This window comes from Curtobacterium sp. AC272 (genome assembly GCF_979258155.1).
Genome location: NZ_OZ409838.1, coordinates 510,732 through 626,074, shown reverse-complemented (window position 1 = coordinate 626,074; position 115,343 = coordinate 510,732). Strand labels below are relative to the sequence as shown.

Below are 115,343 nucleotides of genomic sequence, written 5' to 3'. Positions count from 1 at the left end.
TCGGCGCTCCGGGTGAGCCACCCCACCGTGTCGAAGGACGGTGCGAGGGGGAGCAGCCCGTCCCGGGAGACCGCGCCGTGGGTCGTCCGGAGGCCCCAGAGCCCCTGGTACGAGGCGGGGACCCGCACCGATCCCGCGGTGTCCGTGCCGATCCCGATCTCGGCCGTGCCGAGACGGACGGCCGATGCGGATCCGCTGGACGAGCCTCCTGGCAGTCGGGTCGCGACCGCCCCGTTGGGCGGGGTGCCGTGGTGTTCGTTGCGTCCCGTCAGGTTGTAGGCGAACTCGTCGGTGCGCGCGATGCCGCGGATCGCGGCGCCGGCGTCGAGGAGCGCCGCGACGGCCGCGGCCGGCGTCGCCTGGACGGGGGACTCGCGCAGGTACGTCGGGTTGCCGGCGCCGACCGGCTGGCCGGGGACGGCGTAGAGGTCCTTCACCGCGACGGTGAGCCCGTCGAGCGGTCCGGACGCGGTGGGGGCGACGAGCGGGTCGCCGACGGCGCGCCAGACGGTGGTGTCGACGGCCTTCGGGCGGCCGGTGACGTGGGCTGCCTCGATGCGCCAGCGCGGCGCGGTGGTGCCGTCGTGGTCGCTGTCGTGGTCGCTGTCGCTGTCGCTGTCGCTGTCGCTGTCGCGTCGCCACAGCTGCGTCTGGAGGCCCTGCCCGCCCGCCGCGAACTCGGACACCGACACGACGAGGGCGAGGCCCTCGGCCAGGGGGCGGACCTCGACGCGCGTCAGCGAGCGGGTCAGGACCCCACCCCGTGCACCGCGGAAGGCGCTGATCGCGTCGTGCCCGACGAGCAGGCCGCGGTCGTCACCGCGCATCGTGCCGGGGGCGTCGATGAACGCGGCGTCGAGGGCGTCGAGGTCGTTCGCGGCGAGGGCGGCCTCGTACGCGTCGAGCGCGTCGAGCAAGCCCTCCGGTGCCGCAGTGGTCGTCTCGTGCGTGCTCGTCTCGTACGTGCTCATCGTGCGGGCTCCTCGAAGTCGGCCTTGCGGATGCGCGCGTGCGCGCCGGTGACCAGGTCGACCACCTGCGAGATGTTGAAGTCCGTCGCCGCCGACAGGTAGGCGTACGCCAGGTGCGGCTCCATGCCCCAGCGGGCGCCGAGGATCGCGACGGCGTGCCGGACGCAGGCGCGGACGGCCTCGTCGAGGTCCGGGTCCATGCCGGTCGGCACGAGGAACTCGTGGGTCTCGACGAGCGGCCACACCAGGTCGCCGAAGTGCTGCGCGGCCTCGGCGGCGGGCGTCACGTCGAACCGGACGGTCGCGCGGAGCGACGCCTCCATCGCGGTGAGCGCGACCTCGCCGTCCCCCTGGGCGAAGTGCGGGTCACCGACGTACGCGAGCGCGCCGGGGACCAGGACCGGCAGGTGCAGCTGCGCGCCGACCTGCAGCAGGTTGACGTCGACGTTGCCGCCGTGGCGGCCCGGCGGCACCGAGTGCAGCCGGTCGCCGGGGGTGGCGACACCCATGATCCCGAGGAAGGGGGCGAGCGGGAAGTGCGCGAAGCGGTCGCGGGCGCCGGTCAGGGGGATGCGGCCCCGCTGACCCGCGGCCGTCTCGACGACGTCGGCGAAGACGCTGACCGTGGTGCCGTCGACCGGGTACTCGCCGTGCAGGGCACCGCGGCCGTGCCGGTTCGAGACGACGCCGTAGTGGACCCGCGGCAGCGTCTCGAGCACCGTCATGGTCAGGACGTCGCCGGGCTCGGCGCCCGCGATCGCGATCGGACCGGAGACCACGTGCGGGCCGTCGGCGGCAGGGTCCCGGTGGCCGCTCCTGGCGATCGCGACGGCGTCGTCCAGGACGTGCTCCGCGGCCACGCCGTGCGACGCGAAGTACGCACGGGGGTCGCTGCCCTGGTCGGGCAGGATCCCCTCGTGGCTGACGGTGTCGATCGTGACGTCCTCGCCGGACGCGATCGTGATGACCGGGCGGTCGTCGGCGTTCGGCAGCCGACCCCACAGGACCGTGTCCGGGTCGACGGGGAGGTAGTGGCCGGACCGGATCGGGCCGGCGCCGGGTTGCAGGGTCGGGATCGCGGGGGTGCTCACGGAGCCACTTTTGCACACGCGACACCGCGGCCCGCTCGCAGCCACGCGGGACTCGTCACCGGTACGCTCGGTTCCCGTGTCACGAGTCGTCCGTCGCCCCCGCTCCGCCGTCCGGAGGCCCGTGACGATCTCCGTCGTCGCGGTGCTGGTGCTCGTCGCGGGGTACCTCGTGGCCGCCGCCGTCGTGCCGTTCGGTCCGGCGAGCGCCGCGACCACCACGTACTCGGCCCCGACGTCGAGCGTGCCGGCGCTGAGCTTCCCGGGCTACGGCGCCACCGCGGTCGAGGCCACCGACTTCCCGGAGAGCCTGCGCACCAGCGGTGACACGAAGCCCCGGTCGATCGCGAGCATCACCAAGATCGTCACGGCGCTCGTGGTCCTCGACGAGAAACCGATGGCGGCGGGAGAGTCCGGCCCGGCGATCACCTTCACGCCGAAGATGGAGTCGCTCTACGCCAAGTACGCGGCGTTGAACGGCGAGGTCGCGCCGATGCCCGCCGGCCTGGAGCTGTCCGAGCACCAGGCGTTCCAGGTGATGCTCATGAAGTCGGCGAACAACTACGCCGGCGCCCTCGCCATCTGGGCCTTCGGGTCGATCGCCGAGTACGAGCGGGCGGCGACGAAGTGGCTCGAGGCGCACGACCTCGACGACACCACGATCCACGAGCCGACCGGTCTCGACCCGAAGAACACCTCGACCGCGACCGACCTGGTCGACCTCGGGCAGCTCGCCCTCGCGAACCCGGTGGTCAAGGAGATCGTCGGCACCGAGGACGTCACGATCCCGACGGTCGGCGAGATCGAGAACTCGAACAAGCTGCTCGGCATGGACGGCATCGAGGGCATCAAGACCGGCACCCTCGACGAGGCCGGCGCCTGCCTGCTGTTCGCCGCGACCTACGAGCGTGGCGGCCGTGACGTGACGGTCATCGGCGTGATGCTCGGCGGCGCCGACCACGACTCGCTCGACGTCGACGTCCAGCGATTGCTGCGCTCCGTGGCCGACAACTTCCAGGTCGTCACCCTGACCCACGCCGGTCAGACCTTCGGCACGTTCTCCACCCCCTGGCAGGACGAAGCCGACGCGGTCACCGCGAAGGCGGCCGAGGTCCTGGTCTGGGGCAAGACGAAGGTCCGGGCGAAGGCGCACCTCGACGAGGTCACCCTCGGGACGAAGGGCGAGCGGGTCGGGAAGGTCCGCTTCACGGTCACGAACCACGACCCCGTCACGGTGCCGCTCGTGCTCGAGCGGACGATCGACGACCCCGGCGTCTGGTGGCGCTGGACGAACCCGTTCCGGGGCTGACGGTGCTCGCGCGCTGACGCGCACCACCCGGAGTCCGTACTGTCGGACGGGTGACGACGACGAAGACGTTCCCCCGGACCACCCCTCCGCCCTCGACATCGACGCCCGCGGTGTGCTCGCGTTCGTCGACGCCCTCGAGTCGACCCCCGGCGTCGAGCCGCACAGCCTGATGCTGCTCCGGCACGGCCAGGTCGCTGCCGAGGGTGGTGGCAGCCGTACGCGGCCGACCGGGTGCACCTGCTCTACTCGCTCAGCAAGAGCTTCACCGCAGCGGCGGTCGGCATCGCCGTGCGCGAGGGACTGATCGACCTCGATGCGACCGCGCTGTCGTACTTCCCCGAACTCGACGACGAGATCACGGACGAACGCAGCCGCCGCATCCGGGTCCGGCACCTGCTCGCGATGGCGAGCGGGCACCGCGAGGACGCCATCGACCGGGCTCGTGAGCTCGACCGCATGGACGTCGTGCGTGGCTTCCTGCTCCTGCCGCCGGACGAGGAACCCGGCTCGCTCTTCACCTACAACCAGCCGTGCACGTACACGCTCGCCGCGATCGTCCGGCGGGTCAGCGGCGGTTCGCTGGTCGACTACCTGCGTCCCCGTCTGCTCGACCCGCTCGGCATCGACGACCTCGCCTGGCGCCGCGACGAGTCCGGCGGCGAGCTCGGCTTCAGCGGCTGCTACACCACGACGTCGGCGGTCGCCGCGCTCGGGCAGCTGTACCTGCAGCGCGGCGTCTGGGAGGGCGAGCGGATCCTCGACGAGGACTGGGTCGCGGCCGCCACGCGCAAGCAGATCGACAACCTCGACGAGGAGAACCCGGACTGGTCGCAGGGCTACGGCTTCCAGTTCTGGATGGCCCGCCACGGCTTCCGCGGCGACGGCGCCTACGGTCAGTTCTGCGTCGTCCTGCCGGAGCAGGACGTCGTCCTCGCGATCACCGGACAGAGTCTCGACATGCAGGCGGTCCTCGACGCGGCCTGGAAGCACCTGCTGCCCGCCGTCGACCGTCCCGCCGACACGGGTGCGGACACCGTCCTGGAGGCACGGCTCGCCTCCCTGGGGCTGCCTCCGGTGAGCGGTGGCCCACTCCCCGAGCACGTGGCCGGTCGTGCACTCCGGGTGCTGCCCGGTGCGGTGCTCGACGCCGTGGGCTTCGACCGCGGGACCCACGGAATCCGGCTGTCCGTGTCGGCCGACGGAGCGGCGGCGTCCGTGCCGGTCGGCGAGGGGAGTGGGCCATCGAGGGCGCCCTCGCAGCGAGCGCAGCGACCCAGTCGGACGGCACCGTGCTCGTCGCGCTCCGTTTCGTGGAGACGCCGCACCTGCTGCACCTGCGCGTCGACCTCGACGCGGGCACGGTCGGGACGAAGTGGAAGACCGAGCCGCTGCACGACGGCCCGCTGACGTTGCGGCGCCCGGCCGACTGACCTCTACCGACCACAGGGTGAGCACGTCGTGGTTCGCGCCCCCGTGCCGTCATCGCGCCCTGAGGAGTCGGGGCGCGATGACCGTGGTGGGGCGCGGCCGGGGAGGCGTGCGGACTCGGATGGGCGTCGTCCGGCTACGGGGTGTCGGACTTGTGCTCGACGACGTCCTGCAGCTCGGGGCGCTTCGCGGAGACACCGTCGCCCGACGAGGTGTGCTTGATGCGGCGGACGACCCACGGCACCAGGTACTCCTTCGCCCACCCGAGGTCCTCGGCGCGGGCCTCACGCCACGGCCGCGCCTCGAGCGGTTCGGGGTTGAACGGCTCCAGGCCGTGCGGGACACCGAGGGCGTCGAGCACTGCGGCGGCGATCGTGGCGTGCCCCGTGGGGAGTGGTGCAGTCGGTCCGGCGCCCACATGCGCGGGTCGCGGAGCACTCGGAGCGCCCACATGTCCGCCACGAGTGCGCCGTGCTTCAGGGCGATGGCGTGCAGGTTCTCGTTGTAGATCGCCGTCTTGCCACGCACCATGCCGAGCACCGGCGTCATGCCGACGTCGGGCCCGCTGAACAGCACCACGGTGGCGCCGTCGCTCCGCAATCGCGACACCATCGCGTCCACCCGTTCGGCGAGTTCGTCCGGGTCGGAGCCCGGCCGGATGATGTCGTTGCCCCCGGCGGACACCGTGACCAGGTCCGGACGGAGCGCGAGCGCCGGTTCGACCTGCTCGTCGACGATCTGCTGCAGCAGCCTCCCGCGGATCGCCAGGTTGGCGTACGCGAAGTCGTCGGACCCGTGGGCGAGCACCTCGGCGACCCGGTCCGCCCAACCCCGGTTCCCCCGGGGACGGTGGGGTCGGGGTCGCCGATCCCCTCGGTGAACGAGTCACCGATCGCGACGTACCTGGACCACGGATGACGATCTGACACGCTCCGGACCATAGTCTCGTGCCATGACGAAGGCCAACACGGGCGCAGCCGCCGGCGCGGACGCCGGCACCGACGCAGCCGCCTGGACCGTGCCGGACGACCTGCTCGCCCGCATCGCCGAACGCGCCCCGGGTACGACGCCGCCAACGCGTTCTGCGCCGAGGACCTCGAGGAACTCCGCGCGGCGGGCTACCTGCGCATCGGGGTGCCGGTGGCGCAGGGTGGCTCCGGTCTCGGCCTCCGCGCCACGGCCGGTGTCCAGCGGACCCTCGCCCAGGCCGCACCGGCGACGGCACCTCGGCCTCGGGATGCACCAGGTGTGGGTGCAGGCGGCGCGGGCCGTCACAGCGCGAGGTGAGTCGTTCCTCCAGGCCGTCACCGACCACGCGTCGGACGACCACCTGCTCGCGTTCGGGGTGAGCGAACCCGGCAACGACGCCGTCCTGTTCGACTCGTCGACGACGGCGGAGCCGGACGGCGACGGCGGGTACCGCTTCACCGGTACCAAGGTCTCCACCTCGCTCGCACCGGCGTGGGACGTCCTGAGCGTCTTCGGCAAGGACACCTCCGGGCCGGAACCGCGGCTGGTGCACGGCTTCGTGCTCCGGTCCGACGGCGACGTCGAGCACCTGGACGACTGGGACACCCTCGGCATGCGGGCCACGCAGAGCCGCACGACGAAGCTGCACGGCGTGCACGTCCCCGCCGACCGCATCGTGCGGTCGCTGCCGGTCGGGCCGAACCAGGACCCGCTCGTGTTCGGGGTGTTCGCGGCGTTCGAGCTGCTCATCGCCTCGGTGTACGTCGGGATCGCCTCGCGTGCGGTGTCGCTGGCGGTGTCGGCGGTGCAGTCGCGCGCATCGCTCGACGGGACGCCACGGTCGCAGGACCCGGACGTGCGCCGGGCGATCGCGGACATGCGCGGGTCGGTCGACGCGATCGAGCTGCAGGTGTCCTCGCTCGCGCGGTCGGTGGACGAACAGGACGACCTCGGCGCCCGCTGGTTCCCGCTGCTCGTCGGCACGAAGGCGCGGGCGGTGGACACCGCGCAGCACGTGGTGGACGAGGCCATGCGGGTGGTCGGGGGCTCGGCGTTCCGGTCCTCGAGCGAGCTGGCCCGCCTGGCGCGCGACGTCCGGGCCGGCCAGTACCACCCGTCGTCACGGGACTCGGCGGCGCGCACGCTCGCGGCGTCGGTGCTCGGCCCGCTCGCCTGAAGCGGTCCCGTGCCCGGCCCCGTGCCCGGCCCCGTGCCCGGCCGCGTGCCCGGCCGCGTGGCCCGGTGCGAGGTTGATCACTCCGTGCAGCCTTGCAGCGCCGCACCGAGTGATCAAGCTCGCACCGAGACCCAGAGCCCGCTCGCAGAGCCGGATAGTTAGCATCCGGTACGATTAGCCTCCCGAGCGCAGAGGAGGCGGCCGCCTCGTGCCGAGGACCGACACCACGAACCGGACCGCTCCCCGTCGACGGACCCGCTCCCGGCGACTCGCCGACGCGGCCCTCGCGCTCGACCCCGGGCTCGTGAAGACCGACGGTGCCCTCCGCACCCTCGTCGCGGTGCCCGCCGGCATGGCCGTGGGGTACGCCGTCGCGACCGCGTTCGGCCTGCCCGCGATCCTGGGCGTGATGATCGGCGCGATGCCCGCGTTCATCACCTGCCTGGTCATCGTCGACCCGAGCACCGGCCGGACGGCTGCCCGCACCGGAGCCGTCCTCGTGCCGTTCGTCGTCGCCCTCGCCGGCAGCATCGCCCTGCAGCCGTTCCGGCTCCTCGAGCTCGTGCTCATCGTCGTGCTGCTGTTCCTGCAGTTCGCCGCGGCCGCGTGGGGCGCGTGGGCCGCCGATGCCGCGATCGTCGGGTTCGCCGGGTACCTGTGCGGGCTGCTCCTCCCGCTGCCCGAGACGAGTGTCGTGCCGCTGGGCCTCGTCGTGGCTGCCTCGCTCGCCGCGACGATCCTGGTCCGCCTGGTGCTCCGACCGGACGCGCACCGTGCCCTGTTGCGTACCCGCCGTGGCTTCGTCGCCCGTGGCTCGGCCGTGCTCGAGGCCGCTGCCGCCGTCCTTGCCGCGGCGGACGACCCGGCCGCACGACGCCGCACGCTGCGCCGCCTCCGCCGCAGCCGCGACCGTTACCACGAGATCGCGTTGGCGGTCGACGGGATGCTCGCCGCGAGCGGGGTGGACGCCGACACCACGGCGGAGGAACTCCACCGGCTCGTGTTCGACACGCACTTCGCGGTCGACGAGCTCGGGCGCGGGGCCGGTGCCCTCGTCGAGCACGGCGCGCCGTCGGACGTCCGGCACGCCGCGCTCCGATGCCGTCACGATCGTGCTGCGCCACGGCGGCGGGCACGGCGAGGACGCCGCGCAGACGCTGCTCGCCCGGTACGGCATCACAGCATCCGCCGGCGACCCCGGCTCGCGCACGACCGCCGTCGTCCGTCGGATGGCCGCCGAGTTCACCGACCTGCAGGACGCCGGGCTGCGGTGGCGCGAGCTCCGCGACGAACTGCCGCGCCGCGGCGACGGCGTCGCCGCGTTGGCGGCACCCTTCGTCACGCCCGTCGTCCTGGCCGGCGGGCGCCCTGCCGGAGCGGTGCCGGTGCTGGCCGACACCGTCGCCGACGGCCCTGGCGCCGCTGGCGCCTCTCCGTCTCACTGCGCACCGCGGTGCACGCAGCGATCGCCGTCGCGATCGTCGAGCCCCTTGCGCTCCTGCTCGACGGCCCCCGGTTCTACTGGGGCGTGATCGGCGTGATGATCGTCCTCGCCGGCACGAACACCACGCACGAGCGGGTCCGCAAGGGCCTGCACCGCGCCGTCGGCACGGTCGTCGGCGGCGCCGTCGGCATCGTCCTCGTGCACGTCGTCGGCACGGCGCACCCCTGGTTCACACTCGTGCTCGTGTGCGTGCTGCTCGCGGTCGGCACGTACGGCTTCGGCGGCGTCTACTCGGTCTGGGTCGCGTGCCTGGTCGTCGTCCTCTGCCAGGTGTACGCGTTCTCCGGCAGCTTCACGGATTCGCTCATCCCGATCCGACTCGCCGAGAACCTGCTCGGCGCCGCGGTCGCGGTGCTCGTGAGCGCCGTCGTCTTCCCGATCGCCACCCGGGCCGTCATCCGACGGGCTGTGCGGGGGCAGTTGACCGCGGTCCGGGCGTTCGTGCTCGCGCTGGTCGGGGTCGATGCGGACGCCGAGGCGGACGCGACCGACGGTGCGGGCGTGAGCCGGGCCTCCCGGTCCGCCGACACGGCCACCGACGCTGCCGCACCCGACCTGCGCGCACGTTCGCGCGCCGTCGACGCGGCCACCTACCAACTGGACGCCGTCCTGCGCCCGATGGTGCGGTTCCCGACGGGCGGGCCCGCCCGCGCGGACGCCAGGACCCGGACGTCCCTGCAAGCGGCGGCGACGTTCGCGCGCGAGGCGGCCGGGAGGCTCGGCTCGCCCCCGCAGGACCCGCCCGCCGCCCTGGCCGGTGCCGCCCACCGCCTCGCCGCGTCGATCGCGGACCTGGCCGACGGCATCGTGGCCGGGCCCCGGTCCGCCGCGCCGGCGCCGGTCTGGGCGAGGATTGGCGACCAGCTCGACACGGCGGTGGCCGCGGCGGCGGGTGGTCCGGACCAGCAGACCGTCGAGGTCGCGGCGCACGCGCTGGGCCGCATCGACGAGGCGCTCGCGCTGTTGGCCGACCGGCACCGGGCGACCGTGCTCGGCGAGACCGCCACGCGTTCGGCGGCCACCGGCGCACGGTGAGCCCGGCGATGTCGGTGGTCCCTGGCATCATCTCGGTGTGAGCAAGCAGGACGGAAGCAACCGGCTCGTCTCCGACGCACCGGTGGACGACGTCTCGGCGACCGTGCTGCACGTCGACATGGACGCCTTCTTCGCGTCCGTCGAACTGCTCGACCGACCCGACCTGGTGGGTCTGCCGGTCATCGTCGGCCACGACTCCGACCGCTCCGTGGTCACCGCTGCCACCTACGAAGCCCGTCGGTACGGCGTGAACTCCGCCATGCCGATGGCCATCGCGAAGCGCCGCTGCCCGAACGCGATCATCGTCGAGCCGCACTTCGAGAAGTACCGCGACCAGTCCGCCGCGGTGATGGCGATCTTCGACCGGTTCACGCCGCGGGTCGAACGGCTCGGCATCGACGAAGCGTTCCTCGACGTCGCCGGCGCGCTCCGGCTGTACGGCACGCCGTGGGAGATCGGGCGGGCCATCCGGCGCACGGTCCACGCCGAGACGGGCCTGCACTGCTCGGTCGGCGCCGCGTCGACCAAGTTCGTGGCGAAGCTCGCGTCGAGCCGGTCCAAGCCGGACGGGCTGCTCGTCGTGCCCGCGGCCGACACCATCGCGTTCCTGCACCCGCAGCCGGTCTCGGCGCTGTGGGGTGTGGGCGGCAAGACGCAGGAGACCCTCGAGCGCCGCGGCATCCGCACCGTCGGCGACCTGGCGAACACGCCCCTCGGGTCACTCGTGTCCGCGCTCGGGCCGGCCGGTGGCCAGCGCCTGCACGACCTGTCCTGGGGGCGCGACCCACGCGTCGTCGACACCGGGGTGGGCGAGAAGTCCATCGGGCACGAGGTCACGTTCGGCCACGACCTGACCGAGCGGGACGACGTCGCGCGCGAGCTCCTGCGCCTCGCCGACAAGGTCGCCGTCCGCCTGCGCCACGCCGACGTGCAGGCCCGCACCGTAGCGCTCAAGGTCCGCTACACCGACTTCACCACGTTGACCCGGTCGCGCACCCTCGCCGAGCCCACCGACGTCGCCAAGCGGCTGCACCGCGAAGCCGTCGAGCTGTACGACGTGCTGCACCGACCGGGCAACCGGATCCGGCTCATCGGGGTCCGCGGCGAGAACCTCGTGCCGGCCGCCGCGAGCAACGCGCTGTGGGACGACGACGCGCCGTGGCGCGAGACCGAGACCACGGTCGACGCGGTCGCCGCGCGCTTCGGCGCAGGCGTGCTGCGACCGGCATCCCTGGTCCGCCGCACCCCGACGGCCACGTCCCGCACGCCAGGCAGGACTGACGGTGGCGGTAGAATCAGGTCCAGTGAGCGCAGCGGAGTACGAACAGCAGCAGCCCGCCACGCTGTGGGCCGAGTCGGGGGACGACCACACGTCGTCGACGTCTTCGTCGTCGATGTCCGCGCAGTCATCGGCGGACGCCGACGCCGTGGCGCGGGACGAAGCCGACGCGGCCGCCCTGGCCGAAGCAGCCGGCAACTCGGCCGTCCAGCACCTGTCGCCGGCGTTCCCGGACCGGGCCGCGTGGGGGACCGCCTCCAAGCTCCGCGCCTGGCAGGTCGAAGCCCTCACCAAGTACTTCGAGTCCGAGCCGCGTGACTTCCTCACGGCCGCGACGCCCGGCGCCGGCAAGACGACGTTCGCGCTCCGCCTGGCCACCGAGCTGCTGGCGCGCGGCACCGTCGACCGCATCGTGGTCGTCGCCCCCACCGAGCACCTGAAGCGGCAGTGGGCGGACTCCGCCGACCGCGTGGGCATCCGCATCGACCCGATGTTCAAGAACGGCGACGGCATGTTCGGCCGGCACTACCAGGGCGTCGCGATCACGTACGCCCAGGTCGGCATGAACCCCGAGGTGCACAAGAAGATCACCGAGGGCGGGCGCACCCTCGTCGTCCTCGACGAGGTCCACCACGGCGGCGACGCGCTCACGTGGGGCGACGGCATCCGGGAAGCCTTCTCCGGTGCCACCCGACGGCTCTCGCTGTCCGGCACGCCGTTCCGGTCCGACACCGCGCCGATCCCGTTCGTCCAGTACGCCCCCGACGAGCAGGGCATCCGCACCTCGATCTCCGACTACAACTACGGCTACGGCCGCGCGCTCAAGGACGGCGTCGTCCGACCGGTGCTGTTCATGGCCTACGCCGGCCAGATGCGCTGGAAGACCCGGATGGGCGACGAGATGTCGGCCTCCCTCGGCGAACAGGTCACGAAGGACATCACCGCACAGGCCTGGCGCACGGCGCTGTCGCCCGAGGGTGAGTGGATGCCGGCCGTGCTGTCCGCCGCCGACAAGCGCCTGACCGAGGTGCGTCGTGGTGTGCCCGACGCCGGTGGTCTGGTCATCGCGACGGACACCACCACGGCCCGCGCCTACGCTCGCATCCTGCAGCAGATCACGGGGGAGCGGCCGACCGTCGTGCTGTCCGACGAGGCCGCCGGGTCCAGCCGCATCAGCGCGTTCGCCGATGACACCTCGCGGTGGATGGTCGCCGTGCGCATGGTGTCCGAAGGCGTCGACGTCCCGCGGCTCTGCGTCGGCGTGTACGCCACGAGCGCGAGTACCCCGCTGTTCTTCGCCCAGGTGATCGGCCGCTTCGTGCGTGCTCGGCGCCGTGGCGAGACCGCCTCGGTGTTCCTGCCGAGCGTGCCCGGACTGATGGCACTGGCGGCGACGCTCGAGCTCGAACGCGACCACGCCCTCGACCGTCCGAAGGACGCCGACGACGGCATGTACAACCCCGAAGACGCGATGGTGGCCGAGGCCAACAAGGAAGACCGCGCGTCCGAGAGCCTGCTCGAGGTCCAGCCGTTCGAGGCGCTCGACTCGCAGGCGTCGTTCGACCGCGTCCTCTACGACGGCGGCGAGTTCGGCACCGGCGGCGAGGTCGGGTCGCTCGAGGAACTCGACTTCATCGGCATCCCGGGGCTCCTCGAACCCGACCAGGTGCGCGACCTGCTCCGGGCGCGTCAGGCGACCCAGGCGAAGCGCTCCAAGGGCCGGGCGGTCAAGGACGGCCAACCGAAGGCTGCCGAGCCCGAGAACCGCCCGATGTACATGACCATCAAGGAGCAGCGGACCGAGCTCGCGCGACTCGTGTCGATCTGGTCGCGGCACTCGAACGAGCCGCACGGCTCCATCCACGCCGAGCTCCGGCGCATCAGCGGTGGGCCGGCCGTGGCACAGGCGAGCATCGAGCAGATCCAGAAGCGCATCGACGTCCTGCGCTCCCGCATCGGCGGGCGCCGGTGACGGGTCCGGTCCGGGCGGTCCGCCCGTGATCGAGTCCGTCGACGACCGCACCTGGTACGTCAAGCGCGACGCGGAGTCCTCCCCAGAGGCGATCATCGACCGGTTCGGTGGTGGCTACCGCTTGCGACGGTTCTCGTTGACCGAGTCCCGACGCACCGCGCACGGGGTCTACATGGGCCTCGACCTCGCCGAGACGGCCTGGTGGCGACTCCGAGAGCGCTGATTCGCTCAGGAAGTGCGGCGTTCATGACGTTGACGGCCCGTATCCGGTAGACCGGAGGAATGGCAGACTCGATCCCTCACGTCCTCGTCCTCGGCGGCGGCTCCGCTGGCTACAGCACCGTCAAGCAGCTGCAGAAGCACGCCGCGACCGTGCCCATGCGCATCACGCTCGTGGACCAGAACACCTACTACACGTACCTGCCGTTCCTGCCCGAGGTCGCCGGCGGCCACATCGCCCCGAAGGACGTGACCGTCGAGCTGCGCCGTGCGCTCCGCAAGACCCGCGTCATCCAGGGCAAGGTCACCGGCATCTCGTCGAAGGACAAGACCGTCTCGATCGCGACCGCCGGTGGCGACGACCGCACGCTCGGCTACGACCAGCTCGTCGTCGCGCTCGGCTCGGTCACCCGCACCTTCCCGACCCCCGGGCTCGAGGAGTACGGCGTCGGCTTCAAGAGCGTCGAAGAGGCCGCCTACGTGCGCGCCAAGCTCCTCGACAACATCGCCAAGGCCGCTGCCACCCGTGACGAGGACGAGCGTCGTCGTCTGCTGACCAGCGTCTTCGTCGGCGGTGGCTACACCGGCGTCGAGGCGATCGGCGAACTGTTCGACGTCTCGCAGGCCGCGATCAAGACCTACCCGTCGCTCGCGGGGAGCAGCCCCGCTGGATCCTCATCGACGCGCTCGACCGCGTCGCACCCGAGGTCGGCCCGGAGCTGTCCAAGTGGACGCTCGAGTCCCTCCGCGCCCGCGGCATCGACGTGCGCCTGAAGACCACCATGCCGAGCGCCGAGGGCGGCATCGTCAAGCTCTCCGACGGCGACGAGATCCCGACCGGCCTGCTCGTCTGGACCGCCGGCGTCAAGCCGAACCCGCTGCTCGACGCCTCCGACCTGCCCCGCGGACCGAAGGGGCACCTCGCCGCCAACGCGAAGCTCCAGGTCGAGGCCGAGGACACGCACGAGGTCGTCCCCGGTGTCTGGGGTCTCGGCGACGTCGCACAGGTGCCCGACCTGACCGCCGACAAGCAGCCGGCGTTCTACCCGCCGAACGCGCAGAATGCCGTCCGCCAGGCCGTCGTCGCGGCGGACAACGTCGTCGCGACGATCACCGGCAAGCCCCTCGAGGAGTACCGCCACCCCTCGATCGGTACGGTCGCCTCGTACGGTGTCGCCAAGGGTGCCGCGAACATCAAGGGCATCAAGATGACGAACCTGCTGGCCTGGCTCGCCCACCGCGCGTACCACGTGTACGCGATGCCGACGCTGAACCGCAAGGCGCGCATCGTCATCGGCTGGGTCACCGGTGCCGTCTCGGGCCGCGATGCGACCTCGCTCATCAAGGAGACGGACCCGCGGCGCAACTTCGTCGAGGCGTCGAAGAGCTAGACGCAACCACCTGACGGACAGGAGGCGCGGTGCCAGCTGGCACCGCGCCTCCTGTCCGTCCGTGCGTGCGCCGCAACCCGCGCCCCGACCCGGCCCGACCCGCAACGACGCCATCGATGTCGTACGACGTCGATGATGTCGTTGGCACGCGCCGGCGGGCGGTGGCCGTGAGCGCAGCGAACTGGCCGTGCCCCCACCCGTGGCCGTGAGCGCAGCGAACTGGCCGAGGCGGTGACGCCCTGAGCGCAGCGATGGCGGCACTCGCCGGGAGATGCAACAGAAAATGCCCCCGGACCGAAAGGTCAGGGGGCATTGCATGTTTCTGTGTCCGAAGGGGGACTTGAACCCCCACGCCCTAATACGGGCACTAGCACCTCAAGCTAGCGCGTCTACCAATTCCGCCATCCGGACTGGATGTGTGGCGATTTCCCCGGGTTTCCCCGGCGTCCCTGCCGAGAGAAAACACTAGCACGGGTCTGAACGCCCGATGAACACGGCCGCGCATCCCGGGCGCGTCCAGCCGGCGGCGTCGCGAGGCGTCCCGCGGCGTCACCGGGCCGGGGCGCGTCGGTGCGGACCGATACCGTGGTCGCATGACGAACCCGGAGCCGACCGCGACCGAGCTCGAGGCCACCGCGGCGATCGCGCGCGACCTCATCCGCATCGACACCACGAACTGGGGCGAGGGGAAGTCGCGCGGCGAGACCGAGGCGGCGCACTACGTCGAGGACAAGTTGCGCGGGCTGGGGCTCGAGCCGCAGTTGTTCGAGTCCGAGCCGGATCGCGTCAGTGTCGTCGCGCGGGTGCCCGGTCGCGATCGTGACAAGCCGGCCCTCGTGGTGCACGGGCACCTCGACGTCGTGCCGGCCGACCCGGCGAACTGGTCGGTCGACCCCTTCGGCGGCGTCGTCAAGGACGGCTCGCTGTGGGGGCGGGGTGCAGTCGACATGAAGAACATGGACGCGATGATGCTCACGTCGCTGTCGGACGTCATCGCGGCGCAGGGGGCTCCCGAGCGGGATCTCGTGATCGCGTACTTCGCCGACGAGGAAGCCGGGGAGTGCTCGGCTCGCACCACGTCGTCGAGCACCACCCCGAGGTCTTCGCCGGGGCCAGTGCCGCCATCAGCGAGGTGGGCGGGTACTCGATCACCCTCGGTGACCGTCGCGCCTACCTGCTGCAGACGGGCGAGAAGGCGCTGATGTGGATCAAGCTCATCGCCCGCGGCACTGCTGCGCACGGTTCGCACGTCATCCGCGACAACGCCGTGACGAAGCTCGCCGCGGCGGTCGCCCGGATCGGCAGCGAGGAGTGGCCGGTGCGTCTGTCGGCGACGACGGACGCGATGGTCGCCGAGGTCGCTCGGTTCCTCGGCGTCGACCCGACCGTGACGGGCCCGGACGAGGTCGCGCTCGCGACCGGGTCGGCCTCGCGGTTCATCCACGCCGCCCTGCACACCACGACGAACCCGACGGTCCTGACCGCGGGCTACAAGCACAACGTGATCCCGGACACGGCCGAGGCGCTCGTCGACATCCGGTGCCTGCCGGGAGACGAGGAGTCGGTTCTGGCGCGTGTGCGGGAGCTCGCCGGTGACGAGGTCGAGGTCGTGATGTCCTTCCGCGACATCGGTCTCGAGCAGGACTTCGGCGGACCGCTCGTCGACGCCGTCCGCGACGTCCTCGGCCGCCACGACCCGGGCGCCCCGGTGCTGCCGTACCTGCTGTCCGGCGGCACGGACAACAAGGCGCTGTCGACGCTCGGGATCGCCGGGTACGGCTTCGTGCCGCTGCAGCTGCCCGCCGGCGTGGACTTCCCTGCGATGTTCCACGGTGTCGACGAGCGGGTGCCGCTCGACTCGCTGGCCTTCGGTCGGCGTGTTCTCGGAGACCTCCTGGCCACGTACTGATATTGTTCATGGTCGCCTGCGTGGCGGTGTCCTGACCGACCTCCCCGAAAGGCCCGTGCGTGCACATCCTCGAGGCGATCTTCCTCGGCTTCGTCCAGGGGCTCACCGAGTTCCTGCCGGTGTCCTCCAGCGCGCACCTGCGCATCGTCGGGCTGTTCCTGCCCGACGCGAAGGACCCGGGCGCGGCCTTCACCGCGGTGACGCAGCTCGGCACCGAGACCGCGGTGCTCATCTACTTCTGGAAGGACATCACCCGGATCATCGGGCGGTGGTTCCGTTCCGTGTTCCGGCGCGACGTCCCGAAGGGCGACCCCGACGTGCGTCTCGGGTGGCTCGTGATCCTCGGCACCATCCCGATCGGCATCGCCGGGCTCCTGCTGAAGGACTCCATCGAGACCACGTTCCGCTCGCTCTGGATCGTCGCGATCGTGCTCATCGTCTTCGGCATCGTGCTCGGTGTGCTCGACGTCGTCGGCCGCAAGGAGCGTCGGATCGAGCACATGACCTTCGGTGGCGGCATCCTGATCGGGCTCGCGCAGGTGCTCGCACTCGTCCCCGGGGTCTCCCGCTCGGGCGCGACCGTGTCGATGGGGCTCGCGCTCGGGTACACACGACCGGCCGCGGCACGGTTCGCGTTCCTGCTGGCCGTCCCCGCGGTGTTCCTGTCCGGTCTGTACGAGGCCGCGACGAGCCTCGGTGGCCACGGAGCGCCGTTCGGACTCGCCGACACGCTCATCGCGACGGTGGTGGCCTTCGTCGTCGGGTTCGTGGTGATCGCGGCGTTCATGAACTACATCAGCAAGCGCAGCTTCATGCCGTTCGTCGTGTACCGCATCGCACTCGGTATCGTTCTCATCGTGTTGTTGTCGCTCGGAGTGATCCAGCCGTGAGGGCCTGGCAGGCCCCATCCGTCCCCGACGTCCCCGGCGCAGCGCCGCGGCCCGTCGTGCACGACACCGCCACCGGGAAGCCGGTCGACCCGACGCAGGGCGACGAGCGCGCTGCCCTGTACGTCTGCGGGATCACCCCGTACGACGCCACCCACCTCGGGCACGCGGCGACCTACCTGGCGTTCGACACGCTCGGCCGCGCGTGGCGCGACGCCGGCCTCGACGTCGAGTACGCGCAGAACGTCACCGACGTCGACGACCCGCTGCTCGAGCGCGCCACCCGCGACGGCATCGACTGGCGCGAGCTCGCCGCGTCGCAGATCGACCTGTTCCGTCGCGACATGGAGTCGCTCCGGATCCTGCCGCCCGACGACTTCGTGGCCGTCACCGACGAGGTCGACCGCGTCGCCGAGGCCGTCGCGTTCCTGCAGGAGACCGGCTCCGCCTACGAGGTCCCCACCCCGGACACCGAGGGCGACGACCTGTACTTCGACGTGAACCACCCCACCGACGCGTGGTCGCTCGGCGACGAGAGCGGCCTGGACCGCGAGACCATGCTCACGCTGGCTGCCGAGCGCGGCGGCGACCCGGAGCGCCCCGGCAAGCGCGACCCGCTCGACCCGCTGCTCTGGCGTGCGGCCCGTGACGGTGAGCCGAGCTGGGACTCCGAGATCGGCCCCGGCCGGCCCGGCTGGCACATCGAGTGCAGCGTCATCGCCGGCGACCGTCTCGGCCTGCCGATCAGCGTGCAGGGCGGCGGCAGCGACCTCGTCTTCCCGCACCACGAGATGAGCGCAGGACACGCAGCGGCCCTGGCGCACCAGCCCCTGGCACACGCGTTCGTGCACACCGGCATGATCGCCTACCAGGGAACGAAGATCTCGAAGTCGCTCGGCAACCTCGTCACCGTGCGGGGGCTGCTCGACGACGGTGCGGACCCCCGCGCGATCCGGCTCGCGCTGCTGTCGCACAAGTACTCCGACGACTGGGAGTGGTTCGACGCCGAGCTCACGAGCGCCACGACGCGCCTGGCGACCTGGGACGCCTGGGCATCGGCGCGTCCGCCGGGCACGCCGACGACGCGGCCGACGTGGCGTCCCGGATCCGGACGCGGGTCTCTGACGACCTCGACACGCCGGGTGCGGTCGCCGCGGTCGACACTGCGATCGCCGGGGGCACGGCGTGCACGCCGGAGCTCGCCGACCTGATCGACGCACTGCTCGGCATCCGTCTGGCCTGAGCTCCGGCCGGCCGGGCTGGGATTGCCGGGGCTCGGGCTGGGGCTGGGGCGGACACGCCCGGCCCGGTTCGCCGAGGTTCCACCACACGCCGCGGGCGTGCCGCCGAGGTTCCACAGGCGGCACCCTGCGGCCCCGAGGTTCCGAGATCTCGGAACCTCGGTGGGACCGGGCGGGCGCGTCGGCCCCGGTCGGCTGAGGTCCCACAACACGCCGCGTGCGTGCCGCCTGGGTTCCAGGGACTGCCGCGTGCGTCCCCGAGGTGCCGAGATCTCGGAACCTCGGTGGGACCGGCCGGGCGCGTTCGGCGCGTTGGGCGCGACCCGGCGACGGACGGGAGGCCCGTGGCGGGCTGGCACCGTGCCTCCCGTCCGGCGACCGGTCGCGAATACACCGCATGGCCGGCCGTGAGCAGACAGCGGCGACACGCCGCGCGCGTACCGGCGAGGTTCCACGGATCGCGGGGTGAGGGCGCGAGATGCCGAGATTTCGGAACCTCGGCGAACAGGACCGCGCGCGCCGAACCGCGGGGCCCCGCCCGCCCTACTGCTGGGGCGGCTGCGGGGGCGCCAAGGCCCCTCGCCACCAGCAGTACCGCCGTCCTTGCCGTCCTTGTGCTCGCGGCGCCGCAGGTACTGCTCGAACTCCTGCGCGATCGCGTCACCGGACGCTTCGGGGGAGTCGACGGTGTCGCGGGCCTGCTCGAGCTGCCCGATGTACGAGGCCATGTCCTCGTCGTCGGCGGCGAGGGCGTCGATGCCGTCCTCCCACTCGGTGGCGTCGTCGAGCAGGGTGCCGCGCGGCACGGTGACGTCGGTGAGCTCCTCGATCTTGTCGAGCAGCGAGAGGGTGGCCTTGGGCGACGGCGAGTTGTGCACGTAGTGCGGGACCGAGGCCCAGAGCGACAGCGTGGTCAGCCCGGCCTTGTCCATCGCGTCGGCCAGGACGCCGAGGATGCCGGTCGGACCCTCGTACGAGGACTTGTCGACGTCGAACGCGGTGCGGACGCCGGCGTTCTCGCTCGACACGAAGACGGAGATCGGCCGGGTGTGCGGGACGTCGGCCAGCATCGCGCCGACGAAGACGACGGCGTCGATCGAGTACACGTCAGCGAGGTCGATGATCTCGGCGCAGAAGCCGCGCCAGGTGCGGGAGGGCTCCGGACCGACGAGCACGAACACGTCGCGGTCGGTCGGGGAGCCGGTGGCGCCGATGACCGGACGGCCCTCGGCCCCGGGGCCGTGCAGCACGATGCGGGGCCACTGCACCCCGCGGGCACCGGTCTCGTCGGACCCCATGGTCGGACGGTTGAACTGGTAGTCGACGTACCGCTCCCCGTCGAGCTCGCGCAGCTCGTCGAGCCCGAGGGACTCGACGATGCGGCGGGCGAGTCCGCTCGCGGCTTCGCCGGCGTCGTTCCAGCCCTCGAAGGCGACGACGAGCAACCGGCCGTCGCTGAAGGGGAGTGCTGTGGCACGGAGCGGACCTCCTGGTGGTGGAGCGGAGCGGGGCGGGCACGACGAGGCGCCCGGCCGGACACGATGCAGGCATCCACTGTAGGCCCCGGCGACGCCCGCGGGCATGCGCGTCCGCGCCCAGCGGAACGGCCCGGCCACCCGTGCGCGGCCCGCGCCCGCCGCGGCGCACGGCCCCGGTAGACTCGTCGCCCGTGACCGCGCATCCTCCTGCCCTCGTCCTGCCCGCAGCCGTGCTGTGGGACATGGACGGCACGATCATCGACACCGAGCCGATCTGGCAGCGCTCCCAGGTGGACCTGACGAACCGCTACGGCGCCGAGTGGACCCACGAGGACGGCCTGTCCCTGGTCGGTTCCGGCCTCGAGCGCTCCGGCGAGCTCCTCCGCGCCAAGGGCGTCGACATGGAGGTCGAGGAGATCATCCAGTGGATGACCGACTACGTGATGGAGCACCTGCGCGCGGGTGAGCTGCCGTGGCGCCCGGGTGCCCGCGAGCTCGTCGAGGAGCTCCACGCCCGCGGCATCCCCACCGCGCTGGTGACGATGTCCCGCCGCAAGATGGCACTCGTCGCCGCCGAGGCACTGGGCGAGCGCGGGTTCCGCGTCGTCGTGGCCGGTGACGACGTCGACCGTCCGAAGCCGTTCCCGGACGCCTACCTCGCCGCCGCCGCCCAGCTCGGTGTCGAGCCGACCGCGTGCGTCGCGATCGAGGACTCCGCCACCGGCGTCGCCTCGGCCGTCGCCTCCGGCGCCGTCACGGTCGCCGTGGAGCACATCGTCCCGCTGTCCGAGATCGCCGGCGGTGACGTGCACCTGACCACCCTGTCGGGTGTCGACGTCGACCGCCTGGTCGAGTTGACGGGGCCGGCGCTGGCCGCGCGCGCTGCCGTGACGGGAGGCCCGGCTCCTGTCCCGGCGCACGCTGCGGACACCGAGGGAGTCACCCGATGAGCCACACCGACGACCCGACAGCGGCCCTGCCGCACACTGCTGGTGGCGCACCCCACACGCCGCCGCGTGGCCCGTTCCGGGCCGGCGACCGCGTGCAGCTCACCGGCCCGAAGGGCAAGCTCACGACGCTGTCCCTCGAGACCGCCGGCGAGTACCACACGCACCGCGGGGTCCTCCGGCACGACGACGTCATCGGTCAGCCCGACGGCTCGGTGATCCGTGCCAGCACGGGCGACGAGTACCTCGCGCTCCGTCCGCTGCTCAACGACTACGTGATGTCGATGCCGCGTGGTGCCGCCATCGTCTACCCGAAGGACGCCGCCCAGATCGTGGCGTTCGCGGACGTCTTCCCGGGCGCCCGGGTGGTCGAGGCGGGCGTCGGCTCCGGTGCCCTCTCCCTGTTCCTGCTGCGGGCGATCGGTCCGACGGGGCAGCTGCAGTCGTTCGAGCGTCGCGAGGAGTTCGCGGCGATCGCACAGGGCAACGTCGGCACGTTCCTCGGCGCCGTCCCGGACAACTGGTCCGTGACCGTCGGCGACCTGGTCGAGGAGCTGCCCGGCGCCGTCGACGAGCAGAGTGTCGACCGCGTGGTGCTCGACATGCTCGCGCCGTGGGAGTGCGTCGACGCCGCAGCCGACGCCCTCGTGCCCGGCGGACTCATCGTCTGCTACGTCGCGACCGTCACCCAGCTGTCCCGCACGGCCGAGGCCCTGCGCGACACCGGCCGCTTCACCGACCCGATGCCGAGCGAGACCCTGGTGCGCACCTGGCACGTCGAGGGGCTTGCCGTCCGACCGGACCACCGCATGGTCGGGCACACCGGGTTCCTCATCACGGCCCGTCGTCTGGCCGACGGCACCGTCCTGCCGAACCTGAAGCGCCGCGCGGGCAAGGTCGAGTTCTCCGACGAGGACATCGAGGCCTGGACCCCCGGCGCCGTGGGCGAGCGCGCGACGAGCGACAAGAAGCTCCGCAAGGTCGCACGGCAGTCGGCGGCGCAGGCCCGCAAGGTCGCTGCTGCCGAGGCCGGGTCCGCAGCCGCCGCTGTCGAGGGGTCCGAACCCGTCAGCGACGCGTCCGAGCCGACCGACGGCGAACGGTAGGCTGACGGTCGTGCCCGTCCTGCATCGAACGGAAAGAGGGTCCGTGCGCACCATCCCCGCACTCCTGGTCACCATCGGTCTCGTGGCGTCGCTCACGGCGTGCGCCTCGAACGGCGCCGGCACCACCCCTCGAGCTGCGCCGCACCCGGTGCGGCGTCCGAAGCGGTGACCGCCACCGGCGCGTTCGGCAAGGAGCCGAAGGTGTCGATCCCGAGCGGACTCACCACGAAGGGCACGCAGGTCTCCGTCCTCAAGCAGGGCGACGGCCGCACGATCGACGACGGCACCCCCGTCCTGATCGAGTACACGCTCGTCGACGGCGCCACCGGCGAGGTCGCGCAGACCAGCGGGTACTCCGGGCAGACTGCCCCGATCACCGCCGGGGCGAGCAACTACGGCGCCCTCGGCGAGTCGCTCGAGTGCGCGCAGGTCGGCGACCGCCTGGCCGTCGCGCTGCCGAAGAGCGCCCTCAGCAGCTCGGACACCAGCGCGACCACCGACAGCGGCTCGTCGGCGAAGACCGAGGACGCCGTCATCGCCGTCATCGACGTCAAGCGGGCCTTCGACGCCCGCGCGACCGGCACCCCGCAGCTCGCCGGCGACAAGATGCCCGCCGTCGTGCTCGCACCGTCCGGCGCCCCCGGCATCACGATCCCGTCGTGGAACGCGCCGAAGTCGAACGAGACGCACCTGCTGCGCAAGGGGTCCGGTCGGGTGCTCACCGCCAAGGACACCGCGGTCATCAAGTACACCGCCGTGACGTGGGGTGCTGATCCGTCCGTGGCCGGCTCCAGCTGGACGGACGGCTCGGGTGCGCAGACCGTGCCGCTCACCAAGGGCCAGGTCGACGAGGGCGTGCAGGGCGCCATCGTCGGGCACCACGTCGGCGACCAGGTCCTGGCCGTCGTGAACCAGCAGGGCACCGCCTACGCCTACGTCATCGACGTGCTCGGAGCGATGTCGAGCTGACGCTCCCACACCGTCCACCGACCGCGGCGCGGGTGCACTCCGGTGCACCCGCGCTGCCGTAGGATCGCCTCGTGCCAGCGACCCGTGTGCCCCGTGTGCCCGCAGAGGAGCGGCTGTTCAGCCTCGTGCTCGCGCTGCTCTCGACGGAGTCCGGGCTGACCAAGGCGGAGATCCTGACCAACGTGCAGGGCTACCGCCAGCGGTTCACGCCTGGCGGGGACAACGCCTCGCTCGAGCGGCAGTTCGAGCGCGACAAGGACGACGTCCGCGAGCTCGGCATCCCGCTCGAGACCATCGAGACACCGGGTGCCGCCGGCAACAACCAGACGCTGCGGTACCGGATCCCGAAGGGCGAGTACGACCTGCCCGTCGACGTCCGGTTCACCCCGGACGAGTCGGCCCTGCTGTCGCTGGCCGCCATGGCGTGGCGCGAAGGCGCGCTGTCCGCTGACTCGCGTCGCGGGCTGCTGAAGGTCCGGTCCGCGGGTTCCGAGGACGACGACGGCGCACTCCAGCTCGGCGTCGACGCGTACGCCCCGCGACTCCGGGCCCGCGACGCGGCGTTCGAGCCGCTCCGCTCCGCGCTCGACCGCGGTGCCGCCGTCCGGTTCGACTACATCACCCCGGGCCAGCACGAGGCCCGTCGTCGCGAGGTCGCCCCGCTCGCCCTCGTGCAGCACGGCGGCCGCTGGATGCTCGCCGCCCACGAGTTCGCCACGGACTCGGACAAGAACTACCTGCTGTCACGCATCGTCGGACCCGTCACGCAGTACGACGTCGGGCAGCACACCGCCCCGGTGGGCGCGGGGGAGCGCACGCTCGCCGAGCTCGAGCGGATCTGGTCCGCGCGCACGGCGCGCATCGCGGTGACCCCCGGCTCCGACGCCGAGCGGCGGCTCGCCCGCCGTCGTGACACCGAGACCGACGCCGACGGCGCACTCGTGCTGCACCACGTCGACCCACAGATCCTGGCCGAGGAACTCGCGGCCTTCGGACCCGAGGTCCGGGTGCTCGAGCCGGAGGACCTGCGGCTGCGCGTCGTCGAGCGGCTCCGTGCGCTCGTGCGCGACCACAGCGACGGAGAGGAGTCCGCCCGTGGCTGACGCCCAGCCCCTGCAGGCGCAGGACAAGCTCGCCTTCCTGCTCGCCCTGGTGCCGTACCTGATCGACCGCGAGCGTGTCTCGGTGGCCGAGGCCGCGCGCCACTTCGGTGTCCCCGAGGCCCGCATCCGCCGCGCCGTCGAGCTCATCGCGGTGTCGGGGGTCCCCGGCGAGACGATGCAGTACCAGCACGGCGACCTGTTCGACATCGCCTGGGACGACTTCGACCAGAACGAGATGATCGTCCTGACGAACCTCGTCGCCATCGACGACTCGCCCCGACTGTCCGCGCGAGAAGCTTCTGCGCTCATCGCCGGGCTGCAGTACCTCTCCGCGCTGCCCGAGGCCGCTGACCGCGATGCCATCCGAGCACTCATGGCGAAGCTGTCGCGCGGTGCCGGCGGTGCCGCCTCGACGGTGGCCGTCGGGCAGGACCTGCACGACGTCGCCCTGGCAACGATCCGTCGTGCGATGGCCGACGGCCGCGGTCTGTCCTTCGAGTACGCCGGTCCGCGCACCCAGGGCGGCACCCGCCGGGTCGACCCGCTCCGCGTCGAGTCGATCGACACCGACTGGTACCTCCGCGCCTGGGACCTCGACCGGCAGGCGCTCCGGACCTTCCGCCTCGACCGGATGTCCGGTGCACGCGTCGACGACCGTGCGGTGGAGAAGTCGGCGGACCAGGTGGTGATCCCGGACACGCTGTTCCAGCAGTCGGCAGAGGACGTCATCGTCACCGTCGAGCTCGACTCGTCGTCGCTGCCGCTCGTGGCCGACTTCCTCGCCGACACCGCCGACGCCCCTGACGCCGAGGCGCGCGTGCGCATCCGGCTCGCGGCGTCGAACGGCTTCGACGGTGTGGTCCGGCTCGTCGCGGGGCTGCCCGGCCGTGCCGTGGTGCTCGACCCGCCCGCAGCGCGGGACGCGGTGCGGGACTTCGCCGCCGCTGCCCTCGCCGCCAGCTGACGTCGCAGCCCCGCCGTCGACCGCTCCTGCATGTGCGTTCGCACGGAGCGCGCCGAACTGTCGGTTCCCACCCCGTAGGATCGACCCATGGCTTCGACGACCGCGCGCGGGCGAGCGAGGCGGCAAGGGCGCCGTGACAACGACGCCGAAGGCCGCATGTCGCTCGGGCAGCACCTCATCGAGCTGCGCAACCGCCTGTTCCGCGCAGTGATCGCCGTGGTCATCGCCGCGGTCGGTGGATGGTTCCTGACCCCGTTCGTGCTGGACTCGCTACGGGCACCGGTGGCCGAGCTCGCCAAGGTCGGCGGGCACACGGCCGAGCTGAACTTCCCGATGATCACGGGCGCGTTCGACCTCAAGCTGCAGATCGCGATCACGATCGGCATCGTCATCGCCAGCCCGGTCTGGCTCTACCAGATCTGGGCGTTCATCGTGCCCGCCCTGGTGCGGCGTGAGAAGCAGTACGTGTGGGGCTTCCTCGGCACCGCGATCCCGCTGTTCTTCGCCGGGTGCTACTTCGGGTGGTACATCCTGCCGCACGTGGTCGGCATCCTCGGCAGCTTCGTGTCGAGCCAGGACACCTCGATCGTCGATGCGAAGGCGTACTACGACTTCGTCATCAAGCTCATCGTCGCGGTCGGCATCGCGTTCGTGCTGCCGGTCTTCATCGTGCTGCTGAACTTCGTCGGTGTCCTGTCGGCGGCGGCGATCATCAAGTCCTGGCGCATCGCGATCCTGTGCATCCTGGTCTTCTGCGCGATCGTCACGCCGAGCGCCGACGTCATCTCGATGTTCCTGCTGGCCGTCCCGATGGTGGTGCTCTACATCGCCGCGTGCGTCGTGGCCTGGTTCCACGACCGCAGGGTGGCGAAGAAGCAGGCCAAGCTCGACGAAGAGTACGGCCTGTGACGGGCGCGGACCTCAGCGCGGCCGAGCGCTTCGCCGCCGCCAAGGTCCGGAACCGCTCCCGCAACCTGGAGCTGTTCCGCGCCGACCTGCGCTTCGACCTCGACCCGTTCCAGTTCGCCGCGTGCGACGCGCTCGACCAGGGCCGCAGCGTCCTCGTGGCCGCGCCGACCGGTGCCGGCAAGACGATCGTGGCCGAGTTCGCGATCTGGCTGGCGATGCGGCAGCCGACGGCGAAGGTGTTCTACACGACACCGATGAAGGCGCTGAGCAACCAGAAGTACGCCGAGCTGGTCGAGGTCTACGGCGAGTCCGAGGTGGGCCTGCTCACCGGTGACACGAACGTGAACCCGCGGGCGCGGGTCGTCGTGATGACGACCGAGGTCCTGCGGAACATGATCTACGCCGATTCCGACCTGCTCGACGACCTGGCCTGGGTCGTCCTCGACGAGGTCCACTACCTGGCCGACCGGTTCCGCGGTGCGGTGTGGGAAGAAGTGATCCTGCACCTGCCGACCGAGGTCCGGCTGGTCTCGCTCAGCGCGACGGTCTCCAACGCCGAGGAGTTCGGCGACTGGCTGCAGGCCGTCCGCGGGGACACCGACGTCATCGTGTCGGAAGACCGCCCGGTCCCGCTCGAGCAGCACGTCCTGGTCGGCTCGAAGATGGTCGACCTGTTCGACTCCAGCGGTGCGGCGGCGACGAACCGCGTCAACCCGGAACTGCTCCGCATGGTCGGTGGTGCCTCGCGCAGCGAACGGCACGGCGGCGGCCACCGTGGCGGACGAGGGCGCGGGGATACCACGACCGCCGTGGGCCGCGGACCGAGAAACTGCACCGCGAACGCATCGCGCACATGCTCGACGAGCGGATGCTGCTGCCCGCGATCTTCTTCGTGTTCAGCCGTGCCGGGTGCGACCAGGGCGTCCGGAACGTCCTGCGCTCCGGCCTGTCGCTCACCACGGTCCCGGAGCGCAACGAGATCCGCGAGACCGCGGAGTACCACTGCCGCACCCTGCCGGACGAGGACCTCGCCGTCCTCGGCTACTGGGAGTTCCTCGAGGGCCTGGAGCGCGGGGTCGCCGCGCACCACGCCGGCATGCTCCCCGCGTTCAAGGAAGTGGTCGAGAACCTCTTCCAGCGCAAGCTGCTCAAGGTGGTGTTCGCCACCGAGACCCTCGCGCTCGGTGTGAACATGCCCGCACGCACCGTGGTGCTCGAGAAGCTGGAGAAGTTCAACGGCGAGGCCCGTGTCCCGATCACCCCGGGGAGTACACGCAGCTCACCGGGCGTGCCGGACGCCGTGGCATCGACGTCGAGGGGCACTCGGTCATCCAGTGGACCGACGGCCTCGACCCCCAGGCCGTCGCCTCGCTCGCCAGCCGGCGCACCTACCCGCTGAACTCGTCGTTCAAGCCGACCTACAACATGGCCGTCAACCTGATCGACCAGTTCGGGCGGCAGCGCACGCGCGAGGTCCTCGAGACCTCGTTCGCGCAGTTCCAGGCCGACCGGTCCGTGGTCGACCTGGCCCGCAAGGTCCGCTCGCAGCAGGAGTCCCTCGAGGGCTACCGCGAGGCCATGCAGTGCCACCTCGGCGACTTCACCGAGTACTCGACGCTCCGCCGCGAGCTGTCCGACCTCGAGCGCACGAACGTGCCCGGTGGGCGCGAGGCCTCGCACGGCGCACGGCAGGAGCGGCAGGCCGCGATCACGGCGGTCCGTCGCCAGATGCAGCGGCACCCCTGCCACGCCTGCCCCGACCGCGAGGCGCACGCCCGCTGGGCGGAGCGCTGGTGGAAGCTGAAGCGCGTCAACGACAAGCTGCTCCAGCAGATCCGGTCCCGCACCGGTGCCGTGGCGACCACGTTCGACCGGGTCACCGACGTGCTCCTGCAGCTCGGCTACCTCGTCGACGCCGGCAACGGCGAGGCCACCGTGGCCGCTGGTGGCCGCCGGCTGCAGCGCATCTACGGCGACCGGGACCTGCTCGTCGCCGAGTGCCTCGAGGCTGGCGTCTGGAAGGACCTCACGCCGGCGCAGCTCGCCGCGATGGCCGCCACGATCATCTACCAGCCCCGTCGCGACGACGCCCCCGGCACCGAGCACGCGTTGCCGCGCGGCGCGTTCCGTCCGGCCCTCGACGAGACCCTGACGATCTGGTCGCGCCTCGACGACATCGAACGCGACGCTCGTCTGGCCGGTTCGGTGCCGCCCACCCCGGCGATGGCGGTCGGCATGTTCCGCTGGGCCTCCGGCTCGGCCCTCGACGACGTCCTGCGCACCCTCGACCTGCCCGCCGGCGACTTCGTCCGCTGGTCGAAGCAGGTCATCGACCTGCTCGACCAGATCCGGAACGCCGGTGACGACGACCTCGCCCAGACCGCCCGACGTGCGACCGACGCGGTGCGCCGCGGCATCGTCGCCTACGCCGCGGTCTGACAGGAGGCACGGTGCGGGTTCCGGAGACCGGTGTGCGCGGGGTGCGCGCGCGCGTGGGCCGCGGTGCGGTCGCGGACGGCCCGTTCGCGGCGCTCCCGCTGGCAGCGCGCTGCCCCTGGCAGTCATCGGCGGGCTGCTCTTCGCGCTCGCGTTCCCGTCGCCCGGTTGGTGGTTCCTGGCCTTCCCGGCGCTGGCCTGCATGCTCCTCGCGGCGATGGGGCAACGCGGCCGCAGGGCCGCGTGGTTGGGCTACGTGGCCGGTGCCGCGTTCTGGATCCCGGCCATCTCGTGGGCCGGTCGCTACCTGGGGCCCGTCCCGTGGTTCGCACTGGCGTTGTTGGAGGCGGCGTTCTTCGCCCTCGGCAGCGTCGCGATCGCCCTCGCGTACCGCTGGGTCGCGCGCGTGGTGCCCTCGACCGCCGGACGCGTGTGGGGCCTCCCGGCCGTGGTCGCCGCACTGTGGACCGGACGCGAGTGGTTCTCGGGGAGCTGGCCGTACGGCGGTTTCGCCTGGGGCGCGTCGGCCTGTCGCAGTCGCAGGGGCCGTTCACCCACCTCGCCGCGTACGTCGGCGTCCTCGGGGTGACGTTCGTGGTCGTCTACTGCGTCGCGGTCGTCGTGTCACTCGCCCTCGTCACCCCGCGGGCGCCGGGCGCGACCCTGCGACTGCCGGTCCGGGTCGCGACCGCCGGGCTGCTCGTCGCCGCCGTGCTGGCGGTGCCGGCCTGGCCGACCGCGACGTCCGGCACCATCCGGATCGAGTCGGTGCAGGGCAACGGGCCGGCCGGGTACTTCGACCGGGCTGCGCCGGGCGAGGTCCTGGCGGCGCAGGTCGCGGCGACCGACGTCGAGGCGAAGGGTGTCGACCTCGTCGTCTGGCCCGAGGCCTCCGCCGAGTTCGACCCGCGCCAGCAGCCCGTGATCGCGTCGTCGCTCGACGCCGTCGTCGACTCGGTCGGTGCGCCGCTGGTCGCCGGAGCCATCACGCAGACCCCGTCCGGGGTGCTGCACAACACGTCGTTCGTGTGGACCGCCGACGGGTGGCAGTCGTCCTACGACAAGAAGCGCCCGGTGCCGTTCGGCGAGTACGTACCGGACCGGTGGTTCTTCTCGAAGCTCGCGCCGTCCCTGATCGGCCTGCTGCAGCGTGACTACACGCCGGGGACGAAGCCGAACGTCCTGCCGGTGGCGGGGATCGAGGCGGGCATCGCGATCTGCTTCGACATCGTCGACGACGGACTGGCCCGCGACATGGTGCGTGGGGGAGCGCAGGTGATCCTCGCGCAGACGAACAACGCGGACTTCTCCGGCACCGACGAGAACCTGCAGCAGCTGGAGATCGCACGGATGCGGGCGATCGAGACCGGTCGGTCCCTCGTCAACATCTCGACCGTCGGCGCCTCGCAGGTCATCGACCCGTCCGGACGCACCATCGACCGGGTCCCCGAGTACACCGCGACCTCGATGGTGACCGACGTGCCGCTCGGTACCTCGACGACCCCGGCGTCGCTCGCGTCGGGGGCGATCGCCTTGTTCCTGTCGCTCGGCGGGCTCCTCGTGCTGCTCGCCTCTGCACCGTGGGGGCGCCGCAAGCGCTCCTGATCCGCCGCCGCGTCCCTGTGCGTCCGAGGCCGTGATCCTGTGCATCGGGGCCACGCACTGGGAACGGACTGTGAATGCGCCCAGTCGGGAACGACGGCGCGTGGGACAGTGTTGTGGAGGGCAGACGAGCGAGAGGAGCACACACATGGCTGATCGGAGTCTCCGCGGCATGCGGCTCGGGAGTCAGAGCCTCCAGAGCGAAGAGGGCGTCGAGCTCTCGGACCGCAAGCGCGCGGTCTACCAGACCGATTCGGGGGAGACCTTCGACATCGTCTTCTCCGCTGACGCAGACGTGCCCCAGACCTGGTCGGAGCCACGCTCCGGCCGCGAAGGACGCCTGCTCGGTGACGACGGCATCCCCGTCGAGGTCGCAGCAGAGGACGTCAAGGCGCCCCGCACCCACTGGGACATGCTGCTCGAGCGTCGCTCGCGCGAGGAACTCGAGGAGCTCCTCGAAGAGCGCCTGCAGGTCCTCCGTGCACGACGCGGTGCCTGACACCACCACCTGACGAACGACGATGCCCGCCCCGGTTCCCCGGGGCGGGCATCGTCGTTCGTGGTGGTGCGGGTCAGCGTCGGCCGGAGCCGTCGCTGGTGCGGTGCCCCGACGCTTCGTCGTTCGGGTGCTGCGCGGCGTCGGCCTGCGGGGCCGGTGCGTCGTCGACCTTCTCGGCGGTCGCGTCGTCAGCGGCTGCGAGGTGCGCGTCGACGCTCCGGTTCGACTCGGCCAGTCGTGCGTCGAGGTCGGACTCGGGGACGATGTCCGCGGCGGTCGCATCCGCACGCGGCATGGCCGTGTCGGCCGACCCGGCGGCCGCGGTGTTCGCCAGGCTCTCGTTCGCGAGCTTGGAGATGCGGGAGAGGAAGTCCCCGCCCGAGCCGGCGCCGGCGACGGGGCCGCTGCCGCTCCGTCCGCCGGAGAAGCCCTTCGCGATGCCGGACAGTGCCTCGGTGAACTCGCTCGGGATCATCCAGAGCTTGTTCGCGGTGCCCTCGGCGATCTTCGGGAGCATCTGCAGGTACTGGTACGAGAGCAGCTTGTCGTCGGGGTCACCGGTGTGGATGGCCTCGAAGACCGTGGCGATGGCCGAGGCTTCACCCTCGGCGCGGAGCACCTGGGCCTTGGCGTCACCCTCGGCCGCGAGGATGGCGGCCTGCCGCTGCCCCTCGGCCTCGAGGATCTGGGACTGCTTGGTGCCCTCGGCCTGCAGGATCGCGGCACGACGGCTCCGCTCGGCACGCAGCTGCTGCTCCATGGCGTCCTGGATGGACACGGGCGGCTCGATCGCCTTGAGCTCGACACGGCCGACGCGGATGCCCCACTTGCCGGTCGCTTCGTCGAGCACGACGCGGAGCTGACCGTTGATGTTGTCGCGGCTGGTCAGGGCCTCTTCGAGGTTGAGGCCACCGACGACGTTGCGGAGCGTGGTGGTGGTGAGCTGCTCGACGGCGCCGAGGTAGTTCGCGATCTCGTACGTCGCCGCGCGGGCGTCGGTGACCTGGAAGTAGACCACGGTGTCGATGGAGACCACGAGGTTGTCCTCGGTGATCACCGGCTGCGGCGGGAACGACACGACCTGCTCACGCATGTCGAGCAGGGGCCGCAGGCGGTCGATGAACGGCACGAGCAGGTTCAGGCCCGGCGAGAGGGTCTTGTGGTACTTGCCGAGGCGTTCCACGATGCCCGCGGTGGCCTGCGGGACGATGCGGATCGCCTTGGCCAGGACGACGATCACGAAGATGACGACGACGAGGATCAGGACGAGCAGTGCGATCGTCCCGGGTGTGATGGTCACGAGGTGGCCCTTTCTGCGAGGCGCACGACCGCGGTCGACTCCTCGATCGACTCGACGACCACGGGGGTGCCGAGTGGCGGAGTGCGGTCGATGGCGCCCACGGCGAACCGTGCGCTCCAGGTCTCGCCGTTGGCCAGGCGGACCTGACCGGGAGCGGATGATGTGAACGCGACGGCGACGGTACCGGGGAGCCCGATGAGCCCCTCGATGTTCGTGCGGTGCGGGTCGGCGCCTCGGCCGAGCATGAGCAGCAGGCGCGGTCGCACGAGCGACAGCAGCACGAGCGCGAGCACGGCGGAGATGATGGCGGACAGCCACCACGGGGCGCCGAGCAGGGCGGCGATCAACCCACCGGCGGCTCCGGCCGCGAGCATGATGAAGATGAAGTCGAGGGTGAAGATCTCGACCACTCCCAGCAGCAACACCAGTCCGATCCAGACGATGGTCTGGATCCAATCGATTCCGTTCACGCGATCTCCTCCTCGGTCGCGCGCCGTGGCTCGCAGCGTCGCGACGGCCGGTACAACTCCGTTCAACATATCAGGAGGGTCGGTCGGTCGTGCAGGCGATTGGTAGGCTCGGTGCGGCCGACCGGCCGGAACACGACCTGGAGAACACGACTGTGAGCAACCCCCTCGCCCCCGGATCCCTCACCGACACGCGCGCCGTCGTCACCGGCTCGTCGCGCGGCATCGGCGCCGACACCGTCGGGTACCTGGCCGAGGCCGGCGCCAAGGTCGTCGTGAACTACCGCAACAAGGCCAAGCGCGCCGAGCAGATCGCCGAGAAGGTCGTCGCGGCCGGTGGCTCCGCGCTGGCGGTCGGCGCCGACCTGACCGACCACGAATCGGTGCAGGCGCTCGTCGACACCGTCGTGCAGGAGTGGGGCGGGATCGACCTGCTCGTGCTGAACGCCTCGGGCGGCATGGAGTCCGGCCTCGGCGAGGACTACGCGCTCCGCCTGAACCGCGACGCGCAGGTCGACATGCTCCAGACCGCCGTGCCGCACATGCCCGCCGGGTCGCGCGTCGTGTTCGTCACGAGCCACCAGGCCCACTTCGTCGAGACCGCCGAGACGATGGACGAGTACGTGCCCGTCGCCAAGAGCAAGCGCGCCGGCGAACTCGCCCTGCGCGAGCTCATCCCGCAGCTCGAGGCCGCCGGCATCGAATTCGTCGTCGTCTCCGGCGACATGATCGAGGGCACGATCACCGCGACCCTGCTGAACCGCCTGAACCCCGGCGCGATCGAGGGCCGCCGGCAAGAGGTCGGCAAGCTCTACAGCGTCTCGGAGTTCGCCGCCGAGATCGCCCTCGCTGCGATCGAGCCGATCCCCGCCGACCACACCAAGCTCGTCGGCGACGTCAGCGGCTTCGTCGGCTAGCGTCGGGCGGGTGACTGCCAAGCCCGGCCTGCGCCGAACCTCCCGCATCATCCTGCTCGACCCCGAGGGTCGCGTGTTCCTGATGGACACGAACTCGCCGTCGTCGGACGGTGCCCACCGGTGGATCACACCGGGTGGCGGGGTCGACCCCGGCGAGGACCACCGCGACGCGGCGATCCGCGAGCTGCGCGAGGAGACCGGCATCGTCATCGACGACCCGGGCGAGCCCGTGTGGTCCTGGGACTTCACCGTCGAGTGGGACCTCGCCGACCACGACCGCGGCCACAGCGAGTTCTACGTCGTGCGTACTCCGGGTTTCGAGTTGTCGGACGCCGAGTGGACGGATGACGAGCGGGTCGACATCCTCGCGTCGCGCTGGTGGACCGCCGACGAGCTCGACGCCACCGGTGAACCGTTCGAACCGGCGGAGCTGCCGGACCTGGTCCGCCGGTTCGCTGCCGCCTGACCCGGCCGTCGTCTGAACCCGGCCGTCGTCTGACCCGCCGTCGTCTGCACGGTGCCGGGTCCGTCGGCCGGTGCGGGGTTGGTGGCGTGGTGCGCGCTCGTGGCGCTGCACGGTGCGTGGAACCGCGCAGGGGTGAGAAGGTGCGCACGGTGCTGACGGGAGGCGCGGGGCGGGTCTGACCCGTGCCTCCCGTCCGGTGGTGGGTTGCGTCCAGCGCACCGTGCCGGGTCCGTCGGTCGGTGCGGGGTTCGTGGCGTGGTGCGCGCTCGTGGCGCTGCACGGTGCGTGGAACCGCGCACGGGGTGAGAAGGTGCGCACGGTGCTGACGGGAGGCGCGGTGCGGGCGTGACCGTGCCTCCTGTCCGGTGGTGGGTCGCGTCCAACGCACGGTGCGGGATTGCGTTGTCGGTGTCGGTACCCGCCGGTACGCTGATCGACATGCACACCAGTTCCGGTGACGACGCCGCACCGAGCCGGAGCGTGCACGCCGCCGACGGCCACGACCGCATCCGCGTGCGCGGTGCCCGCGCCAACAACCTGCAGGGGATCGACGTCGACCTGCCGAAGCGTCGACTCACGGTGTTCACCGGTGTGTCCGGGTCCGGCAAGAGCTCTGCTCGTCTTCGGCACCGTCGCCGCCGAGTCGCAGCGGATGATCAACGAGACGTACAGCGCCTTCGTGCAGGGCTTCATGCCGTCGCTCGCGCGACCCGACGTCGACCTGCTCGACGGCCTGACCACCGCGATCGTCGTCGACCAGGAGCGCATCGGCGCCGACCCACGGTCGACCGTCGGCACCGCCACCGATGCGAACGCGATGCTGCGCGTGCTCTTCAGCCGTCTGGGCGACCCGCACGTCGGTGGTCCGAACGCGTTCTCGTTCAACCTGGCGACGGTCACCGCCGGGGAGCGATCACGGTGCAGAAGGGCAAGGACGCCAAGGCCGAGAAGGTCTCGTTCACCCGGCTCGGGGGCATGTGCGCCGACTGCGAAGGGCGCGGGCTCGTCAACGACATCGACCTGACGCAGCTGTTCGACGACTCGAAGGCCCTCGGCGACGGGGCGATCACGATCCCCGGCTACGGCACCGACGGGTGGAATGTCCGGATGTACGCGGAGTCCGGGTACTTCGACAAGGACACCCCGATCCGCGACTTCACCGAGCAGGAGCGCGCCGACTTCCTCTACCGCGAGCCCACGAAGCAGAAGATCGCCGGCATCAACATGACGTACGAGGGGCTCGTCCCCCGGGTGCGCCGTTCGATGCTGCAGAAGGACCGCGAGGCGATGCAGCCGCACATCCGCGCCTTCGTCGACCGTGCGGTGACCTTCACGACGTGCCCGGCGTGCGGCGGCACCCGGCTGAACGACATCGCCCGCTCGTCGAAGATCAGCGGGAAGAGCATCGCCGACGTCTGTTCGATGCAGATCACCGACGTCGTGCCGTGGCTGCGGGCCATCGACGACCCCGGCGTCGCGCCGCTGCTCGACGGCCTCCGCGACCTGCTCGAGTCGTTCGTCGAGATCGGTCTCGGCTACCTCTCGCTCGACCGCCCGACCGGCACGCTGTCCGGGGGAGAGGGGCAGCGGGTCAAGATGGTGAAGCACCTCGGGTCGTCCCTCAGCGACGTCACGTACGTCTTCGACGAGCCGAGCACCGGGTTGCACCCGCACGACATCGAGCGGATGAACGGCCTGTTGTTGCGGCTGCGCGACAAGGGGAACACCGTGCTCGTGGTCGAGCACAAGCCCGAGGTGATCGCGATCGCCGACCACGTCGTCGACCTCGGCCCGGGCGCCGGTTCCGGCGGCGGAACGCTCTGCTACCAGGGTCCGGTGCAGGGGCTGCGGGGAGCGGGACCATCACCGGTCAGCACCTGGACGACCGCGTCTCGGTGAAGACCGCCGTCCGCCGTTCCGACGGGGCGATCGCGATCCGCGGTGCGTCGGCACACAACCTGCACGACGTCGACGTTGACGTCCCCACCGGTGTGCTCACCGTCGTGACGGGGGTCGCCGGTTCCGGCAAGAGCACGCTGATCCACGGTTCGCTCGCGCATCGCGAGGGTGTCGTGGCCATCGACCAGAGCGGGATCCGCGGCTCGCGACGCAGCAACCCGGCGACGTACACCGGGCTGCTCGAACCCATCCGCAAGGCGTTCGCGAAGGCCAACGGCGTGAAGCCCGCGCTGTTCAGCGCGAACTCCGAGGGCGCGTGCCCCGCGTGCAACGGCGCCGGTGTCGTCTACACCGACCTCGGGATGATGGCGGGCATCGCCACCCCGTGCGTGGAGTGCGACGGCAAGCGGTTCGACCAGTCCGTGCTCGGCTACCAGCTCGGTGGCAAGGACATCAGCCAGGTCCTGGGCATGTCCGTCGCCGAGGCCGTGGCGTTCTTCGCCGACGGCCCGGCCGCGCTGCCTGCTGCGCACACGATCCTGGCACGCCTGGCCGACGTCGGACTCGGGTACCTGACGATCGGGCAGCCGCTCACGACGCTGTCCGGCGGAGAGCGGCAGCGGCTCAAGCTCGCGACGCACCTCGGTGAGCGTGGCGGCATCGTCGTGCTCGACGAACCGACCACCGGACTGCACCTGGCGGACGTCGCCCAGTTGCTCGGGCTGCTCGACCGTTTGGTGGACTCGGGCAAGACCGTCGTGGTGATCGAGCACCACCAGGCCGTGATGGCGCACGCCGACTGGATCATCGACCTCGGGCCCGGCGCGGGTCACGACGGCGGACGGATCGTGTTCGAGGGCACGCCCGCCGACCTCGTCGCCGCCCGCTCGACCCTGACCGGCCAGCACCTGGCGGCCTACGTCGGCGCCTGAAGCAGGGGACAGGTTCGTGCACGGAACCTGAACGTTGCCGGTGCGATTCGGATAGCGTTTGATCGACGCTCACGATCGGCTACCCGGCCTGGATCGGCGTCCTGATCGAAGGAGCTCTCATGTCCAACCCCGGCAACGCGCCCGCTCAGTCCAACACCTTCGGTGTCGTCTCCCTGGTGCTCGGCATCGTCGGCGTCGTCGGCGGCATCTTCGTCGCCCTGATCGGCATCATCGCCGGCATCATCGGGCTCGTGCTCGGCATCCTGGCGCGCAAGCGTGGGGGTAGCCGCGGCACCGTCCTCGCCGGCATCATCCTGTCGGCCGTCGCGATCGTCATCGGCATCGTCGGTTACATCCTGACGGCGGTCATCCTCACCCAGTCGTGATGGAGGCCCGTCCGAGGGCGCACTCGTGACGTCCGCCTCGTGACGTCCGCCTCGTGACGTCCGCGGGCGTGCATCGTGAGCAGAAGAGGTCGAGTCCGTCATCCGGACTCGACCTCTTCTGCTCACCCGATGGCTTCGCGTCCGGTTCGATCACCGGCGGTTCGCCCTCGGCGAGGAAGCCGGTGAAGGCAGCGCGCACCCGGTCGAGGTCGGGCTCGAGCCCGGTGATGTGTCGGAGGCTCGCGACCGCCTGCCCGACGGCCATCCAGCCACCGTCGACCACCCGGCATCCGGCCGCACGTGCCGATCGGACGAGCGGCGTCTCGAGCGGGAAGTAGACGGCGTCGGAGACCCAGGCGCCCTGGGGGAGCAGCGCGGGGTCGAAGGCCTGTCGCGGGTCGTCGTTCATGCCGAGCGGTGTCGCGTTGACGGCCCCGTCCGCCGTCGCGAGTACGTCACTGGCGTCGGTCATCGCCAGGACGCGGACGTCGACGGACGAGTCGGTCGGTGGCTCGATCGTCGCGACGAGCGCCTCCGCGCGGCCGACGTCCCCATCGACGACGTCGACCCGCCGGACGCCGAGTCCGACGAGCGCGTGGGCGATCGCCGAGCCGGCACCACCGGCACCGAACTGAACGACGTGCTGCCCGGCGACCGAGCCGAGGCCGCGTTCCACGGCGATCCGGAAGCCGGTCTCGTCGGTGTTGAACCCGATGCGGCAGCCGTCGCGGAACAGCACGAGGTTGACCGCACCGATCCGCGCAGCGCGGCGATCGAGCGCATCGAGCAACGGGATGACGGCCTGCTTGCAGGGGTGCGTGACGTTGACCGCGCAGTACCCCTCGGCCTCGGCGGTGGCGAGCAGTTCCGGAAGGTCCGCCGCAGTGCTGCCGAGTACGTCGAGGTCGAGCAGGCGGTACTCGTAGTCGAGTCCGAGCAGCCGGCCCTCTGCTTCGTGCATCAGGGGAGTCAGCGACCGGTGCAGTCCGGCGCCGATCAGCCCGACGAGCGTGTGCGGCATCGTTCCTCCCGTGGCGTCGACCGGCCGTCCGACACGAACGCGCTGTGGATGGAGCCCGATGCGTCCTCAGCGCGTTCGGCGTAGCGTCCGGCGCATGAGCTACAGCCAGCCAGACCCAGCCGAAGAGACCACGCAGAGCGAGACGCCGGAGCAGCCGGACACCGACCAGGAGAACCTGGAAGAACAGGGCGGTGAGCCGGCGGCGCTCGAGATCGACGCCGACGACGTCCTGACGAAGCCTGCCGACTGACACGGTCGCCGACGATGTGCTTCGTGAGCAGGAAAGGTCGAGTCCGCGCGTGGGACTCGACCTTTTCTGCTCACCAAGCGCCTGGTGCCGCCTACAGGTATGCGCCGATAATGCATATTATGTCAACTCAGATCCGGACTGGGGCTCCCCGTGCGTGAACTCGTCCTGAAGATGTCGATGTCGTTGGACGGCTTCGTGGCCGCTCCCCGAGCCGATTCGGACTGGATGTTCCGCGGCGGGAGTCCGGACTCGATGGCCTGGGTGCTCGACGTCGTCGCTGGTGCGGGTGTGCACGCCTTCGGCCGCAAGACCTTCGAGAGCATCTCAGGTTTCTGGCCGACGGCGCCCGGGCCGATCGCCGAACCGATGAACCGGATCCCCAAGGTCGTCTTCACCACGCAGCGCGACTTCGATCCGCGAACCGTGGCAGTCCCCGACCCCGACTCCCCGCGGCGGCGACCTGGACGGGTGCACGAGTCGCAGCCGGACCGCTCGAAGCCGAGGTGACGGCGCTCAAGCAGGAGTCGGGCGGGTACGTCCTCGCTCAGGGCGGGACGGAGTTCGGCCGCAGCCTCGTCCGGGCCGGTCTGGTCGACGAGTACCGGCTGGCGGTCCTGCCCGTCGCGCTGGGGTCGGGCGATGGCGTGTTCGCCGACCTGACGGACGAGCTCGATCTCGAACTGATCAGTGCTCAGGCCTTCGCAGGCGGCGCGCTCGGCCTGGTGTACCGACCGAAGCGCTGAGCAGTTCAGGAGACAGCGCTGAGCAGTTAGCGAGACAGCGCCGAGCAGTTCAGGAGACAGCGCCGAGCAGTTCAGGAGACAGCGCCGAGCAGTTCAGGAGACAGCGCCGAGCAGTTCAGGAGACAGCGCCGAGCAGGTCAGAAGACGGCGACGAGCAGGTCAGAAGACGGCGACGGTCATCCCGGTCGACGTGGCGGGACGGTCCATCGCGACGATCGCGCCGGGCAGCTCCTCGAACCCGATCGTCCGGCCGATCGAGTCGTCCGGATGCAGTCGCCCGGTCACGACGTCGGCGAGCATCGCCGCGTACTCCCCCACGGAGATCCCGTGGCTGCCGAGCAGTTCGAGCTCATCAGCGATGACGCGGCCCATCGGGATCACCGGCTCGGCCTCGTCGTCGAGCAACAGGCCCACCTGCACGTGACGTCCCCGAGGGCGCAGGGAAGCGACCGCTGCGACGGAGGTCGCTCGGCTGCCGAAGGCGTCGATCGAGACGTGCGCGCCGCCGTCGGTGCGAGCGCGGACCGCCGCGACTGCCGCTCCGTCCATCGGCACCGTGACGGCGCCGAGTGCCGCAGCACGTTCGAGCGCCGCCGGCGAGACGTCCACCGCGACCACCTGTGCGCCCGCCGCGACCGCGACGATGATCGTCGACAGGCCGACGCCGCCGCAGCCGAACACGACCACCCACTCCCCTGCTGCGACCCGACCTCGGGCGTGCAGGGCGTGGTACGCCGTCCCGAACCGGCACCCGAGCGCCGCGGCTTCGGCGAAGCCCACGGCGTCCGGCAGCGCGACCACGTTGACGTCGGCGTGCGGGACGACGACCGACTCGGCGTGGGAACCGGGCAGCGTGAACCCGGGTTGCTGCTGGCGCGTGCACACCTGGGTGGCGCCGTCGACGCACTCCGGGCACGTCCCGCAGGCGAACACGAAGGGCGCGGTCACCCGGTCACCGACCGAGACCCGGGTCACCGAGTCCCCGACGGACGTGACGACACCGGCGAACTCGTGCCCGGGGACGTGCGGCAGTGCGACGGAGTCGTCGTGCCCCTTCCAGGCGTGCCAGTCACTGCGGCACACCCCGGTCGCCGCGACCCGGACGACGACACCGTGGTCCGGTGCCACCGGATCAGGGAGGTCGACGATCGACGGGGCGGATCCGAACTGGTCGTACTGGACTGCGCGCATCCCGCCATCGTCCCAGACGGTGGTGCCGAGTTGTCCACAGGCGACGGATTGGCCGTTGCCCGCCGATGGCGACCGCCGGTTCACTGGTCCCATGGACGAACCGACCGCTCTGCACTTCTCCGCCGACCCCGCCGACCTCGACGTCGACCGCGTGCACCGCTGGCTCAGCGAGCAGTCGTACTGGGCACGGGGTCGCAGTCGTGCCACCCAGGACGCGATCATCGCCGGGTCCCGCAACTTCGGCGTCTACGACACGGCGACGGGTGCGCAGCTCGGGTACGCCCGGGTGATCACTGACGGGGTGACGTTCGGCTGGCTGGCCGACGTCTTCGTGGATCCGGACGCTCGTGGCCGTGGTGTCGGCGTCGCCCTCGTGCGGGGCGTGACCGAGGCGATCGAGCCACTCGGGCTGAAGCGGTTCGCCCTGTTCACCGCGGATGCGCACAGACTGTACGAGCGGTTCGGGTTCCGTCCGCTCCCCGACCCGGAAGGCTGGATGATGCGCCCCGGGCCGGGGTTCGGTGCCGACGTGCACGACTGAACCGGACGCCGTGACCTCAGTACTCGATGCGGCCGTCCCGGTTGTGGAACTCGCCCGTGGGCCCGTCCGGCCCGACGGTGGCGAGCGCGACGGTCGCGTCCGTGCCCTCGGTGATCGTCTGGTGCCCGTCGAACCCGTTGAACTCGGTGGCGGTGTACCCGGGGTCGCTGACGTTGACACGGAACCCCGGCAGGTTCTTCGCGTACTGCACGGTCAACGCGATCACCGCGGCCTTCGACGCGGCGTAGGGCACCGCCGGCACCGCGTACTCGTCGTGGCCCGGGGTCGTCAACCACCGGGCGAATCCGACGCCCGAGGCGACGTTCACGATGACGGGGTGGTCGGACGCCCGCAGGAGCGGAGCGCCGCCTGCGTGACCCGGACGATGCCGGTGACGTTGGTGTCGAGCACGGCGGACATGGCCGCGGCGTCGAGGTCGTCGACGCCGAACGACGTCCCGAGGATGCCGGCGTTGTTCACGAGCACGTCGAGGACGGGGATGGTCGCGATCGCGGCGTCGATGCTGTCCTGGTCGGTCACGTCGAGCTGGACGACCTCGGCGCCGAGGGCGCGTGCTTCGTCGCCCGTGGCGGGTCGCGCATGCCGGCGTACACGGTGTGGCCCGCGTCGACCAGGCGGCGGACGGTCTCGAGCCCCAGGCTGCGGTTGGCTCCGGTGATGAGTGTCGTTGTCATGCCCCCACTCTCCGCCCGAGCGGCTGACTCCCCCAGGCACCGTGCGACGGTGGGACCAGCAGTACCAGGACGGACAGGAGGCGCGGGGCCAGGATGGTGGGCATGAGCGAGTTCGCGAGTGTGTTGCGTTCCTGGCGCGACCGCGTCCGTCCCGAAGAGGTCGGCCTGCCGGCCGGGCCCGGCCGACGCACGCCGGGTCTCCGACGCGAGGAACTCGCCGCGCTCGCCGGGGTGAGCGTCGACTACGTCGTCCGCCTCGAGCAGGGCCGCGCGCTGAACCCCTCACCGCAGCTCCTGGGCGCCCTCGCCACGGCGCTCCGGCTCACCGCGGCCGAGCGCGACCACCTGTGCCGGGTCGCGGGCGTCGCTCCCCCGTCGCTCCAGGTCGTCCCGCGGCACATCACCCCCGGGGTGCAGCGGCTCGTCGACCGCCTCGGCGACGTCCCGATCGCGGTGTTCACGGCGACGCACGACATCGTGCTGTGGAACGACCTGTGGGCTGCGTTGAACGGTGACCCGTCCCGGACGGTGGGGATCGAGCGCAACCTGGTGTGGCGCCACTTCATGCACGCGCACGACGGCGTCGAGTGGGACGACGAACACCAGGAGGAGTTCCCGAGCGACCTCGCAGCGGACCTCCGGCAGGCATCCGGCCGCTACCCCGCCGACCGCGACCTGGCCGAGCTCGTCGCGCGGCTGCGGCGGGAGTCGCCCGAGTTCGAACGTCGCTGGGACACCGGTCGCATCGCCGAACACCGGGCGAGCCGCAAGCAGGTGCACACGCCCGTCGGGCCGATCGAGATCGACTGCGACGTGCTGACGGTGCCGGGCGGAGACCTGCGGATCGTCGTCTACACCGCGGTTCCCGGAACCGAGGACGCCGCCAAGCTCGACCTGCTGCGGGTCACCGGCCTCCAGCAGTTCACCGCAGCCCCGTGACCGCGATGGGCGAGCACGACCGCTGACGTCCGGACGGCGGCTGGTCCCCTGGCTAGTGGTCCGAACGAACGACTGCCGGAGCGGTCCACGCTCGGCTCAGGACGGCGTCGTCCGGTTCGTACATCCGGAGGATCGGGCGGAAGTCCCCGGCGGGGCTCGGGAGCCAGTTGGCGTCCGGGTCCGCTGGCCGCTCGTGGCTGATCGTGATCGTGAGTGCGCCGTCCGGGTCGCGGACGATGCCGGGTGTCCGGTCGCCGACCGAGTAGCGGTCGATGGGGTTCGCGACGAGGTAGAAGTCGGGCATGGAGTACATGGTCAGCGACCAGAACCCGCCGACGGGAGGGGTCGGATCGAGACGGAGCGTGTAGGTCCGGGACCCCGTGAGCTGCTCACCCTGGTCGTCGACGTACGTCATGATGTACGCCGCCTCGTACGCGTGGTTGCCCCACAGACCACCGAGTGCCGCTGCGGCGCGTTCGACGATACGGAGTTCCGGATCGGTGATCGTGAATCGGTCGTCGTCGAGCGCACCCACCTCGAAGAAGTCGAGGTTGTAGTCGAAGGCGTGCAGGGTGAGCTTCCAGCCGTTCACCTGCGGGCTCGCACCCGAGGTGAGCGCGTGCTCGAGCGCCGCTCGTCCGGCGTCGAGACCGGCGGCGAGCGTCTCGTGCGCGGTGGTGGGCAGGTCGCGGTACGGGCTGGTCGGCGCGGTGGTGCCGGCGGGAGCCAGCGACCGCTGCAGTTCGCGGTCGCGTGCCGCGGGCGGGAACTGCTGGGACCAGACGCGGAACTGCTCGAGGAAGACCAGGTCCTCGGGAACGGCTGGGTCCGGTTCGGCGAGGCCGATCGGACGGGCAGCGGCGTCCAGCGGCGTCAGCGTCGTCGCGTCCTGGAGCGCGTGCACGGCGGGTAGGTCGTCGTCGCTGCTCACCGCCCAGCGGCCGACGATGGACGCCACCGTCGTCGGGAAGTGGATGACGGTCGTGCCCGACGGTGCGGAGTCGTCCCACGTCGGTGGCACGAGGAGGAACTCCGCGGCCTGGGTGCCGGTCGCACGGTGGCCGACGTAGGCGAAGTTGTCCGTCCACGCGGACACGAACTGCAGCACGTAGTACCGCCCGGCCGTGTCGGGCACGCGCAACCGGACCGGTCCGACACTGAGGTCGATCTGGGCCATCGAGTACAACGTGTCGTTGTTGATGGTGACGAACGTGTCGTCCGGCCCGGCGAGGGTACGGGCGTGTCCGAAGGAGTTCCACGGTGCCGCAGGAACCGCACCGACACCGGTCTCGACGTACCGCGCGACCTGCGCGAGGTTGAACACCAGCGGGAAGCCGTACAGGTACGCCTTCGTCAGGAGTGCTCGGTCGGCATCGCTGCTCACTGCTGTGTCGGTCATGCAGCGATCTCACCGCGGACCGCCGCCAGTGGCTTCACCCCGAACGGGTGAGCAGGCCGCGATGCGACTTCCGGCATCCCCGATCAGAGCTCGTGCCTCACTGCGACGAGCTCGGGCTCAGCGCCTCCTCGTCCGCCGCGACGTCCTTCTGCACCGCGAACTGCGTCCGGTGCAACTCCTCGTACCGTCCGCCGACGGCCAGCAGTTCCTCGTGGGTCCCACGCTCGACGATCGAACCGTCCTCGACCACGAGGATCAGGTCCGCGCTGCGGATGGTCGACAGCCGGTGGGCGATCACCATCGCCGTCCTCCTCGAGCGCCTCGCTGAGCGCAGCCTGCACGGCGGCCTCGGACGTCGAGTCCAGCGCGGCGGTGGCCTCGTCGAGGATGACGACGCGCGGCTGGGCGAGCAGGAGCCTGGCGATGGTCATCCGCTGGCGCTCGCCGCCGGACAGCCGGTAGCCGCGCTCCCCGACCATGGTGTCCAGCTGGTCCGGCAGGGAGCGGATGAGCGGTTCGAGCCGTGCGCGCCGGACGGCGTCCCACACCTCGTCCTCGGTCGCCTCGGGCCGTGCGAGGCGCAGGTTGGAGCGGATGGTCTCGTGGAACAGGTGGCCGTCCTGCGTCACCATCCCCATGGTGTGCCGCATGGAGGCGAACGTGACGTCGCGGACGTCCGACCCGGCGAGTCGTACGGCGCCGCTGTCGACGTCGTACAGGCGGGAGAGCAGCTGCGCGATCGTGGACTTGCCGGCCCCGGAGGTGCCGACGAGCGCGACGGTCTGCCCCGGCTCGATCCGGAATGAGACGCCGTGCAACACCTCGTCACCGCCGCGGGTGTCCAGCGTGGAGACCTCCTCGAGCGAGGCGAGGGACACCTTGTCCGCAGCGGGGTACGCGAAGCGGACGTCGTCGAACTCGACCGCCACCGGGCCGTCGGGGACGGTGCCGGCGTCGGGCTTCTCCTGGATGAGCGGTTCGAGGTCGAGTACCTCGAAGACGCGCTCGAAGCTGACCACCGCGCTCATGATCTCCACCCGAGCGTTCGCGAGGCTGGTCAGCGGCGCGTACAGGCGGGTGAGCAGGAGGGCCAGCGTCACCACGTCGCCCGTGTTCAGCTGGCCACCGAGTGCGAGGGTGCCGCCGACCCCGTAGACGAGGGCGAGGGCGAGGGCGGAGACCAGGGTGAGGGCGGTCACGAAGACGAACTGCAGCAGGGCACTCCGCACCCCGATGTCGCGGACCCGGGCGGCGCGGACGCGGAACTCCTCCGCTTCCTCGTCGGGCCGGCCGAACAGCTTCACGAGGGTGGCGCCGGGCGCGGAGAAGCGCTCGGTCATCTGCGTGCTCATCGCGGCGTTGTGGTCGGCGGCCTCGCGACGCAGTGCGGCGAGGCGGCTGCCCATGCGCCGCGCGGGGACGAGGAAGATCGGGAGCATGACGATCGCCAGGACCGTCACGAGCCAGGACGTGCTGAGCATGACGGTCAGGGTGAGGATCAGCGCCACGAGGTTCGTGACCACGCCGGACAGCGTGCCGCTGAAGGCCTGCTGCGCGCCGATCACGTCGTTGTTGAGGCGGCTGACGAGGGCACCGGTCCGTGTGCGGGTGAAGAAGGCGATCGGCATCTTCTGCACGTGGTTGAAGACGGCGGTCCGGAGGTCCAGGATCACGCCTTCGCCGATGCGTGCCGAGAACCAGCGCGTGGCGAGCGACACGCCTGCGTCGCCCACGGCGACCAGGGCGATGACGACCGCGAGCCAGGTGATCGTGCTGAGCGCGCCCCGGGCGACGATGACGTCGACCACCCGGCCGGCGAGCACCGGTGTCGCGACCGCGAGGACGGCGCCCACGACGGAGAGGACGATGAAGACCACCAGCTTGGCCCGGTAGGGCACTGCGAACGTCATGATCCGCCGCACCGACTCGCGCGAGATGCCGTGCTTGCCGTCCTTGGCGGTCGAGATCTTGTACAGCGAGCTCCAGGCCACGCCTTCCATGCTCATGGCAGTCAGGATACGTCGGTCCCCGTGCCCCTCAGACCGCGGTGAACACCAACGAGGCGTTCTGTCCGCCGAACCCGAACGAGTTGTTCAGCGCCGCACGCATGGTCGCGGTCCGAGCCGTCCCCGCCACCACGTCCAGGTCGATCGCCGGGTCCTGGTGCTGCAGGTTCAGCGTCGGCGGCACGACCCCGGTCTCGAGTGCCCGGACCGTCAGGATCGCCTCGACTGCTCCCGCCGCACCGAACATGTGCCCGATGGCGCTCTTCGGCGCGGTGACGAGCGCACCGGTCCCGACCGCACGACCGATCGCCGCTGCCTCACCGACGTCCCCGACCGGGGTCCCGGTCGCGTGCGCGTTGACGTGGTCGACGTCCGCACCGGTGAGCCCGGCCATCCGGATCGCCGCCGTCATCGCGCGCTCCTGCTCGCTGCCGTCCCCGAGCGGGGCGGTGATGTGGAACGCGTCCGACGTGATCCCCCACCCGGCGAGCGTGCCGTGCGACCGCTGTGCGCGTGCGGCGGCGTGCGAGGACCGTTCCAGCACGACGAACCCGGCGCCCTCGCCGAGCACGAACCCGCGGCGGTCGGCGTCGAACGGTCGCGACAACGTGGTGGGGTCGTCACCGTCGGGCTTCGCGAGGGCCTGGGACTGTGCGAACGAGGCCATGGTGACCGGGGTGACCGCTGCTTCGGTGCCGCCCGCGATGACGACGTCGGCCTCCCCCGTGACGATGAGCCGCGCGGCCGTCGCGATCGCCTCGGCACCGGACGCGCACGCCGAAACGGTCGTGTACGCACCGGCGCGGGCGCCGTACTCGATGCTGATCTGCGCCGCGGCTCCGTTGGCCATGAGCATCGGGACGGTCCGGGGCGACACCCGACGCGCGCCCGACGCGCCGAGCACGTCGTGTGCATCGAGCAGCGTCTCCACTCTCGATGCCGGTCCCGACGACGACGGCCAGGCGGTCGCCGTCCACCGCGGGCGCGCCGGCGTCGGCCCAGGCTTCGCCGGCGGCGACGAGCGCGAGCTGCTGGCTGCGGTCGAGTCGGTTCGCCCGGACGCGACCGAGTGCGGACTCGGCGTCGAGCGCTGCGTCGGCACCGACCATGATCGGCACCCGTTCCCAGAACTGCCCGTCGCGGTGCAGCTCGTGCACGCCGGAGCGTCCGGCGACCAGGGCGTCCCACAGCGGCGCGACACCGTGGCCGAACGGCGAGACGGCGCCGTAGCCGGTGACGGAGATGTCCACGAGTGCTCCTTCTTGTACGTTGAACAAGTGGAGTTGTACCACGTACAATTCAGAGATGGCAACCACCGACGGCACCGGGACGACCCGCGGCGCAGCGACCCGGGCGAGGATCCTCGCCGCGACCGCCGGACTCCTCAGCGCAGGGGCAGCCGGTGACGCGGGCGGAGCGAGCACCGCACGCCACGCCGTCACCGTCAGCGAGATCGCCCGTACGGCCGGGGTCTACCCGAACCAGATCACGCACCACTACGGCTCGAAGGACCGCCTCGTCCTCGACGCCGCCTTCGCGCTCTTCCTCCGCGACACCACGCGCCTGCAGGCCGCCGGTCGGCGCGCCGGATCCGCCGACGCGTTCCGTCAGGTGCTCGCACGCACCGCGCTCGCCATGCCGTCGACACTGCTCGTCGTGCGCGCGCTGGCCGCCGCCGGTGACGACGACGCCCAGCGGGAGCGCGTGCGACTCCTGCTCGCAGTCCTGTTCCGGCAGTCGGAGCGCTACCTCGAGCGCGTCGTCGCCGAGCACGGCTGGTCGAGTCCGAGCGGTGTCGGACGTGATGCCCGGACGTTCTGGAGCGCGGTGTTCGGCGCCACGCTCCTCGCGGATGCGGGCGTCACCGGCGGCCCGTCGGACCTCGACCTGGCCGGCACGGTGTCCATCCGCTGACGCCGAGACTCGGCCCGGGCGGGCCGAGTCTCGGCCCAGGCGACCGTTCTCGCGCTCAGCACGGCGAGGACTGTCGCCTCACGCGAGACTCGGCTGCGAAGCTGAGCGGCCGCGACGCCTACTCGCCGAAGCCGCTCCGCACCAGCTCCACCAGCGCGTCGACCGCGACCTGCGCATCGGCGCCGCTCGCCTCGATCGACACGGTGGTGCCCTTCGGCAGCGCCAATGCCATGATCGCCAGCAGGCTCTTCGCGTCCACACCGTTCACGCGCACCGCTGCGTCGTACTTGGCTGCCGTCTTCACGAACTCCGCCGCGGGGCGGGCGTGCAGGCCGGTCTCGTTCACCAGTTCGACGCTCGCGGACGCGGCCACGTCGTCGACGCTGGCCGCCCCGTCACCCGGCCCCGGGCCTCCCGGCTGGTCACCGGGCGGACGGGAGGCAGTGCTCGCGTCGTCCGCGGACCCTGCGGCGGACGCCGCAGCAGCGAGCACTGCCTCGGCGTCACCACCCGTCTGGGCCGCGACGGCCGCGGCGACCGCGCCCTCGACGAGGGGAGCCTGCGAGACGTGCACGCGTGCGCGGACGTCGTCGTCGAGGAAGTCGAGCGCCGTGTCGGTGGTCAGGTAGGCCGAACCGAGGTCGCACAGGACGACGACGGCGTCGGCGTCGGCCAGCTCCTCGATGCCGGCGGTGATCGCCTCGAACGACGTGCCGATGCCGCCGTCGTCGGTTCCGCCGGCCGCGACGAGCGGTACGTCGGCCGCCATCTGGCGGGCGAGCTCGACGGTGCCGGAGGCGATCGCGGCGCTGTGCGAGACGATCAGGATGCCGACGGTCACGCGGCGGCGCCCGTCGTCGCGTCCACCGCGGCGCGCAGGATGTACGCCGTCGACTGCGCACCCGGGTCGCGGTGCCCGACGGCGCGTTCGCCGAGGTAGCTCGCACGACCCTTGTGGGCGACGAGCGGTTCGGTGGACTCGGCGCCCGAGGCGGCGGCGTCGGCCGCGGCGGCGAGCACCGCTGCCGGGTCGTCACCGGCTGCGGCGGCTGCGGTGGCGGCGTCGACCGCGGGGTCCAGGCGTCCACCATCGTCTTGTCGCCGACGGCGGCCTTGCCGCGCGAGACCACGCCGTCCCGGGCAGCGGCGAGCACGGCGACGAGCGTGTCGGCGTCGAGCTCGGACGCGTCGCCGGAGGCCTGGGCTGCCTTCAGGTACGCGGTGCCGAACAGCGGACCAGCGGCGCCGCCGACGGTCGATATGAGCTTCGTCGCGACCGTCTTGAGCACGGCGCCGGGTGTCGAACGAGCCGCCGTCGACGGCCTCGAGCACGGCGCGGAAACCGCGGTCGAGGTTCTCGCCGTGGTCTCCGTCACCGATCTCGCGATCGAGCGTGACGAGCTCGGCCCGGTGTTCGTCGATCGTCGCAGCCGTGCGACGGACCCAGTCGATGGCCCATGCGGTGTCGAGCGCCAATGCGGTTCCTTCGTGTGTCCGGCCCGGTGGGCTCGGTGTCGTGGTCGGTGGTCGAGCGGTCGATGTCGGCCGTTCAGCGGCCCCAGCGCAGTGCCGGGGTCTCCACCGGTGCGTCCCAGAGTGCCGTGAGTTCCTCGTCGAGCACCGTGACGGTGAGCGAGAACCCCTGCATCTCGAGGGACGTGACGTAGTCGCCGACCAAACTACGCGTGACGTCGTACCCGCGGTCCGTCAGCACCTCGGCGGCGCGCCGGTAGGCGATGTACAGCTCGGACAGCGGGGTGCCGCCCATGCCGTTGACGAGCAGGAGCAGCTTCGAGCCGGCCGGAGCGTCGAGGTCGGTCAGGATGGGTTCGAGCACACGGTCGACGAGCTGGTCGGCCGGTGCCATCGGGATGCGCTCGCGCCCGGGTTCGCCGTGGATGCCGATGCCGAGTTCGACCTCGTCGTCGGCGAGCGTGAAGGACGGCTCCCCCGCGTGCGGCACGGTGCCGGACGCCAGGGCCAGGCCCATCGACCGCGTGACGTCGTTGACGTGGCGGGCGACTGCGGCGACGGCGTCGAGGTCGTCGCCGCGCTCGGCCGCGGCACCGGCGCACTTCTCGACGACGACGGTGCCGGCCACGCCGCGGCGACCGGCGGTGTAGAGCGAGTCCTGCACAGCGACGTCGTCGTCGACCACGACGGCCTCGACGCGGATGTCGTCCATCTCGGCGAGCTCGGCGGCGGTCTCGAAGTTCAGGACGTCGCCGGTGTAGTTCTTCACGATGTGCAGGACGCCCGCGCCGCCGTCGACGGCCTTGGTGGCGGCGACGATCGGGTCGGGGGTCGGACTCGTGAACACGGGGCCCGGGACGGCGGCGTCGAGCATGCCGTACCCGACGAAGCCCGCGTGCAGCGGCTCGTGTCCGCTGCCACCGCCGCTGACGATGCCGACCTTGCCGGCGACGGGGGCGTCGGCGCGGTGCAGGTGGATCGGGTCCTCGACCAGGACGACGTGTCCGGCGTGTGCCCGGGCGAATCCCCGGACGGTCTCGTCGACCACGGCCTGCGGGTCGTTGATGAGCTTCTTCATGCGCGTGCCTCCACGGGTACGGGGCCGAGCCGAGGCGAACTGCACACCGCCGTCGTCGACCGGAGTGGGCCCAATCTACATCCGACACCCGGGCGCTCGTTCGTTCGCACTGCACGTTCGTGCAGTGCGACGGGGACGCGTCACCGGCTCGCGATCTCCCACAGCGCACGCCGCTTGCACGTTCGTGCACGATCCCGGACTTCCCTCAGGAATTCATCGCCGCGTCGTTCGCCTCGTCACTAGGCTCGGCCTCAATCACTCAACGGGGAGTGCGGCGCAGCACCACCGGACCCCCACCTCACGCACTGGAGGTCACCGATGGACGACATCGGCGTCAAGTTCCTGTCCGAGCTCGTCGGTACAGCGATGCTCATCATCCTGGGTGGCGGTGTCGTCGCCGCCGTCTCCCTCACGAAGTCGAAGGGCTTCGGGGCCGGCTTCCTCATGGTCACGATCGGTTGGGGCTTCGCGGTCTTCGCCGGCGTCCTCGTGTCCTACAAGTCGGGCGGCCAGCTCAACCCGGCCGTCAGCCTCGCCCAGGCCATCCTCGGCAACATCAGTGTCGGCACGATGCTCATCTACTGGCTCGCGCAGATGATCGGCGCGGTCATCGGTGCCGTCATCGTCTGGCTCGCCTACAAGCAGCACTTCGACGAGGAGCCCGACGCCGCTGCGAAGCTCGGCGTCTTCTCCACCGGCCCCGCGATCCGGTCGTACGGCTGGAACGTCGTGACCGAGATCATCGGCACCTTCGTGCTCGTCTTCGTCATCCTCGCGATGACGAACGGCAAGGCACCTGCCGAACTCGGCGCCGTCCCCGTCGCCTTCCTCGTGATCGCGATCGGTGTCAGCCTCGGCGGCCCGACCGGCTACGCCATCAACCCGGCCCGTGACCTCGGCCCGCGCATCGCGCACGCCTTCCTGCCCATCAAGGGCAAGGGGTCGAGCGACTGGTCGTACGCCTGGGTGCCGGTCGTCGGACCGCTCGTCGGCGGTGCACTCGCCGCCGTGCTGTCGCTCGCGCTGCTGCCCGTCGTCAGCTGAACCAACCCAACCCCGGGGTGAGCGGCCCGCGATCGCGTGCCGCTCACCGCACCGAACACCCGTAAGGAGCACCAATGGCCGACTACATCGTCGCCATCGACCAGGGCACGACCTCCACGCGAGCGATCGTCTTCGATCACTCCGGCTCGATCATCTCGACCGGGCAGAAGGAACACGAGCAGATCTTCCCGCGCGCCGGGTGGGTCGAGCACGACCCCGCCGAGATCTGGGACAACACCCGCGAGGTGATCGGTCAGGCACTGTCGCGTGCCGACATCACGCGTCACGACGTCGCTGCCGTGGGCATCACGAACCAGCGCGAGACCGCCGTCGTCTGGGACAAGACCACCGGCAAGCCGATCTACAACGCGATCGTCTGGCAGGACACCCGCACGCAGTCGATCGTCGACAAGCTCGCCGACGGAGACACCGACCGCTACAAGGCCATCGTCGGCCTCCCGCTCGCCACCTACTTCGCCGGCACCAAGATCATGTGGATCCTCGAGAACGTCGAGGGTGCGCGTGAGAAGGCCGAGGCCGGGGACCTGCTCTTCGGCACCACCGACACCTGGGTCCTCTGGAACCTGACCGGTGGCGTCGACGGCGGCGTCCACAAGACCGACGTCACGAACGCGTCCCGCACGCTGTTCATGGACCTCGAGACGCTCCAGTGGCGCGACGACATCCTCGCCGACTTCGGTGTGCCGAAGTCGATGCTCCCCGAGATCGTCAGCTCCTCTGAGGTCTACGGCCACGTCGAGTCGTCCAACCTGCTCCGCGAGGTCCCGATCGCGGGCATCCTCGGCGACCAGCAGGCCGCGACCTTCGGTCAGGCGGCGTTCGACCAGGGCGAGTCGAAGAACACCTACGGCACCGGCAACTTCCTCATCTTCAACACCGGTACCGAGATCGTCCGCTCCGAGAACGGCCTGCTCACCACCGTCGGCTACAAGCTCGGCGACCAGGAGACGCACTACGCACTCGAGGGCTCGATCGCCGTCACGGGCTCGCTCATCCAGTGGCTCCGCGACAACCTCGGTCTCATCGGCAGCGCCCCGGAGGTCGAGGCGCTGGCCAAGACCGTCGAGGACAACGGTGGCGTGTACTTCGTGCCGGCGTTCTCCGGGCTCTTCGCGCCGTACTGGCGTCCGGACGCCCGCGGTGCCATCGTCGGCCTGACCCGTTACGTCAACAAGGGCCACATCGCGCGTGCCGCCCTGGAGGCGACGGCACTGCAGACCCGCGAGGTCCTCGACGCGGTGAACGCCGACTCGGGCGTGGACCTGACCGAGCTCAAGGTCGACGGCGGCATGACCGCCAACAACGAGCTCATGCAGTTCCAGGCCGACATCCTCAACGTGCCGGTGGTGCGTCCGGTCGTCGCCGAGACCACGGCGCTCGGCGCGGCCTACGCGGCCGGTCTCGCGGTGGGCTTCTGGGCCAACCTCGACGAACTCCGTGCCAACTGGCAGGAGGACAAGCGCTGGGAGCCGCAGCTCGACGCCGCGGAGCGCGAGCGCACGCTCCGTCTCTGGAAGAAGGCCGTCACGAAGACCTTCGACTGGGTCGACGAGGACGTCCAGTAGCGACGCACGCGCACGCTGACCGCGTGCACTGAACGCATCGACGGGAGGCCCGGTGCCGGTTCACGAAACCGGCACCGGGCCTCCCGTCGGTTGCGTCTCCTACGCGTCGGTCGCGGTCGGGACCGCGATCCAGTCCGCCAGCTTGCGGGTGCCGGCGCCGGAGTCGATCGCCTCGGCCGCGACCGCGAGCTGCTCGCGGAAGCGCTGCAGGATCGGTCGGTCGGACTCGGCCGGGTCCTGCGCCAGACGGAAGGACACCAGGCCGGCTGCGGCGTTGAGGAGCACGATGTCGCGCACCGGGCCGGTCTCCCCGACAGCACGCGGTGCACGACGGCGGCGTTGTGCTCGGGATCGCCACCGAGGAGGTCTTCCGTGCGTGCACGTGCGATGCCGAGGTCGCGCGGGTCGAGGTCGTGCTCGATGATGCGCCCGCCGGTGACCTCCCAGATGTGGCTGTGGCCGGTGGTGGTGAGCTCGTCGAGGCCGTCGTCCCCGCGGAACACCAGGGCGGTCGCGCCGCGGGTCTGGAACACGCCCGTGATGATCCGCACGAGTTCGAGCTGCGCGACGCCGACGGCGTTCGCTTCGCACCGTGCGGGGTTGACGAGCGGCCCGAGGAAGTTGAACACCGTGGGCACACCGATCTCGCGGCGGACCGGCCCGGCGTGGGCGAAGCCCGGGTGAAACGCGTTGGCGAACGCGAAAGTCAGTCCGACACGCCGGAAGGTGTCCGCGACACGCGCGGCGTCCATCGTGAGATCGAGCCCGAGTGCGGCGAGCACGTCGCTCGAACCCGACTTTGACGAGCTCGCCTTGTTGCCGTGCTTCACGACGGGCACCCCGGCGGCGGCGATGACGATCGCCGCCATGGTCGAGACGTTCACGGTGCCGACGACGTCCCCACCCGTCCCGACGATGTCCAACGCCATCGGGTCGACGTCCAGCGGAACGGCGGCGTCGAGGATCGCGTCGCGGAACCCGACGACCTCGTCGACCGTCTCGCCCTTCGCACGGAGCGTCACGGCGAACGCGGCGATCTGTGCCTGGGTGGCGCGCCCGTGCACGATCTCCTCCATGGCCCATGTGGATTGCCTGATCGTCAGGTCCTCGCGCGCCATGAGCGCGCTGATCACTGCAGGCCAAGAGAGTGCGTCAGGCATGGCTCGATCGTAGTGAATTCGAGAGACCCGCCAGTCTCCTGCGAAAACACTGTCTGGGGTTTCGGCCATAATGGAGGACGTGACTAGCACCCCTCTCTCCAGATCCGCCAGCGGTCCGGCCCTGAACAGGCCGAACGCCGTTGCCGTGGGGACGATCGTGTGGCTGGGCAGCGAGGTCATGTTCTTCGCCGGCCTGTTCGCGATCTACTTCACGCTGCGCAGCACGTCCCCCGAGCTGTGGGCGGCCGAAACCTCCAAGCTCGAGGTGCCCTTCGCCTCGGTGAACACGATCATCCTGGTGCTGTCCAGCTTCGCGTGCCAGTTCGCCGTGTTCGCTGCAGAGCGCTTCCAGGTGCACCGCACGAGCTGGAACCCGCGCCACTGGGGCATGACGGAGTGGTTCTTCGTCACCTACGCGATGGGCGCGATCTTCGTCTGCGGCCAGATCTTCGAGTACGCCAACCTCTGGCACGAGGGCGTCACGCTCTCCTCCAGCGCCTACGGCTCGGCCTTCTACATGACGACCGGGTTCCACGGCCTCCACGTCACGGGTGGCCTCATCGCCTTCCTGCTGACGCTCGGCCGCGGCTTCGCCGCGAAGAACTTCGGTCACAAGGAAGCGACCACCGCCATCGTCGTGTCGTACTACTGGCACTTCGTCGACGTCGTGTGGATCTTCCTCTTCGCCGTCATCTACCTTCTCAAGCAGGAACTGGACACCCCCGAGCACATGTTCAACAGAACCAAGACCAAGAAGGGCCGCCGTTCACCGATGGCGACCGTCTCGCTCATCGTCGTGGGCCTCATGACCACCGGCGGTGCGTACGCGCTCTTCAGCTCCACGGCCAACGCCGACGACAGCACGAGCACCGTCGCGGCGACCAGCCAGTCGAAGGTGAACGAGGGCCAGAAGCTCTTCGCCTCGAACTGCGCGACCTGCCACGGCCTCTCCGCCCAGGGCACGAGCGAGGGTCCGTCCCTCATCGGTGTCGGCGCCGCCTCGGTCGACTTCCAGGTCGGCACCGGCCGCATGCCGATGGCCGCCCAGGGTCCGCAGGCCGAAGAGAAGCCCGCGCAGTTCACCGACGAGCAGGTCGACGCCCTCGCCGAGTACGTCGCCTCGCTGGGCCCCGGCCCGGCCGTCCCGTCCACCGAACTCACCAACGGTGAGGACGGCGACGCGGCCGAGGGTGCCGAGCTCTTCCGCATCAACTGCGCCATGTGCCACAACGTGGCCGGCGCCGGCGGTGCCCTGACCGAGGGCAAGTACGCCCCGAACCTGTCGACGGTCTCCGGCAAGCACATCTACGAGGCGATGCAGACCGGCCCGCAGAACATGCCGGTCTTCAACGACCTGAACCTCACGCCGGAGCAGAAGGCCGACATCATCACGTACCTCAAGTACGTGCAGGACAACAAGTCGCCCGGCGGGTTCGCACTCGGCTCCCTGGGCCCGGTGGCCGAGGGCCTGTTCATCTGGATCTTCGGACTCGGCGCGGTCGTCGCGATGACCGTCTGGCTGACCGCGAAGTCCAACTGATCGTCCGTGTCGAACGACACTGAAGGGAACACCATGGCAGAGCACGACGACGAGACGCTGAACTCGTCCTCGGCTGTCGAGAAGCACGGCACGACCACCTCCCCGGGATCGCGGTGCTGCCCGCCGACCCGTTCGAGAACCCGGGTGAGCCGCCGCACCGCGCGCGGCGCACCGACGTCGACCCGAAGAAGCAGCGCCTGGCCGAGCGTCAGGTCGCGACCTTCTTCTACCTCTCGATCGTCGGCAGCGTCCTCTCGATCGCGGCCTACGTCGCGTTCCCGATCGACTCGAACGACTTCGGGACGGTCCGCACCGCGAACCTCTTCCTCGGCCTCTCGATCGCCCTCGCGCTCATCGCGCTGGGCCTCGGTGCGGTCTACTGGTCGAAGTCGCTCGTCGTCGACCGCGAGATCACCGAGCTCCGCCACGGCACCCGCGGCACGGACGCGACGCGCGCCAAGGCCGTCGAGGCCTTCCAGCTGGCCGACAAGGAGTCCGGCTTCAGCCGTCGCAAGCTGATCCGCAACTCGATGATCGGTGCGCTGGCCGCGTTCCCGCTGCCGGGCATCGTGCTGGTCCGCGACCTCGCTCCGGCCGAGGACCCGAACGAGCTCCTGCGCCACACCTTCTGGAAGCAGGGCCTTCGCCTGACGAAGGACCCGACGGGTCTGCCGATCAAGGCCTCGGACGTGACCATCGGCTCGGTGTTCCACGTCATCCCGGACGGCATGCTCGACTCCGAGCACATGCTCGAGGAGAAGGCCAAGGCCTCCGTCCTCCTCATGCGTCTCGACCCGAAGGACCTCAACCCGTCCAAGGGCCACGAGAACTGGGGTTACGACGGCATCGTCGCGTACTCCAAGATCTGCACCCACGTCGGATGCCCGGTCGCGCTCTACGAGCAGCAGACGCACCACCTGCTGTGCCCGTGCCACCAGTCCACCTTCGATGTCTCGAACAACTGCGAGGTCATCTTCGGTCCGGCCGCACGCCCCTCCCCCAACTTCCGATCGCGATCGACGACGACGGCTACCTGGTTGCCCAGAGCGACTTCCACGAGCCGGTCGGACCGTCCTTCTGGGAGCGTGAACGCTGATGACCAGCACCCCCACCACCACGGCACCGAGCAGCACGGCCAACAAGCCGGCTCCGGAGCGCGGATCCCGCATCATCGGCGGGGTCGCCAACTACATCGACGAGCGCACCAGCATCTCGGGGCTCGTCAAGGAAGTCGGCCGGAAGATCTTCCCGGACCACTGGAGCTTCATGCTCGGCGAGGTGGCGCTGTACAGCTTCGTCGTCGTCCTGCTCTCCGGCACGTTCCTGACGTTCTTCTTCCAGGCATCGATGGCCGAGGTCGTCTACAACGGCTCGTACGTCCCACTCAAGGGCGTCGAGATGTCGACGGCGCTCCAGTCCACGCTGGACATCTCGTTCGACATCCGCGGTGGGCTCTTCGTCCGCCAGGTCCACCACTGGGCAGCCCTGCTGTTCGTGGCGTCGATCATGCTGCACATGGCCCGCGTGTTCTTCACCGGCGCGTTCCGCAAGCCGCGTGAGCTCAACTGGGTCTTCGGCTTCCTGCTCTGGGTCCTCGCCATGGGCGAGGGCTTCACCGGCTACTCGCTCCCCGACGACCTGCTCTCCGGAAACGGTCTGCGGATCATCGTCGGCATGATCGAGGGTGTCCCGGTGATCGGCGTCTGGATCGCCTACCTGCTCTTCGGTGGCGAGTTCCCGGGCACCGACATCGTCGGGCGCCTCTACACGCTGCACATCCTGCTGCTGCCGGCGATCCTCGTCGCGGTCCTCGGTGTCCACCTCGTGCTCGTCGTGATCAACAAGCACACCCAGTTCGCCGGCCTGGGCAAGACCAACGACAACGTCGTCGGTGTCCCGATCCTCCCGGCGTTCGCCGCCAAGGCCGGTGGGTTCTTCTTCATCGTCGCGGGCATCATCGCCCTCATCGCGTCGATGTTCACGATCAACCCGATCTGGAACTACGGCCCGTACGACCCCTCGCCGGTCTCCGCCGGTACCCAGCCCGACTGGTACATCGGCTTCGCCGACGGCGCACTGCGTCTGGTGCCGCCGCACTGGGAGGTCGTGTGGTTCGGCTACACGGTGTCGTTCAACATCCTGGCGCCCATCGCGGTCCTGGTGCTGCTCATCCTCGCGATCCTGCTGTACCCGTTCCTCGAGTCGTGGATCACCGGCGACAAGCGCGAGCACCACATCCTGGACCGCCCGCGGAATGCCCCGACCCGCACGGCGATCGGTGCCGCCGGCATCACGCTCTACGCCAGCCTCTGGGCGGCGGCGTCGTCGGACATCATCGCGACCCACTTCCTGGTGTCGATCGAACACGTGATCCACGTGATCCAGGCAACGACGGTCCTCGGCCCGTTCGTTGCCTTCTGGATCACGAAGCGCGTGTGCCTCGCACTCCAGAAGAAGGACCGCGAGATCGTCCTGCACGGCTACGAGTCCGGCCGCATCGTTCGACTCCCCCACGGTGAGTACATCGAGGTGCACGAGCAGCTCGACGAGTACGAGCGCTGGAAGCTGCTGCAGTTCAACGAGTACAAGCCGCTCATGATCCGCCCGAACGCCAAGGGGCAGATCACCGTGGTCCAGAAGGCCCGTGCGAGCGTCTCCCGCTTCTTCTTCGAGGACCGCATCGAGCCGGTCTCGAAGGCCGAGCTCGAGGCAGCGCACGCCGCCCACCACGGCCCGGACCTCGAGGGCAGCCACCAGGCCCCGCAGGTCGAGGAGAAGCACTAAGCACAACGACAGGAACCCCCGCCACCACGTGGCGGGGGTTTCTTCGTGCGATGGGCGAAACGCCGCCCCCAGTTCACGGCTGGTTCACCGACACGTGCTGGACTCGTCCAGGACGGTGTGGCAACGTGTTGCACCACGCATCCGCCAACGGAATGAGACCCCGATGGACAGCCGGACGGCCGAACACCCCAGGCCGAACCACTTCCTCCTCCACCTCAGCGACACCCACCTCGTCTCCGGCGACGGCGATCTGTACGGCGGGGTCGACTCCGCCGCCCGGCTCACCGAGATCGTCGCGGACATCGAAGCATCAGGCACACGGCCCGAGGCGATCGTCGTCACCGGCGACGTGGCCGACAAGGGCGAACCGGGTGCCTACGCCCGCGTCCGCGAGATCGTCGAGCCGGCTGCCCGCCGGATCGGCGCCCAGGTCATCTGGGCGATGGGCAACCACGACGAGCGCGGCGCGTTCCGTCGGGAGCTCTTCGGGTTGCATCCCACCGACCGTCCGGTCGACTTCGTCTACGACGTGAACGGTCTGCGGGTGATCACCCTCGACACGAGCGTCCCGGGCCACCACCACGGCGAGGTCTCCCCCGAGCAGCTCGACTGGCTGGCCGAGGTCCTGTCCGAGGCTGCGCCGCACGGCACGATCCTGGCGATGCACCACCCGCCCGTGCCGAGCGTGCAGGACCTGACCGTGCTCGTCGAGCTCCGCGACCAGCAGGCCCTGGCCGAGGTCGTCGAGGGCAGTGACGTCCTGTCCATCATCGCCGGACACCTGCACTACTCGACGAGCGCGGTCTTCGCGGGCATCCCGGTGTCGGTCGCCAGCGCCACCTGCTACACGCAGGACCTCACCGAGTTCCAGGGCGGCACGCGTGGGCGGGACGGTGCGCAGTCGTTCAACCTGGTGCACGTGTACGGCCACAACGTCGTGCACTCGGTCGTCCCGATCGGGCACTACTCCACGGTCGGCGAACCGGTCTCCGCCGTCGAGACCGAGGCCCGCCTCGCAGCGCACGGGGTCACGATCCCGCCCGCGGTCGAGCCGGCTCCGGTGACCTCGAGCATCCCGGTCTTCACGCTCGACTCGGTGCCGGTCTCCCCGTCCACCGGTAGGTCGCCGCACTTCGTGAGCAGGAATGGTCGGTCCGCAGTGCGGACCCGACCATTTGTGCTCACCATGTGCGGTGGGCGCCGGCGCGTCCTAAGCGCCGGGGTGCTCCCACGGCGCGGGGAACGGGAAGTAGCGCTCGAGGAAGTCGGTCACGCGCTGCGTCCGCTCCTCGTCGCTGACTTCCGGGAAACTGCCGTCGTTCAGGCAGAAGAAGTCCGCGTTCCGCTTCTTGAGCAGCTCGTCGAGCGACCGCAGCCCGGACTGCATCGTGGTGTCGATGTAGCGGACGTCGGCGTTCTCCTGCGTGATCGCCCGACCCGTGAGCAACGAGTAGTAGTGGTAGAGCGAGTTGGTCACCGAGATGTTCTCGGCAGCACGGAAGCGCGACGCCGCCGTGGCACGGAACTCGTCGGCGAACTCGTGCTCCATCTCGGTCATGATCGACGACCGGAGCGGGGTGGGCGCGTGCTCGAGGTGCCTGGTGGTGACCGCACCGAACCGCTGCTGCAACAGGCGCCGGTTGACCCGCGCGGAGTTCTCGAACCCGCTGCGCGCGGCGTTGTTCACACCGAGGCCGATGCGGGTGGTGGCGAGGATGAACTTGGACACCGACCCCGGGCTGAAGAACACCGAGGGGTCGACGGTACGGCCGAAGAACATGTCGTCGTTCGAGTAGATGAAGTGCTCGCTGATGCCCGGGATGTGGTGCAGCTGCGACTCGACGGCCTGCGAGTTGTGCGTCGGCAGGACGGACGGGTCGGCGAAGAACTCCTCGCTGCGCACGATGCGGACCTTGGGGTGGTCGGCGAGCCAGTGCGGGGCGGGTGAGTCGGTGGCGATGTAGATCTGGCGGATCCACGGCGCGAACGTGTGCACCGAGCGGAGTGCGTACTTGAGCTCGTCGATCTGGCGGAACCGTGCGGGGGCGTCGTCGCCCTCGCCCAGGACGGCCGTCGCCTGCGCTGCCTGGCGGGCGCGCTGGTACTCGATGGCGTTGCCGTCGACCCACGAGAAGACGATGTCGATCGGGAACCGGATGTCCGAGACGTGGTCGTCGAACATGTGCTCGACGGTGCGCCAGGTGCGGCCGTAGCGCTCGATGTCGACGAGCACGAACTCGTCGACCGGCAGGCTGCGGCGCATCAGTGCGTTCTCGACGGGCGCGAGCACCTCGGTGTCGGTGAGTCGCCAGAACTCGAGCTGCACGCTCGTCTCGGCGCCGTAGCGCAGACGACCGAGGGGCTCGAGACGCGGACGGAAGACGCGCAGCACCGGCTCGTCGACGGGCCCGAGGCCGTCGTCCTGCACGAGCACGGCCGGCTCGCCGGGCGGCTTCGCGTAGAACGGTTCGTTGACGGCGGCGGCCATGACGGCACTCTCCGCACGCTGCCGGTCGCGCTCGTCGATCGCGATGACCGGACGCTCGTCGTTGCCGCGGATGAGCAGGTGGTCGACGTCCGCCTCGGTCAGCGCGTCGTCCAGGAACAACAGGTCCTCGATCATCGACTGCTGCGGCGTCAGGTGGCCGTTGAGCAGCGTCAGGCGCCCCTTGCGGACGACGACGTCGGGCCGGTCGAGACCGCCGGAGGACGGTCGAGGGGTCAGCAGAGGACTCTCGGTCACCGGCTCGGTCTCGTCGTTCATCCATGCCCTTCGGGTCGTGCTGCCGGGTCCTGTACCCGACCCTGCGATCCTACCGTCCGCCCGCCCGGTCGGTTCCGCAGGCGGTCAGCGGAGCCGGTCAGGAGGCCCGGGGCGCGTCCGCCTCGCGCGGCACCTTGACGGCGATGCCCACCACGATGAACAGGGCGGCAGCCAGGATCTGCAGCGCGGCCCACACCTGGCCGGGGATCGGCACCGTGACCAGGGGTTCCAGCAGACGGCGACGGCGGCCATCAGCACGGCGGCCCACCACGTCTTCCCGCGCACCGCGAAGACGAGCACGATGAGGGACAGCACCGTGATCCCCCAGCGGGCGAAGACGAAGCCGGACGAGTCGATGATCGCGACGCAGGCGAGCAGGACGATCGCGGCGATGAGCGACGGGGCGAGTGCCGGCCGGGTGAACCCCGGGGTGGCCCGGGTGTTCGGCGTCCCCGCAGCCGGTCGGACCGGTGCGGCGGGCACGCCGTTCTGCGACGACCCCACCGGGGGTCGTCCCTTGCGGGCAGCCATCAGGCGGGGGCCTCGTCGAGGTCGATGGCCGTGAAGGACCGGGACATCGGCGGGAGACCCCGCACACGCTCGAGCGCGGGGACCAGCTCGTCGAGGTAGGCCCGGTAGCCCTCGTCGGTGAGGTGCAGGCCGTCGTCGGTGAAGCGGTCGTCGAGGTGGTCGCCGTCGGCCAGCGCGGGCCAGGCGTCGAGGTACTGCGCGTGGCAGGTGGCGACGAACTGGCGCAGGTGCCGGTTCGCCTCCTCGATCTTGGTCGTGTACTCGGCCTGACGGGGCAGGACGGAGACGAGCAGCAGGCGGACACCGGGCAGCTCGCGCCGCAGGGTGACGAGGATCGTCTCGACGTTGCGGACGACGTGTTCGGCGCTCGCCCGGTGGTTGCCGAAGTCGTTCGTGCCGATCAACAGCACGATCACCTCGGGCTGTTCGGCGATGACCGCGTCGAGCCGCGCGAGCACGCCGTCCGTCGTGTCACCGCTGATGCCCTGGTTCAGGGTCTGCTCGTCGGGGAGCCAGCTGTCCCACGACCCCTGGGCCGTGATGCTGTCCCCCAGGAACAGGACGGGACTGCGTTCCTCGGTCATGCTGCCTCCTCGTTCGCCGGTTCCGGACTCCCATTGTGCTGGGTCCGGTTGCGCTGCGTCGACTCGGTGTTGTCCGACTCGCGCTCGGCGGCCGCGGTGATGCGCTCGACCATGCCGGGGAAGATGATCCCGTGGAAGGGCAGGATCCCGTACCAGTACAGCCGGCCGGGCAGGCCCTGCGGGAAGTAGATCGCCCGCTGGTGGTAGTCGCTGCCGCCCTCGGGGTTCGGGGTCACGGTCATCTCGAGCCAGGCGCGCCCGGGTGACTTGAACTCGGCGCGGAGCCGCAGGTAGCGACCGCGCTCGAGGCGTTCGACGCGCCACCAGTCGAGGGCGTCGCCCTGCTCGAGTCGGTCCTGGTCGCGACGGCCGCGGCTGAGCCCGACGCCGCCGGCGACCTTGTCCATCCAGCCGCGCGCGACCCAGGCCAGCGGGAACGAGTACCAGCCGTTCTCGCCGCCGATCGACTCGACGACGCGCCAGACGTCCTCTGCTGAAGCGGTCGAGTGGCGCTTCCGGTCGTCGACGTAGACGGTGTGGCCGGCCCAGTCCGGGTCGGTCGGCATCGGGTCGGCCGAGGCGCTCGACAGGGTGGCGCTCCGCCAGCTCGTCTGCACCTCGCCGGACCGCATCTTGTTCAGTGCGAGTCGGACCGCTCGGCGGTACGACGTGAGCCCGCCCTCGGGCTGCGGGACGACGTCGTCGATGTCGTGCTCGCGCTGGACGCACTCGAACTGCAGCGACTCGATGATCGGCGTCGCGAGCTTGCGCGGGATCGGGGTGACGGCGTTGAACCAGTGTGCGGCGAGGCGTGGGGTGAGCACCGGCAGGACCGTGATCGGCCGCTGCCGCAGCTTCGCCTCGACCGCGTAGCCGTTGAGCATCTGCCCGTAGCGCAGGACGTCCGGCCCGCCGATGTCGAAGGTGCGGTTGACGTCGGCGGGGACGTCGAGCGCCGCGACCAGGTAGTACAGGACGTCGCGCACGGCGATCGGCTGGATCCGGTTGCGCACCCACCGCGGTGCCGGCATCCACGGCAGGACGTCGGTCACGTGCCGGATCATCTCGAACGAGGTGCTGCCGGAACCGATGACGACGCCGGCCTGGTACGCGATCGTCGGCACGCCGGAGCGGAGCAGGATCTCCCCCACCTCTTTCCGGCTGCGCAGGTGCTTCGACAGGTCGCCGTCGGGGTGCAGGCCGCCCAGGTAGACGAACCGGCTGACACCGGCGCGCTTCGCCTCGTGCGCCATCGTCTCGGCCGCCTGCCGTTCCGCGGACTCGAAGTCGCCGTCGGCACCCATCGCGTGGGCGAGGTAGTAGACGGCCTCGATGCCGTCGACCGCGGCGCGGACCGCGTCGGCGTCCTGCAGGTCTCCTTCGGCGACGTCGACGTCGCTGCTCCACGGGACGTCCTGGAGCTTCCGGGGGTTGCGCACGAACACACGCACGGAGTGTCCGGCTTCGAGGAGACGGGGGACGAGACGACCGCCGATGTACCCGGTGGCGCCGGTGACGAGGACCTGCATGCCCGGAACGCTACGCGGCACGCCTGACGGGTAGGCTTGCCGGGTGGACAACGCAGCCTTCCCCGTCACCGCCGATGCCGTCCGCGGCCTCATCGACCACGCGATCCTGAAGCCCGAGCTCACCCGCTCGGACGTCGACGCCCAGCTCGACGAAGCCGCCGCGTACCGGGTCTTCAGCGTGTGCGTCCGGCCCAGCGACGTCGCCTACTCCGTCGAGCGTCTCCGGGGCACCGGCGTCGGCGTCGGCACGGTCATCGGCTTCCCGCACGGCACCACGTCCACCGCGGCCAAGGTCGCCGAGTCGCTGCAGGCCCTCGCCGACGGGGCGTTCGAGCTCGACATGGTGCAGAACATCGGCGCCGCGAAGTCCGGCGACTGGGAGCGCGTCGAGCAGGACGTCCGCGCCGTCGTCGACGCCGCCGGGTCCACCGTCGTCAAGGTCATCCTCGAGACCGCCTTCCTGACCGACGACGAGATCGTCGCGGCCTCGCGTGCTGCGCAGTCCGCCGGTGCCGCGTTCGTGAAGACCTCCACCGGGTTCGCCGGCGGCGGGGCGACGACCGCGCACATCGCACTGATGCGGCGCACGGTCGGAGCCGACACGGGCGTCAAGGCCTCGGGCGGTGTCCGCGGGCTCGACACCCTGCTCGAGATGGTGGACGCCGGGGCGAACCGCATCGGTACGAGTGCGTCCGCGCGCATCCTCGACGAGGTCGCACACCGCGTCGAGACCGGGGCCGCGTCGTCGCAGGGCGACGACACCAGCTCCTACTGACCCACCGCGACACGACCTGATCCACCGCACGACGACCTGACCCGACCGACCCACCACCTGCCAGGCCGGGGCCCACCGGACGCGACGCCGCGTCCGGGAGCCGCCCCGGGCCTCCAGACCGCCGCATCGGAGCGCGCATGTCCAGTACCGCACCCCAGTCCCCCGCCCTCGCACTCGCCGTCGACCTCGGCGGCACCAAGGTCGAGGCCGCCCTCGTCACCGACCAGGGCGTCGTCCTGCCGGGCACGCGCTTCCGCAGCCCCACCGGGCCGCAGCGCACGTCCGACGAGCTGCAGGCCGCCGTCGACGAGGTCGTGACGAGCGCGCTCGCCACGGTCCCGACCGACGCGACCCTGGTCGGCGTCGGGGTCGGCTCGGCCGGCCCCGTCGACGAGGAGCACGGCCTCGTCTCCCCGCTCAACATGCCGGTGTGGCGCGGCCACCCGCTGCGCGACCGCATCGCCGCGCTCGTGCCCGAGGGCGTGCCGGTCACGCTGCGCATGGACGGCCTGGCGATCACGCTGGCCGAGCACTGGGTCGGTGCGGCGCAGGGGTACGACCACGTCATGGGCATGATCGTGTCGACGGGCGTCGGCGGAGGTCTCATCCTGCACGGCCGCACCGTCAGCGGCCCGACGGGCAACGCCGGGCACATCGGGCACGTGGAGTGCGGCGGCTACGACGACCCGTGCGCCTGCGGCGGCACCGGCTGCCTCGAGGCGATCGCCAGCGGCCCGAAGACCGTCGCCTGGGCGCAGCGCCAGGGCTTCGACGGATCCACCGGCGAAGCGCTGTCGGCGGCGTACGCGGCCGGCGACGAGATCGCGGTCGCGGCGGTCAAGCGCAGCGGCCGGGCGCTCGGGCAGGCGATCGCGGCGGCGACGAGCCTCGTCGACCTCGAGGTCGTGGCGATCGGCGGCGGGTTCTCCCACGTCACGCCGGACCTGTTCGAGTACGCACGCGAAGCGGTGGCGGAGCGCGTCGAGTTCGGGTTCGTGACGAAGGTGCGGATCGTGCCGACGGCGCTGTCGCAGGACGGCCCGCTCATCGGCGCGGCGGCACTCGTGCACCGCGCCGACGTCCTGCGCTGAGCGGACCGCGGCGACGCCCTGCGTCGAGCGGCGCTGCCGACGCCCTGCGTTGAGCAGACCGCGGCGACGCCCTCGTTGAGTGGCGCTGCAGACGCCGACGTGCCCGGCCTCTCCACAGGGGGTGTCGACCGGGTGTCGGTGTCCGGCAGGATGACGGGGTGCCCGGTTCCCGTCTCCTGACCACGGACGACTGGCCCGAGGCAGAACTGCGCGCTGCGGTGCTCGCGGGCGAGTTGGTGCCCGTCGGGCCGTGCTGGGCCTCCCCGCGACACCGCAGGACCCGGCGCTGCGCGCGACCGCGGCGTCGTGGGTCTTCAGCGACGCACGGCTCGTCGCCTCCGGCCGGACCGCCGCGTGGATCTGGGGCGCGGCGTCGCGGCCGCCGGACCCGATCGAGGCGAGCGTCCCACCGCAGCTGCGCATCGCGGTCGGGCCGGGTCTGCACCTGCGCGAGGTCGCGCTCCAGGCCGCCGACGTGGTCCGGTTGGGGTCCGTGCAGACCGTCGTCACGACTCCGACGCGCACCGCCGTCGACCTGCTCCGCACACCGGGCGACTGGGACCCCGAGCGGGCAGCGGCCGTCGACGGGCTGCTGACGATCGGGGCGGTGTCCGTGGACGAGCTGCACGCGCGCCTGAGCGGCCTCGGGACCATCCCGATGGCGCGGCAGGCCGAACGACGGCTGCGCGGGCTGCTCAGCGCACGCTGACGCGGGCTCGGGCCGTGCTCAGCGCGCGGCGACGCGGGCTCGGGCCGTGCTCAGCCCGCGCTGACGCGGTAGACGTCGTAGACGGCGTCGATGCGTCGCACCGCGTTCAGCACCCGGTCGAGGTGGATGGTGTCACCCATCTCGAACACGAACCGACTGAGCGCCAACCGGTCGGACGAGGTCGAGACCGTCGCCGACAGGATGTTGACGTGGTGGTCGGTGAGCACCCGGGTGACGTCACTGAGCAGCCCCGACCGATCGAGCGCCTCGATCTGGATCTGCACGAGGAACACCGACTTCGACGACGGGGCCCACTCGACCTCGATCATCCGGTCGGGCTCGTTCATCAGGGACTTGACGTTCGTGCACGACGACTGGTGCACCGAGACGCCCTGCCCGCGGGTGATGAACCCGACGATCTGGTCGCCCGGCACCGGCGTGCAGCACTTCGCGAGCTTCACCAGGATGTCCGGCGCACCGCGCACCAGCACGCCGCTGTCGCTCGTGCGCAGCTGACGGCTCGTGACCTGGCGCGGGAACGTGAGCTCCGGCTCGTCGGTCTCCGTGTCGCTCTGGACGCTGCCCAGGACCTTCTCGATGACCGACTGCGTCGAGACGTGCCCCTCGCCGACCGCGGCGTACAGGGCCGAGACGTCGTCGTACCGCATCGACGAGGCGACCTCGGCGATGGTGTCCTGGCTCATGATCCGCTGGAGCGGCAGGTTCTGCTTGCGCACGGCGCGGGCGATGGCGTCGCGGCCCTGCTCGATCGCCTCTTCGCGTCGCTCCTTGGTGAACCACTGCTTGATCTTGTTGCGCGCCCGAGGGCTCTTGACGAACTTCAGCCAGTCCTGCGACGGACCCGAGTCGGGGTTCTTCGACGTGAAGATCTCGACGACGTCGCCACTCGACAGCGAGCTCTCGAGCGGGACGAGGCGACCGTTGACCTTGGCGCCCATGGTGCGGTGCCCGACCTCGGTGTGCACGGCGTACGCGAAGTCCACCGGGGTGGCGCCGGCGGGCAGGCCGATGACCTTCCCCTGCGGCGTGAAGACGTACGTCTCCTTCGCGCCGATCTCGTAGCGGAGCGAGTCGAGGAACTCCCCCGGGTCGCTCGTCTCGGCCTGCCAGTCGGTGATGTGCGCGAGCCACGCCATGTCCTGGTCGTCGGTGGTCGACGAGGTCCCGACGTCGCGGCCCGCAGCGCGCTGCTTGTACTTCCAGTGCGCGGCGACACCGAACTCGGCGCGCTGGTGCATCTCGTGCGTGCGGATCTGGATCTCGACGGGGCGCCCCTGCGGCCCGAGCACGCTGGTGTGCAGCGACTGGTACAGGTTGAACTTCGGCGTCGCGATGTAGTCCTTGAACCGGCCGGGCAGCGGTGTCCACCGTGCGTGCACCGAACCGAGCATGGCGTAGCAGTCGCGCACCGTCGGCACGAGCACCCGGATGCCGACGAGGTCGTAGATCTCGTCGAACTCGCGACCCCGCACGATCATCTTCTGGTAGATCGAGTAGTACTGCTTCGGCCGACCCATGACCTCGCCGCGGACCTTCGCGGCCTTCAGGTCCTTCTTGAGCGTGCCGATGACGTTCTGGACGAACTGCTCGCGCTTCGGCTGGCGTTCCTTGACCAGGCTGTCGATCTCGACGTAGAGCTTCGGGTGCAGGACCGCGAACGACAGGTCCTCGAGCTCGAGCTTGATCATCTGGATGCCGAGCCGGTGCGCGAGGGGCGCGTAGATCTCGAGCGTCTCCTTCGCCTTGCGGGTGGCGGAGGTGGACTCGACGAAGCCCCAGGTGCGGGCGTTGTGCAGCCGGTCGGCGAGCTTGATGACCAGCACGCGGATGTCCTTCGACATCGCGATGACCATCTTGCGGACCGTCTCGGCCTGGGCGCTGTCGCCGTACTTGACCTTGTCGAGCTTCGTGACGCCGTCGACGAGCATGGCGATCTCGTCGCCGAAGTCGACCTGCAGCTGGTCGAGCTGGTAGTCGGTGTCCTCGACCGTGTCGTGGAGCAGCGCGGCGGCGATCGTGATCGGCCCGATGCCCAGGTCGGCCAGGATCTGGGCGACCGCGACGGGGTGCGTGATGTACGGCTCGCCGGACTTGCGCTTCTGGCCGTCGTGCGCGCGCTCGGCGACGGAGTACGCGCGCTCGATGAGCGTGACGTCGGCCTTGGGGTGGTGCGAGCGCACCGTGCGGATCAGGGTGTCCACGGCACCGGCCGGCTGGGCGCGGGAGAACAGGCGCGGCAGCAGCGAGCGGAGGGAACCGAGGTTGCCCGTCGTGTTCGGCCCGAGGGGGCTGGACGGCCGCTGGGCGGAGCCGGGGCGGCTCGGCGCGGACGGCTCTTCGCGGGTGTCCGTCATGATGCGCCTCCCAGGACTCGGTCCGAGAGCTCGATCCGAGCTCGATCCGCCAACACTACGCGTGTCCGGTCAGTGCTCGTGACCCGGTTCGCCCTGGGCGTCGCGGACCACCGGTGCGCCGGACTGCTCCCAGGCGACCATGCCGCCGGTCAGGTTGACCGCCGAGACACCGGACTGTTCGAGTGCCGCGACCACCCGGGCCGAACGAGCACCCGAGTGGCAGACGATGATCGCGGGTTCGCCGCCGCCGTCGATCTCCTGCCAGCGGTTGACCAGCTCGGACATCGGGACGAGCGTGGCGTCGGGAGCGTGGACCTCGTCCCACTCCCCTGCTCGCGGACGTCGAACAGCCGCGACCCCGACTCGAGCCGGCGACGCGCCTCGGCGACGTCGACCTCGCTGATCTCGATCGGCATCAGGCGGTCGCCTTCGCGTCGGCGTCGGCGTCGACCTCGCGCTGGCGCTTCTCGGCCGCCTGGATCTTCTTGGCGTCGGCCTGCTTGATCTTCGGCTCGTTCTCGCGCAGCTGCGCGTACATCGGCGACGCGATGAAGATCGTCGAGTAGGTGCCGACGATGATGCCGATGAACAGTGCGAGCGAGATGTCGCGGAGCGTGCCCGCACCGAGCACGTACGACCCGATGAACAGGATCGCCGCGACCGGCAGCAGCGCCACGACCGAGGTGTTGATCGAGCGGACGAGCGTCTGGTTCACCGCGAGGTTCACCGACTGCTTGAACGTGCGGATCGACTCCTGCGCGGTGTTCTCACGCACCTTGTCGAAGACCACCACGGTGTCGTAGAGCGAGTACCCGAGGATCGTCAGGAAGCCGATCACCGCCGCGGGCGTGACCTCGAGCCCGACGATGCCGTAGACACCGGCCGTGATCAACAGGTCGTGCAGCAGCGCGGCCATCGCGGAGAGCGACATCTTCCAGGTGCGGAAGTACAGCGTCATGAACACGGCGGCCAGGGCGAGGAAGATCACCAGACCGCGGATCGCCTGGGCGAGCACGTCGGCGCCCCACGTGGCACCGATGAACGTCGCGGCGACCTGGCTCTCCGGCACGTCGTACGCCTCGGCCAGGGCGTCCTGCACCTCGGTCGTCTGACGGTCGGTGAGCTGGCCGGTCTGCACGCGGATGCCGTGCGTGCCGAGCTGGGAGACGCGCGGGATCTCGTCCGAGACGACCCGCTCGACGGTGTCCGTCGCGATGCTCTGGTCGGTGTTCTTGACGTCCGACAGGGTGAACTCGGAACCACCGGTGAACTCGATGCCGAGCTGGTACCCGCCGCGCAGCCACGGGGTGGCGAGCGAGATCACGATCATGATCAGCGCGATGAGGTACCAGGTCTTGCGTCGCCCGATGATGTCGTACGACCGCTTCCCCGTGTAGAGGTCGCTGCCGAACTGGCTGAAGCTGGCCATCAGTCGTCCTTCCCGTCCGGCGTCGAGCCGTTGTCGCCGGAGGCCTGCTGGGCCTTCCGCTCCGCGATCGTCTGTCGGCGCTGCGCCTCACCGGCACTGCGCTGGCGCTTGCCGTCCACCACGGGGGCGCGGAACTGCGCACGCCCCTTGTAGACGGCACCGAGCGCCGCTGGGTCGAGCCCACTGAACTTGTGCCCCTCGCCGAAGAACCGGGTGCGGGAGATGAGCTGCATCATCGGGTGGGTGAAGAGCGCGACCACCACGATGTCGATCAGCGTGGTGAGGAGCAGCGTGAACGCGAAGCCCTTCACGTCGGCGACCGCGAGCACGTACAGGGTGACGGCGGCGAGGAAGTTCACCGCGTCGGACGCCAGGATCGTGCGGAGTGCACGCTTCCAGCCGGACTCGACCGCACTCTCGAGCGCACGACCGTCGCGGAGTTCGTCACGGATGCGTTCGAAGTAGACGATGAACGAGTCCGCCGTGATGCCGATCGCGACGATCAGACCCGCCACACCCGCCAAGGACAGGCGGTAGTCGACGCGCCACGACATGATCGCGATGACCAGGTAGGTCAGGACGGCTGCCACCCCGAGCGAGAGCACCGTGACGAACGCGAGCGCCCGGTACTGGATGACGGAGTAGATGATCACCAGGCCGAGGCCGATCAGGCCCGCGACGAGACCACCGATGAGCTGCGCCGTTCCGAGCGTCGCCGAGATGTTCTCGTTCGACTGCACCTGGAAGTTGATCGGCAGCGCACCGTACTTGAGCTGGTCGGCGAGCGTCTTCGACGACTCGGCCGTGAACGAGCCGGTGATCTGCGCCTTGCCGTTGGTGATGGCGGAGTTCGTGGACGGGGCCGTGATGACCGAGCCGTCCAGCACGATCGCGAACTGGTTCTGCGGTGCCTGCAGCGAGACGAGGCGGTTCGTGACGGTGCGGAAGTCCTTCGTGCCCTGGCCGTCGAAGGTCAGGTTGACGGCCCACTGGCCCGTCGACGTGCCCTGCGAGTCGGTGGCCAGACCCGAGGTGGCGTTGCTGATGTTCGCACCGGAGACCTCGACCGGGCCGAGGATGTACTTCGACGCACCGTCGGCGTCACACGTGACGAGGGGCTCGTCGTCCGGCGCCGAGGTGACGTCGTCCGGAGCCGCGCAGTTGTAGTTGGTGTACAGGTCCTGCAGCGCCGGGGTGATCCAGTTGACGTCGCTGGCGTTCGTCGGCTTCGCGCTCGGCGTCGCCGCGAGCGAGGCCGGCGGCGAGTACGGCGTCGGCGAGGCGGTGGACTTCCCGTCGTCACCGACGGCGGAGTTCGTCGCGGCCTCGGTGAAGAGCACGGGGCGGAACGTCAGCTTCGCCGCTGCCTCGATGCGGTCGATCGTGGCCTTGTCGGGCCGACCGGGGATCGACACGACGATGTTGTTCGCACCCTGCGTGTTGATCTCGGTCTCGGAGACACCGGTGGCGTTGATGCGCTGGCGGATGATCTCCACCGCCTGCTGCAGCTGCTGCGAGGTGACCGAGTCGCCCTCGGTGTTCTGCGCCGCGAGGGTCAGCTGCGTGCCGCCCTGCAGGTCGAGTGCGAGCTCCGGTACCCAGCTCGCGCCCTGGTACCACTTGTCCGTGTCGTCCTTCGAGCTGCCGGCGAGGATCGTCGCGGCGGTGTTCAGGCCGGCGAGGATCGCCATCAGGATCACCAACCAGGTGAGCGAGCGCAGCGCCTTCTTGACGGGTGTCGATCGTGCCACCGGTCGTCTCGTCTTTCTGTTCAGGACCGTCGGCGCTCAGGCACGACGGCAGAGGAAGCCGCCGGGTCAGACGACCCGGCGGCCGAGGGCGTCAGTCGTCGGACTTGCGCTTCGAGTCGGTCTCGTCGAGGCGGTCGTTGTCGACCCGCTCGCCGTAGACCGGCTCCCCGTTGAGTTCGGCGACGGGCTTTGCCTCGTCCTCCGGCGTCGCGGTGGTCTCGATGTCGGAGGCGCTGTCGTCGACGACGCGCGACAGGGTCTGGCGGTGCACGGTGACGACGGTGCCGGGGGCGATCTCGACGTCGGCGGTGACCTTCTCGTCGTCGACGGAGAGGAGCGTGCCGTACAGGCCGAAGGACAGCATCACGCGAGCACCCGGCACCATCTTGGTGGCGAGCTCGCCCTGCTGCTTCTTGCGCTTGCGGCTGTTGTAGAACATGAAGGCCGCGAACGCCACGACGATGACGATGAGGATGACTTCTTGACCCATGATGCAGTTGCCTTCTCTGGTTGCTCGGTTTCGGGCCGTAGCAGTCTAGGGCACGCCACTGTGCGTGGCATGTCACCCGACCGATCGGCCGCTAGTCGGTGGTGTCGGTGTCGTCGAACAGGCCCGGGAGCGGCCCGACGCCCTGCCCGGGGGTGAGGCCGAGGTGCCGCCACGCGACCGGGGTCGCGATGCGGCCGCGCGGGGTGCGCGTGACCAGGCCCACCCGGACGAGGAAGGGTTCGACGACCGACTCGATGGTCTCGGACTCTTCTCCGACCGAGACCGCGAGGGTGTTCAGCCCAACCGGTCCGCCGTCGAAGCGCGTCAGCATGATCTCGACCACGGCGCGGTCGAGGCGGTCGAGCCCGAGCTCGTCGACGTCGTACAGGTCGAGTGCACCCTGGACGGCCGCCATGCCGTCGGTGGTGCGGTGCACGAGGGCGTAGTCGCGGACCCGGCGGAGGAGGCGGTTCGCGATGCGCGGGGTGCCCCGGGAACGCCCGGCGATCTCCCGCAGGGCCGATCGGTCGATGTCGAGCTCGAGCAGGTGCGCGGCGCGGATCAGGACCTGTTCGAGTTCGTCCTTCTCGTAGAACTCGAGGTGCGCCGTGAAGCCGAAGCGGTCGCGGAGCGGGTTCGGCAGCAGGCCGGCGCGGGTGGTGGCACCGACCAGGGTGAACGGCGCGAGGTCGAGCGGGATGCTCGTCGCGCCGGCACCCTTGCCCACCATGACGTCGATCCGGAAGTCCTCCATCGCCAGGTAGAGCATCTCCTCTGCCGAGCGCGCCATCCGGTGGATCTCGTCGATGAACAGGACCTCGCCCGGCACGAGCGAGGACAGGACGGCAGCCAGGTCGCCCGCGTGCTGGATCGCCGGACCGCTCGACATCCGCAACGGACGCCCGGTCTCGTGCGCGACGATCATCGCGAGCGTGGTCTTGCCGAGGCCGGGAGGACCGGCCATCAGGATGTGATCCGGGGCGCGGTCCTGCATGCCCGCCGCCTTGAGCAGCAGGTCGAGCTGCCCGCGCACCTTGCGCTGGCCGACGAACTCGTCGAGCGACCGCGGCCGGAGTGCACCTTCGAAGGCGAGTTCTTCCTGCGACTCGGCTCCGGCTGACGTGATGCCGCTCATCGACCGGCACCGGCGGGCCGGAGCGCACCGAGCGCGGCGCGGAGCAGCGCCTGCGTGCCCATGGCCGCGGCCCCTGGCTCGTTCGCGACGGTCTCGTCGACGGCGGTCTGTGCTGCGTCCTCGCGCCAGCCGAGGCCGATCAGTGCGGAGACGACGTCGGTCGCGGCCGGGTGGGCAGCGGTGCCACGGCCGGCGGTGACGACGGCGGCCTGCTCGAACGCGGCGAGCTTGCCGGTGAGCGCGAGGATGATGAGCTTCGCGGTCTTCGGGCCGATGCCGGAGACCTTGCGGAAGGCGCCGTCGTCGTCCTTCGCGACGGCGTTCGCGACCTGCGACGGGTCCATGTGGGCCAGGACGCCCATCGCGGACTTGGGCCCGACACCCGTGACGCTGCGCAGCAGGTCGAACACCTGGAGGGCGTCGGTCGACTCGAAGCCGAAGAGCAGGTGCTCGTCTTCGCGCACGATCATCGCGGTGCGCACGAACACCTCGGACCCGTGACGCATCGTCAGCGCGTGGGCCGGGGTCACGGTGACGGCGTACCCGACTCCCCGGCCTCGATCACCACGCCGGAACCGGCGATGTCGATGCAGGTACCCCGGAGACTCGCGATCATGCCCCGAGCCTACGGCCGCCCACCGACGCGGCCGACGAGCCACGCGGTCGGGCTGCGGCAGCGGCCGCGCGGGCGAGCGGGGAGTCGACGGTGCCGCCCTGTGCGTCACGCCACGCGCGTTGTGCCGGGGTGAGGTTCGTGGCACGTTCGCCGGCGACGTCCGGTGATCCGAGCCTCCAGGCATGGCACACGGCCAGCGCGAGCGCATCGGCGGCGTCGGCCGGCTTCGGGGCCTCGGCGAGACCGAGCACGCGCGCGATCATGGTCTGCACCTGGCGTTTGTCGGCGTTGCCGTAGCCGGTGACCGCCGCCTTGACCTCGGACGGCGTGTGCAGGCCGACGGGCAGCCCGCGGGCCGCCGCGGCGTGCAGCGCGAGCCCGGCCGCCTGGGCGGTGCCCATCACGGTGCGGACGTTCGCCTGCGCGAACACGCGCTCGACGGCGACCGCGTCCGGGTGGTGCTCGTCGATCTCGGCGGCGATGCCGTCGGCGATGCGGAGCAGCCGCTGCTCGAGCGGCATGTCCGCCGGGGTGCGCACGACCGTCACGTGGACGAGCCGTGCGCGCCGGTTCGGTGCGACCTCGACGACGCCGACGCCGCACCGGGTGAGCCCGGGGTCCACCCCGAGCACACGGAGCACGGCTACTCGCCCTCGTCCTCGTCGAGCTCGGCCTGGACGTCCGCCGGCACGTCGAAGTTGGCGTAGACGTTCTGCACGTCGTCGCTGTCCTCGAGCGCGTCGATCAGGCGGAAGACCTTGCGGGCGGTCTCGGCGTCGACCGGCACCTTGAGGCCGGGGACGAACTCGGCGTCGGCCGAGTCGTAGTCGATGCCGGCGTCCTGCAGCGCGGTGCGGGCCGCGACGAGGTCGCTCGCCTCGGTGATGATCTCGAAGCCGCCGCCCTGGTCGATGACGTCCTCGACACCGGCGTCGAGCACGGCGGTCATGACGGTGTCCTCGTCGAGGCCGTCGGTCTTCGTGACCGAGATGACGCCCTTGCGCGAGAAGTTGTAGGCGACGCTGCCCGGGTCGGCCATGGTGCCACCGTTGCGGGACATCGCCGTCCGGACCTCGGCCGCTGCGCGGTTCTTGTTGTCGGTGAGGCACTCGATCAGCATCGCGACGCCGTTCGGGGCGTAGCCCTCGTACATGATCGTCGTGTACTCGATCGACTCACCGGTCAGGCCGGCACCGCGCTTGACGGCACGGTCGATGTTGTCGTTCGGGACCGAGGTCTTCTTGGCCTTCTGGATCGCGTCGACCAGCGTCGGGTTGCCCGACAGGTCGGCGCCGCCCATCTTCGCGGCGACCTCGATGTTCTTGATGAGCTTGGCGAAGGACTTGGCACGGCGGCCGTCGATGACGGCCTTCTTGTGCTTGGTCGTCGCCCACTTGGAATGCCCGGACACGGTTCTCCTTGCGTCTTGCGGAAAGTCGGGGTCAGTTTACCCAGCCGGGAGGCCGGCGCCGCCCCGCCCCGCCGGTGCGGGCACGCAGGCGGCCGGGCCCAGGGCCCGCGGCTCACGTCAGGCGCTGCGCACCATGGCGAGGAAGCGGCGGTGGAATCGGTCCTCGCCGGCGACCTCGGGGTGGAACGCACTCGCGAGCACGTTGTCCTGCTGCACCGCGACGACCTGCCCGTCCGCCAGCGCGCCCAGGACCTGGACGCCGGGGCCGTGCTGCTCGACCACCGGGGCACGGATGAAGACCGCGTGCACGGGGGCGTCGCCGAGCTCGGGCATCGGGACGTCCACCTCGAACGAGTCGTTCTGGCTGCCGAACGCGTTCCGTCGCACCGTGGTGTCGAGCACGTCGAGGGTCTGCTGGCCGCTGATGCCGTCGGTGATCCGCGACGACAGCATGATCATGCCGGCGCACGTGCCGTACGTCGGCAGGCCGTCGTGGATGGCAGCAGCGAGGGGCTCGGCGACGCCGAACGCCCGGGACAGCTTGTCCATCACGCTCGACTCGCCGCCCGGGATCACGACGCCGTCGAGTGCCGCGATCTCCTCGGGTCGACGGAGCGGCACCACGTCGGCGCCGAGCTCCGTCAACGAGGCGATGTGCTCTCGGAAGTCACCCTGCAGTGCCAGGACCCCGATGCGGGGCCGAGCGCTGCTCGTCGTGCTACCAGCCACGCTCGGCGAGGCGGTGCGGTGCGGGGACGTCGGCGACGTTGATGCCGACCATCGCCTCGCCCAGACCGCGCGAGACCTCGGCGATGACCTTGGGGTCGTCGTGGAAGGTGACGGCCTTGACGATCGCCGCGGCACGCTTCGCCGGGTCGCCGGACTTGAAGATGCCGGAGCCGACGAACACGCCGTCCGCGCCGAGCTGCATCATCATCGCGGCGTCGGCCGGGGTGGCGACGCCACCGGCGGTGAAGAGCACGACGGGGAGCTTGCCGGTGCGGGCGACCTCGCGCACGATCTCGAACGGCGCCTGCAGTTCCTTGGCGGCGACGTAGAGCTCGTCTTCCTTGAGGTGGCGCAGCGCCGCGATCTCCTTGTTGATCGTGCGGATGTGCTTCGTGGCCTCGGACACGTCACCCGTGCCGGCCTCGCCCTTGGAACGGATCATCGCAGCGCCCTCGGTGATGCGACGGAGCGCCTCGCCCAGCTCGGTGGCACCGCAGACGAACGGCGTGGTGAAGTTCCACTTGTCGATGTGGTTGACGTAGTCGGCGGGCGAGAGCACCTCGGACTCGTCGATGTAGTCGACGCCGAGCTCCTGCAGCACCTGCGCCTCGACGAAGTGGCCGATGCGGGCCTTCGCCATGACGGGGATCGACACGGCGGCGATGATCTCCTCGATCATCGACGGGTCGGACATGCGAGCGACGCCGCCCTGTGCGCGGATGTCGGCGGGGACGCGCTCGAGGGCCATGACGGCGGTCGCGCCGGCTTCTTCCGCGATGCGGGCCTGCTCGGCGTCGACGACGTCCATGATGACGCCGCCCTTGAGCATCTCGGCGAGGCCGCGCTTGACGCGGTCGGAGCCGGTGATCGAGGTGCCAGGGGTGCCGGAGGTGCTGGTGCTGTCGCTCATGATGCCGATCAGTCTAGTCCGCTGCGGGCCAGCCCTCGGCGACCAGTCGGCGGGTGTCCCCGAGCATCTGGGACATCGACTTCGTCCGCGCGATGATCGGGAAGAAGTTCGCGTCGGACTGCCACCGCGGCACGATGTGCTGGTGCAGGTGCGCGGCGATGCCGGCCCCCGCGACCTCGCCCTGGTTCATGCCGATGTTGAAGCCGTCGCAGTGCGACACGGTGCGCAGGACCCGCATCGCGGTCTGGGTCAGCTCGCCCATCTCGCGGAGCTCGTCCGGCGTGGCCTCGTCGTACAGCGGCACGTGGCGGTACGGGCAGACCAGCAGGTGTCCGTTGTTGTACGGGAACAGGTTGAGGAGCACGTAGGCGTGCTCGCCCCGGGCGACGATGAGGGCGTCCTCGTCGGACTTCCGCGGTGCCTCGCAGAACGGGCAGTCGTCTGCGTGCCCGCGGCCCGTGCGCTCGCGTCCGGCGTCGATGTACGCCATCCGGTGCGGGTTCCACAGGCGCTGGAAGGCATCCGGGACGGCCGCACCGGTGGCGGCGTCCCGGATGACCAGCGGGTCCTGCTCGTCCGTCATCAGACCTGCGCGCGCTCGCGGATCGCCGTCAGGATGCGGTCGACCGCTTCGTCCACGGGCACGGCGTTGTCCTGGCGCCCGTCGCGGAAGCGGAACGACACCGCACCGGCGTCGCGGTCGTCGCCGCCCGCGATGAGCTGGAACGGCACCTTCGCCTTGGTGTGCGTGCGGATCTTCTTCTGCATGCGGTCGTCCGAGTGGTCGACCTCGGCGCGGACGCCGTGCGACCGGAGCTTCGCGACGACCTCGTCGAGGTAGTCGCCGTACTCGGCCGCGACGGGGATGCCGACGACCTGCACCGGGGACAGCCAGGCCGGGAACGCGCCGGCGTAGTGCTCGGTCAGCACGCCGAAGAACCGCTCGATCGAGCCGAACAGCGCGCGGTGGATCATGACCGGGCGCTGGCGGGAGCCGTCGGCCGCGGTGTAGTCGATGCCGAAGCGCTCGGGAAGGTTGAAGTCGAGCTGCACGGTCGACATCTGCCACGTGCGGCCGATGGCGTCGCGGGCCTGCACCGAGATCTTCGGGCCGTAGAAGGCGGCTCCGGCGGGTCGGGCACGAGCTCGAGGCCGGACTCCTCTGCGACCTCGCGCAGGGTGTTCGTCGCGACGTCCCAGACCTCGTCGTCACCGACGTACTTCTCCGGGTCCTTCGTCGAGAGCTCGAGGTAGAAGTCGTCGAGGCCGTAGTCGCGCAGCAGCGAGAGCACGAACTCGAGCGTCGTGGTCAGCTCCTCCTTCATCTTCTCCTGCGTGGTGAAGATGTGCGCGTCGTCCTGGGTCATGCCACGGACCCGGGTGAGGCCGTGGATGACACCGGACTTCTCGTTGCGGTAGACCGTGCCGAACTCGAACATCCGGAGCGGCAGGTCACGGTACGAACGCGGCTGCGACCGGTACGCCAGGATGTGCATCGGGCAGTTCATCGGCTTGAGGTAGTAGTCGGCACCCTGACGCGTGACGTTGCCGTCCTCGTCCTTCGCCTCGTCCATGTGCATGGCCGGGAACATGCCGTCCTTGTACCAGCCGAGGTGTCCGGAGGTCTCGAACAGGTCGCCCTTGGTGATGTGCGGCGTGTAGACGAACGAGTAACCGTTCTCCTCGTGCCGACGGCGCGAGTAGTCCTCCATCTCGCGGCGGATGATGCCGCCCTTCGGGTGGAAGATCGCCAGGCCGGACCCGATCTCGTCGGGGAAGGAGAACAGGTCGAGTTCGGCACCGAGCTTGCGGTGGTCGCGCTTGGCGGCTTCTTCGAGGCGCACCAGGTACGCCTTGAGCTGGTCCTTGTCGGGCCAGGCGGTGCCGTAGATGCGCTGCAGCTGCGGGTTCTTCTCGGAGCCGCGCCAGTAGGCGGCGGCGACGCGCATGAGCTTCGCGGCGTTGCCGATCCAGCGGGTGTGCGGCACGTGCGGGCCGCGGCAGAGGTCCTGCCAGACGACCTCGCCCGACTTCGGGTCGACGTTCTCGTAGACCGTGAGCTCGCCGGCACCGACCTCGACGCTCTCGCCGGAGTCACCGTCGGTCGCCGCACCCTTGAGCCCGATGAGCTCCTGCTTGTACGGCTCCCCCGCCATCAGCTCGCGCGCCTGCTCGTCCGAGACGACCACGCGGCGGAAGCGCTGGGCCTGCTTGACGATGCGGTCCATGCCCTTCTCGATCGCCTTGAGGTCCTCGGGGGTGAAGGGCTCGGCGACGTCGAAGTCGTAGTAGAAGCCGTCGGTGACGGGCGGCCCGATGCCGAGCTTGGCCTCGGGGTTGATCTGCTGGACGGCCTGCGCGAGCACGTGTGCGGCCGAGTGGCGGAGGATGTCGAGCCCGTCCTGCTCCTGCAGCGTGACGGCCTCGGCGGTCTCGCCGGCGGCGACGTCGGCAGCGAGGTCCTTCAGGACACCGTCGACGCGGATCGCGACGACGCCGCGCTCACCGTCGAAGAGCTCGGTGCCCGTCGTGGTCGTCGTCGCGGTGCGGGGCTCGGGTGCCTGGGGCACGGCTGCGGGCTCGGCGCTCTCCGGCGCTGCGGCGACTGACTCGGTCACGATGATGGGACTCCTCGATCGAAATGGTGCGTCAAGACTAGTGCGCGCGTGGGACTCAGGCGGGCACGGCGCCGAGCGTGGTGACGGGCAGGCGCGGCTCGAGACGCTCGCGTCCGTTCAGCCCGTCGAGCTCGAGCAGCGCGGCGAACCCGACCGCCTGGTAGCCCGCGCGTTCGAGCAGCGTGATGGTGGCGGCGCCGGTCCCACCGGTGGCGAGGACGTCGTCGACGACGAGGACCCGGGTGCCCGCGGCGAGCTGGCCCGGACGCAGCTCGAGCTCGGCCTCGCCGTACTCGAGTGCGTACTGCTCGCTGAGGACCTCGCCCGGCAGCTTGCCGGCCTTGCGCACCGTGAGCACGCCCACCTGGTGCTGGGCGGCGATCCCGCCGGCGAGGGCGAAGCCACGTGCCTCGATGCCGGCGACGGCGTCGAACCCGGCACCGACCGCGAACGGCGCGGCGAGTGCCTCGCACACGCGGCCGAACGCCACGGCGTCCGAGAACACCGGCGTCACGTCACGGAACAGCACCCCCGGCTTCGGGAAGTCCGGGACGACGGCGGTCAGGCGTTCGACGAGTGCAGCTGCGGTTTCGGTCACCCGTCAACGGTACGGGAGGCCCGGGGTGCGTCCGACACGTCGGCGCACGGTGCGGGCTCGGTCGCGCCGTGCCCGGTCGTCGGTGCGGCGCACGGTGCGGGTTGCGTCGGCCGGTGCGCCGACGGTGGCTCGGTGCGGGGCTGTCCCCTCGCACCGAGCCACCAAGCGGGCACGGGACGGTGACGGTCGCACGGTGCGACGGTCGGGTGTCCGATCCGGCTCAGCGCCAGGCGCGCATGAGTGCGGCCTGCAGGAGCAGGTCGTTCTCGCGCTGCTGCCGCTCGCGGTCGAGCTGCAGCCGTGTTCCGTGGTCGATCACCGGGTGGACCCGGCGGGTCCGCCGGCTCCAGATGATGAGCGACATTCCGATGCGCAGCGCGATGCGGTCGGTGAGGGAGACCCGGTGGCGCGCTGCGCGGGTATCGGGAGGACGGGTGGCGGTCTTCGATGACACGGTGATCCCTTTCAGGGCATGACGGAGTTGCCCGGCACACGGGCAGGAATGGACTGCCCGGAACACGGGCAGGACGAAATGAATGCGTGAGAATGCATTCCGCGGTCACCGGAGGAATGTCCGACGACGCGGTACTGAATGACTTCCGGTACCGAGAGCGTCGCACCGACCGCCGACATTCTCCGGCGACGATCGACGCAGTCCGATCGCGTGCACGGAGCACACGGATCGGAACCGATCGGCGATCGACGGAGCCGGTTCGACGCGAGCCAGAACGGCTCAGCGCGAGGTGTCAGGCGACGGACTCGTCACGAGACGAGGATCGGAAGACACAGATGTCGGCAGAAGGCGGAACGCTCCGGGTCAGCGGACGCGGAACGGGGTGCCGACGCGTCCACGGATTCCACGGAACGGAGTGGTTGCGGTGATCATCATGGTCGGCCCCCTTTCGGTCTCGAGCTGTCGGAGTCGTCCCCGCTGCGCTGCAGCGGTTCGCGACGAGTGAACACTATCGGCACCGCAATTCGCAGCGCAACCCCTTTCTTCGATTTCTCCGGAATTGCATTCCCGAACACCCCGCGCTGCACCCGGGCGCGACGAAGGCCCGGTACCGAATCGGTACCGGGCCCTCTCGGTCGAACGGCTGCTACAGCGTCGCGGGTTCCACCACCGCTGCCGTCAGCACGTCGTCCACGACGTCGATCCGCACGGTGTCCCCGGCGGTCACGCCACCGTCGACCACGAGCGTCGCGATGCGGTCGTCGACCTCGCGCTGGATGAGCCGGCGGAGCGGACGCGCGCCGTACTCGGGCTCGTACCCGTGCGTGGCGAGCCAGTCGACCGCGGCGTCGGACACGGAGAGCACCATGTCCTGCGCGACGAGCCGCAGCGCCGTGTCCTGCAGCAGCAGTGACACGATCGACGTGATCTGCGACCGGTCGAGCTTGCGGAAGAGCACGATCTCGTCGATGCGGTTGATGAACTCCGGCCGCATGGCCTCGCGCAGCTTGCCCATCACGCGGGCGCGGAGGTCGTCCTCGCCGTACCCGTCGGTCGTGCCCACCGGCGCGAAGCCGAGGGCGCCCGACCGCGAGGCCAGGAACTCGGAGCCGATGTTCGACGTCATGATCACGACGGTGTTCCGGAAGTCCACCGTGCGCCCTTGGCCGTCGGTCAGTCGACCGTCGTCCAGCACCTGCAGCAGCAGGTTGAACACGTCGGGGTGCGCCTTCTCGACCTCGTCGAGCAGGATCACCGAGTACGGGTTCCGGCGCACGCGTTCGGTGAGCTGCCCGGCCTCGTCGTAGCCGACGTACCCGGGAGGAGCACCGACCAGCCGCGAGACGGTGTGCCGCTCGCCGAACTCGCTCATGTCGAAGCGGAGCATGGCGGACTCGTCACCGAACAGCGACGACGCCAAGGCCTTCGCCAGTTCGGTCTTGCCGACGCCGGTCGGACCGAGGAACAGGAAGCTGCCGACCGGTCGACGCTGGTCGCCCATGCCCGTGCGGCTGCGTCGGACGGCCTTCGCGATCGCCGCGACGGCGTCGTCCTGGCCGACGACGCGCTCGTGCAGTTCCTGCTCGAACACGGCGAGCCGCGAGCGGTCGCCCTGGGTCAGGCGCGTCGCCGGGATGCCGGTGGCGCGCGACACCACACCGGCGATGTCGCGTTCCGTGATCGAGGTGCCCGCGGATTCGGGACGGGAGGCGCGGGGAACGTCCGCCGATGTGGCGGCGGTGATCCGGGCCTCCAGTCCGATCGTCTCGTCGCGCAGGCGCGACGCCTCTTCGTACAGCTCCTCGGCGACGGCGCGGTCCTTCTCGGCGAGCAGCTCGGCGACCTGGTCGCGCAGGGCCTCGACGTCGACGGCACCCGAGCGGGCGAGCCGGCGCCGTGCGCCGGCCTGGTCGATGAGGTCGATGGCCTTGTCCGGCAGGTGCCGGTCGGTGACGTACCGGTGCGAGAGCTCGACGGCGGCGCGCAGCGACTCCGGCGTGTAGACGACGCCGTGGTGCTCCTCGTAGCGGGGTGCGAGGCCGGTCAGGATCGCGACGGCGTCCTCGACGCTCGGCTCCCCGACCGTGACCGGCTGGAAGCGACGCTCGAGTGCGGCGTCCTTCTCGATCCGGCGGTACTCGTTCAGGGTGGTCGCGCCGACCAGGTGCAGGTCGCCGCGGGCGAGCCGGGGCTTGAGGATGTTGCCGGCGTCCATCGAGCCGCCCTCACCGCCACCACCGGCGCCGACGACGGTGTGGAGCTCGTCGACGAAGACGATGAGCTCGTCGGCGTGCGCCGCGATCTCGTCCATGGCCTTCGTCAGGCGCTCCTCGAAGTCGCCGCGGTACCGGGTGCCGGCGAGCATGCCGGGCAGGTCGAGGGCGACGACGCGCTTGCCCTGCAGCAGCGACGGGACGTCGCCGTCGACGATGCGCTGGGCGAGTCCCTCGACGATGGCGGTCTTGCCGACGCCGGGCTCGCCGATCAGGACGGGGTTGTTCTTGGTGCGACGGAGCAGGATCTCGACCGCCTGCTCGATCTCGTCGGCGCGACCGATGACGGGGTCGATGCGACCCTCACGGGCCCGCGCGGTGAGGTCGGTACCGAACTGGTCGAGGGTCGGGCTGTCGCTGTCGGTGCCGCTGTCGGCCGTTCCGGTCGTTGCACCGGTTCCTGGCATGGGGCGCCCCTCTCGTGCTGCTGCCGCGGCCTGCTGGGCGTAGTCCTGCATGGCCTGCGGGGTGACACCGGCGCTGGCGAGCAGCTGCCCGGTGACGGTCTCCTGGTCGGTCACGAGCGCGAAGAAGACGTGCTCGGGGTCGGTGTAGGTGCTGCCGAAGCCCCGCGCGGCCTGGGTGGCCTCGACGAGGATGCGCTGCGCCGTGCCGGTCAGGGCCGGGCGGCCGGTCTGCTCGGGCTGCGGCTCGCGAGCCATCGGCAGGCGCTGCTCGATCTCGGCGGCGAGGCGCTCGGGGTCGACCCCGGCGGAACGGACGACGGCGTCGAACGGCTCGGTGCGGACGAGCACGTGCAGCAGGTGCAGCGCGTCGAGCTCGTGCTGCCCCTGCGACACCGCGTACTCGGCGGTGTGCTGGAGCAGCTCGTGGGTACGGCGGCTGAGGAGCCGCGTGATGTCCACCGGTCGGCCGAACGCACGGGGGCGCTGCGGGTCACCGGTGTTCTGCGCCGCGAGGAGGCGGGCGAGGAACTCGTCGAACGAGTCACTGCCGCCGGTCGGGCCGAACGTCTCTGGCAAAGGGACCTCCTGGGGAACTTGAGTGCCTTCGACTCAATGCAACGCAGGAGTGCCGGGGTCATTCCCGACGACGAAAGAACTTGCGGCGACTTGGCTCAGGTCCGCGCGATCGCTGCCGAGATCGCCTCGGTTACCCGCGCGAGGTCGGCCGGAGCCACCTCGATGTCGAACCCGCGGCGCCCGCCGGAGACGAAGATGCTGTCGTACGCCAGGGCCGACTCGTCGAGCACGGTCCGGATCCGGGACTTCTGGCCGACCGGGCTGATGCCACCGACGACGTACCCCGTGCGCTTCTCGGCGAGGGCCGGATCGGCCAACGTCGCCTTCTTGCCACCGACCGCCGCCGCGATGGCCTTGAGGTCGAGCCGGTTCGCCACCGGCACGATCGCCACCGCCAGTGCGCCGTCGACCGAGACGACCAGGGTCTTGAAGACCTGCTCCTCGCGGAGCCCCAGAGCGGCGGCGGCCTCCTCGCCGAAGTTCGTGGCGCTCTCGTGGTGGTCGTACACGTGCGGCGTGTACGACACCCCGGCTCGGTCGAGCGCGACGGTCGCTGGGGTGCTCGGCGAACCTGCGGTCATGCGGCGATCCTCTCCCGCGCTGCCGTCCTGTCCGTGGCGGCACGCGGGCGTTACGCTGAACCGACCATGACCGTCGCCCTGCTGATCCTCCGCGCCGCCGCCGCGCTCGTGCTCGGTGCGCCCACGGCGGGCGACCCCGCAGCCGGCGTCCTGCCGCTGCTGGCAGTGGCCGCGCTCGGCCTGACGGCCGTCGCCGTGGCGGTCGTCGTCGCGCAGGTCATCGCCACGGTGCTGGCGACGGTGCTCGGGCTGCGGTCGACGGGCGTCGAACACGCTGCGGTACCGGACCTGGTCACCCGCATCGCGTGGAGCCACCCCGATGCCGACGGGCACGTCCGATCGCGTGCCCCGGGAGTCGTCGCCCCGGCCTGACCACCGACCGGTGGCCGGGCCCTCGCGACCCTCCTGCGAACCACCACCGATCGGAACCGTCATGGACCTGTCCACCCTGCCCCTCGTCGGCCCGCTGCTGCACGGCGGCGCGGACCTCGTCGCCGCCCTGACCGCGGCGCTCTCCCCCACCACGGGCTCGTTCGCCGCGGCGATCGCCGTCGTGCTCCTGACCCTGGCCGTCCGGGCCGTGCTCGTGCCGCTGTCCGTCCTGCAGGTCCGAGCGGAGCGCGACCGACGTCGGCTCGCGCCGCAGCTCGCCGCCCTGCGGAAGCGCCACGGGAAGAACGCTGAGCAGCTGCAGCGTGCCGTCCAGCAGCTCTACACGAACGAGAAGGTCTCACCCCTGGCCGGCTGTCTGCCCGTCCTCGCGCAGGCCCCGGTGCTGTCCCTCGTCTCCGCCCTGTTCACGCACGCGTCGATCGGCGGCACGGCCAACGCCCTGCTCGAGGCCACCCTGGTCGGGGTCCCGCTCGGGCACTCGCTCGTCGTCACGCTGACGTCGCCGCTCTGGGTGCACGCCTGGGTCGTCGTCCTGCTGCTGGCCGTGCTCGCCGTCGTCGTGGAACTCAGCCGTCGCGCGAACCTGCGCTGGAACCCGCTGCCGACACCCGCGCCGGGCGCCCAGGTGCCCGGCGCGGCAGCGACCGCCGCGATCGGGCGGTTCGCGCCGTTCATCACGGTCGTGTTCGCCGCGATCGCGCCACTCGCCGCCGCGCTGTACGTCGTGACGAGCGCCGCGTGGACGGCGGGCGAGCGGGCCGTGCTGCGCCGGGTGATCCGGTGACGCGGGCGCGTGGCGTCAGGCCGGCGTCAGCCGCCCTGGCCTTCCTGCTGCGGCCCCTGGTCGACCGGGTCGTACTCGGTGCCGCGACCCTGTTCCTCGTCGGCGGTCGGCACGTGTCGTTCCGTGCCGGTCCCGCCGGGGCTCGTCGCCACGTAGTCGGCCTCGCCGGACTGGGTGTCGCGGCTCAGCGGCTCGAGGGTCTCCGGGTCGGCGTCGTGCCGTGGTTCGGGTTCGGTGCTCATGCGTCACGCCTACTCCCCTCGTTCTGGGTGCGCGCCGCCGCCCCGGCAGTGCCACGATGAAGGGAGTCCACGCGACCGGCAGATCGGGAGTGCGCATGGCCCACGACGACGTGGCAGCGGAACGGGCACGGCTCGAGGCCGTCGCCTGGGGAGCGGCATCGAGCCCCGCCGACGCGGCGCGCGCCCGGATCGCGCTGCAGGACCTGGCGAGCGGGCGGCGGTCGGGCGGTCGGCGAGCGGGCGCGGGAGTCGCCTCCGCCACGGGGCCGGACGGGCGGCCGGGAGGCACGGCCCCAGCCAGCGGGCAGGTCGCGTCCCCCGAACGGTCGGCTCCACTGCCCGACCCGTCGCCGGAACGGCCGGCCGCGGAGCGCGCGGCGGCTGTCGCGGAACCGGACCCGTCCCCGCGAACGGAGGCCGGATCGTGGGCGGCGACCGAAGCCCTGGAACCCGACCGTCCCGACGACGCGGGTGACGACGTCGGGGTGAGTCGGGCGTCCCGGTCGGACCGACGCGACGGTCCCGGTGGCGCACGCTGCTCTGGACGGAGCGGCCACGCGTCTGGATCGCGCTCGGCGCGGCAGCGGCGGTCGGTGTGGCGTTCGCCGCCGGCACCGTCGTCGGGCCCGTCCGCGGCGACGTCGCCGCAGCACCGAGCGTCACGCCCACGGCGGGCACGGTCACGCTCGAGCAGCTGCTCGACGTGCCGCAGACCTACGCCGACCAGCTGCCGGGGCCCGTGGAGGCACCCGTGAGCCTGCACTCCACGCGGCTCGTGTTCACCAACCGGGCGCTGGACGGCGGCTCGTTCGACACGCCGTGGGCCGTGTGGGCCGGGGTCGGCACCGACCGGTCGACGATCTGCCTGGTGGCGACGGCGAACCGGATCGAGTCGTCGACGGCGTGCTTCCCGCGCGAGGCGGCACTGCACGGCTCGGTGTCGATGTCGGCACAATCGATGAGCGGGACGTTGACGATCGCGCTCCGGGGTGGCGGCGTGCAGGGTCGGGTGACGAACGAGAACTGAGGGCGCGGATTGTTGGAGCGCTCCGAGAATCTCCGCTGACCCCCTCGCGGGCTGCGGTCCATCGTGCAACACTGGATGAGCGCACTCGCCGTGGAGTCGTACCCACATCACCCACATCCACAGCGAGCGCGCCCCGCAGACCTCCCGGTCCTCGTCGTTCCCCCGAACGGCACCGACGCGCGTTCGCCCGTGCCCCGGAGGAGGTCAGCAGCGTGTCCACCAACACCACCACCTCGGCCGTGTCGACGAACACGCGGCCGATCACCGTCACCACCCAGTCCATCGTCGGCATCGCCGTCCTCGGGCTGGCCACGTTCTTCGCCATCACCACCGAGCTCATGCCCGTCGGGCTGCTCGGCACGATGAGCGCCGACCTCGGTGTGTCCGAGGCCACCATGGGCATCGTCGTCACCGTGTACGCGGGCGCCGTGGCGCTCCTGGCGCTCCCGCTCACCGCCTTCACCGCGAAGCTCCCCCGCAAGGCCGTGCTCGTGTCGACGCTCGTGGGCTACACGGTCTCGAACCTCATGATCGCGTTCGCACCGTCGTTCGCCGTCGTCTGCGCCGGCCGGGTCGTCGGCGGCATCGCGCACGCGCTGTTCTTCTCGGTCGCCTCGGCGTACGCCACCCGGATCGTTCCGCCGCGCCTGGCCGGTCGCGCCATCGCGTTCGTGTACTCGGGTAGCTCGCTCGGGTTCGTGCTCGGCGTGCCCGTCGCCACCTGGGTCGCGCAGCACATCGGCTGGCGCCCCGCCGTGTTCTCGATCGGTGTCGCCGCTGCCGTGCTCGCCGCGGTGGCGCTGCTGTTCCTGCCCGCCGTCAGCGGTGCCTCGTCGCCGCACATCGGGTCCCCGAAGGCCTGGGCGCGCACCGGGCTGCTGTCCGTCGTGATCGCCGACCTGCTCCTGTTCGCCGGGCACTACGTCGTCTACACCTACGTCGGGCCGTACGCGATCGACGCCGGACTCGACGCCTCGATGGTGAGCGGTGCGCTGCTCGTCCTGGGCGGCACCGGGGTGATCGGCCTCTGGCTCGCGGGCATGTTCGTCGACCGGGCACCCCGCCAGACCCTCATCGCCGCCGTCGCCGTGATGGCCGTCGCGTTCGCCGCGATGCCGTTCGTGCACGGCTCCCTGGTCGGCACGATGGTCGTCGCCGGCGTGTGGCTGGCCGCGAACGGCACGACGGGCACGCTCTTCATGGCTGCCGCGATCCGCTCCGGAGGCGTCTCCCCCGACATCGCCGGCGCGCTCATCAACGGTGCGTCGAACATCGGCATCGCGGGCGGTGCAGCCATCGGTGGGCAGGCGCTCGGGATCGTGGGACTGCAGTACCTGCCGTTCGCCGGTGGTGCCGTGCTGCTCGGGTCGCTCGGGGTCGTCGTGCTGGCGCGTCGGGGCTTCCCGGTGCACACGGTCGGGCAGGAGCACCTGTCGACGTCGTCGATCGAGGCGATCACGTCCTCGCTCGCGGTGGTCACCACGTCGGTGCCCGTCGTCGGTCGGGCGATCCAGACCCTGACGGGCTCGGTCGCGACGGTCACGGGCTCGCACCGCACGCACCGCACGCAGTAGCCCGAGGCGTGGGCGGGGGCGCCGTCGGCCTCGCGCTGCGCCGAGGTTCCGAAATCTCGGCATCTCGGCGGTCCTGGCGGTGATCCGCGGAACCTCGGCGGTGGATTGGCGGCATGTCGTGGAACCTCGGCGGCGAGGCCCGGGCGTGGCGTTGGGGCGTAGCGGGCGTGGCGTTGATGACGGCAGAGCGTGGCGGGTGTGGCGACCGGCCGCGAAGACATGCCGTGTGCGTGTCGCTGAGGTTCCACGAACGGCCGCCGGCGCCGCCGAGATGGGCAGATTTCGGAACCTCGGGGGTGGAGCGGCGGCGTTTCGTGGGGCGGCGGCGTGGCGTGCAGCAACACGACGAAGGGCGGGCCGGCATCGCGCCGGGCCCGCCCTTCGTCGTGACCGATCAGTCCTGCAGGTGGCTCCGGCGACGGTTGCGCACCGCGCGGTAGGTCAGCAGCGCCGCACCGAGCAGCACGAGCACCCCGGCCGCGATGAGCCCGGGCTTCAGGTCCGCACCGGTGTAGGCCAGCGGCCCACCGTTGCCCACGTCACCCGAACCGGCGGCCGGCGCGTTGCTCGAGCCTCCGGCAGCCGGCACGGTCGGGACCGCGGTCGGCGAGTTGCTCGGCGTCGGCGCACTGGGCGACGGCGACGGGACCGGGGTCACCGCGGCCTCGACCACGAAGGCGAGCGGGGTCGCAGCGCCGTCCTCGGGCGTGACGACGGTCACCGGAGTGGCGCCGTCGACGTCGACCGTGATCGTGTACTCGGTCGTCGGCTGCAGGTCGACCAGGTCGAACGCGCCGTCGTCGTCGGTGGCCACGGTCACCGGCGGGCCGGCCTCCGGGTCGGTCGGCGTCGCGACGACGTCCACGCCGGCGACCGGGTCGCCGTTCGTGTCCGCCACGGTGCCGGGCTGGTCGGTCGTGATGACCTCGGGCGCGGCGGCCGACGTGAACGGCAGGTCCGACGTCACGCTGGTGCCGGCGACCGCGGCGATGCCGGTGTTCGCGGTGTCACCGGTGGCACCCGCGGCGGGGACCACCGTGCGGACCGTGTAGGTACCCGCAGACGTGGCGAAGGTGTAGCGACCGTCGGCGTCGGTGGTGGTCGAACCGACGACGGCTCCGGACTCGTCGAGGAGCTCGACGACCACGCCGGCGGGCACGGGCGTCCCGTCGAGGGAGACGATGCCGGTGATCGTCGCGATCACGGCGGGCGGGGCGACGATCGGCTCCGGCTCGACCGGTGCTGCACCGGCGTCACCGGTGGTGATCGTCACGGGCGGTTCACCGGCCACCGAGACCTCCACGGCGGTGTCCGAGGGCAGGTCCGACGCGGTGTACACGCCGTCGCTGTTCGTCGTGGTCTCGATCGGGTCGCCCCCGGGGACGTCGATGACGACGGGCACGTTCGCCACGGGGTGGTCCTCCGCGTCGGTCACCGTCCCGATGACGGACGTCGTGTCGTCCGGCGACGTGAACGCGAAGTCGGCGGTCTTGTCGACGCCACCGGGTGTGCCGGCGACGGCGAGCGAGACACCCGTCGCCACGGCCTCACCGTCAGCACCCGCCGGCGGAGTGATCTCGACGCGGTAGTTCGCGATCACCGGCAACTGCGGGAACACGTAGTTGCCGTCGGCGTCGGTGGTCGTCGTGTAGACGGTGCCGCGCGGTGCGGTCACGGTGACGGTCGCTCCGGGGATCGGCGTGCCGTCGAGGGTCGCGGTGCCGCTGATGGCCGCGGTGCGGTTGGCGAACCAGGTCTGGTAGACCGGGAACCCGCTGCGCTGCTGGTAGGTGATCGTCAGGCTGGTCAGCGACACGGTCGGCGTGAACCAGGCCGAGGCGCCCGCGGTGTCCGACGCGGCGGCGTTGCCGGTCAGCGTGCGCGTGGCGGCGTCCCAGGTCGGCTGGTCCTTGCCGGTGGTGCCGTCGGGGTCGGGGGTGCACGACCAGCCGCCGGCCGCCGGAGCAGCCGAGCACGAGTTGTAGGACTCCTCGTAACCAAGCTGCTCCCCGTCGCCGCGCCACCGCCGGCCACCGTCGCCGAGATCGTCGCCTGGTCGGCGTCGATGTCGCCGAGGACGAACGACCAGCTCTCGGCACCGGGCGTCGCGCCGTCGAACGTGTAGGTGGTGGTCGACGCCGAGTCCCCGTTGGGACGATCAGCCAGAGGTCGCTGGTTCATGTACGTCTGCGCACGACTCGTGCCGTAGACCTGGCCCGGAGGCGTCCCCGCCGACTGCCACGTCGACGCACCGCTGATCACGGTCGACTGCCGCGAGTTCGAGGTGAACGTCGTGGCGGGGAACCCGGGCAACGTCATCGTGCCCGTGTACGCCTTCGACGCGCCGCTCAGGGTGAACGTGCCCCAGTTGCCCGCGGGTTCGGCCGAGGCGCTCGTCGCGCCGCCGATCGCGAGTCCTGCTCCGAGTGCGAGGGCGGTGAGCCCCGCCGTGACCGCGCGCCAGCGCCGCATGTGTACTCCCCTGGTGATGACGTCGGCGTGCCCCGACGTCCGTGCAGGCTATCCACGCCCCCGTGACGCTGTCCGGACCGTCACCACATCGTGACTCACCCGCAACGGGCGAGGCGCTCACCCGGCCGGATCCGGTCCATCGAGCAACACGAGCAGCGCGTCCACCGCGGCGACCTGGCCCGCGACGAGCAGCTCCCGCACCTCGGCGACCGGCACCCACCGGGCGTCGTCGACCTCCGGCACGTCGACGAACCGTCCCGAGCCACGTGGCAGCTCGAGCCAGACGGTGTTGCTCCGCACGACGGCGACCTCGAACCCCGGGGCCGGCGCGGCGAACACCCGCACGCGCTTGCCCGAGGCCTGCCGGAACTCGCCCAGGTCCGTGACGTCGTCGGCGGCCACGGGCGCGGGGACCCCGATCTCCTCACCGAACTCACGCAGGGCCGTCGCGAGCGGGTCCTCGTCGGGTTCGACGAGTCCCTTCGGGATCGACCAGGCACGTGGCCGGTTCCGCCAGAACGGCCCGCCCATGTGCGCGACGAAGACCTCCGGCCCGGCCGGACCGGTCCGGTGCAGCAACAGTCCGGCGCTCACCACCACGCCCGCGAGACTACGCGGCGTCGGACGGGAGGCCCGGCCCACGTCCGCCGCCCACGGTCACCGCCGCGCACGGCCGGTTCCACGGCCCCCGACCGGAGTACCGTGTGGCGCACGGAGCGCCAGGTGACGCCCCCGAAGCCTGCGACGGAGGAGGCCGATCGGGATGGACGAGCGATGGACGACGGTGACGTTGGCCGCCGATGCGGCGATGCCCCACGACGAGGCCCTGCGGTGGATCGTGGCCCGCGCCGACGCCGGTGTCGAGCGGCTGCGGATCATCGGCGCCGACCACGCGTTGGAAGGCCGGACGCCGGTCGCCGACCAACTCGCCGAGGCCGCGCGGACCGCCCTGCCCGGTGTGGCGGTCGAGGTGCACCGGCACGCGGGTCCGTTCGCCGCAGCCCTGGTCGAGGAGTCGGACGGCGGCGACCTGCTCGTGATCGGGAGCTTCCGCCACCGGCGCGGATCGACGGCCGGCGGTGACCCGGCGCGCGTCGCCGAGCGTGCTGCCGTCCCGACCGTGGTCGTGCCGGAGGGTCCGCACCCCATCGACGGCGACGTGGTGCTCGCGGTGGAGGACCCGATCGACGAACGCGCGGTGTCCATCGCCGTCGACGAGGCCGTCCGGCGGAACCGACGGCTGACGCTCCTGCGCGCGTGGGAGATGCCCGTGCTCACCCGGACCGGGCTGACCGACTTCGCCGAGGACCCGCTCCGGTGGCGCACCAGCAACGCCGAGCTGCTGCAGCGGGCGACGTCCGTGCTGGCCGAGCGGTACCCGTCACTCCGCATCCGTCCGCTGCTGGTCGAGGGCCACCCGGGGCACGCGATCGCGTCGCACACCCGACGGGCGTCGCTGGTGGTGCTCGGCCGCGGCCACGTGCGCGCACTCTCGGGCTCACTGCTCCACGACGTCGTCCGCGAGACGGCAGCCCCGGTCTGCGTGGTTCCGCCGGCGGCGCACGCGGACAGCCGAGCGGCCACGGCGACCGAGACCGCCGGTGGGGTCAGTCGGCGAGGGCGCGGATCGCGGCGGCCATCCGCGCGGTCAGGTACGTGACGCCGCGCTCGTTCGGGTGCAGGGCCCCAGCCTCCAGGTCGATCTTCCGCAGGTCACCGGAACCGGTGAGCGTCACCCCGGCCACGTAGCGCTTCGACGCGGCGCACGGCGAGTGGTCCTGCGTGCTCGCGAAGACGTCGACGAACCGGACCCCGGCGGCGGCGGCAGCGGACCGGGAGACCTCGTTGAGTTCGTCCTGGACACCGTGCAGGTACCCGACGTCGGTGTCCGTGAAGGGGTAGGTGTCCGACGGGAACGAGCCCGCCAGGGTGCCGAGGTCGAGTGCGGACCGGAAGCAGCCCTTCGCGGGGGTGTCCTCGGCGTCCGGGAAGATCGCCGGGTAGCCGAGGAACACGACGACGGCGTTCGGGGCGGCCCGCTGCACGGCGCCCAGGGTGTCGGCGATGCCGAGGGCAACGCGCGACTGGATCTTCACGGCGAGCTGGTCGACACCGTCGCGCACCAGGGTGCTCTCGCACGACGGGGCGTCGCGACCCGAGAACACCGGGCCGTTCGCGGAGATCGCCAGGCACGAGGCCGCCGTGCCGAACAGGTCCGCGTCGTTGCCGCCGATCGTCAGGGTCACCAGTCGGGTGCGGTCGGACAAGGACTCGATCTGGGGCGGGACGCCCTTGAACTGGTGGCCCGTGGTGACGTCGTCGCTCGTGGCGCCGGAGCAGGTGACGTCGGTCAGGTCGAGCCCGAACTGCGCCGCGAGCCGGTGCGGGTAGTCGCGCGCCGACTGCACACAGGCGTTCGAGGGCAGTCCGGTGCGGTCCCCCAGGCCGTACCCGGCCGAGTAGGAGTCGCCGAGCGCCACGTACTCACTGCCCGGTGGGATCGCGTCGAGCGTCTCGGCTGGGTCGGCGGTCAGGGGGTACGGCTCCGGCACCGGCCACATCGGCGCCGCGGAGGCCGGCGGCGCGCCGACGGACCCGCCGAGGCCCGCCGCCACGAGACAGAGGGCGCCGACCACCGCCAGGGCGGCGCGCAGTGGTCGGCGGGTGATGCGGAGCAGTTCCGGCCTCAGCGGCGTCCGAGGCGACGCTCGCCGCCGCTGCCCGTGCGGTACTCGAGGCCGTAGTGCTGGAACAGCTCGGGCTCGGTCGCGGCGTCGAGCTCACCGTCGGTCGCGATGGAGGGTGCGTCCTTCACGAGCTTCTTCGGGAAGGTCACGCGCAGGTGCTTCGGTGCGACGGTCGCCCCGACGAGGGGGACGAACACGAGCTTCTGGAAGCCGACCATCCCGGTCGTGAGCGCACCGAACGCCGGCTCGGATGTGGCGGTGTCGTAGTAGATGCTCTCGAGCGTCCCGACCTTGTCCTCGGCCTCGTCGACGACCGGCAGGCCGATCCAGTCACGGATGTTGGCGGCTTCGAACACGAAGGACTCCTTCCGAGTGCCCGGTGGGTCCGGGTGGCTCTCGGTCGACGCTACCGGTCGGTCGCCTGTGCGGTCACCCCGAGCACGTCGAGCCGGTCCACCGCAGCGAGCACGTCGGCCGCGCCGACCGCCAGGATCGCCGGGTCGGGGTCCTCGGCGAAGACGTCGCCACGCCGGACCGAGGCATCGGTGAGAACGATGTGCGGACCCGATGCGGGCGGGCCCCAGGCCTCCGGCGGCGCCGGGCCGAAGAGCACCACCGACGGCACGCCGTAGGCGGTCGCGAGGTGGGCGGCACCCGTGTCGACGGTGACGACGAGCCGCGCCGCGGCGATGACGCCCGCGAACTCCTGCAGTTCCAGGGAGCCGGCCAGGACCGCCCCCGGCGCCAGCTCGGCCGCGTCCGCGACGGCACGTGCACGGACGACGTCGTCCGCGCCTCCCGTCAGGACCACGTCGGCACCGCGCCCCCGCAGTCCGCGCACCACGTCGGCGAAGCGGTCCGTGGGCCAGTGCCGCGCCCCGTGGAAGGCACCGACGTGGACGACCGCGGTGTCCGCGACCACCGGCGGTGCCGCCGGGCGGTCGACGGCCACGTCGTCGGCGTCGGCGGGGACGCCGTGCCAGGTGAGCAGGTCCGCCCAGCGGTCGCGTTCGTGCACGTCCGTCGGCCACTCGGGACCGTCGTAGCCGTGGGTCGGGTCGGCGTGCCCGATGACCCGACGGGGCTGCAGGGCGGCGATCAGGTCGGACGACTCGGGGCCGGCGCCGTGCAGGTTCACCGCGACGTCGACCGTGCCGGCGGGGACGTTGAGCGGGTGGTCGAGGCCGTGCTGCGCCAGGTGGACGTCCACGGCGGGGACGAGCTCGACGACGGGTGCCAGCCACGCGGTCGTCGCGAGGGTGATGCGGTGGTCGGGGAAGGCCCGTCGCAGGGCGCGGAGCGCGGGGACGGCGACCAGGAGGTCGCCGAGCTTGATGGCGCGGAGGACGACGAGCTCCGGGCGTCCGTCGGCGGCGGGCAGGGTCTCGAGTGCGGTCACGGGCGCGACGGTAGGCGGTGCCCGCTGGTGGCGTCGGCAGCGGGCGCGTTCCCCGGCTGTCCTGAACCGGCACGCGGCCGCCGACCGGTACTCCGGTGCCATGCCCCTCGCACCGGACCGCGCGATCCGCGGCCTGCTCTTCGACCGCGACGACACCCTCGTCGTGGACGTCCCGTACAACGCCGACCCGCGCCTGGTGGTGCCCGTCCCCGGTGCCCGTCGCGCCGTGGAGCGGGCTCGTGCGGCCGGGCTGCTGCTCGGCGTGGTCACGAACCAGTCCGTGGTCGCGAAGGGCCTGGCGACGCGCGAGCAGGTCGACGCGACGAACGCCCGCGTGGACGCGCTCGTCGGACCGTTCGACGTCTGGTGCGTCTGCCCGCACGACGCGGGCGACGACTGCGCCTGCCGGAAGCCGCGACCGGGCATGGTCCTCGACGCCGCCGAGCGACTCGGGGTCCCGCCGGAGGCGCTCGTGCTGGTCGGCGACATCGGCGCCGACGGGCAGGCGGCGCGGGCCGCAGGGGCGCAGGGCGTGCTCGTGCCGACCCCGCGCACGCGGCCCGAGGAGGTCGACGACGCCGAGACCGTCGCGGCGACCCTCGCCGAGGCCGTCGACCTGGTGATCGCCGCGGCCGGGCCCTCGACCGTCGAGACGGACCGCGCGTGAGCCGTCCCCGCGTCCTGGTGGCGCGCCTCGACTCGTTCGGCGACGTCCTGGTCGCTGGCCCCGCCGTCCGCGCCGTCGCCGCCGGGGCCTCGCACGTCACGATGCTGTGCGGACCGCAGGGCGCCCCGGCCGCCGAGCTGCTGCCCGGCGTGGACCGCGTCCGGGTGTGGGCAGCGCCCTGGGTCACCGAGACCGCGCGGCCGATCGACGACGCCGTGCTCGCCGAGTTCCGCGCGCTCGTCGCCGAGGAGCGACCCGACGAAGCGGTCGTCCTCACCTCGTTCCACCAGTCGCCGCTGCCCCTGGCGCTGCTCCTCCGCCTCGCCGGTGTCCCCCGCGTCTCCGGGGCCTCGGTCGACCACCCGGGGTCGCTCCTCGACGTCCGCCTGCGACCCGGCGAGGACCTGCCCGAGGACGTCCCCGAACCCGAGCGTGCGCTGCGGATCGCCGACGCGGCCGGGTTCCGGCTGCCGCCGGGGGACGACGGGAGGCTCGTGGTGCGTCACGACGCCGTCGCACCCCCGTCCGTGGCCGGGCTGGGACAGTACGTGGTCGTGCACCCCGGCGCCAGCGTGCCCGCCCGGTCGTGGCCGGCGTCGCACCACCGTGAGCTCGTCGCCGCCTACGCCGAGCGTGGCGTGCCCGTCGTCGTCACCGGCTCCCCCGGGGAACGCCACCTGACCGCGGCCGTCGCCGGCGCCACCGGCATCGACCTCGGCGGTCGGACCACGCCCGCCGAGCTCGCCGCGGTCCTTGCCGGTGCCGAGGTCGTCGTCGTCGGCAACACCGGGCCGGCGCACCTCGCCGCGGCGGTCGGCGCACCGATCGTCAGCCTCTTCTCGCCCGTCGTCCCCGCCGTCCGGTGGGCACCGTACGCACCGCTGGTCGAACTGCTCGGGGACCAGGCCGCGCCGTGCCGGCTCAGCCGGGCCCGAGAGTGCCCGGTCCCCGGCCACCCGTGCCTGTCCACGGTGCGCATCGAGGACGCGCTCGCAGCCCACGAACGGCTGCTCGACCGCGCTTCGCGGATGGAACCGAGAAGTCTGCGGAGCGCGCCAGAAGGTGCTGCGTAGCGTCCGCCACTGCTCCCCCTTCTCCTCGTGCCCGACCGACCGAAAGGCCCCGCATGCGCATCCTCGTCTGGCACGTGCACGGCGGCTGGATGGACGCGTTCGTCCGCGGCCCGCACGAGTACCTGATCCCCACCACGCCGGCGCGCGACGCCTGGGGCCTCGGTCGTGGCGGGCGCGCCTGGCCGGCGTCCGCGATCGAGATCGACCCCGCCGACGTCGCCGGCGCCGAGGTCGACGTGGTCGTCCTGCAACGCACCGAGGAACTCGACGCGGCGAAGCGCCTGCTGGCCGGTCGCGACGTGCCGATCGTCTTCGTCGAGCACAACGCGCCACGCATCGACGTGCCGAACAGCCTGCACCCGTTCCGCGACCGCGACGACCTGACCATCGCGCACGTCACGCACTGGAACGCGCTCATGTGGGACTGCGGCACCACGCGCACCACGGTCGTCGAACACGGCGTCGTCGACCCCGGTCCGCGCTACACCGGCTCGCTCGACCGCCTCGGCGTCGTCATCAACGAGCCCGTCCGTCGGGACCGCGTCGTCGGCACCGACCTGCTCCCCCGCTTCGCGGCCGTGGCACCCGTCGACGTCTGGGGCATGGGCACCGAACGGCTGCCGGAGCTCGGCTTCGGCGACGCCGTGGTCGCCCGCGGTGACGTGCCCTCGGACCCGATGCACACGGCCCTCGCCGAACGCCGCGCGTACGTCCACCCGAACCGGTGGACCTCGCTCGGCCTGTCCCTCCTCGAGGCGATGCACCTGGCGATGCCGGTCCTGGTGCTCGCGACGACGGACGCGGCGCGCACGGTGCCGGGCGAGGCCGGCGCGATCGCGACCGACGTCGAGGAGCTGGTGCGGGCCTCCCGGATCCTCGTCGAGGACCCCGACGAGGCGCGCCGACGGGGTGCCGTGGCGCGGGAGGCCGTGCTCGCACGGCACGCGCTCGGCCGCTTCACCGCCGACTGGGACGACCTGCTCGACGACGCCGTGACCCGCGGCGCCCGACGCGAGCGGGCCGCTGGCGCCACGTTCGAGGGAGCCTCCGATGAAGATCGCGATGGTGTCGGAGCACGCGAGCCCGCTCGCCGTGCTCGGCGGTGTCGACGCCGGTGGACAGAACGTCCACGTGGCCGAACTGTCCGGGGCGCTCGCGGACCGCGGGCACCAGGTGACCGTCTACACCCGGCGTGACGACGCATCCGCGCCGGTGCGGGTGCCGCTGCGACCGGGGGTCGACGTCGTGCACGTCGACGCCGGTCCGGCGCGGCACGTGCCGAAGGACGAGCTGTTCCCCTTCATGGGGACGTTCGCGTCGGTGCTCGCCGCGGAGTGGTTCGTGGACCGGCCCGACGTCGTGCACGCCCACTTCTGGATGTCCGGGCACGCGGCACTCGACGCCGTTGCGCAGGTGCAGGCCCGGACCGGCGGCACCCGCATCGCCGTCGCGCAGACCTTCCACGCGCTCGGCGTCGTGAAGCGTCGGCACCAGGGCTCGGCCGACACGAGTCCAGCCGAGCGTGAGTGGCTCGAACCGGCCGTCGGACGGAGCGCCGACCAGGTCGTCGCGACGTGCTCCGACGAGGCCTTCGAGCTCAAGGCCCTCGGTGTCCCCCTGCAGCGCATCTCCGTCGTGCCGTGCGGCGTCGACGTGGCGCTGTTCCGCCCCGACGGACCGGTCGAGGAGCGCGGCCGTCCGCAGCGGGTGCTCACCGTGTCGCGGCTGGTCCGGCGCAAGGGCGTCGGCACGACCATCGCCGCTCTCGCCGCCCTGGTCGCCGAGGGGCGCGACGTCGAACTCGTGGTCGTCGGCGGGGCCGGTGTCGCCGGGGCCGACCTGGTGGACGACCCCGAGTACCAGCGGCTCGACGCGCTCGCCCGGTCGCTCGGGGTCCGTGACCACGTGACCTTCCGCGGACAGCTGGGACAGCACGAGATGCCCGCCGTGTACCGGAGCGCCGACGTCGTGGTCTGCGCACCCTGGTACGAGCCGTTCGGCATCGTCCCGCTCGAGGCGATGGCCTGCGGTCGACCCGTCGTCGCGTCGAGTGTCGGTGGGCTCATCGACACCGTCGTCGAGGACGGCACGGGCCTGCACGTCCCGCCGCGCGACGAGGCCGAGGTCGCCGCTGCCGTCGGCGCCCTGCTCGACGACCCGGACCGCCGCGGATCCCTCGGCCGGGCCGGCCGTGCACGCGCGGAGTCGCGGTACACGTGGCAGAAGGTCGCCGCGGACAGCGAGCGCGTCTACGAGCGGCTGCTGGCCGGTGCCGTCGCCGTGGCCGCGCCGACCACCACGGCGGGCGCACCGCAGCGCACCACCACGGCGGGCGCACCGACGCGCACCGCCACCCACGCCGGACGGGTCCCGCGTGCCGCACAGCCGACCGAGAGGACCGCCCGATGACCATCGACCAGCAGCCCGGCATCGACGAGCACACCACCGCGAGTGCACGCATCGTGCTCGACCACGTCGCCGCCTCGGTCCCCGTGATCGCCTCGCTCGTCGACCACCACGACCACATCGCCGCCTGGGCCGACGACATCGCGGCCCGACTCGTCGCCGGTCGCCGCCTGCTCGCCGCGGGCAACGGCGGGTCGGCCGCCGAGGCGCAGCACCTGACCTCGGAGCTCACCGGACGCTTCGACGGCGACCGCCCCGCCTACTCCGCGATCTCGCTGCACGCGGAGACCTCGGCCGTCACGGCGATCGGCAACGACTACGGCTTCGACCAGGTCTTCGCCCGACAGGTGTCGGCGCACGCCCGGGCTGGTGACGTCGTCGTGCTGCTGTCGACCAGCGGCAAGAGCCCGAACCTGCTCCGCGCCGCCGAGGCGGCCCGTGCCGTCGGCGCCCGGACGATCGCGATGACCGGGCCGCGGCCGAACCCCTGGCCGAGGCGGTGGACGACGCGATCTGCATCGCGGGGCCGTCCGCGAACGTGCAGGAGGCGCAGCTCGTGCTCGTGCACGCCCTGTGCCGGGCGATGGAGCCCGCACTGCGCCGCGGGGTCCGGCGATGACGCCGCAGCGGCCGGCCGGGCACCACCGCGCGGCGGGTCGTCGCCTGCGGATCGTCGTCGTCGGCGACACCCTGCTCGACGTCGACGTGGCCGGTACCAGCGATCGGCTCAGCCCGGACGCACCCGTGCCCGTCGTCGACGTCACGACCGACGACCGCCGCGCCGGGGGTGCCGGACTCGTCGCCACGATGCTGGTGCGTGACGGACACGACGTCACCCTGGTCACCGTCCTGGGCGACGACGCCCGCGCGCAGGAGCTCCGCGACCTGCTCCCCGACGTCACCGTGGTCGCCGGGCCGTCCGGTGCCCCGACGCCGGTGAAGACCCGCGTGCGCGTCGTCGACCACGCGCTCGTCCGCATCGACGAGGGCTGTGCGACCCCGCCCATGCCCGAGGCCACCGACGCCATGACGGCCGCCCTCGACGGTGCCGACGCGATCGTGGTCGCCGACTACGGCCGCGGGGTCGCCGCCGCTCCGGCGCTGCGGGAAGCCCTCGCACGCGTCGCCGAGCACACCCCCGTGGTCTGGGACCCGCACCCGAAGGGCGCCGCACCCGTTCCCGGCGTCACCGTGGCCACCCCGAACGCCGCCGAGGCACGCCGGTTCACCGACGTCGACGGGCACGGCGTACCCGTCGCGACCGTGCCCTTCGCGACCGTGGCCGCCGCGGCCCTCGTCGAGCAGTGGGGCGTCGGCGCCGTCGCGGTGACGCTCGGCGCCCGCGGAGCACTCCTCGCCGACGACCGTTCGGACAGCCGCTTCGTGCCGGCACCCTCCGTCACCGCCGGCGACCCGTGCGGCGCCGGGGACCGGTTGGCGGCCGGTGTCGCCGTGGCACTGGCCGGCGGAGCGGACGTCCCCGACGCCGTCGCCGCCGGCGTGGTCGCGGCCTCCGAGTACCTGGCCGCCGGCGGCGTCACCGCGCTCTTCGCCGACGACGGCCCCGCGCCGCTGCGGGTACCGGGAGCCGACCGCGACGCGCTGCGCACCGTGCACGAGGTCCGGAGCGCCGGCGGCACCGTCGTCGCGACCGGCGGCTGCTTCGACCTGCTGCACGCCGGGCACGCCCGCACCCTGTCGGCCGCGCGGGCACTCGGCGACTGCCTGGTCGTGTGCCTCAACTCGGACAGTTCGGTCCGCGCGCTCAAGGGTCCGGACCGGCCGATCATGACCCAGGACGACCGCGTCGAGCTCCTGCTCGCCCTGGACTGCGTCGACGCCGTCGTGATGTTCGACGAGCACACCCCCGACGAAGCACTCCGCCGGTTCCGCCCGGACGTCTGGGCGAAGGGCGGCGACTACACCGCGAGCGAGCTGCCCGAGGCCGCGACCCTCGCCGAGTGGGGCGGACGCGTCGTCACCGTCCCGTTCCACCCCGGCCGTTCGACGACCCGGCTCGCCGCGGCCCTCGAACACGTCGGCTGAGCCCGACGGATCCACGCCCCTACGGAAGGAAGTCCATGCCCGTCCCCACCACCCCCATCGGCCGCGTCCTCGTCACCGGCGGCGCCTCCGGACTCGGCGCGGCGGTCGTCGCCGCGGTCGTCGAGGCCGGCGGCACCCCGATCGTCCTCGACCTGCGCGTCGACGCGGTGTCCGAGGGCATCGACGCCGTGGCGGTCGACGTGTCGGACACCGACGCGGTCGAGCAGGCGGTCCGCCAGGCGGCCGAGCGTCACGACGGACTCGACGCGGTCGTGACCGCCGCGGGGATCGACACTCCCGCACCGATCGACGCGATCTCCTCCGGCAACTGGGAGAAGATCGTCGCGGTCAACCTCATCGGCACCGCCTCGGTCGTCCGCGCCGCACTGCCCGCCCTCGAGGCAGCGCACGGACGTGTGGTCACGATCTCGTCCTCGCTCGCCCTGCGCGGCGTCGGCGACGGCACCGCCTACTCGGCCTCGAAGTTCGGCGTCCGCGGCTTCTCGCAGGCCCTGGCCGCCGAGACCGCCGGCCGCATCGGTGTCACCAACGTGATCCCGGCCGGCATGCGCACGAACTTCTTCGCCGACCGCACCGAGCAGTACAAGCCGGGTCCGGACGCGCAGCTCATCGAGCCGGAGTACGTCGCGAACGCGATCCTCTTCGCCCTGTCGCAGCCGGCCGGCTGCGAGATCCGGGAGCTGTCGATCATGCCCGCGACGGAGCCGAGCTGGCCGTAGGCGCTCGCTGCGCGCCGCGCCGCGGCCTGGTGCGAGGTTGATCACTCGGTGCGGGGACGCAGACCCGCACGGAGTGGTCAACCTCGCACCGCGCGTTGGTCGTCGCCACGGGGCGGACGGGAGGCGCGTGCCGGGTTGGCACCGTGCCTCCCGTCCGACGGCGGACCGGACCACCCCGCCGAAGCCACAGATCTCCGCGGCGCCGGTCCGTCGCTGCCGCGAACGCGACAGTTCCGCGCGGAACGTTCGCGGGAGACTGTCGCTTTGCGGAACCGGGCGGGACCAGAGCGCTGCGGTCAGACGGTGCGGAGCAGGTCGGCGACGTCGTCGAGGACCTGCTGCGGGTCGACCTCGTCGACGTAGGACGGGTCGTGCGCGCAGCGCTCGGCCGTCCACCCCACCTGCGTGACGTCGATCCCGCAGACCGGGCAGCGTGTGACGTAGGACAGGTGCACGCGGTGGCGCCCGCGGTCGAACGGCCCGGCGTTGACGACGTTGCCGAACCAGAACACGCCGACGGTGGGCGTCCCGACGGCGACCGCCAGGTGCCGCGGGCCGGAGTCGTCACCGACCATGACGTCGGCGGCGGCGAGCACGGCGGGGAGCTCGCGGAGCGGCACGGCACCGGTCAGGTCGTGCACGCGTCCGGCGAGGTCGGCGGGCAGCGCCTCGACGATGGCGGTCGACGCCGGCACGTCGGACGCGTCGCCGACGAGCACCACGTCGTCCCCGGCTGCGAGCCGGACACGGGCGACATCGGCGAAGCGCGACGGGCTCCATCGGCGGCGCGGGTCCGTCGCCCCGGGGTGGATCGCCAGGAGCCGGGTGCCGTCCCCGGCGACGCCGAGCCGCTCGCGGACCGCCGCCCGCTCGTCGTCGGACACGCGCACCCGCGGATCGAGCGTGACGGGGGCGGCACCCGCGAGCGACACGACCTCGAGGGCACGCAGGACCTCGTGCTGGTAGTACACGTAGCGCACCCAGCGCTCGAGGACCTCGGCGTCCTCGGTCGCGGTGCCGACGGTGTGCCGGGCGCCGAGCCGGAGCAGGAACGGGTTCGAGTTGCGGCCCCCACCGTGCAGCTGCACCGCGAGGTCGAACCGGCCGGACAGCCGCGCGAAGAAGTCCTCGGCGTCAGGAGCGTCGTCGCCGGTATCGCGGACGCCCGGTGCGACCGGGAGTTCCTCGAAGGCGTGCACGGCGTCGGTCCGGCCGCTCAGGACCGCTGCCGCGGCGGGCGTGCCGAGGAGCGTGATGCGCGCATCCGGGTATGCGGCGGCAAGGGCCTCGAGGGCGGGCACGGCGAACATCAGGTCGCCGAGGCCCCCGCCGCGGAGCACCGCGATCTCGGTCACGCCGTCGAACCGTTCTCCGCCCACACCGATCTGCTGCACGCCTCTCGTCTACCGGTCGGATGCCGGTGGGACGTCCAGCACCGGGCGACGGACGGCCACCGATGGACACGAAGCGCGGAGTCGAGTCGGCACACAGCGGTGTCCGAGCACCGTCTGACCCCCGTACGCCCTCCGGAAGGACACCATGACGATCGCACCCGCAGCTGCCGACGCCGCCACGGACCTGGTGGTGACCGACCCCGTCGACGGGACGGTCGCGTCGACCGTGCCACGGGCCTCCGAAGCCGAGGTCCGCGATGCGGTCGCCCGCGCCCGGGCAGCTGCCGGCCCCTGGGCGCGCACCGCACCCGCCGAGCGCGGCGCGCTGCTGCACGCGGCGGCCGAGCACGTGCGCGCACACGCCCAGGAGCTCGCCGACCTGAACACCCGCGAGACCGGCAAGGTGCCGGGTGACGCACTCGGTGGGGTCGAGGCGGGCGTGGGGACGCTCGTGCAGTACGCCGAGCTCGGACCGGTGCACCGCGGCGAGGCCCTGCGCGGGCAGTTCGGGGCCGCCGACTGGGCCGTCCCGCACCCCCGCGGCGTCGTGCTCGCCCTGACGCCGTGGAACGACCCGGTCGCCGTGGCGTGCGGCATCCTCGGTGCCGCGATCGTCACCGGCAACACCGTGGTGCACAAGGGCAGCGAGCGGTCCCCCGCCACCATCGCGCGCCTGAACGCCCTGCTCGCCGAGGTCCTGCCCGACGGCGTGCTCGTCGGCGTGGACGGGGACGGCTCGACCGGCGAGCTGTTGCTCGCCCAGGATCGCATCGACGTGTACGCGCACGTCGGGTCCACCGCGACCGGTGACCGGCTGTCCGAGGTCGCCGTCGTGACGCGTGCCCACGTGGTCCGTGAGAACGGCGGGAACGACGCGGTCGTCGTCGATGCCGACGTCGACCCGGCGTGGGCGGCCGCCCAGGTGGCGCTCGGCGCGTTCGCGAACACCGGGCAGATCTGCACCAGCGTCGAGCGCGTCTACGTGCACCGTGACGTCGCCGAGCCCTTCGTCGCCGCCCTCGTGGCCGAGGCGGAGCGCCGCACCGCCGCACCCGCGTCGACCTACGGTCCGCTGGTCGACGACCGGCTGCGCAGCACCGTGCAGGCGCACGTCGACGACGCCCTGCAGCGCGGTGCCTCGGCGCGGACCGGTGGGGTCACCCCGGACGGCGTCGGATCCTTCTACGCGGCGACCGTGCTCACCGGGTGCACCGACGACATGCTCGTGATGACCGAGGAGACCTTCGGGCCGATCGCGCCGGTCCGCGTCGTGGCCGACTTCGACGAGGGGCTGCGGCTCGCGGCCGCCGACCGGTACGGCCTGGCCGCCACCGTCCTGACGAACGACACCGGTCACGCCCTGCGCGCCGCCGCGGAGCTGCCGGTCGGCACCGTGAAGGTCAACGCGGTGTTCGGTGGTGCGCCGGGCGGCAGTGCCCAGCCGCGAGGTGCCTCCGGAGCGGGTTTCGGGTACGGCCCGCACCTGCTCGACGAGATGACCACGACCACGGTCGTGCACCTCGAGCCCGCCCCCGCACGCACCGCCGGCGGCACACGATGAGCGTCGACGTCCGGCTCGTCCGCGACCTGGTCGCCACGATCGACGACCGCGAACCGCTCGTCGTCGTGATCGGCGACTGCATCCTCGACCGGTGGACCGTGGGCGAGGCCGAGCGGGTCTCGCGCGAGGCCCCTGCACCCGTCGTCCGGGTCACCGAGACGATCGCGGTGCCCGGTGGCGCCGCGAACACCGCGGTGAACGCCCGCGCGCTCGGCGCCCGGGTCCGGCTCGTCGGACTCATCGGCGACGACGAGGCCGGTGGCGTCCTGCGCGAACGGCTCGAGACCGCGGGCGTCGACACCGCGTTCCTGGTCGAGATCGCCGGAGCGCGCACCACCACCAAGTCCCGCGTGGTCGGTGGCGACCGGGTCGTGGTCCGGGTCGACGACCTGGCCGGAACCCCGACCGCCGACCACAACGAACGGCTGGCACGCGCCGTCGCCCGAGCGGTCCGGTGCGCCGACGCCGCGGTCGTCTGCGACTACGGACTCGGCGTCCGTGCCGAGGACGTCGTCCCGGTACTCGACCGCGACCGCCCCGGGTCCATCGTCGTCGACGCGCACGACCTGCCCCGCTGGGCCTCGTTGCGACCCGACCTCGTCACACCCAACGCCGGCGAGGCCGCAGCACTGCTCGGACGCGACCTCGGGACCGGCGCCGACCGGGTGGCCGCCGTCCTGGGCGCACGGGCCGACGTCCTCGCCCGGACCGGTGCCCGCGCGGCCGTCGTCACGCTCGACCGCGACGGCACCGTGCTGCTCGAGCGCAGCACGGACGAGGGTTTCCGCACCCGTGCGGTGCCGGCCTCGGAGCAGCAGGCGTCCGGAGCCGGGGACACGTTCTGCGCCGCCGCGACGGTGGCGCTCGCGGTCGACGCGTCCGTCCGTGATGCCGTGTCCGTGGCACAGGCCGCCGCCGACGTCGTCGTCCGCGAAGCCGGTACGTCGGTCTGCAGCGCCGCCGCGTTGCTCGACTCGGTGACGGCGCCGGCCGCGACCGTCGTCGACCACGACGAACTCGCGGCCGCCGTCGAACGGGCCCGTCAGGTCGGTCGTCGCGTGGTGTTCACGAACGGCTGCTTCGACGTCGTGCACCGTGGGCACACGACGTACCTGCGCCAGGCCCGGGACCACGGCGACCTGCTCGTCGTCGCGTTGAACGACGACGACTCGGTGCGGCGGCTGAAGGGCCCGGAACGCCCGATCAACCCGGCCGAGGACCGCGCCGGGGTGATCGCCGCCCTCGCCTGCGTCGACCTGGTGACGGTCTTCGCGACCGACACCCCGATCCCGCTCATCGAACGGCTGCGCCCCGAGGTCTACGTCAAGGGCGGCGACTACTCGCCCGAGATGCTCCGCGAGACGGCGGTCGTGCGCGGGTACGGCGGCGAGGTGGTCATGGTCGACTACGTCCCCGAGCACTCCACGACGGCCGTGGTCCGACGCATCCGCGAAGCCGCGGCCGGGTCGGCCGGGTCGGCCGGGTCCGCGAAGCCACCCGCGGCGTCGGCCGGGTCCGCGGTGCCAGCCGCCGCGTCGGCCGGGTCGGACCCCGAGGGGACCACCGACGGAAAGGTCATACCGCAGTAGGGGTCGTCGAGACCCCGGCGGGATGGCAGCGCTCCCGGCGCTCCGTAGCGTCGAACCCGTCGACGAGGTCCGTCGGCGGAGGGAGCGTCGCCGTGTTCGACCAGATCACCCCGTTCGTCGTCGAGTTGGCCGCGAGTCCGCTGGTCTACGTCGTGCTCGTCGCCCTGTGCTTCGTCGACGGCTTCTTCCCGCCGGTCCCGAGCGAGTCGGCGCTGGTCGCCGTCGCCGCGATCGCCGCGACGTCCGGCCAGCCCGTCCTGGCCGGGGTCCTGGTGGCCGCTGCCGTGGGGGCGATCGCGGGTGACTCGGTGGCGTACTGGATCGGCCGCCGGATCGGACTCGCCCGCCTGGCGCAGTCGCGACGGCCGCGGATCGCCGCGGCGTTCGCGTTCGCCGAACGGCAGATGCAGCGCCGGTCCGCGAGCCTGATCTTGGTCGGCCGCTACATCCCCGTCGGCCGGGTCGCGGTGAACACGACCGCCGGCGCGACACGACTGCCGTACCGACGCTTCCTCGCCATCAGTGCGATCGCGGGGACGGCGTGGTCCGCGACCTCGGTCGGGATCGCCCTGGCAGCATCGCAGGTGCTGCACGAGCCGCTCGTCGCCGCCCTGGTGTCGATGGTGGTCGCGGGCGGCCTCGGCATCGCGGTCGACCGGGTCATCGGTAGCATCAGCCGCAGGCGCGATGCCCGTGCCGTCCGAGCGGCCGCCGCGATCGCACCCACGACCGGCGTGCCCACGACCGACGTGTCCGCGACCGACGTGCCGACCGCGAGCACAGCACCCGTCGCGCACGCCCCGTCCGCCACACCCCGCATCGTCCCCACCGGAGAGATCGTCCGACCGTGACCACCGCCCTGCTCCGCCCGCGACCGACCTGGCTGCCGCTGGCGACCCGGATCGCACTCGTGGTCGCGGTGGTGTCCCTGTTCAGCGTCGCCGCCCCGGTGACCTCGGTGTACTACGCCGTCGCCGTCCCGCTCTCCCTGCTCGTGTCGGCGGTGCTCGCGGTCAGCATCGGCATCGCCCCGTTCGTCCCCCGCACCGCCGCCGCCGCCCACCTGGTCGGACTCGTCGCGCTCAGCCTGCTCACCGCCCCGGTCGAGACGAGCCCGTGGCCGATCCCGGTCACCGGCATCATCGGCCTGAGCGTCCTGCTCGTCGTGCTCGGGGTCCGCTCGACGTGGCGGCTGACCGCGATCGTGTGGGCCGTCGCCGCCGTGCTCCCCCTGCTGCTCGTCGCCGTGACGCCGGGCCGCTGGGACCAGCCCGCCGTGTGGGCGACGAGCTTCGTCGTGTCCGCCGGCGACACACTCCTGGTCGCCGCGGCCGCCGTCGTCATCGGGCAGCGCCGCAGCATCCGCCAGGAGCTCGTCGCCGCCCGCCGCGACGCCGAGCTCGAGCAGGCCCGGCGCCGTACGGTCGAGGAGCGCTCCCGGATCGCCCGCGAGCTGCACGACGTCGTCGCGCACAGCATGTCCGTCGTGCACATGCAGGCGGAGTCGGCCCCGTACCGGGTGGCCGACCTGCCGCAGGAGGCCCGCGCCGAGTTCGCCGCGATCGCCGAGACCTCCCGCACGGCGCTGCGCGAGATGCGCCAGCTGCTCGGCACCCTGCGCGGGGACACCGCCGCCGAACGCGCGCCGCAGCCGGACCTCGCCGACCTGCCCGCGCTCGTGCAGGCCACGCGCGCCGCCGGCATGCCCGTGGAGCTCGACGTCGACGTCGCCGACGACGTCGACCGGCTCGCACAGCTCACCGTCTACCGGGTCGTGCAGGAGGCGCTCGGCAACGTCGCCCGGCACGCGCCCGGCGCGTCCACCGTCGTGACGGTCAGGAGGCTCGACACGCGTCTCCGGGTCGAGGTCGCCAACACCGCTCCACCCGCTGGCACCGTGCCGGCCGCACCACCCGACGACGGTGGCTTCGGCCTGGCCGGGATGCGCGAGCGGGTGACGGCGCTCGACGGCATGATCGAGCACGGCCCCGTGGCGGACGGGGGCTTCGCGGTCGTGGTGACCCTGCCCGTCCGCGTGCCGGCAGCCGACGGGGAAGCCGATGACGCGGGTGATGGTGGTGGACGACCAGCAGATGTTCCGCATGGGACTGCGGGCGATCCTCCAGGCCCAGGACGACGTCGAGGTCGTCGGCGAGGCCGCGAACGGTGCCGAGGCGGTGGTCGCGGCGATCCGGCTGCAACCGGACGTGATCCTGATGGACGTCCGGATGCCGGAACTCGACGGGATCGAGGCGACCCGACGGATCACCGCGGCGCCGACGGACCGACCCGTCCGCGTGGTCATGCTGACGACGTTCGACATCGACGACTACGTGTTCGACGCCCTGCGGGCCGGGGCGAGCGGCTTCCTGCTCAAGGACGCGAGCGCCGACGAGCTCGTCGCGGCGGTGCGCACGGTGGCCGCGGGCGAGGCACTGCTCGCGCCGCGCGTGACCCGGCACCTGGTCGAGGCGTTCGTCGCCGGACCGGTCACCGCCGCTCCGCGCACCGAGGTGCTCGACGTCCTGACCGACCGGGAGCGCGACGTGTTCCTGCTCATGGCGCGCGGGCGGTCGAACGGCGAGATCGCGGGCGACCTGTTCATCGCTGAGCAGACCGTCAAGACCCACGTGGGCCGGGTGCTGGCGAAGTTGCAGTTGCGCGACCGGGTGCACGCCGTGGTGCTGGCGTACGAGGCCGGCCTGGTCCGCCCGTCCGCCTGACGCGCCGCGCTCCCGGCGCCCCGCCGCACCGCTCACGTCCGCCGAGGTTCCGAGATCTGCGCACCTGGCGTGCTCAGATGCGCATCCGCGGAACCTCGGCGGCGACCCGGCGGCGTGTCGGGCGACCTCGCGCCGGGCGACCTCGCGCCGCCCGACCTCGCGCCGCCCGACCTCGCGCCGCCCGACCTCGTGCCGCGCGGCACGCTCCGATCAGCGCACGCGCACCCGCACCGTCGCCTCGGTGCCGGACTGCACGCCGGTGAACGTCACCGTCGTGGTGCCCCGTTCGGCTCGCCACCGGGTGGCAGCCGTGCCGTCCACGACGTCCACCGTGCCGAGGTCAGCACCTCCGACGCGCACCCGGACCTGGCGGTCTCCGGCGAACCGGCTGCCCGTCAGGGTGACCCGCTCACCGCGGTGCGGCGAACGATCGGACAGCTCGACCCGGGCACCACGGCTCAGCGCGGCGAGGTCGTCGTTCAACCGCAGCCCCTCCGAGACGGTGAAGAACGTGTCGGTCTGGTCGGTCAGGCCGACCACGTTCGCCGCCCCGGGACCGTAGGCCGCGATCCGGACCTGGGTTCCGGTGTGCTGCTGGGACGAGCCGGCACCTGCCGTGCCGTAGGAGACCTTCATCGTGGCACCGTCGGCGGTGCGCAGGGCGGTGGACAGCGAGGTCGGCGGCGTGCCGTCGACGATCTGGCTCGAGTGGGCGTGGTCCGCCGTCGCGATGACGAGGGTGTTGCCGTCCCGCTTCGCGAACGCGAGCGCGGACTGCACCGCTTCGTCGAAGTCGATCGTCTCACCGATCTGGCCGCAGGCGTCGGCCGCGTGGTCCTGCTTGTCGATGCTCGCGCCCTCGACCTGCAGGAAGAAGCCCTTGCCGTGCTTGCTGCGGTCGCGGTCCAGCAGGGCGATCGACTTGTCCGTCAGCGACTGCAGCGACAGGTCGGTCGACAACCGCGCCGGGTTCGCCTGGCAGGTCACGGGTGCCTGGTCGGCCCCGCCGACGGTGGCCGTCGTGGGTGCGTACCGGGTCGGGAAGTTGCCGGGCGTGAACAGCCCGAGCAGCGGCTTCGCCTGGTCGGCCCGGCGCACCCCGGTGAGACCGGCTGCGTCGGAGACGACCTGGTACCCGCGGTCGGCTGCCTGGTCGAACAGCGTCTCCCCCTGCCACTGACCGGCCTTGGCGGTCTGCGAGAAGCTCGCCGAGCCGCCGCCGAGGGTGACGTCGGGGCGTGCGCCGAGCAGCTGCTCGCTGATCGAGCCGAGGCCACCGTTCTGCAGGGCGTCGGTGCCGCACGAGGCGGTGTCCGGTCCGTAGCAGGAGCGGGCGCCGACGTGCGCGACCTGGACGGCCGGGGTGGCGTCCTGGATCTCGGCGGTCGAGACGTTGCCGGTCCGGAGGCCGTTCGCCTTCGCGAGTTCCAGGAGCGTCTGCTGCGGCGCGCCGTCCAGGTCGACGGAGATGGCGCCGTCGTAGGTCTTGGTGCCGGTCGCCCAGGCGCTGCCCGAGGCCGCGGAGTCGGTGACGTAGTCCGGCTTGCCCTTGTCCGCACCGTCCTTGGTGAGCGAGTAGGTCGTGTACGAGCCCGTCAGCGGAAGCGCGTCGAGGCCCGGCAGCCGGCCCGCGGCGCCGTACTGGTAGTTGCGCGCGATGGTGACCTCGGAGTCGCCCATCCCGTCGCCGATGAGCAGGATGACGTTCTTCGCGCCGGCTCGCTCGATGGCCTGCTGGACCGACCGGGTCTGGTCGCCGGCGGCGCGCTGTGCGCCGCCGTGCTGATCGAGCGCGAGCTGCCCGACGGCCTCGGCGGTGCCGGGCAGTGCGATCGCGCCGGCGATCAGGACGGCGCCGAGTGTCAACGCCGCGCGGCCGCGGCGTCTCGGAGTGTGGTGTTCCATGTCGGTTCCCCTCGTCGTGTGCCCCGAACGGGTGCCATCCGAGGATGGCCTGTGCGGAGGTACAGGCGGGTGAACCGGCGGCGTCGGCCAGGTGAACGTGGTGCCCCCGACGCGCCCGACGCGCCCGCCGCGCCGCTCACGTCCCCCGAGGTTCCGAGATCTGCACATCTGGCGCGCCGGAACGTCGGTTCGTGGAACCTCGGCGTAGCGCCGGCGGCGTGTCGCCCAGCCGCGCCCAGTCGCGCACGGGGTCGACGCGGGTCGCGGTGGGCAGACGCGACGACAGACGGACGGGAGGCCCGGTGCCAGCTGGCACCGGGCCTCCCGTCCGGGGGTGGTCGCGACTCAGGCGGCGAGGTGCGCCTGCAGGAACCAACGGTCCTTCGTCAGACCGCGCTCGATCTCGATGACGACGTCCTGGCTGTTGAGGTCGACCTCGTCGAGGCCCTCGACGGCGCGACGGACCTGCAGCAGGGCCGCGTCGATCTGGGCGATGACCTCGGTGATGGTGACGTCGGAGTTCTGGAAGCCCTGCGACAGCGGCGGCAGCGTCGTGTTGGCGGCGACGGTCGCGATGCGCGAGTCGACCGGCAGGCCGAGGGCGACGATGCGCTCCGCGGCGGTGTCGGCGTACGCCTGGGCGTGCTCGACGATGTCGTCGAGGAGCTCGTGCACACCGACGAAGTTGCGGCCACGGACGTGCCAGTGCGCCTGCTTGCCGTTGACGACGAGTGCCTCGAGGTCGATCACGACGGGGGCGAGGAACTGTGCCACTCCGGCGGCGAGCTCCGGCGTCGTCGAGAACGGGGACGTGGTGGTCGTGGTGCTGGTGGTGGTCGTGGTCATGTCTGAACCTCCTGCGTCGTGGTTACACCGGATCGCTGGGCCTGTCCTGACCAGTTCGGTGCTGCCGATGGACACAACCATGCCCGCTTCTCTTGTATGCCGCAAGGAAGCGGAGGCTGCCCTTACCGTCAGCCGACGAGCGTGTCGAAGCCGGCGTCGCTCAGCTCGATCTGGACGGCGGAACGCGCGCGCTCGACCCAGGGGCTGTCGGTGCACCCGATCCAGACGCTCGTGCGCGGCTCGCAGTCGGCGACGCACCACTCGGTCGCCCAGCCGGTCAGGGCGTGTGCGAGGGCCTCGCCGTGGTCGGCGAAGACGAGTGGCGACACCGCCGAGGTGCGGGCGCTACGGACCAGCCACGTCACGGTCACGCGGGGCGGTGCGGGCAGGATGCGGACCTGCTCGTCGAGCGCGACCTCGACGAAGACCTGTCCGTACGCGTTCTCCGGCAGGTCTTCGAGCTGACGGCGGATCTCCGGCAGGTCCTCGACGCCGCCGGCGATGAGGATGCGTTCGCTGGGCTGTCGCCGGGTCCGTGCCATGCTGCAACGGTAGGGCAAGCCTTACCTCATCACAAGGCCTGCTGGCCGGTTCCGGCGATCTCCACAGCCGGCACACCGAGTTCGTGCGCCAGGAACGTCCACATCCACGACAGCGCGACGGTGTGCGTGAGCCCCGGAACGCCCTGGGCGATCTGCGTCGCGACCCCGTCGCTGTAGGCCGCGAGCTTCAGGGCGACGGTGTCCGGGTCGATCGGTCCGGCGCCGCCCGGGAACGTGCCGGCGTCGGCCCCGCGGCGGATCACGCGGACCAGACAGGCCTCCCAGACGCGGATCCGTTCGGCGTACTCGGCGGCCACCTCGGGCCGACGGGCGACCGCGGTCCAGTAGTCGGACCAGATCCGCCAGTGCTGCCGGACCTGTTCGGTGTCGTCGAACAGGGGCGCCACGAGCATCCGCAGCGCCTCGACGGGGTCGGACTCGGCGTCGACGGCGATGACGATCGCCCCGTAGAAGCGCTCCGTCTCGAGCACGACGACCTCGTTGAGGATCTCCGCCACGCTGCCGAAGTGGTAGGTCACGGTGCCGACGGAGACACCGGCCTCGGCGGCGATGTCGCGCAGCCCCGTCGCGCCGACACCGTTCCGGACGATCACGGCACGGGCGGCCGCGACGATCATCGCGCGCCGGACCTCGGGACGCTGCCGGACGCGCGGCGCCGCACCCGCTGCGGCGCCCGGTGCAGCCCCTGCCGCCGCCCCCGGTGCAGCCCCCGCTGCCCCGGTCACGCCGAGGTCCTCGGCACGTCGTCGACGAAGGTCTGCTCGGTGACCAGCACCTCGGGGACGTCCGCGCCCCGTCACGGGCCCAGGCCCGCACGGTGTTCACGACGTGGAAGGCCTCGGCGTCGGCGGTGACCTCGGAGGACGTCTCGAGTCGTGCCGACCACTCCGGCTTCTCCAGGCCGATCGCCCAGCGCGACGACGCCACGGCCGAGTTCGGGTCGTCCGACCGGATGCGGTACGTCTCGCGGGCGTCCTCGCTGAAGACGAGCCCGTCGGGGTAGACCCGTCCGCCGCCGTACCCGGGGTCGACGTCGAGGGTCCACTCCCGTCTCGACGTCGTGCGTGACGGCGCGCTGGGGCAGATGCTCGGTCGGTGCCACGCGCTCGATCGCGAGCGGCGTCGACCGCTCGGGTTCGTCGAAGCGCACGTCGTCGTCGGTCTCGCGCGTCCAGACCGGCAGGCACACCTCGGACGCAGTCGGGTCGATCGTGACGGTGGCCTCGGTGCCGTGCGGCCAGACCCAGGGCCAGTACGACGACGACACCGCGATCCGCAGGCGGTGCCCGGCGGCGAACCGGTGACCGGTCGCGACGAGCTGCACCGGCAGGGACGCCGGTTCGCCGGGGACCAGCGGGTCCGCCCGGTCCATGCCGTCCCGCTTCGCCGCGTTGAGCACCCCGCGCGTCACGAGGGTCGACGAGCCGTCCGGCGCGACGTCGCACAGCCGCACCGTCAGGGTGGCGCGGGGCTGGTCGCTCGTGACCGACAGGGTGACGAGTGCGTTGCCGAGCAGGTCGAACGCCCTGCCGACGGGCAGGTCGAAGCAGACGGAGCGGCCGTCCTCGGCACGCTGGTCGGGTGGCAGGTCGGTCGCGTTGCCGAACGGGAAGAACCGTCCGGCGTCGGCGCCGGTGTGCTGCGGCGACCGGACAACCACCGGCCCGTCCTCGCCACCGCGAAGCGTCGCGAGGGGCAGCGCGCGCCGGTGCGTCGCCGCCGAGGGCCACGCCTCGGCGCCGACCCACCGGCCCCGTCGCGAGGCGTAGTACGTCGCCGGGCCCTCGCCCTCGTTGATCCAGGCGCGGAGTGCGGGGTCCTCCTCCACGCCGGTGTCGATCCCGCGCAGCCAGCGGTCCCACCAGCGCAGTGTCTCTTGCAGGAACCCGATCGACGGTCCGGGTGCGAGACCGCGGTCCGGGTACTGGTGCGACCACGGTCCGACGATGCCCTTGACCGGGGACTGCACCTTCGACACCAGTCGGAGCACGGCGTCGCGGTACGGGTCCGCCCAGCCGCCGACGGCGAGGACCGCTGCGCCGATGGTGCCGTAGTCCTCGGCGGCGCTGCCGTGCCGCCAGTAGTCGTCGCGCTCCTGGTGCGCGAGCCACACCGGCGTCATCGGGCGGTTCGACTCCAGCCGCTCGCGCCACCGGTCGACCCAGTCCGTGCCGACGACCTCGGGCCGCGGTGGTCGCGAGTTGAACGCGAACATCGTCGCGCCCCATGCCGCCATGTCGATGCCGAGCACCGCTCCGCCGACGTAGTGCACGTCGTTGTCGTACCGGTCGTCGGTCGAGCACACCGTGACGATGGCCTTGAGGGCAGCGGCGCGCGCGCTGCCAGCTGCAGGGCGTTGAACCCACCCCACGAGATGCCGAACATGCCGACGGCGCCCGTCGACCACTCCTGCTCGGCGAGCCAGGCGATCACGGCCTCTCCGTCGCGGAGCTCCTGCTCGCTGTACTCGTCGTCGAAGAACCCGTCCGACGAGCCGCTGCCCCGGATGTCGACCCGGACCGAGGCGTACCCGTGCTGGGCGTACCAGGGGTGCCGCTCGGAGTCGCGCGGCGCGGTCCAGTCGTCGAGTCGGTACGGCAGGTACTCGAGCAGCACCGGTACCGGCCCGTCGGGCGACGCCGGTGACCAGATCCGGGTGTGCAGCCGGACGCCGTCGGGCATCGGGATCCACTCGTCGCGGACGGTCACGCCGTCCGGCAGCGAGTCCGGCACGCCGATGGCGGTGAAGGTGGCGGGAGTGGTCCCGTCGCTCATGCGTCCTCCCAGTTGTGG

93 protein-coding genes, 1 tRNA gene and 20 pseudogenes (2 of these 114 cut by a window edge) are annotated in these 115,343 nt (G+C 71.6%); 60 read left to right on the top strand and 54 right to left on the bottom strand.

The window, feature by feature from the left end; all coding sequences use genetic code 11:
• Together ACZZ0J_RS03180 and ACZZ0J_RS03175 are read right to left on the bottom strand one after the other, a co-directional pair.
• Positions 1–971: the 5' portion of an AtzH-like domain-containing protein gene (locus tag ACZZ0J_RS03180; protein WP_463434776.1), read on the bottom strand. It extends 643 nt beyond the left edge of the window; only the first 971 of its 1,614 coding nucleotides appear in the window; it begins with the start codon at positions 969–971; the stop codon falls past the left edge of the window.
• Positions 968–2,062 (bottom strand): acetamidase/formamidase family protein, encoded by a 1,095-nt coding sequence (locus ACZZ0J_RS03175; RefSeq protein WP_463434775.1) that lies wholly within the window; start codon positions 2,060–2,062, stop codon positions 968–970. The genes ACZZ0J_RS03180 and ACZZ0J_RS03175 overlap by 4 nt, the downstream gene beginning before the upstream one ends.
• A gap of 121 nt (positions 2,063–2,183) precedes the next feature.
• Between ACZZ0J_RS03175 and ACZZ0J_RS03170 the strand changes: the two genes are divergently transcribed.
• Both ACZZ0J_RS03170 and ACZZ0J_RS03165 read left to right on the top strand, forming a co-directional pair.
• Positions 2,184–3,368 (top strand): D-alanyl-D-alanine carboxypeptidase family protein, encoded by a 1,185-nt coding sequence (locus ACZZ0J_RS03170; RefSeq protein WP_463434773.1) that lies wholly within the window; start codon positions 2,184–2,186, stop codon positions 3,366–3,368.
• A gap of 231 nt (positions 3,369–3,599) precedes the next feature.
• Positions 3,600–4,775, top strand: a complete 1,176-nt coding sequence (locus tag ACZZ0J_RS03165) for a serine hydrolase domain-containing protein (protein ID WP_463434771.1) — start codon at positions 3,600–3,602, stop codon at positions 4,773–4,775.
• Positions 4,776–4,932: 157 nt separating this feature from the next.
• Here the strand turns inward: ACZZ0J_RS03165 and ACZZ0J_RS03160 are convergent.
• A pseudogene (locus tag ACZZ0J_RS03160) lies at positions 4,933–5,737 on the bottom strand (SGNH/GDSL hydrolase family protein).
• Between the two features lie 11 nt (positions 5,738–5,748).
• Here ACZZ0J_RS03160 and ACZZ0J_RS03155 point away from each other — a divergent pair.
• The 7 genes and pseudogenes from ACZZ0J_RS03155 (at position 5,749) to ACZZ0J_RS03125 (ending at position 14,342) form a co-directional block, all read left to right on the top strand.
• Positions 5,749–6,942 (top strand): annotated as a pseudogene (locus tag ACZZ0J_RS03155) (acyl-CoA dehydrogenase family protein).
• A 208-nt stretch (positions 6,943–7,150) separates the two neighbouring features.
• Positions 7,151–9,481, top strand: coding sequence for an FUSC family protein (locus tag ACZZ0J_RS03150; protein WP_463434769.1), 2,331 nt, complete (start codon positions 7,151–7,153; stop codon positions 9,479–9,481).
• A gap of 37 nt (positions 9,482–9,518) precedes the next feature.
• Positions 9,519–10,754, top strand: a pseudogene (dinB, locus tag ACZZ0J_RS03145) (DNA polymerase IV); the annotation flags it as partial.
• Positions 10,755–10,785: 31 nt separating this feature from the next.
• Positions 10,786–12,732, top strand: a complete 1,947-nt coding sequence (locus ACZZ0J_RS03140; RefSeq protein ID WP_260235162.1) for a DEAD/DEAH box helicase — start codon at positions 10,786–10,788, stop codon at positions 12,730–12,732.
• Positions 12,733–12,757: 25 nt separating this feature from the next.
• Positions 12,758–12,955 carry a hypothetical protein gene (locus ACZZ0J_RS03135; RefSeq protein WP_123294394.1) on the top strand — a complete coding sequence of 66 codons (198 nt, stop codon included), beginning with the start codon at positions 12,758–12,760 and terminating at the stop codon, positions 12,953–12,955.
• Positions 12,956–13,014: 59 nt separating this feature from the next.
• On the top strand, positions 13,015–13,725 hold the full coding sequence (locus tag ACZZ0J_RS03130; protein ID WP_463434764.1) for an NAD(P)/FAD-dependent oxidoreductase: 711 nt from the start codon (positions 13,015–13,017) through the stop codon (positions 13,723–13,725).
• The gene (locus tag ACZZ0J_RS03125) at positions 13,623–14,342 is read left to right on the top strand and encodes an NAD(P)/FAD-dependent oxidoreductase (RefSeq protein ID WP_461964440.1); all 720 of its coding nucleotides are present in this window, start codon (positions 13,623–13,625) and stop codon (positions 14,340–14,342) included. Before ACZZ0J_RS03130 ends, ACZZ0J_RS03125 begins: the two co-directional genes overlap by 103 nt.
• A 325-nt stretch (positions 14,343–14,667) precedes the next feature.
• On the opposite strand, the gene ACZZ0J_RS03120 is transcribed toward ACZZ0J_RS03125, so the two are convergent.
• A tRNA-Leu gene (locus tag ACZZ0J_RS03120) sits at positions 14,668–14,753 on the bottom strand.
• 182 nt (positions 14,754–14,935) lie between these two features.
• Here ACZZ0J_RS03120 and ACZZ0J_RS03115 point away from each other — a divergent pair.
• From ACZZ0J_RS03115 to mshC, 3 genes and pseudogenes are all read left to right on the top strand, one after another.
• A pseudogene (locus ACZZ0J_RS03115) lies at positions 14,936–16,251 on the top strand (M20/M25/M40 family metallo-hydrolase).
• Between the two features lie 59 nt (positions 16,252–16,310).
• On the top strand, positions 16,311–17,141 hold the full coding sequence (locus ACZZ0J_RS03110; RefSeq protein WP_463434762.1) for an undecaprenyl-diphosphate phosphatase: 831 nt from the start codon (positions 16,311–16,313) through the stop codon (positions 17,139–17,141).
• A pseudogene (mshC, locus tag ACZZ0J_RS03105) lies at positions 17,138–18,381 on the top strand (cysteine--1-D-myo-inosityl 2-amino-2-deoxy-alpha-D-glucopyranoside ligase). Before ACZZ0J_RS03110 ends, mshC begins: the two are co-directional and overlap by 4 nt.
• Before the next feature lie 804 nt (positions 18,382–19,185).
• On the opposite strand, the pseudogene ACZZ0J_RS03100 reads toward mshC, so the two are convergent.
• Positions 19,186–19,962 (bottom strand): annotated as a pseudogene (locus tag ACZZ0J_RS03100) (proteasome assembly chaperone family protein); the annotation flags it as partial.
• Positions 19,963–20,048: 86 nt separating this feature from the next.
• On the opposite strand from ACZZ0J_RS03100, the gene ACZZ0J_RS03095 reads away from it, so the two are divergent.
• From ACZZ0J_RS03095 to ACZZ0J_RS03045, 11 genes and pseudogenes are all read left to right on the top strand, one after another.
• Positions 20,049–20,807, top strand: a complete 759-nt coding sequence (locus tag ACZZ0J_RS03095) for an HAD family hydrolase (protein WP_463434760.1) — start codon at positions 20,049–20,051, stop codon at positions 20,805–20,807.
• Complete coding sequence (locus ACZZ0J_RS03090; protein ID WP_463434758.1) at positions 20,804–21,910, top strand: tRNA (adenine-N1)-methyltransferase; 1,107 nt, start codon at positions 20,804–20,806, stop codon at positions 21,908–21,910. The genes ACZZ0J_RS03095 and ACZZ0J_RS03090 overlap by 4 nt, the downstream gene beginning before the upstream one ends.
• A gap of 43 nt (positions 21,911–21,953) precedes the next feature.
• Entirely contained in the window at positions 21,954–22,079 is a 126-nt protein-coding gene (locus ACZZ0J_RS03085; RefSeq protein ID WP_275897987.1) for a hypothetical protein, read from the top strand.
• The gene (locus ACZZ0J_RS03080; protein WP_463434755.1) at positions 22,076–22,879 is read left to right on the top strand and encodes an FKBP-type peptidyl-prolyl cis-trans isomerase; all 804 of its coding nucleotides are present in this window, start codon (positions 22,076–22,078) and stop codon (positions 22,877–22,879) included. The genes ACZZ0J_RS03085 and ACZZ0J_RS03080 overlap by 4 nt, the downstream gene beginning before the upstream one ends.
• Before the next feature lie 71 nt (positions 22,880–22,950).
• Positions 22,951–23,982: a helix-turn-helix transcriptional regulator gene (locus ACZZ0J_RS03075; protein ID WP_111084001.1), complete on the top strand. Its 1,032-nt coding sequence runs from the start codon at positions 22,951–22,953 to the stop codon at positions 23,980–23,982.
• Positions 23,975–24,946, top strand: a complete 972-nt coding sequence (locus ACZZ0J_RS03070) for a helix-turn-helix transcriptional regulator (RefSeq protein WP_123339652.1) — start codon at positions 23,975–23,977, stop codon at positions 24,944–24,946. The genes ACZZ0J_RS03075 and ACZZ0J_RS03070 overlap by 8 nt, the downstream gene beginning before the upstream one ends.
• Before the next feature lie 156 nt (positions 24,947–25,102).
• On the top strand, positions 25,103–25,855 hold the full coding sequence (gene tatC / locus ACZZ0J_RS03065) for a twin-arginine translocase subunit TatC (RefSeq protein WP_111084003.1): 753 nt from the start codon (positions 25,103–25,105) through the stop codon (positions 25,853–25,855).
• Positions 25,852–28,294 (top strand): annotated as a pseudogene (locus ACZZ0J_RS03060) (DEAD/DEAH box helicase). Before tatC ends, ACZZ0J_RS03060 begins: the two are co-directional and overlap by 4 nt.
• On the top strand, positions 28,215–28,880 hold the full coding sequence (locus ACZZ0J_RS03055) for a hypothetical protein (protein WP_463434753.1): 666 nt from the start codon (positions 28,215–28,217) through the stop codon (positions 28,878–28,880). The pseudogene ACZZ0J_RS03060 and the gene ACZZ0J_RS03055 overlap by 80 nt, the downstream one beginning before the upstream one ends.
• The gene (gene lnt / locus ACZZ0J_RS03050) at positions 28,769–29,896 is read left to right on the top strand and encodes an apolipoprotein N-acyltransferase (protein WP_463434751.1); all 1,128 of its coding nucleotides are present in this window, start codon (positions 28,769–28,771) and stop codon (positions 29,894–29,896) included. Before ACZZ0J_RS03055 ends, lnt begins: the two co-directional genes overlap by 112 nt.
• 145 nt (positions 29,897–30,041) lie before the next feature.
• The gene (locus ACZZ0J_RS03045; RefSeq protein ID WP_111084006.1) at positions 30,042–30,392 is read left to right on the top strand and encodes an RNA polymerase-binding protein RbpA; all 351 of its coding nucleotides are present in this window, start codon (positions 30,042–30,044) and stop codon (positions 30,390–30,392) included.
• A 73-nt stretch (positions 30,393–30,465) separates the two neighbouring features.
• On the opposite strand, the gene ACZZ0J_RS03040 is transcribed toward ACZZ0J_RS03045, so the two are convergent.
• Both ACZZ0J_RS03040 and ACZZ0J_RS03035 read right to left on the bottom strand, forming a co-directional pair.
• Positions 30,466–31,692, bottom strand: coding sequence for an SPFH domain-containing protein (locus ACZZ0J_RS03040; RefSeq protein WP_214546715.1), 1,227 nt, complete (start codon positions 31,690–31,692; stop codon positions 30,466–30,468).
• Positions 31,689–32,162: an NfeD family protein gene (locus ACZZ0J_RS03035; RefSeq protein ID WP_463434747.1), complete on the bottom strand. Its 474-nt coding sequence runs from the start codon at positions 32,160–32,162 to the stop codon at positions 31,689–31,691. Before ACZZ0J_RS03035 ends, ACZZ0J_RS03040 begins: the two co-directional genes overlap by 4 nt.
• Positions 32,163–32,314: 152 nt before the next feature.
• Here ACZZ0J_RS03035 and ACZZ0J_RS03030 point away from each other — a divergent pair, with 152 nt between their 5' ends.
• From ACZZ0J_RS03030 to ACZZ0J_RS03015, 4 genes and pseudogenes are all read left to right on the top strand, one after another.
• Positions 32,315–33,076 carry an SDR family oxidoreductase gene (locus ACZZ0J_RS03030; protein WP_123312601.1) on the top strand — a complete coding sequence of 254 codons (762 nt, stop codon included), beginning with the start codon at positions 32,315–32,317 and terminating at the stop codon, positions 33,074–33,076.
• Positions 33,077–33,086: 10 nt separating this feature from the next.
• Positions 33,087–33,542, top strand: a complete 456-nt coding sequence (locus tag ACZZ0J_RS03025; RefSeq protein WP_463434744.1) for an NUDIX hydrolase — start codon at positions 33,087–33,089, stop codon at positions 33,540–33,542.
• A gap of 438 nt (positions 33,543–33,980) precedes the next feature.
• Positions 33,981–36,373, top strand: a pseudogene (locus ACZZ0J_RS03020) (ATP-binding cassette domain-containing protein).
• A gap of 119 nt (positions 36,374–36,492) precedes the next feature.
• A complete protein-coding gene (locus tag ACZZ0J_RS03015; protein WP_123339648.1) occupies positions 36,493–36,759 on the top strand; it encodes a hypothetical protein in 267 nt (88 codons plus the stop codon).
• On the opposite strand, the gene ACZZ0J_RS03010 is transcribed toward ACZZ0J_RS03015, so the two are convergent.
• The gene (locus ACZZ0J_RS03010) at positions 36,746–37,780 is read right to left on the bottom strand and encodes a shikimate dehydrogenase (protein ID WP_463434742.1); all 1,035 of its coding nucleotides are present in this window, start codon (positions 37,778–37,780) and stop codon (positions 36,746–36,748) included. The genes ACZZ0J_RS03015 and ACZZ0J_RS03010 overlap by 14 nt on opposite strands.
• Before the next feature lie 94 nt (positions 37,781–37,874).
• On the opposite strand from ACZZ0J_RS03010, the gene ACZZ0J_RS03005 reads away from it, so the two are divergent.
• From ACZZ0J_RS03005 to ACZZ0J_RS02995, 3 genes are all read left to right on the top strand, one after another.
• Positions 37,875–38,030: a hypothetical protein gene (locus ACZZ0J_RS03005; protein ID WP_463434740.1), complete on the top strand. Its 156-nt coding sequence runs from the start codon at positions 37,875–37,877 to the stop codon at positions 38,028–38,030.
• A 150-nt stretch (positions 38,031–38,180) separates the two neighbouring features.
• Complete coding sequence (locus ACZZ0J_RS03000; protein WP_463434738.1) at positions 38,181–38,537, top strand: dihydrofolate reductase family protein; 357 nt, start codon at positions 38,181–38,183, stop codon at positions 38,535–38,537.
• Positions 38,534–38,773: a dihydrofolate reductase family protein gene (locus ACZZ0J_RS02995; RefSeq protein WP_463434736.1), complete on the top strand. Its 240-nt coding sequence runs from the start codon at positions 38,534–38,536 to the stop codon at positions 38,771–38,773. Before ACZZ0J_RS03000 ends, ACZZ0J_RS02995 begins: the two co-directional genes overlap by 4 nt.
• Before the next feature lie 159 nt (positions 38,774–38,932).
• On the opposite strand, the gene ACZZ0J_RS02990 is transcribed toward ACZZ0J_RS02995, so the two are convergent.
• Positions 38,933–39,964, bottom strand: coding sequence for an alcohol dehydrogenase catalytic domain-containing protein (locus ACZZ0J_RS02990; protein ID WP_463434734.1), 1,032 nt, complete (start codon positions 39,962–39,964; stop codon positions 38,933–38,935).
• 91 nt (positions 39,965–40,055) lie between these two features.
• On the opposite strand from ACZZ0J_RS02990, the gene ACZZ0J_RS02985 reads away from it, so the two are divergent.
• Positions 40,056–40,505: a GNAT family N-acetyltransferase gene (locus ACZZ0J_RS02985; RefSeq protein WP_463434732.1), complete on the top strand. Its 450-nt coding sequence runs from the start codon at positions 40,056–40,058 to the stop codon at positions 40,503–40,505.
• A 16-nt stretch (positions 40,506–40,521) separates the two neighbouring features.
• Here ACZZ0J_RS02985 and ACZZ0J_RS02980 read toward each other — a convergent pair.
• A pseudogene (locus tag ACZZ0J_RS02980) lies at positions 40,522–41,200 on the bottom strand (SDR family NAD(P)-dependent oxidoreductase).
• A gap of 102 nt (positions 41,201–41,302) precedes the next feature.
• On the opposite strand from ACZZ0J_RS02980, the gene ACZZ0J_RS02975 reads away from it, so the two are divergent.
• Entirely contained in the window at positions 41,303–42,139 is an 837-nt protein-coding gene (locus tag ACZZ0J_RS02975; RefSeq protein WP_463434730.1) for a helix-turn-helix domain-containing protein, read from the top strand.
• A 52-nt stretch (positions 42,140–42,191) separates the two neighbouring features.
• Here ACZZ0J_RS02975 and ACZZ0J_RS02970 read toward each other — a convergent pair whose 3' ends face one another.
• The 4 genes and pseudogenes from ACZZ0J_RS02970 to ACZZ0J_RS02955 form a co-directional block, all read right to left on the bottom strand.
• A complete protein-coding gene (locus tag ACZZ0J_RS02970; RefSeq protein ID WP_463434727.1) occupies positions 42,192–43,538 on the bottom strand; it encodes a DUF1254 domain-containing protein in 1,347 nt (448 codons plus the stop codon).
• A gap of 97 nt (positions 43,539–43,635) precedes the next feature.
• Positions 43,636–45,544 (bottom strand): annotated as a pseudogene (locus tag ACZZ0J_RS02965) (ABC transporter ATP-binding protein).
• Between the two features lie 31 nt (positions 45,545–45,575).
• Positions 45,576–46,394 (bottom strand): beta-ketoacyl-[acyl-carrier-protein] synthase family protein, encoded by an 819-nt coding sequence (locus tag ACZZ0J_RS02960; protein WP_463434725.1) that lies wholly within the window; start codon positions 46,392–46,394, stop codon positions 45,576–45,578.
• 133 nt (positions 46,395–46,527) lie between these two features.
• Positions 46,528–46,794, bottom strand: a pseudogene (locus tag ACZZ0J_RS02955) (beta-ketoacyl synthase N-terminal-like domain-containing protein); the annotation flags it as partial.
• A gap of 55 nt (positions 46,795–46,849) precedes the next feature.
• On the opposite strand from ACZZ0J_RS02955, the gene ACZZ0J_RS02950 reads away from it, so the two are divergent.
• Entirely contained in the window at positions 46,850–47,458 is a 609-nt protein-coding gene (locus tag ACZZ0J_RS02950) for a TetR/AcrR family transcriptional regulator C-terminal domain-containing protein (protein ID WP_463434723.1), read from the top strand.
• Between the two features lie 118 nt (positions 47,459–47,576).
• Here ACZZ0J_RS02950 and dhaM read toward each other — a convergent pair whose 3' ends face one another.
• From dhaM to dhaK, 3 genes and pseudogenes are all read right to left on the bottom strand, one after another.
• On the bottom strand, positions 47,577–48,299 hold the full coding sequence (gene dhaM, locus ACZZ0J_RS02945; RefSeq protein ID WP_463434720.1) for a dihydroxyacetone kinase phosphoryl donor subunit DhaM: 723 nt from the start codon (positions 48,297–48,299) through the stop codon (positions 47,577–47,579).
• Positions 48,296–48,934 (bottom strand): annotated as a pseudogene (gene dhaL / locus ACZZ0J_RS02940) (dihydroxyacetone kinase subunit DhaL). The gene dhaM and the pseudogene dhaL overlap by 4 nt, the downstream one beginning before the upstream one ends.
• Positions 48,935–49,007: 73 nt before the next feature.
• Positions 49,008–50,009 (bottom strand): dihydroxyacetone kinase subunit DhaK, encoded by a 1,002-nt coding sequence (gene dhaK / locus ACZZ0J_RS02935; RefSeq protein WP_131846800.1) that lies wholly within the window; start codon positions 50,007–50,009, stop codon positions 49,008–49,010.
• A 318-nt stretch (positions 50,010–50,327) separates the two neighbouring features.
• Between dhaK and ACZZ0J_RS02930 the strand changes: the two genes are divergently transcribed.
• Positions 50,328–51,053, top strand: a complete 726-nt coding sequence (locus ACZZ0J_RS02930) for an MIP/aquaporin family protein (RefSeq protein WP_123294418.1) — start codon at positions 50,328–50,330, stop codon at positions 51,051–51,053.
• A gap of 74 nt (positions 51,054–51,127) precedes the next feature.
• Positions 51,128–52,639 carry a glycerol kinase GlpK gene (glpK, locus tag ACZZ0J_RS02925; protein WP_111084025.1) on the top strand — a complete coding sequence of 504 codons (1,512 nt, stop codon included), beginning with the start codon at positions 51,128–51,130 and terminating at the stop codon, positions 52,637–52,639.
• Between the two features lie 99 nt (positions 52,640–52,738).
• Here the strand turns inward: glpK and trpD are convergent.
• Positions 52,739–53,799 (bottom strand): annotated as a pseudogene (gene trpD / locus ACZZ0J_RS02920) (anthranilate phosphoribosyltransferase).
• A 70-nt stretch (positions 53,800–53,869) separates the two neighbouring features.
• On the opposite strand from trpD, the pseudogene ctaE reads away from it, so the two are divergent.
• The 5 genes and pseudogenes from ctaE to ACZZ0J_RS02895 form a co-directional block, all read left to right on the top strand.
• Positions 53,870–54,505, top strand: a pseudogene (gene ctaE, locus ACZZ0J_RS02915) (aa3-type cytochrome oxidase subunit III); the annotation flags it as partial.
• Positions 54,506–54,529: 24 nt separating this feature from the next.
• Entirely contained in the window at positions 54,530–55,339 is an 810-nt protein-coding gene (gene qcrC / locus ACZZ0J_RS02910; RefSeq protein WP_123294420.1) for a cytochrome bc1 complex diheme cytochrome c subunit, read from the top strand.
• A gap of 107 nt (positions 55,340–55,446) precedes the next feature.
• Positions 55,447–56,435 (top strand): annotated as a pseudogene (gene qcrA, locus ACZZ0J_RS02905) (cytochrome bc1 complex Rieske iron-sulfur subunit).
• Complete coding sequence (gene qcrB / locus ACZZ0J_RS02900; protein ID WP_463434716.1) at positions 56,435–58,123, top strand: cytochrome bc1 complex cytochrome b subunit; 1,689 nt, start codon at positions 56,435–56,437, stop codon at positions 58,121–58,123. The pseudogene qcrA and the gene qcrB overlap by 1 nt, the downstream one beginning before the upstream one ends.
• 163 nt (positions 58,124–58,286) lie before the next feature.
• Positions 58,287–59,162 (top strand): annotated as a pseudogene (locus ACZZ0J_RS02895) (phosphodiesterase); the annotation flags it as partial.
• On the opposite strand, the gene ACZZ0J_RS02890 reads toward ACZZ0J_RS02895, so the two are convergent.
• The 5 genes from ACZZ0J_RS02890 to ACZZ0J_RS02870 all read right to left on the bottom strand — a co-directional run bounded on the left by ACZZ0J_RS02890 (position 59,087) and on the right by ACZZ0J_RS02870 (position 63,531).
• Positions 59,087–59,239, bottom strand: a complete 153-nt coding sequence (locus ACZZ0J_RS02890; protein WP_463434714.1) for a hypothetical protein — start codon at positions 59,237–59,239, stop codon at positions 59,087–59,089. The pseudogene ACZZ0J_RS02895 and the gene ACZZ0J_RS02890 sit on opposite strands and share 76 nt — an antisense overlap.
• 94 nt (positions 59,240–59,333) lie before the next feature.
• Positions 59,334–60,887, bottom strand: coding sequence for a stealth conserved region 3 domain-containing protein (locus ACZZ0J_RS02885; protein WP_463434712.1), 1,554 nt, complete (start codon positions 60,885–60,887; stop codon positions 59,334–59,336).
• 84 nt (positions 60,888–60,971) lie between these two features.
• The gene (locus tag ACZZ0J_RS02880; RefSeq protein ID WP_463434710.1) at positions 60,972–61,418 is read right to left on the bottom strand and encodes a DUF6804 family protein; all 447 of its coding nucleotides are present in this window, start codon (positions 61,416–61,418) and stop codon (positions 60,972–60,974) included.
• Entirely contained in the window at positions 61,418–62,002 is a 585-nt protein-coding gene (locus ACZZ0J_RS02875; RefSeq protein WP_123671773.1) for a GDSL-type esterase/lipase family protein, read from the bottom strand. The genes ACZZ0J_RS02880 and ACZZ0J_RS02875 overlap by 1 nt, the downstream gene beginning before the upstream one ends.
• Entirely contained in the window at positions 61,999–63,531 is a 1,533-nt protein-coding gene (locus ACZZ0J_RS02870) for an SDR family oxidoreductase (protein ID WP_194647768.1), read from the bottom strand. Before ACZZ0J_RS02870 ends, ACZZ0J_RS02875 begins: the two co-directional genes overlap by 4 nt.
• 43 nt (positions 63,532–63,574) lie before the next feature.
• Here ACZZ0J_RS02870 and deoC point away from each other — a divergent pair, with 43 nt between their 5' ends.
• The 3 genes from deoC to ACZZ0J_RS02855 all read left to right on the top strand — a co-directional run bounded on the left by deoC (position 63,575) and on the right by ACZZ0J_RS02855 (position 66,106).
• Complete coding sequence (gene deoC, locus ACZZ0J_RS02865) at positions 63,575–64,306, top strand: deoxyribose-phosphate aldolase (RefSeq protein ID WP_463434706.1); 732 nt, start codon at positions 63,575–63,577, stop codon at positions 64,304–64,306.
• Between the two features lie 137 nt (positions 64,307–64,443).
• A complete protein-coding gene (locus tag ACZZ0J_RS02860) occupies positions 64,444–65,397 on the top strand; it encodes an ROK family protein (RefSeq protein ID WP_463434704.1) in 954 nt (317 codons plus the stop codon).
• Between the two features lie 250 nt (positions 65,398–65,647).
• On the top strand, positions 65,648–66,106 hold the full coding sequence (locus ACZZ0J_RS02855) for a type IV toxin-antitoxin system AbiEi family antitoxin (protein WP_463434702.1): 459 nt from the start codon (positions 65,648–65,650) through the stop codon (positions 66,104–66,106).
• 50 nt (positions 66,107–66,156) lie between these two features.
• Here ACZZ0J_RS02855 and ACZZ0J_RS02850 read toward each other — a convergent pair whose 3' ends face one another.
• From ACZZ0J_RS02850 to ybaK, 17 genes and pseudogenes are all read right to left on the bottom strand, one after another.
• The gene (locus ACZZ0J_RS02850; RefSeq protein ID WP_228510006.1) at positions 66,157–68,481 is read right to left on the bottom strand and encodes a RelA/SpoT family protein; all 2,325 of its coding nucleotides are present in this window, start codon (positions 68,479–68,481) and stop codon (positions 66,157–66,159) included.
• Positions 68,482–68,550: 69 nt separating this feature from the next.
• Positions 68,551–68,799, bottom strand: a pseudogene (locus ACZZ0J_RS02845) (rhodanese-like domain-containing protein); the annotation flags it as partial.
• A 97-nt stretch (positions 68,800–68,896) separates the two neighbouring features.
• Positions 68,897–69,910, bottom strand: coding sequence for a protein translocase subunit SecF (gene secF, locus ACZZ0J_RS02840; RefSeq protein WP_123292813.1), 1,014 nt, complete (start codon positions 69,908–69,910; stop codon positions 68,897–68,899).
• Positions 69,910–71,661: a protein translocase subunit SecD gene (secD, locus tag ACZZ0J_RS02835; RefSeq protein ID WP_123292812.1), complete on the bottom strand. Its 1,752-nt coding sequence runs from the start codon at positions 71,659–71,661 to the stop codon at positions 69,910–69,912. Before secD ends, secF begins: the two co-directional genes overlap by 1 nt.
• Before the next feature lie 91 nt (positions 71,662–71,752).
• Positions 71,753–72,151: a preprotein translocase subunit YajC gene (locus ACZZ0J_RS02830; RefSeq protein ID WP_111084040.1), complete on the bottom strand. Its 399-nt coding sequence runs from the start codon at positions 72,149–72,151 to the stop codon at positions 71,753–71,755.
• A 91-nt stretch (positions 72,152–72,242) separates the two neighbouring features.
• Positions 72,243–73,286 (bottom strand): Holliday junction branch migration DNA helicase RuvB, encoded by a 1,044-nt coding sequence (ruvB, locus tag ACZZ0J_RS02825; protein WP_463434698.1) that lies wholly within the window; start codon positions 73,284–73,286, stop codon positions 72,243–72,245.
• A pseudogene (gene ruvA, locus ACZZ0J_RS02820) lies at positions 73,283–73,902 on the bottom strand (Holliday junction branch migration protein RuvA). The gene ruvB and the pseudogene ruvA overlap by 4 nt, the downstream one beginning before the upstream one ends.
• A complete protein-coding gene (ruvC, locus tag ACZZ0J_RS02815; protein WP_111084043.1) occupies positions 73,899–74,543 on the bottom strand; it encodes a crossover junction endodeoxyribonuclease RuvC in 645 nt (214 codons plus the stop codon). Before ruvC ends, ruvA begins: the two are co-directional and overlap by 4 nt.
• 2 nt (positions 74,544–74,545) lie before the next feature.
• Positions 74,546–75,313, bottom strand: a complete 768-nt coding sequence (locus ACZZ0J_RS02810; protein WP_111084044.1) for a YebC/PmpR family DNA-binding transcriptional regulator — start codon at positions 75,311–75,313, stop codon at positions 74,546–74,548.
• Positions 75,314–75,430: 117 nt separating this feature from the next.
• A complete protein-coding gene (pdxT, locus tag ACZZ0J_RS02805) occupies positions 75,431–76,042 on the bottom strand; it encodes a pyridoxal 5'-phosphate synthase glutaminase subunit PdxT (protein WP_194647761.1) in 612 nt (203 codons plus the stop codon).
• Positions 76,032–76,952, bottom strand: coding sequence for a pyridoxal 5'-phosphate synthase lyase subunit PdxS (pdxS, locus tag ACZZ0J_RS02800; protein WP_111084046.1), 921 nt, complete (start codon positions 76,950–76,952; stop codon positions 76,032–76,034). Before pdxS ends, pdxT begins: the two co-directional genes overlap by 11 nt.
• Positions 76,953–76,965: 13 nt before the next feature.
• Complete coding sequence (locus ACZZ0J_RS02795) at positions 76,966–77,535, bottom strand: HIT family protein (RefSeq protein ID WP_463434693.1); 570 nt, start codon at positions 77,533–77,535, stop codon at positions 76,966–76,968.
• Positions 77,535–79,522: pseudogene (thrS, locus tag ACZZ0J_RS02790) on the bottom strand (threonine--tRNA ligase). Before thrS ends, ACZZ0J_RS02795 begins: the two are co-directional and overlap by 1 nt.
• A gap of 103 nt (positions 79,523–79,625) precedes the next feature.
• Positions 79,626–80,168: an adenine phosphoribosyltransferase gene (locus ACZZ0J_RS02785; RefSeq protein ID WP_463434691.1), complete on the bottom strand. Its 543-nt coding sequence runs from the start codon at positions 80,166–80,168 to the stop codon at positions 79,626–79,628.
• A gap of 220 nt (positions 80,169–80,388) precedes the next feature.
• Entirely contained in the window at positions 80,389–80,622 is a 234-nt protein-coding gene (locus ACZZ0J_RS02780; RefSeq protein WP_194647760.1) for a hypothetical protein, read from the bottom strand.
• 646 nt (positions 80,623–81,268) lie between these two features.
• Complete coding sequence (locus ACZZ0J_RS02775) at positions 81,269–83,878, bottom strand: ATP-dependent Clp protease ATP-binding subunit (protein WP_463434688.1); 2,610 nt, start codon at positions 83,876–83,878, stop codon at positions 81,269–81,271.
• A gap of 95 nt (positions 83,879–83,973) precedes the next feature.
• Positions 83,974–84,459 carry a Cys-tRNA(Pro) deacylase gene (ybaK, locus tag ACZZ0J_RS02770; RefSeq protein ID WP_111084051.1) on the bottom strand — a complete coding sequence of 162 codons (486 nt, stop codon included), beginning with the start codon at positions 84,457–84,459 and terminating at the stop codon, positions 83,974–83,976.
• A 66-nt stretch (positions 84,460–84,525) separates the two neighbouring features.
• On the opposite strand from ybaK, the gene ACZZ0J_RS02765 reads away from it, so the two are divergent.
• The gene (locus tag ACZZ0J_RS02765; protein ID WP_463434685.1) at positions 84,526–84,831 is read left to right on the top strand and encodes a DUF6412 domain-containing protein; all 306 of its coding nucleotides are present in this window, start codon (positions 84,526–84,528) and stop codon (positions 84,829–84,831) included.
• A 61-nt stretch (positions 84,832–84,892) separates the two neighbouring features.
• Positions 84,893–85,636, top strand: a complete 744-nt coding sequence (locus ACZZ0J_RS02760) for a YidC/Oxa1 family membrane protein insertase (RefSeq protein WP_463434683.1) — start codon at positions 84,893–84,895, stop codon at positions 85,634–85,636.
• A gap of 26 nt (positions 85,637–85,662) precedes the next feature.
• Here ACZZ0J_RS02760 and ACZZ0J_RS02755 read toward each other — a convergent pair whose 3' ends face one another.
• Positions 85,663–85,878 carry a hypothetical protein gene (locus ACZZ0J_RS02755; RefSeq protein ID WP_214546743.1) on the bottom strand — a complete coding sequence of 72 codons (216 nt, stop codon included), beginning with the start codon at positions 85,876–85,878 and terminating at the stop codon, positions 85,663–85,665.
• Positions 85,879–86,473: 595 nt separating this feature from the next.
• Here ACZZ0J_RS02755 and ACZZ0J_RS02750 point away from each other — a divergent pair.
• Entirely contained in the window at positions 86,474–86,905 is a 432-nt protein-coding gene (locus ACZZ0J_RS02750) for a hypothetical protein (RefSeq protein ID WP_173168565.1), read from the top strand.
• Between the two features lie 212 nt (positions 86,906–87,117).
• Positions 87,118–88,479, top strand: a complete 1,362-nt coding sequence (locus ACZZ0J_RS02745) for an MFS transporter (RefSeq protein ID WP_463434680.1) — start codon at positions 87,118–87,120, stop codon at positions 88,477–88,479.
• Between the two features lie 394 nt (positions 88,480–88,873).
• On the opposite strand, the gene ACZZ0J_RS02740 is transcribed toward ACZZ0J_RS02745, so the two are convergent.
• From ACZZ0J_RS02740 to ACZZ0J_RS02730, 3 genes are all read right to left on the bottom strand, one after another.
• The gene (locus ACZZ0J_RS02740; protein WP_463434678.1) at positions 88,874–90,295 is read right to left on the bottom strand and encodes a carboxypeptidase regulatory-like domain-containing protein; all 1,422 of its coding nucleotides are present in this window, start codon (positions 90,293–90,295) and stop codon (positions 88,874–88,876) included.
• Between the two features lie 56 nt (positions 90,296–90,351).
• Entirely contained in the window at positions 90,352–90,951 is a 600-nt protein-coding gene (locus tag ACZZ0J_RS02735; protein ID WP_463434676.1) for a hypothetical protein, read from the bottom strand.
• A gap of 117 nt (positions 90,952–91,068) precedes the next feature.
• Positions 91,069–91,551, bottom strand: a complete 483-nt coding sequence (locus tag ACZZ0J_RS02730) for an NUDIX domain-containing protein (RefSeq protein ID WP_463434674.1) — start codon at positions 91,549–91,551, stop codon at positions 91,069–91,071.
• Positions 91,552–91,714: 163 nt separating this feature from the next.
• Between ACZZ0J_RS02730 and ACZZ0J_RS02725 the strand changes: the two genes are divergently transcribed.
• Positions 91,715–92,611 carry a universal stress protein gene (locus tag ACZZ0J_RS02725; RefSeq protein WP_463434672.1) on the top strand — a complete coding sequence of 299 codons (897 nt, stop codon included), beginning with the start codon at positions 91,715–91,717 and terminating at the stop codon, positions 92,609–92,611.
• On the opposite strand, the gene ACZZ0J_RS02720 is transcribed toward ACZZ0J_RS02725, so the two are convergent.
• The 3 genes from ACZZ0J_RS02720 to ACZZ0J_RS02710 all read right to left on the bottom strand — a co-directional run bounded on the left by ACZZ0J_RS02720 (position 92,559) and on the right by ACZZ0J_RS02710 (position 95,037).
• On the bottom strand, positions 92,559–93,566 hold the full coding sequence (locus tag ACZZ0J_RS02720) for an SGNH/GDSL hydrolase family protein (RefSeq protein WP_463434670.1): 1,008 nt from the start codon (positions 93,564–93,566) through the stop codon (positions 92,559–92,561). The genes ACZZ0J_RS02725 and ACZZ0J_RS02720 overlap by 53 nt on opposite strands.
• A gap of 71 nt (positions 93,567–93,637) precedes the next feature.
• Positions 93,638–93,994 (bottom strand): PRC-barrel domain-containing protein, encoded by a 357-nt coding sequence (locus ACZZ0J_RS02715; protein ID WP_111084060.1) that lies wholly within the window; start codon positions 93,992–93,994, stop codon positions 93,638–93,640.
• Between the two features lie 50 nt (positions 93,995–94,044).
• Positions 94,045–95,037: a glycosyltransferase family 9 protein gene (locus tag ACZZ0J_RS02710; RefSeq protein WP_463434668.1), complete on the bottom strand. Its 993-nt coding sequence runs from the start codon at positions 95,035–95,037 to the stop codon at positions 94,045–94,047.
• A gap of 100 nt (positions 95,038–95,137) precedes the next feature.
• Between ACZZ0J_RS02710 and ACZZ0J_RS02705 the strand changes: the two genes are divergently transcribed.
• Genes ACZZ0J_RS02705 through ACZZ0J_RS02675 form a run of 7 tightly spaced genes read left to right on the top strand, consistent with a single transcriptional unit; the run spans position 95,138 to position 101,969 of the window.
• Entirely contained in the window at positions 95,138–95,704 is a 567-nt protein-coding gene (locus ACZZ0J_RS02705) for an HAD-IIIA family hydrolase (RefSeq protein WP_463434666.1), read from the top strand.
• On the top strand, positions 95,701–96,777 hold the full coding sequence (locus ACZZ0J_RS02700; RefSeq protein ID WP_463434664.1) for a glycosyltransferase family 9 protein: 1,077 nt from the start codon (positions 95,701–95,703) through the stop codon (positions 96,775–96,777). Before ACZZ0J_RS02705 ends, ACZZ0J_RS02700 begins: the two co-directional genes overlap by 4 nt.
• A 53-nt stretch (positions 96,778–96,830) precedes the next feature.
• Positions 96,831–97,973: a glycosyltransferase gene (locus ACZZ0J_RS02695; RefSeq protein WP_463434662.1), complete on the top strand. Its 1,143-nt coding sequence runs from the start codon at positions 96,831–96,833 to the stop codon at positions 97,971–97,973.
• A complete protein-coding gene (locus ACZZ0J_RS02690; protein ID WP_463438130.1) occupies positions 97,870–99,186 on the top strand; it encodes a glycosyltransferase in 1,317 nt (438 codons plus the stop codon). The genes ACZZ0J_RS02695 and ACZZ0J_RS02690 overlap by 104 nt, the downstream gene beginning before the upstream one ends.
• Positions 99,183–100,004 (top strand): D-sedoheptulose-7-phosphate isomerase, encoded by an 822-nt coding sequence (locus ACZZ0J_RS02685; RefSeq protein WP_463434660.1) that lies wholly within the window; start codon positions 99,183–99,185, stop codon positions 100,002–100,004. Before ACZZ0J_RS02690 ends, ACZZ0J_RS02685 begins: the two co-directional genes overlap by 4 nt.
• Positions 99,889–101,229, top strand: coding sequence for a PfkB family carbohydrate kinase (locus tag ACZZ0J_RS02680; protein WP_463438129.1), 1,341 nt, complete (start codon positions 99,889–99,891; stop codon positions 101,227–101,229). The genes ACZZ0J_RS02685 and ACZZ0J_RS02680 overlap by 116 nt, the downstream gene beginning before the upstream one ends.
• A gap of 35 nt (positions 101,230–101,264) precedes the next feature.
• Positions 101,265–101,969 carry an SDR family oxidoreductase gene (locus ACZZ0J_RS02675; protein WP_111084066.1) on the top strand — a complete coding sequence of 235 codons (705 nt, stop codon included), beginning with the start codon at positions 101,265–101,267 and terminating at the stop codon, positions 101,967–101,969.
• Between the two features lie 296 nt (positions 101,970–102,265).
• Here ACZZ0J_RS02675 and ACZZ0J_RS02670 read toward each other — a convergent pair whose 3' ends face one another.
• Positions 102,266–103,363, bottom strand: coding sequence for a glycosyltransferase family 9 protein (locus tag ACZZ0J_RS02670; protein WP_463434658.1), 1,098 nt, complete (start codon positions 103,361–103,363; stop codon positions 102,266–102,268).
• A 145-nt stretch (positions 103,364–103,508) separates the two neighbouring features.
• On the opposite strand from ACZZ0J_RS02670, the gene ACZZ0J_RS02665 reads away from it, so the two are divergent.
• From ACZZ0J_RS02665 to ACZZ0J_RS02645, 5 genes and pseudogenes are all read left to right on the top strand, one after another.
• Complete coding sequence (locus ACZZ0J_RS02665; protein WP_463434656.1) at positions 103,509–104,924, top strand: aldehyde dehydrogenase family protein; 1,416 nt, start codon at positions 103,509–103,511, stop codon at positions 104,922–104,924.
• Positions 104,921–106,513: a D-glycero-beta-D-manno-heptose 1-phosphate adenylyltransferase gene (rfaE2, locus tag ACZZ0J_RS02660; protein WP_463434654.1), complete on the top strand. Its 1,593-nt coding sequence runs from the start codon at positions 104,921–104,923 to the stop codon at positions 106,511–106,513. The genes ACZZ0J_RS02665 and rfaE2 overlap by 4 nt, the downstream gene beginning before the upstream one ends.
• A 92-nt stretch (positions 106,514–106,605) precedes the next feature.
• Positions 106,606–107,364, top strand: coding sequence for a DedA family protein (locus tag ACZZ0J_RS02655; protein ID WP_463434652.1), 759 nt, complete (start codon positions 106,606–106,608; stop codon positions 107,362–107,364).
• Positions 107,361–108,536: pseudogene (locus ACZZ0J_RS02650) on the top strand (sensor histidine kinase); the annotation flags it as partial. The gene ACZZ0J_RS02655 and the pseudogene ACZZ0J_RS02650, both read left to right, overlap by 4 nt.
• Before the next feature lie 37 nt (positions 108,537–108,573).
• Positions 108,574–109,236 (top strand): response regulator, encoded by a 663-nt coding sequence (locus tag ACZZ0J_RS02645; RefSeq protein ID WP_123292794.1) that lies wholly within the window; start codon positions 108,574–108,576, stop codon positions 109,234–109,236.
• Between the two features lie 210 nt (positions 109,237–109,446).
• On the opposite strand, the gene phoA is transcribed toward ACZZ0J_RS02645, so the two are convergent.
• The 6 genes from phoA to ACZZ0J_RS02615 all read right to left on the bottom strand — a co-directional run.
• Positions 109,447–111,141 carry an alkaline phosphatase gene (gene phoA / locus ACZZ0J_RS02640; RefSeq protein WP_463434650.1) on the bottom strand — a complete coding sequence of 565 codons (1,695 nt, stop codon included), beginning with the start codon at positions 111,139–111,141 and terminating at the stop codon, positions 109,447–109,449.
• Between the two features lie 345 nt (positions 111,142–111,486).
• Complete coding sequence (locus ACZZ0J_RS02635) at positions 111,487–111,987, bottom strand: Dps family protein (protein WP_111084072.1); 501 nt, start codon at positions 111,985–111,987, stop codon at positions 111,487–111,489.
• Between the two features lie 128 nt (positions 111,988–112,115).
• Positions 112,116–112,529, bottom strand: coding sequence for an SIP domain-containing protein (locus ACZZ0J_RS02630; protein WP_463434646.1), 414 nt, complete (start codon positions 112,527–112,529; stop codon positions 112,116–112,118).
• A 29-nt stretch (positions 112,530–112,558) separates the two neighbouring features.
• On the bottom strand, positions 112,559–113,275 hold the full coding sequence (locus ACZZ0J_RS02625) for a TetR/AcrR family transcriptional regulator (protein WP_463434644.1): 717 nt from the start codon (positions 113,273–113,275) through the stop codon (positions 112,559–112,561).
• A 71-nt stretch (positions 113,276–113,346) separates the two neighbouring features.
• Positions 113,347–115,242, bottom strand: a complete 1,896-nt coding sequence (locus ACZZ0J_RS02620; RefSeq protein WP_463434642.1) for a CocE/NonD family hydrolase — start codon at positions 115,240–115,242, stop codon at positions 113,347–113,349.
• Between the two features lie 79 nt (positions 115,243–115,321).
• A protein-coding gene (locus ACZZ0J_RS02615) for an ABC transporter ATP-binding protein (protein ID WP_463434640.1) crosses the window boundary here: on the bottom strand, positions 115,322–115,343 show its 3' portion. 683 nt of this gene lie beyond the right edge of the window; 22 of the gene's 705 nt are visible here — the last part of the coding sequence; the start codon falls outside the window, past its right edge — the gene reads right to left on this strand; its stop codon occupies positions 115,322–115,324.

What these genes read in the sequence shown, in the direction of transcription:
- ACZZ0J_RS03130 (WP_463434764.1), top strand. Translation starts at nt 13,015, where the DNA reads ATGGCAGACTCGATCCCTCACGTCCTCGTCCTCGGCGGCGGCTCCGCT.
- ACZZ0J_RS03090 (WP_463434758.1), top strand. Translation starts at nt 20,804, where the DNA reads ATGAGCCACACCGACGACCCGACAGCGGCCCTGCCGCACACTGCTGGT.
- tatC (WP_111084003.1), top strand. Translation starts at nt 25,103, where the DNA reads ATGTCGCTCGGGCAGCACCTCATCGAGCTGCGCAACCGCCTGTTCCGC.
- ACZZ0J_RS03045 (WP_111084006.1), top strand. Translation starts at nt 30,042, where the DNA reads ATGGCTGATCGGAGTCTCCGCGGCATGCGGCTCGGGAGTCAGAGCCTC.
- ACZZ0J_RS03015 (WP_123339648.1), top strand. Translation starts at nt 36,493, where the DNA reads ATGTCCAACCCCGGCAACGCGCCCGCTCAGTCCAACACCTTCGGTGTC.
- ACZZ0J_RS03010 (WP_463434742.1), bottom strand. Translation starts at nt 37,780, where the DNA reads ATGCCGCACACGCTCGTCGGGCTGATCGGCGCCGGACTGCACCGGTCG.
- ACZZ0J_RS03005 (WP_463434740.1), top strand. Translation starts at nt 37,875, where the DNA reads ATGAGCTACAGCCAGCCAGACCCAGCCGAAGAGACCACGCAGAGCGAG.
- ACZZ0J_RS02990 (WP_463434734.1), bottom strand. Translation starts at nt 39,964, where the DNA reads ATGCGCGCAGTCCAGTACGACCAGTTCGGATCCGCCCCGTCGATCGTC.
- ACZZ0J_RS02985 (WP_463434732.1), top strand. Translation starts at nt 40,056, where the DNA reads ATGGACGAACCGACCGCTCTGCACTTCTCCGCCGACCCCGCCGACCTC.
- ACZZ0J_RS02975 (WP_463434730.1), top strand. Translation starts at nt 41,303, where the DNA reads ATGAGCGAGTTCGCGAGTGTGTTGCGTTCCTGGCGCGACCGCGTCCGT.
- ACZZ0J_RS02970 (WP_463434727.1), bottom strand. Translation starts at nt 43,538, where the DNA reads ATGACCGACACAGCAGTGAGCAGCGATGCCGACCGAGCACTCCTGACG.
- ACZZ0J_RS02960 (WP_463434725.1), bottom strand. Translation starts at nt 46,394, where the DNA reads ATGGCCAACGGAGCCGCGGCGCAGATCAGCATCGAGTACGGCGCCCGC.
- ACZZ0J_RS02950 (WP_463434723.1), top strand. Translation starts at nt 46,850, where the DNA reads ATGGCAACCACCGACGGCACCGGGACGACCCGCGGCGCAGCGACCCGG.
- dhaK (WP_131846800.1), bottom strand. Translation starts at nt 50,009, where the DNA reads ATGAAGAAGCTCATCAACGACCCGCAGGCCGTGGTCGACGAGACCGTC.
- ACZZ0J_RS02930 (WP_123294418.1), top strand. Translation starts at nt 50,328, where the DNA reads ATGGACGACATCGGCGTCAAGTTCCTGTCCGAGCTCGTCGGTACAGCG.
- glpK (WP_111084025.1), top strand. Translation starts at nt 51,128, where the DNA reads ATGGCCGACTACATCGTCGCCATCGACCAGGGCACGACCTCCACGCGA.
- qcrC (WP_123294420.1), top strand. Translation starts at nt 54,530, where the DNA reads ATGTTCAACAGAACCAAGACCAAGAAGGGCCGCCGTTCACCGATGGCG.
- qcrB (WP_463434716.1), top strand. Translation starts at nt 56,435, where the DNA reads ATGACCAGCACCCCCACCACCACGGCACCGAGCAGCACGGCCAACAAG.
- ACZZ0J_RS02885 (WP_463434712.1), bottom strand. Translation starts at nt 60,887, where the DNA reads ATGAACGACGAGACCGAGCCGGTGACCGAGAGTCCTCTGCTGACCCCT.
- ACZZ0J_RS02880 (WP_463434710.1), bottom strand. Translation starts at nt 61,418, where the DNA reads ATGGCTGCCCGCAAGGGACGACCCCCGGTGGGGTCGTCGCAGAACGGC.
- ACZZ0J_RS02875 (WP_123671773.1), bottom strand. Translation starts at nt 62,002, where the DNA reads ATGACCGAGGAACGCAGTCCCGTCCTGTTCCTGGGGGACAGCATCACG.
- ACZZ0J_RS02870 (WP_194647768.1), bottom strand. Translation starts at nt 63,531, where the DNA reads ATGCAGGTCCTCGTCACCGGCGCCACCGGGTACATCGGCGGTCGTCTC.
- ACZZ0J_RS02860 (WP_463434704.1), top strand. Translation starts at nt 64,444, where the DNA reads ATGTCCAGTACCGCACCCCAGTCCCCCGCCCTCGCACTCGCCGTCGAC.
- ACZZ0J_RS02850 (WP_228510006.1), bottom strand. Translation starts at nt 68,481, where the DNA reads ATGACGGACACCCGCGAAGAGCCGTCCGCGCCGAGCCGCCCCGGCTCC.
- secF (WP_123292813.1), bottom strand. Translation starts at nt 69,910, where the DNA reads ATGGCCAGCTTCAGCCAGTTCGGCAGCGACCTCTACACGGGGAAGCGG.
- ACZZ0J_RS02830 (WP_111084040.1), bottom strand. Translation starts at nt 72,151, where the DNA reads ATGGGTCAAGAAGTCATCCTCATCGTCATCGTCGTGGCGTTCGCGGCC.
- ruvB (WP_463434698.1), bottom strand. Translation starts at nt 73,286, where the DNA reads ATGAGCGGCATCACGTCAGCCGGAGCCGAGTCGCAGGAAGAACTCGCC.
- pdxS (WP_111084046.1), bottom strand. Translation starts at nt 76,952, where the DNA reads ATGAGCGACAGCACCAGCACCTCCGGCACCCCTGGCACCTCGATCACC.
- ACZZ0J_RS02795 (WP_463434693.1), bottom strand. Translation starts at nt 77,535, where the DNA reads ATGACGGACGAGCAGGACCCGCTGGTCATCCGGGACGCCGCCACCGGT.
- ybaK (WP_111084051.1), bottom strand. Translation starts at nt 84,459, where the DNA reads ATGACCGCAGGTTCGCCGAGCACCCCAGCGACCGTCGCGCTCGACCGA.
- ACZZ0J_RS02765 (WP_463434685.1), top strand. Translation starts at nt 84,526, where the DNA reads ATGACCGTCGCCCTGCTGATCCTCCGCGCCGCCGCCGCGCTCGTGCTC.
- ACZZ0J_RS02760 (WP_463434683.1), top strand. Translation starts at nt 84,893, where the DNA reads ATGGACCTGTCCACCCTGCCCCTCGTCGGCCCGCTGCTGCACGGCGGC.
- ACZZ0J_RS02755 (WP_214546743.1), bottom strand. Translation starts at nt 85,878, where the DNA reads ATGAGCACCGAACCCGAACCACGGCACGACGCCGACCCGGAGACCCTC.
- ACZZ0J_RS02735 (WP_463434676.1), bottom strand. Translation starts at nt 90,951, where the DNA reads ATGCGGCGCTGGCGCGCGGTCACGGCGGGGCTCACCGCCCTCGCACTC.
- ACZZ0J_RS02725 (WP_463434672.1), top strand. Translation starts at nt 91,715, where the DNA reads ATGGACGAGCGATGGACGACGGTGACGTTGGCCGCCGATGCGGCGATG.
- ACZZ0J_RS02705 (WP_463434666.1), top strand. Translation starts at nt 95,138, where the DNA reads ATGCCCCTCGCACCGGACCGCGCGATCCGCGGCCTGCTCTTCGACCGC.
- ACZZ0J_RS02695 (WP_463434662.1), top strand. Translation starts at nt 96,831, where the DNA reads ATGCGCATCCTCGTCTGGCACGTGCACGGCGGCTGGATGGACGCGTTC.
- ACZZ0J_RS02685 (WP_463434660.1), top strand. Translation starts at nt 99,183, where the DNA reads ATGACCATCGACCAGCAGCCCGGCATCGACGAGCACACCACCGCGAGT.
- ACZZ0J_RS02675 (WP_111084066.1), top strand. Translation starts at nt 101,265, where the DNA reads ATGCCCGTCCCCACCACCCCCATCGGCCGCGTCCTCGTCACCGGCGGC.
- ACZZ0J_RS02665 (WP_463434656.1), top strand. Translation starts at nt 103,509, where the DNA reads ATGACGATCGCACCCGCAGCTGCCGACGCCGCCACGGACCTGGTGGTG.
- rfaE2 (WP_463434654.1), top strand. Translation starts at nt 104,921, where the DNA reads ATGAGCGTCGACGTCCGGCTCGTCCGCGACCTGGTCGCCACGATCGAC.
- ACZZ0J_RS02645 (WP_123292794.1), top strand. Translation starts at nt 108,574, where the DNA reads ATGACGCGGGTGATGGTGGTGGACGACCAGCAGATGTTCCGCATGGGA.
- phoA (WP_463434650.1), bottom strand. Translation starts at nt 111,141, where the DNA reads ATGGAACACCACACTCCGAGACGCCGCGGCCGCGCGGCGTTGACACTC.
- ACZZ0J_RS02635 (WP_111084072.1), bottom strand. Translation starts at nt 111,987, where the DNA reads ATGACCACGACCACCACCAGCACCACGACCACCACGTCCCCGTTCTCG.
- ACZZ0J_RS02630 (WP_463434646.1), bottom strand. Translation starts at nt 112,529, where the DNA reads ATGGCACGGACCCGGCGACAGCCCAGCGAACGCATCCTCATCGCCGGC.